68 protein-coding genes and 1 pseudogene (1 of these 69 running past the window's edge) are annotated in these 115,343 nt (G+C 43.2%); 32 read left to right on the forward strand and 37 right to left on the reverse strand.

The genetic code is table 11. The annotated features are described in order from the left end of the window. Positions 1-149: 149 nt before the first annotated feature. Complete coding sequence (locus N5O98_RS09765; protein WP_004309675.1) at positions 150-2,150, reverse strand: DUF2264 domain-containing protein; 2,001 nt, start codon at positions 2,148-2,150, stop codon at positions 150-152. A 205-nt stretch (positions 2,151-2,355) separates the two neighbouring features. Here N5O98_RS09765 and N5O98_RS09770 point away from each other — a divergent pair, with 205 nt between their 5' ends. Together N5O98_RS09770 and N5O98_RS09775 are read left to right on the forward strand one after the other, a co-directional pair. After that, the gene (locus N5O98_RS09770) at positions 2,356-4,947 is read left to right on the forward strand and encodes a helix-turn-helix domain-containing protein (RefSeq protein WP_004322204.1); all 2,592 of its coding nucleotides are present in this window, start codon (positions 2,356-2,358) and stop codon (positions 4,945-4,947) included. Positions 4,948-5,029: 82 nt separating this feature from the next. Beyond that, positions 5,030-7,510, forward strand: a pseudogene (locus N5O98_RS09775) (glycoside hydrolase family 31 protein). An 804-nt stretch (positions 7,511-8,314) separates the two neighbouring features. Here N5O98_RS09775 and N5O98_RS09780 read toward each other — a convergent pair. The 7 genes from N5O98_RS09780 to folP form a co-directional block, all read right to left on the reverse strand. Further along, complete coding sequence (locus N5O98_RS09780) at positions 8,315-9,175, reverse strand: TonB family protein (protein ID WP_004299723.1); 861 nt, start codon at positions 9,173-9,175, stop codon at positions 8,315-8,317. 208 nt (positions 9,176-9,383) lie between these two features. Then, positions 9,384-11,330 (reverse strand): glycoside hydrolase family 97 protein, encoded by a 1,947-nt coding sequence (locus N5O98_RS09785; protein ID WP_004309668.1) that lies wholly within the window; start codon positions 11,328-11,330, stop codon positions 9,384-9,386. A gap of 35 nt (positions 11,331-11,365) precedes the next feature. Further along, complete coding sequence (locus N5O98_RS09790; RefSeq protein WP_022199298.1) at positions 11,366-13,831, reverse strand: alpha-L-arabinofuranosidase C-terminal domain-containing protein; 2,466 nt, start codon at positions 13,829-13,831, stop codon at positions 11,366-11,368. A 320-nt stretch (positions 13,832-14,151) separates the two neighbouring features. Further along, entirely contained in the window at positions 14,152-15,129 is a 978-nt protein-coding gene (locus tag N5O98_RS09795) for a glycoside hydrolase family 43 protein (protein WP_004309666.1), read from the reverse strand. Between the two features lie 45 nt (positions 15,130-15,174). Further along, complete coding sequence (locus N5O98_RS09800) at positions 15,175-17,502, reverse strand: beta-galactosidase (RefSeq protein ID WP_269495638.1); 2,328 nt, start codon at positions 17,500-17,502, stop codon at positions 15,175-15,177. A 205-nt stretch (positions 17,503-17,707) separates the two neighbouring features. Beyond that, a complete protein-coding gene (gene cdaA, locus N5O98_RS09805; RefSeq protein WP_004309664.1) occupies positions 17,708-18,472 on the reverse strand; it encodes a diadenylate cyclase CdaA in 765 nt (254 codons plus the stop codon). An 11-nt stretch (positions 18,473-18,483) separates the two neighbouring features. Next, a complete protein-coding gene (folP, locus tag N5O98_RS09810; RefSeq protein ID WP_182281629.1) occupies positions 18,484-19,350 on the reverse strand; it encodes a dihydropteroate synthase in 867 nt (288 codons plus the stop codon). Positions 19,351-19,467: 117 nt separating this feature from the next. Between folP and N5O98_RS09815 the strand changes: the two genes are divergently transcribed. Both N5O98_RS09815 and N5O98_RS09820 read left to right on the forward strand, forming a co-directional pair. After that, positions 19,468-21,483 carry a tetratricopeptide repeat-containing sensor histidine kinase gene (locus N5O98_RS09815; protein ID WP_004305080.1) on the forward strand — a complete coding sequence of 672 codons (2,016 nt, stop codon included), beginning with the start codon at positions 19,468-19,470 and terminating at the stop codon, positions 21,481-21,483. Between the two features lie 77 nt (positions 21,484-21,560). Then, a complete protein-coding gene (locus tag N5O98_RS09820) occupies positions 21,561-22,856 on the forward strand; it encodes a UDP-N-acetylmuramoyl-tripeptide--D-alanyl-D-alanine ligase (protein WP_004305082.1) in 1,296 nt (431 codons plus the stop codon). Positions 22,857-22,936: 80 nt separating this feature from the next. Here the strand turns inward: N5O98_RS09820 and N5O98_RS09825 are convergent, their stop codons facing one another. Then, positions 22,937-23,329, reverse strand: a complete 393-nt coding sequence (locus N5O98_RS09825) for a VanZ family protein (RefSeq protein ID WP_004305084.1) — start codon at positions 23,327-23,329, stop codon at positions 22,937-22,939. Between the two features lie 103 nt (positions 23,330-23,432). Here N5O98_RS09825 and N5O98_RS09830 point away from each other — a divergent pair, with 103 nt between their 5' ends. Both N5O98_RS09830 and N5O98_RS09835 read left to right on the forward strand, forming a co-directional pair. Further along, on the forward strand, positions 23,433-24,803 hold the full coding sequence (locus N5O98_RS09830) for a sodium-dependent transporter (protein WP_004309661.1): 1,371 nt from the start codon (positions 23,433-23,435) through the stop codon (positions 24,801-24,803). Further along, on the forward strand, positions 24,803-25,720 hold the full coding sequence (locus tag N5O98_RS09835; protein ID WP_004309660.1) for a helix-hairpin-helix domain-containing protein: 918 nt from the start codon (positions 24,803-24,805) through the stop codon (positions 25,718-25,720). Before N5O98_RS09830 ends, N5O98_RS09835 begins: the two co-directional genes overlap by 1 nt. 182 nt (positions 25,721-25,902) lie before the next feature. On the opposite strand, the gene N5O98_RS09840 is transcribed toward N5O98_RS09835, so the two are convergent. From N5O98_RS09840 to N5O98_RS09850, 3 genes are read right to left on the reverse strand one after another with little or no spacing between them, the layout of a single operon-like run. Beyond that, positions 25,903-26,559 carry an ABC transporter ATP-binding protein gene (locus N5O98_RS09840; protein WP_004309659.1) on the reverse strand — a complete coding sequence of 219 codons (657 nt, stop codon included), beginning with the start codon at positions 26,557-26,559 and terminating at the stop codon, positions 25,903-25,905. Between the two features lie 7 nt (positions 26,560-26,566). Continuing rightward, positions 26,567-27,301 (reverse strand): tRNA threonylcarbamoyladenosine dehydratase, encoded by a 735-nt coding sequence (locus N5O98_RS09845; protein ID WP_032842925.1) that lies wholly within the window; start codon positions 27,299-27,301, stop codon positions 26,567-26,569. Beyond that, positions 27,283-29,418: a cation:proton antiporter domain-containing protein gene (locus N5O98_RS09850; RefSeq protein WP_004299709.1), complete on the reverse strand. Its 2,136-nt coding sequence runs from the start codon at positions 29,416-29,418 to the stop codon at positions 27,283-27,285. Before N5O98_RS09850 ends, N5O98_RS09845 begins: the two co-directional genes overlap by 19 nt. A 252-nt stretch (positions 29,419-29,670) precedes the next feature. Between N5O98_RS09850 and N5O98_RS09855 the strand changes: the two genes are divergently transcribed. The 20 genes from N5O98_RS09855 (at position 29,671) to N5O98_RS09950 (ending at position 62,677) form a co-directional block, all read left to right on the forward strand. Then, a complete protein-coding gene (locus N5O98_RS09855) occupies positions 29,671-30,678 on the forward strand; it encodes an aspartate-semialdehyde dehydrogenase (RefSeq protein ID WP_004299708.1) in 1,008 nt (335 codons plus the stop codon). A gap of 241 nt (positions 30,679-30,919) precedes the next feature. Next, positions 30,920-33,757, forward strand: coding sequence for a TonB-dependent receptor (locus tag N5O98_RS09860; RefSeq protein ID WP_004309658.1), 2,838 nt, complete (start codon positions 30,920-30,922; stop codon positions 33,755-33,757). Positions 33,758-33,761: 4 nt separating this feature from the next. After that, positions 33,762-34,994 (forward strand): DUF4876 domain-containing protein, encoded by a 1,233-nt coding sequence (locus tag N5O98_RS09865; RefSeq protein WP_118161209.1) that lies wholly within the window; start codon positions 33,762-33,764, stop codon positions 34,992-34,994. Beyond that, positions 34,987-36,498, forward strand: a complete 1,512-nt coding sequence (locus N5O98_RS09870) for a DUF6850 family outer membrane beta-barrel protein (protein WP_055235232.1) — start codon at positions 34,987-34,989, stop codon at positions 36,496-36,498. Before N5O98_RS09865 ends, N5O98_RS09870 begins: the two co-directional genes overlap by 8 nt. Positions 36,499-36,531: 33 nt before the next feature. Further along, positions 36,532-38,157, forward strand: a complete 1,626-nt coding sequence (locus tag N5O98_RS09875; protein ID WP_118161207.1) for a fimbrillin family protein — start codon at positions 36,532-36,534, stop codon at positions 38,155-38,157. 202 nt (positions 38,158-38,359) lie between these two features. Beyond that, positions 38,360-38,947, forward strand: a complete 588-nt coding sequence (locus N5O98_RS09880) for a hypothetical protein (RefSeq protein ID WP_004324549.1) — start codon at positions 38,360-38,362, stop codon at positions 38,945-38,947. Further along, a complete protein-coding gene (locus tag N5O98_RS09885; RefSeq protein ID WP_004305100.1) occupies positions 38,934-39,500 on the forward strand; it encodes a PepSY-associated TM helix domain-containing protein in 567 nt (188 codons plus the stop codon). Before N5O98_RS09880 ends, N5O98_RS09885 begins: the two co-directional genes overlap by 14 nt. Before the next feature lie 22 nt (positions 39,501-39,522). Further along, positions 39,523-40,410, forward strand: a complete 888-nt coding sequence (locus N5O98_RS09890) for an ABC transporter ATP-binding protein (protein WP_004324548.1) — start codon at positions 39,523-39,525, stop codon at positions 40,408-40,410. A 24-nt stretch (positions 40,411-40,434) separates the two neighbouring features. After that, positions 40,435-41,103 carry a hypothetical protein gene (locus N5O98_RS09895; RefSeq protein WP_004305102.1) on the forward strand — a complete coding sequence of 223 codons (669 nt, stop codon included), beginning with the start codon at positions 40,435-40,437 and terminating at the stop codon, positions 41,101-41,103. 42 nt (positions 41,104-41,145) lie between these two features. Continuing rightward, positions 41,146-42,180 (forward strand): DUF4857 domain-containing protein, encoded by a 1,035-nt coding sequence (locus N5O98_RS09900; protein ID WP_008776471.1) that lies wholly within the window; start codon positions 41,146-41,148, stop codon positions 42,178-42,180. 261 nt (positions 42,181-42,441) lie between these two features. After that, on the forward strand, positions 42,442-43,716 hold the full coding sequence (locus tag N5O98_RS09905; protein WP_008776472.1) for a hypothetical protein: 1,275 nt from the start codon (positions 42,442-42,444) through the stop codon (positions 43,714-43,716). Between the two features lie 91 nt (positions 43,717-43,807). Beyond that, positions 43,808-45,301: a sodium:solute symporter gene (locus tag N5O98_RS09910; RefSeq protein WP_118161206.1), complete on the forward strand. Its 1,494-nt coding sequence runs from the start codon at positions 43,808-43,810 to the stop codon at positions 45,299-45,301. Next, a complete protein-coding gene (locus tag N5O98_RS09915) occupies positions 45,301-47,766 on the forward strand; it encodes a DUF4922 domain-containing protein (protein WP_004309648.1) in 2,466 nt (821 codons plus the stop codon). Before N5O98_RS09910 ends, N5O98_RS09915 begins: the two co-directional genes overlap by 1 nt. Then, entirely contained in the window at positions 47,763-49,121 is a 1,359-nt protein-coding gene (locus N5O98_RS09920; RefSeq protein ID WP_118161205.1) for a SpoIID/LytB domain-containing protein, read from the forward strand. The genes N5O98_RS09915 and N5O98_RS09920 overlap by 4 nt, the downstream gene beginning before the upstream one ends. Before the next feature lie 14 nt (positions 49,122-49,135). Next, positions 49,136-50,419, forward strand: coding sequence for an MFS transporter (locus N5O98_RS09925; protein WP_004309646.1), 1,284 nt, complete (start codon positions 49,136-49,138; stop codon positions 50,417-50,419). A 13-nt stretch (positions 50,420-50,432) separates the two neighbouring features. Further along, complete coding sequence (locus N5O98_RS09930) at positions 50,433-51,269, forward strand: hypothetical protein (RefSeq protein WP_004309645.1); 837 nt, start codon at positions 50,433-50,435, stop codon at positions 51,267-51,269. A gap of 40 nt (positions 51,270-51,309) precedes the next feature. Then, entirely contained in the window at positions 51,310-52,125 is an 816-nt protein-coding gene (gene murQ, locus N5O98_RS09935) for an N-acetylmuramic acid 6-phosphate etherase (protein WP_004309644.1), read from the forward strand. A gap of 507 nt (positions 52,126-52,632) precedes the next feature. Continuing rightward, entirely contained in the window at positions 52,633-55,170 is a 2,538-nt protein-coding gene (locus N5O98_RS09940) for a glycosyl hydrolase 115 family protein (protein ID WP_032855951.1), read from the forward strand. Between the two features lie 893 nt (positions 55,171-56,063). Then, positions 56,064-58,499 carry a glycoside hydrolase family 95 protein gene (locus tag N5O98_RS09945; protein ID WP_004309642.1) on the forward strand — a complete coding sequence of 812 codons (2,436 nt, stop codon included), beginning with the start codon at positions 56,064-56,066 and terminating at the stop codon, positions 58,497-58,499. Between the two features lie 158 nt (positions 58,500-58,657). Further along, positions 58,658-62,677 carry a two-component regulator propeller domain-containing protein gene (locus N5O98_RS09950; RefSeq protein WP_022199309.1) on the forward strand — a complete coding sequence of 1,340 codons (4,020 nt, stop codon included), beginning with the start codon at positions 58,658-58,660 and terminating at the stop codon, positions 62,675-62,677. Between the two features lie 21 nt (positions 62,678-62,698). Here N5O98_RS09950 and N5O98_RS09955 read toward each other — a convergent pair whose 3' ends face one another. The 21 genes from N5O98_RS09955 to N5O98_RS10055 all read right to left on the reverse strand — a co-directional run bounded on the left by N5O98_RS09955 (position 62,699) and on the right by N5O98_RS10055 (position 100,838). Continuing rightward, positions 62,699-64,084, reverse strand: coding sequence for a glycoside hydrolase family 43 protein (locus N5O98_RS09955; RefSeq protein ID WP_004309639.1), 1,386 nt, complete (start codon positions 64,082-64,084; stop codon positions 62,699-62,701). 7 nt (positions 64,085-64,091) lie between these two features. Next, positions 64,092-66,017, reverse strand: coding sequence for a sialate O-acetylesterase (locus N5O98_RS09960; RefSeq protein ID WP_032855939.1), 1,926 nt, complete (start codon positions 66,015-66,017; stop codon positions 64,092-64,094). A 22-nt stretch (positions 66,018-66,039) separates the two neighbouring features. Further along, positions 66,040-67,998 (reverse strand): cellulase family glycosylhydrolase, encoded by a 1,959-nt coding sequence (locus N5O98_RS09965; RefSeq protein WP_032855938.1) that lies wholly within the window; start codon positions 67,996-67,998, stop codon positions 66,040-66,042. 44 nt (positions 67,999-68,042) lie between these two features. After that, positions 68,043-68,780, reverse strand: coding sequence for a hypothetical protein (locus N5O98_RS09970; protein ID WP_004309636.1), 738 nt, complete (start codon positions 68,778-68,780; stop codon positions 68,043-68,045). A 79-nt stretch (positions 68,781-68,859) separates the two neighbouring features. Next, positions 68,860-71,124, reverse strand: coding sequence for an endo-1,4-beta-xylanase (locus N5O98_RS09975; RefSeq protein WP_015532249.1), 2,265 nt, complete (start codon positions 71,122-71,124; stop codon positions 68,860-68,862). 30 nt (positions 71,125-71,154) lie between these two features. After that, the gene (locus N5O98_RS09980) at positions 71,155-72,222 is read right to left on the reverse strand and encodes a DUF5627 domain-containing protein (protein WP_224262915.1); all 1,068 of its coding nucleotides are present in this window, start codon (positions 72,220-72,222) and stop codon (positions 71,155-71,157) included. 44 nt (positions 72,223-72,266) lie between these two features. Beyond that, positions 72,267-74,024, reverse strand: a complete 1,758-nt coding sequence (locus tag N5O98_RS09985; RefSeq protein WP_004309633.1) for a RagB/SusD family nutrient uptake outer membrane protein — start codon at positions 74,022-74,024, stop codon at positions 72,267-72,269. 44 nt (positions 74,025-74,068) lie between these two features. After that, positions 74,069-76,879: a SusC/RagA family TonB-linked outer membrane protein gene (locus tag N5O98_RS09990; RefSeq protein WP_004309632.1), complete on the reverse strand. Its 2,811-nt coding sequence runs from the start codon at positions 76,877-76,879 to the stop codon at positions 74,069-74,071. Between the two features lie 31 nt (positions 76,880-76,910). Continuing rightward, a complete protein-coding gene (locus N5O98_RS09995) occupies positions 76,911-78,812 on the reverse strand; it encodes a RagB/SusD family nutrient uptake outer membrane protein (protein WP_004309631.1) in 1,902 nt (633 codons plus the stop codon). Between the two features lie 14 nt (positions 78,813-78,826). Beyond that, positions 78,827-81,970, reverse strand: coding sequence for a SusC/RagA family TonB-linked outer membrane protein (locus N5O98_RS10000; RefSeq protein WP_004309630.1), 3,144 nt, complete (start codon positions 81,968-81,970; stop codon positions 78,827-78,829). Between the two features lie 119 nt (positions 81,971-82,089). Then, a complete protein-coding gene (locus N5O98_RS10005; RefSeq protein WP_118161204.1) occupies positions 82,090-83,823 on the reverse strand; it encodes a glycoside hydrolase family 43 protein in 1,734 nt (577 codons plus the stop codon). A 215-nt stretch (positions 83,824-84,038) separates the two neighbouring features. Continuing rightward, entirely contained in the window at positions 84,039-85,370 is a 1,332-nt protein-coding gene (locus tag N5O98_RS10010) for a glycoside hydrolase family 43 protein (protein WP_118161203.1), read from the reverse strand. Positions 85,371-85,389: 19 nt separating this feature from the next. Beyond that, positions 85,390-87,366 (reverse strand): glycoside hydrolase family 97 protein, encoded by a 1,977-nt coding sequence (locus tag N5O98_RS10015; RefSeq protein ID WP_061447968.1) that lies wholly within the window; start codon positions 87,364-87,366, stop codon positions 85,390-85,392. A 20-nt stretch (positions 87,367-87,386) separates the two neighbouring features. Continuing rightward, positions 87,387-89,831, reverse strand: a complete 2,445-nt coding sequence (locus N5O98_RS10020; RefSeq protein ID WP_118161202.1) for a glycoside hydrolase family 31 protein — start codon at positions 89,829-89,831, stop codon at positions 87,387-87,389. A 25-nt stretch (positions 89,832-89,856) separates the two neighbouring features. Continuing rightward, entirely contained in the window at positions 89,857-91,584 is a 1,728-nt protein-coding gene (locus N5O98_RS10025; RefSeq protein ID WP_008642933.1) for a glycoside hydrolase family 43 protein, read from the reverse strand. A 432-nt stretch (positions 91,585-92,016) separates the two neighbouring features. After that, positions 92,017-94,602 (reverse strand): xylan 1,4-beta-xylosidase, encoded by a 2,586-nt coding sequence (xyl3A, locus tag N5O98_RS10030; protein ID WP_061447965.1) that lies wholly within the window; start codon positions 94,600-94,602, stop codon positions 92,017-92,019. Positions 94,603-94,698: 96 nt separating this feature from the next. Beyond that, the gene (locus N5O98_RS10035; RefSeq protein WP_008024342.1) at positions 94,699-96,297 is read right to left on the reverse strand and encodes a glycoside hydrolase family 43 protein; all 1,599 of its coding nucleotides are present in this window, start codon (positions 96,295-96,297) and stop codon (positions 94,699-94,701) included. Positions 96,298-96,593: 296 nt separating this feature from the next. After that, complete coding sequence (locus N5O98_RS10040; protein WP_118161201.1) at positions 96,594-97,610, reverse strand: zinc-binding alcohol dehydrogenase family protein; 1,017 nt, start codon at positions 97,608-97,610, stop codon at positions 96,594-96,596. 25 nt (positions 97,611-97,635) lie between these two features. Then, positions 97,636-98,928, reverse strand: coding sequence for an L-fucose:H+ symporter permease (gene fucP / locus N5O98_RS10045; protein ID WP_118161200.1), 1,293 nt, complete (start codon positions 98,926-98,928; stop codon positions 97,636-97,638). Between the two features lie 38 nt (positions 98,929-98,966). Next, positions 98,967-99,890 (reverse strand): amidohydrolase family protein, encoded by a 924-nt coding sequence (locus N5O98_RS10050; protein WP_118161199.1) that lies wholly within the window; start codon positions 99,888-99,890, stop codon positions 98,967-98,969. A 15-nt stretch (positions 99,891-99,905) separates the two neighbouring features. Beyond that, a complete protein-coding gene (locus N5O98_RS10055; RefSeq protein ID WP_004309617.1) occupies positions 99,906-100,838 on the reverse strand; it encodes an aldo/keto reductase in 933 nt (310 codons plus the stop codon). Positions 100,839-101,017: 179 nt separating this feature from the next. Here N5O98_RS10055 and N5O98_RS10060 point away from each other — a divergent pair, with 179 nt between their 5' ends. Further along, positions 101,018-102,052: a LacI family DNA-binding transcriptional regulator gene (locus N5O98_RS10060; protein ID WP_118161198.1), complete on the forward strand. Its 1,035-nt coding sequence runs from the start codon at positions 101,018-101,020 to the stop codon at positions 102,050-102,052. Between the two features lie 351 nt (positions 102,053-102,403). On the opposite strand, the gene N5O98_RS10065 is transcribed toward N5O98_RS10060, so the two are convergent. The 4 genes from N5O98_RS10065 to N5O98_RS10080 form a co-directional block, all read right to left on the reverse strand. Then, a complete protein-coding gene (locus N5O98_RS10065; protein ID WP_004299631.1) occupies positions 102,404-103,018 on the reverse strand; it encodes an FKBP-type peptidyl-prolyl cis-trans isomerase in 615 nt (204 codons plus the stop codon). Positions 103,019-103,029: 11 nt separating this feature from the next. Continuing rightward, positions 103,030-104,571: a glycine--tRNA ligase gene (locus N5O98_RS10070; RefSeq protein WP_004299629.1), complete on the reverse strand. Its 1,542-nt coding sequence runs from the start codon at positions 104,569-104,571 to the stop codon at positions 103,030-103,032. A gap of 103 nt (positions 104,572-104,674) precedes the next feature. Beyond that, positions 104,675-105,943 carry an ATP-binding protein gene (locus tag N5O98_RS10075; RefSeq protein ID WP_022199324.1) on the reverse strand — a complete coding sequence of 423 codons (1,269 nt, stop codon included), beginning with the start codon at positions 105,941-105,943 and terminating at the stop codon, positions 104,675-104,677. Between the two features lie 81 nt (positions 105,944-106,024). Continuing rightward, complete coding sequence (locus N5O98_RS10080; protein WP_004305143.1) at positions 106,025-106,522, reverse strand: HU family DNA-binding protein; 498 nt, start codon at positions 106,520-106,522, stop codon at positions 106,025-106,027. 233 nt (positions 106,523-106,755) lie between these two features. Between N5O98_RS10080 and N5O98_RS10085 the strand changes: the two genes are divergently transcribed. The 5 genes from N5O98_RS10085 to N5O98_RS10105 all read left to right on the forward strand — a co-directional run. After that, on the forward strand, positions 106,756-107,901 hold the full coding sequence (locus tag N5O98_RS10085) for an AraC family transcriptional regulator (protein WP_022199325.1): 1,146 nt from the start codon (positions 106,756-106,758) through the stop codon (positions 107,899-107,901). 108 nt (positions 107,902-108,009) lie between these two features. Beyond that, positions 108,010-109,197 (forward strand): alpha/beta hydrolase family protein, encoded by a 1,188-nt coding sequence (locus N5O98_RS10090; protein ID WP_008642909.1) that lies wholly within the window; start codon positions 108,010-108,012, stop codon positions 109,195-109,197. A gap of 168 nt (positions 109,198-109,365) precedes the next feature. After that, the gene (locus N5O98_RS10095; protein ID WP_022199326.1) at positions 109,366-112,515 is read left to right on the forward strand and encodes a SusC/RagA family TonB-linked outer membrane protein; all 3,150 of its coding nucleotides are present in this window, start codon (positions 109,366-109,368) and stop codon (positions 112,513-112,515) included. A 12-nt stretch (positions 112,516-112,527) separates the two neighbouring features. Beyond that, positions 112,528-114,162 (forward strand): RagB/SusD family nutrient uptake outer membrane protein, encoded by a 1,635-nt coding sequence (locus N5O98_RS10100; RefSeq protein ID WP_022199327.1) that lies wholly within the window; start codon positions 112,528-112,530, stop codon positions 114,160-114,162. Between the two features lie 19 nt (positions 114,163-114,181). After that, a protein-coding gene (locus N5O98_RS10105; RefSeq protein WP_008776506.1) for a DUF5018 domain-containing protein crosses the window boundary here: on the forward strand, positions 114,182-115,343 show its 5' portion. It continues 536 nt past the right edge of the window; only the first 1,162 of its 1,698 coding nucleotides appear in the window; its start codon is at positions 114,182-114,184; its stop codon lies beyond the right edge, outside the window.

The following is a 115,343-nucleotide window of genomic DNA, read 5'->3' on the forward strand; positions in this document are numbered from 1 at the left end:
CTTTATCCATTCAGAGTGAGAGAAAGGGGGACATTGTCTCTCTTTCCTCTCTGAAAAATAAATGTTTTTATTGCTTATTATCCGCACCCAAAAAGTTGCATTTATAAGTTGAACTCAAGATTAAATATCAGTTACTTGAATGGGATTCATTACTCAAACGAAATAGTTTTTATTTCACCGTTTGATAAACAAACCGTCACCTGTTTCTTATCCTCTGACACATGGACAGATTTCACCGGTGTCAGCTCTTTTGAAGTAAAACCTCTTTTCTCATTCTTCTTCCATAATTGAAGTGTCACATATATTTTTTCACCGGATAACTGATCGGAAACCATATTTAATGCACATTTCTCACTTACAGGATGCACTCCCTCCGGATATACCGTATATGTTTTCTCCCAACCTGTCAATGGTATCATTGCCAATTCATATTTTCCGTTAGAGAGTACCGGAATATTCTGTTTACCCACCTTGCAACATGTTTCCTTTATATCGGAATCCAGACGAGGCAGGGAATAATGTCCCAAACAAATCTCCGCCGGTTCTGAAACAGTCACCTTATCTACCCGCAGAATTCCATCCGGCAGAGGAATATCCGCCAACTGATACTTCACAGTGCTATCCGTTTCGAGCACAGCGTCACGACGATAAATTCCATTTTCGAAACTTTTGAACGTATACAACCGCAACACTTCCCATTCCCCTTTTTTATTCCTTGTTCCATAATTCATGGAAATCTCCCCATTCTTCCCATCTGCCATCCAGGGGAACTCTGTATGGTAAGCCAGTTTATTATAATTTTCGGTACTGCGGAATTTCTGCCAATCTTTTGCCACAGTCTCATGACACCATGAATGCATTTCAGATCCGCCACAATTCGGGTAATTGGTTATCAATAGATTAGTTCCCTGCTGGAACTTATTATACACTTCCCCTTTTTTCAGTTCTTTCTCCCAAGGACCGTTATTCTCTGTAGCCGACCAATAGTTAGAGTTTTCCGGCAACAACAAACTAAGAAAAGCTTTTCCGCACCAATAAACACTACCCCGGCAACTATAAATCTGAACAGCAGGAGCAAAAGGTCCGTAGAAACCCATTGTCGGAACACCATCTTCCAGAAATTCCGGACGTTCTAAAAATTGCAACAACGTAGAAGAAGCTATCCTTCTCATCCATCCATAATTCACATTACCACTTTTGTCATATTCATACAAAGACAAAGGAGCAGTAACGGCAAAACGATAACAAATACTCCGTCCCCACATATTCATCCTGCCATCACGGCTGAACAGAAATGGATAATTATCAACCATGTCATGCTGATTTTCCATAAACTGCCTTGCATATTGAGGGTATTGTTTCTTCCCGAACATTTCCGCCCAAATAGGTCCGTAAGTCTGATAAGCCCACGCACTATAATAGTCATAAGCCGGAGCGTCATTGTACCAGCCTTCGCCCCGATAGCGTGCGAGAAGTTTTTGCAGGTTCGACTCCAGATAGCTTTCATTCACGGCATATCCCTGATCTTTCAGAAAACTCAAGATAAAGACATTGAAAAACATCCAGTTGGAACCAATAGTCGGTCCCTCTCCATAACTCAACATGGTAGCAGCCAGTGAATCTTTCTGTTTCTTAGTCAGAGGATTCCATAACACTTCCTGCGCAGCTTTCATCGAGATTGCTAAAGAGCCCAGTTCCAACAATGTCTGACTGGGACCTCCCGTACGATGCGGAATATAACTTTTACTTTCAGGGTTAGAGATATTTATCAGTTGATAACGATAATAGTCTGCCACTTTTATCCCGTTCATCTCCAGTTCTGGATTATCTTTCAAAAGAGGGGCAGCTACAAATAGAGTTCGTGCCAGACCTTCCAGCTTCGCTACCGGAATTTCTCCCGTATTTCTCGGATATGTTTTATCCAGCTGTTTCGGAAAATACATTTGATCGTCTAATGTATGTATATAGTTAAATGCACCTTTTAATAAATACTCGCCCGCCTGTATCCAGTGCTGACGAGTCATTCCCGTATAAGGGCTTTTCTGATAATCCGGCTGCCGGACGGTGAATATGTTTTCCTGCGCAAAGACCACAGAGAGTTTTAATGATAAAATAGCAAACAATAAAAATAATGCAAATCTTGCTTTCATGGTAATGATATGTTTATAATGTCAGATTCATCGCAAAAGTAAAGCTTTATATACAAACATTCGTCTGAATATCATTCATAAAAGCCCAAATTTAAGTCAAAATGCCACTTTTTTCAGCTGAATGATAAATAACTGCCCTTAACAGATAGAAAAGTCGTGCTTCATAAGCCGACTTTTTTTATCTTTGTAATCTTGAAACATAGCCATGACTACCAATAGTTTGAGAAACATACGGATTCTGCTCTGCTTATTTTTCTGTTTCAGGATGACACCGTTCATATATGCCGGTGAATTCCTGTTCACCACCATCAATGCGTCGCAAGGATTGAGTGATAACCAAATACGTTATATCCTCCAGTTGCCCGATGGAAGAATGGTATTCACCACCAGCGGTAATGTAAATTTATACGACGGAGTACATTTCAGCTATCTTCACCGCACCACGGAATACGTATATCCATTAAACCAATATAACGGGCATTACCGCATTTACCAGAGTGGGGATTCTCTGTTATGGATTAAAGATACTCACAAACTGATGTGCATTGACCTGTACAGAGAGGAATACATTCCTGATTTAGATGCTTACTTTAAGAACAGAGAGATACAAGCCCCCGTAGAAGACCTTTTTGTAGACGATTCAGGACACATCTGGCTACTCATAGCTAACGAATTACTGGAATTAAACAACAAGACCCGTATAACCTTGCCCGGCAAGTATTCCGGAAAATTGCAGGACCTGAATGCCGACAGTACCTCCCTATATTTATTCTATGACACAGGCGAAGTGTCCTGTTACCACATAGCCGACCAAAAAACTGTATACAATATAGCCGCTTATCCTGCATCCGAACAGGCTGAATATCAAAATACTTCTCTCGTCGTCAAAAGTGCAGACGGCTTCTATCAACTACGCAACGGGCGTAAAGGCGGTTTATTCTATTTCAATAGCCACAAGCGCACATGGAAAAAACTCTTCGAACAGAACTATACTCTCAACACCCTTATCATTACCCCTAATGGTGAGAAAGCCTATATCAGTTGCATTCACGGGTTTTGGATGATTGACCTCCACACAGGAACACAAAAATACATCCCCCTATTGGAAACCGGAAACGGACAGATTGTCTCTACCGAAATCAGCACTGTCTTTCAAGACCGACAAGGAGGGTTATGGCTCGGAACTTTCAATCGGGGTTTATTATATCATCACCCGTCCATGCATAAACTGACTCATATAGGTCGCAATGCATTTCCCGTCTCCCCGGAAGAAGAAATCAATATTGAATCTTTCGCCGAAGATAAAGATGGAAATATCTATCTGAAAGCTCATTCCCGAATTTATCGACTGACAGTCAATGAGCAGAAATCCCATGTATTGAAGCCGGCAGCTATCCCTACAAATTCTCCTGAAATCCTGAATCGGTTGCCCCCCAACAAGAACCATCATTTCAGAAATAAAGTATACAATACATTATATACCGACACACGCGGCTGGACATGGGCAGGAACTCCTGACGGACTGGAACTTTTTACCAGCGAAAACGACTCTGCCCCACGTATCTTCTATCGTGAAAACGGATTGAGCAATAACTTTATCCAGGGCATTATTGAGGACAAATATCGAGACATCTGGGTAACGACCAGTAACGGTGTCACACGCATCCACATAAATCCGGAGAATAAGAACATCAGTTTCACCCGGTTCAATCAGTTGGACGGTGCTTTGGACGGCGAATACATAAAAGATGCCGTATTCAGTTCTTCCGACGGTACTCTCTATCTGGGTGGTATTGATGGCTTTAGCATATTCCATCCCGACAAGGACTCCATTCATCCGATGCTTCCTGATCCGCCGGTTTTCACAGCCTTACGCTTGTATGGAGAGAAAGTGAATACTGGAAAAGAATATGGCAACCGCATCATCCTGTCCAAGGCTGCTCCTTATACAACCGAAATCGAACTGGACTATAACCAAAACTTCCTGACTTTCGAATTTTCGGCATTGAATTATATCAATCATGAACGCACATACTACCGTTATCAACTGGAAGGTATCGACCCGCAATGGATGAGTACATTTGCAGGAAGACAGGGAAATGCGACTGTAGGGAAAGGTCTTCTTCAAGCTGTTTACACCAATTTACCACCGGGAGATTATACATTCAAAGTCATGGCCTCGGACAATCCTCTTCAGTGGAACGGCAAAGTGACAGCAATAAAATTAACCATCCATGCACCGTGGTGGAAAACAACCACGGCTTATATCCTGTATGCAGTCATTTTATTACTGATTGCTTTCACCGGTAGCCGATTGTATATCTATTGGAGCAGAAAGGAAATGGAACGCAAGCATAAAGAAGAGATTCTATTACTCCGTATCCGCAACCTGATCGAACAAAATAATTCTCTAACCTGTGGCATAGAAGAAACGTCTCCCGACCATCAGCAACAGGACACAGAAGAATCTGCATTTCTGGCACAAGCCATCAAACTGGTGGAACAGAATCTGCACGTCAATGGCTATTCGGTGGAGCAACTAAGCCGCGACCTCTGTATGGAGCGAACGGGATTATACCGCAAACTGGTGACTATGCTCGATCAGTCTCCCAGCCTCTTTATCCGTAACATTCGTCTGCAACGGGCAGCACAACTGATAACAGAGGGCAAGCTAAGTATTACAGAAATTGCGGAACACACAGGTTTTAGCAGTTCCAGTTATTTAAGCAAATGTTTTCAGGAAATGTATGGATGCCGCCCGTCAGAATATGCCGAAAAAGCGAAGGAATCAACGTGATTACTGTTTGTTTCAACCTGATTGTTGTCCGTTTTGCTTGCCTCTGCCCTACTTTTGCTGCATCATAAAGTACTTAAAAACCATGAAAATGAATCTTATTAGAAAAGCCGGTTTCTTGCTTGTATGTGCAACAATGGTTGCAGCAGGCAATGGTACAGCACAAAATGTACAGCGTACCTCACAAGGCATCAAGTGTGCCACACAGGGGATGGATGTCAACGTAGAGTTTTATTCACCCTCCATTGTCAGGGTTTATAAGACGCCCAGTCAGAAATCTTGCAATAAAGAAAGTCTGGTCATTGTCAAAACGCCCGAGTCGACTCCTGTTTCTTTCGGTGAAAAGGGGAAAAATGTGACATTAAGCAGCCGTCTTATCCAAGTGGAAGTGAACCCGGAGACTGGTGGTATCCATTTTTTCGATTCGTCCGGGCAACGTCTGTTGACGGACAAGGATTACGGAACACAATTCACTCCTTTCAATGATGCAGGTGTTCCGTCTTTCAATGTCCGCCAGGCCTTTTTGCTGGATAAAGACGAAGTAATCTACGGTTTGGGACAGCAGCAGACGGGTAAAGTGAACCAACGCAATTAGAAACTGTTTCTCCGCAATCAAAATATGAGTATCTGCATTCCATTCATTCATTCCGTCAAGGGATATGCCCTTTATTGGGATAATTACTCTCCTACTACTTTCCTCGACAATCCGCAAGAGATGTCGTTCGACTCGGAAGTAGGCGATTGCGCTGATTATTATTTCATTTACGGCGGCAATGCGGACGGTGTAATAGCCGGAGTGCGCGAGCTGACCGGTCAGGCCCCGCTCTATCCGCTCTGGACACTGGGATTCTGGCAATGCCGCGAACGCTATAAAAGTCCGGACGAACTCTGCGAAGTAGTAGATAAGTACCGTGAACTGAAAGTACCTTTGGACGGTATCATCCAAGACTGGCAATATTGGGGATGCAACGAAAACTGGAACTCGATGAAATTCCAAAACCCACGCTATATCAACAAAATGGGTGATCCGGAATACATGAAATTCCTCCCGAACGGAGAAGACAGAAATGCTAATTATGGAACGCCACGCATCAAAAGTCCGAAAGAAATGATCGACTATGTACATAAACAGAATGCACATACCATGATTTCAGTATGGGCCTCGTTCGGTCCGTGGACAGAGATGTACCAGAAAATGGATAGCCTGAAAGCATTGCTTCACTTCGAGACATGGCCTCCCAAAGCCGGAGTAAAACCTTACGACCCGTTCAATCCGACAGCACGCGATATGTATTGGGCAGAAATGAAAAAGAACATCTTCGATCTCGGTATGGATGGTTGGTGGCTCGACTCTACCGAGCCGGATCATCTGGAAATCAAGGACAAAGATTTCGACACCCCCACTTATCTAGGTTCATTCCGCAGAGTGCACAACGCTTTCCCTTTGATGTCCAACAAGGGTGTATACGAACATCAACGTGCTACCACTTCCGACAAGCGGGTATTCCTGCTCACACGTTCGTCTTTCCTAGGACAGCAACGTTATGCGTCACATTCATGGAGCGGTGATGTAGTCTCTACCTGGGAAGTGATGAAGAAACAACTGGCGGCAGGACTAAATTACTCACTATGCGGCATACCATACTGGAATACCGACCTAGGCGGCTTCTTCGCACGGAAATATAACAATAATGTACACAATATCGCTTATCATGAATTGCACGTGCGCTGGTATCAGTGGGGAGCATTCCAGCCGATCATGCGTTCACACAATTCCAGTCCGGTAGCTGTGGAAATATACCAGTTTGGCAAGAAAGGAGACTGGGCTTATGACGCACTCGAAAAATATACTCACCTGCGCTATCGCCTTTTGCCCTATCTCTACAGCACTTCATGGGAAGTTACCAACAAAGCGGGCAGTATCATCCGACCACTCATGATGGATTTTCCTAAAGATAAGAAAGTACTCGAGATGGATACAGAGTATATGTTTGGCCGTAATTTCCTTGTCCGCCCCGTAACTGATTCGCTTTATACATGGCAGGACGACAAACAGAACGGCTATCAGAAGAATATGAATAAGATAGGAAAGACAGATGTTTATCTACCCGCAGGTGCCCAATGGATTGATTTCTGGACCGGGAAAAGCCTGAAAGGCGGACAAACCATCCAGCGTGAAGTGCCTATCGACATCATGCCTGTCTATGTCCGTGCTGGTTCTATCCTACCCTGGGGACCGGCTGTACAATATTCCACCGAAAAGAAATGGGATAATCTGACACTTCGCATTTATCCGGGCGCCGACGCTGAATTTACTCTTTACGAAGATGAGTTCGACAACTACAATTACGAAAAGGGAGCATACACTACCATTGCCATGAAATGGAATGATAAAGACCGTACCCTGACGATTAACGACCGGCAAGGTAACTACAAAGGAATGCTGAAAAATCGTAAATTCAACATTATCATTGTAGAACCGGGAAAAGGTTGTGGTGACGGTGATGCTACGACATTCGATCAATCTGTTTCTTATAGGGGAAAGAGAGTAGACGTAAAATTATAAAGTTTCAACTTTATTCCCACCATCTCACACTGGGGAAATAAACAGTAACCAATCGGTAAATTTCCCTCTAACACCTGTTTTTCAATTTTACAAGTACAGCCTTCACCCTTCACAATGCCCTATTCATCGGCATTAGCGGGTGAAGGCTGCTCTTTCATCCGCCTTTCACCCTCCGTTTTCTTAACCCTGTATAATTCTTCTCCACCTGTTACTTCTAAAAACATATCTAACCTGTTTCCCACTCATTACTAACTAACTTCTTTTTCATTAATAACAAACTTTCTTTTGATTACTAGTAAACTTCTTATTACCAGTATGTAAACTTGTTTTTCATTAAATGCAATCTATAATTGCAAGTTGCGTTTATAAAAACAAAAGCTTTGATTATATAAATGCAAGTTTCATTTATATAATCAAAGCTTGCATTTATAGTTTTCTTATGATGCAAAGAAAGTTTGGTTCCTATACAAAGGAAGTTTATCCCTTATAGAAAAGAAGTTTTCCTATAATAGTCTGGAAGCTATCTGCTAACACTTCTTCTGCCAACTATAGATAAAAGATTTAGCAGACTAGACAATCTGTGAAAACCAGGGTAGAAAGGTGAAAGGAAAGTGAAAGCCTACCCTTCACCCGCTAATGCCGATGAATAGGGCATTGTGAAAGGTGAAGGGTATTTTCTTGAATTTCCATAAGATCCCGCAACGATTCAAAACGGAACTTTCCGGGAACTATCGTTTCAAATAAGTCTTCTAAAACGAATGTACTCTTCCTTCAACAATGGCAAATCTATACAGAGAGAAATTATCAATCAGCCATTATCTTCACATCAGGCGACGGAACACGGAACCAATACTCCACCCATCGTTTTTCTTTATCGGGCATTGAGAACGATAACTTAATCAGATTGTCGTGGAGACGTTCAACACTAATTTCATTCTCTGTTCCCGGAACGAAAACAGGATCGGACGATTTTCCCAATATCTCGACATACACGCTGTCTGAAGGCAAACGATACTCTCCCTGGGAAAATATAATGGCATTCGATTTCGCATCCCTGCCACGTGTCATGATGTTTATAAATGTTTTATCGGCAGAAATTACTTTTAAGACCGGTAATAATGCAATCCGAAAATCATGTGCACCGGGCTGCACAAGACAGCTTTGCCATACTCCCTCCAGACTCTTATTAGTGACTTCCTGACCGCTAGGGACAGTAAGTTCAGGAATATTCATATTCGGAGTATTGCCATTTTGCTTTTTCGACAGGCTAAACATTACAGGAATAGTGAAACGCACTTTGACAGCCTTGCCATCCGCCATTCCGGGTGACCATTTAGGCATTGTTTTCACCACGCGCAAAGCCTCTTCATCCAACAGCGGATCAACTCCTCTCACTACCTTTCCCTGTCCCGGTGTTCCATCTTCCATCACTACGAACTGGATAATCACCCGACCGGAAACTCCTTTCTTCTGGGCTTCGACAGGGTATTTTACGTTAGTTGCCAAGTATTTCATCATGGCTTGCATGCCTCCCGGAAACTTCGGCATCTCATCGGGAATTAAATAAACTCCCTCACTATCTATTCTGGGGACTGACTCTTTCTGTGCAAACAATGGCAAACACAGAAACAACGCTATGAAAAGACTTACTAGTTTTGTATGCATGGTTTTCCGTTTTAAGGTTGAACAATAAACGAAGATAACATCTTTACGCTAAAAGACCAACAAAAAAATCGTTTATTTTCCTCATACACAGCAGTTATTTATTGCACAATAAATACTGTTGCCACCAAGCCACAAGTAAATAACAAATAAAAATGTGAGTTCGGGATAAGGGTATTTATCCCGAACTCACATCCAAAAGAAATATCATCTAGTTGTTCACCAATACAACACCTCCCTGTGGAAGGATTTCCAGTTGCACTTTTCCGCTTTCTTTTACTTTCAACGTCACAAGTTGAGGTTCTCCTTTTTTATCATCCTTATACAGAGAAACGATTTTTCCGGCAAACATATCTAAATCCAGTTTCAACTTTACGATTTCTTTCCCGGCATTCACAGCAGCCAGATACCAGGTGTCACCGTGGCGACGTGCCAAGACCACATATTTTCCCGGATATCCGTCAATGAAACGTGTTTCATCCCACGTGGTAGGAACCGTTTTCATATAGTCCACACAAACAGGGGAAACATCTTTCAGGTTGTTGGGAGCAAGCGCAAAATTCTGTACCGGATTCTGGAATAATACGGTAGTGGCTAATTGAAATATATCAGTAGTACGGCGGGTAGTTCCTCCGTCATTGTTGCGATTCAGCCGTTTGTTCAGGAAACAACCACCGAATTCCATGCAACCCACCGCGTTGCGGATAAACGGATGCAGACAGGCATTGAAAGCCTCTTCATCACAGAAGTGCTGGCCGAAAACCATATTTTCGGAGGCCAGTACAGCCTCGCTGCCTACATAGTTCGGGTACATACGTTCCCATCCGCGAGGGATGGTGCAACCGTGGAAGATTACCATCAGACCGTGGTCGTCAGCATCACTCAAAATATCTTCATACAGGCGCATCGTTTCCTGCTTGTCGCCACCAAAGAAATCAACTTTGATTCCTTTCACTCCAAGACTTTGCAACCATTTCATTTCACGTTTGCGGATAATAGCATTGTCCATGTGATTCACCGGCCCCTGCTCAATATCATTCCAATAGCCGGAAGAGCTATACCATAAGAAGAGTTCAACTCCTTTGCTTCGTGCGTATTCTATCAAAGATTTCATGCGGTCACGGCCGATGTTCGTATCCCACCAGTTATCGATCAAGGCATACTCATACCCCATTGCAGCTGCAAAATCAATATAGCGCACCTGATCGTCATAGTTAATACTACCATCCTGCCAGAGAATCCAGCTCCATGTGCCGCGTCCGAAACGGTAGTCATGCTTCGTTTCATAAAGAGGACGTACGACATCCCAGATAACGGTTGTTTCCACAATAGGTTTCAAGGTTTCGCCAACAGTTATGGTACGCCAGGGAGTAGCACCGGGAAGGGCAAATGCCGGAGCAGAAGTGCCGTTACCGTTATTTTCTGCTGCCATCGGGAAAGCAACCGTATACAGATTACCTTCGCTTACATCGCTCAAACGAGAACCGCAGTAACGACTGTCTACACCCGTTTCGCTGACTAACACCCAACCATCATCACCGATACGGAACAGACAAGGGAACGTGTAACCATGCCCGTACTGTGAACGGTCACTCATGGGAGCATCTGCTTTGTACTCTTCCTCATAACTGGGCTTTGTACGCTTCCAACCTATCATGGCATCGCTTTGCGGACATAAGAAAGTAGTTGTCTGTTGCGGAAAGCGAAAGCCGGTTTCTTCGGCAGTTACCGTTACACTTCCTTTTCCATCCTGACGCGGAAGAGTATAGCGGAAAGCTACATCGTGATTGCTGACACGAAAGACTACATCTATTTTCTGCCCTTTCGGATTCTCAAAATTACAAATCAGTTCGTTTGCCTGATAATGCACTTTGGAGGTTTTAATACGATCCTGATGATAGACAGTATCGATCGGAGTAACAGCGTGTCCTGTCAGTTTCATCCCTTTTGCAAAGTCACCGATATTCGTATTCATACCCAAAGGAGATTTCTCCAACATTGCCTTTCCATTGTAGGTAATCGAATAACTCGGCTTTTCGGCTGGAGAAGCAGATACAATCAATTGCAGTTTTTCATCCGGCCCTTTCACTACCACTTCCTGTGCTATCAGAGAAGTCAGACAGCAACTAGCCAGCAGGGTACTTATTATCTTCTTCATATTATTTATATCGTTATTATCTTCACTTTTTTCTGTTATTTCTCATTTGCCTTCTTTATGCGGATCACCGTAAAAGAATAGGCAGGTAATTGATAGTCAAACTTTTCTGCTACTTCCATTGTGTCTTCAACAGGTAGCGGGGTATCGGCCGGTTTGCCGGTCAGTACGGTTCTTTTTGCAGAAGACTGTATAGCACCGATTCCGGAAAGGTCGACATTCGTATTCACCTCTACGGGAAGTAAATTGACCAGCTTCACAATCACGTCGCCACTTGCCGAGTCACGGACAATAGAAGCGGCAATGCGTTTCCGCACTTGATCATCTCTATTATCAAGAGTGATCTTTGACGGCAAATATTCGTTTCCGGCATTCTGTCCGTAGAGTTTCTGAACATAGTAGCCGGTGGTAGGTTTCACTTCCCGGTTATTGAAGTAAATCAAATCCGGATTCCACTGGGTATGTCCTTCTTTTGCGAGAAGAGGGGCATAGGAAGTCATGTGTACAACATCTCCATTACGTTCCAAGGCAGCAAGATAAAGAGCTTCTGTCAGTGCTGTTTCGATATTCGCCTTTCGTCCCGGTATGTGAGTTGCATATTCGCCCAAGTATACTTTTGTCTTTTTCGAACGATCGTATTTGTCGTAGAAATCCTGGTTGTTCAGGAACCATCCCGGAGTCTGGTAATAATGTTCGTCGACCATCGGAATACCCAGTTTGTCCGCCAGCTTCCATCCTTCCACGTAGTCTGTACCCTCATTGAACGGTCCCACTGTACCGACAACAATCATTTCAGGATATTTTTCTTTGATGGCATTGAAGATCATTGTGAAGCGTTCTTCGAAGATATCAGTGATAAGATCTTCATTTCCGATACCGATGTATTTCAGATTGAAAGGTTTCGGATGCCCGGCTTCGGCACGTACCTTTCCCCATTTGGTCTTCTTAGCGTCACCGTTTGCCCATTCTATCAGATCAAGAATATCCTGAATATAAGCTCCCATTTCGCTCATCGGGATACCACCTTGTTGTCCTCCTCTCAAGTCGCCGTGACAGGCAGAGTTCTGGCAAGGAACACCGGCCGCCAGCACTGGAAGCGGTTCCGCACCAATATCTTCGCAAAACTGGAAATATTCAAAATAACCCAATCCCATGCTTTGATGGTATCCCCAAAGGTTACGCTGTGCTTTTCTTGTTTCCAACGGACCTACTGTATTTTTCCATTGATAAATGTTTTTCAAGCCATCACCATGAGCCACACAGCCACCGGGGAAACGGATGAAACGGGGATGAATATCAGCCAACACTTGAGCCAGATCTTTGCGAAGCCCGTTCTTACGTCCTTTAAATGTATTCTGCGGGAATAGGGAAATCATGTCCAGATTCAATTCACCAACAGATTGAGGGATGATTTCGAGATGAGTGTCCGCAGTAGCTTTAGCAGTTATTACCGCTTTATATGTTTTCCATTGACGGGAAGACACTGTTAGAGAAGTCTCTCCACACACATTTCCTTTTCCATCTACCAGACGAACCTGCAATTTATTTGATTTAGCCTGCGGAACCCGGGCGAAGATGGAAAAATCATATTTCTCTCCGGTGTTCAGTGCGATTCCATCAAAACCTGTATTTTCTAATGCAGCTCCCGGTTGTTCTACATTCAGCACGGCATAATGTGGGTTATTGATATGAATAGGGTCGGTAGTATCAATAGTGAAAGTCGTTTTCTCTCCTTTCAGTGCCCAGGAATGAGTGCTGTTCCAGTTCTTATCTCCTTCCCTGTCCGAAGGGTCGTACTCGAAGTCGCGGTTTTGGATAAGTTCTGCATAGAGTCCTCCGTCTGCCGAATAATTGATGTCTTCAAAAAAAGCGCCCAGCAATACATCACTAATGGCTTTTGCGCCTTCCGGTTGTACAGTGACCGTTGCTTTTACAGGCTTCAAACCGGCAAAACGTTCTCCATCCTGTATCGGACGTTCTCCATGTAATGAGTTCCGATATTGATTCCAGCCATAATTTTTATCCAATCCATCCACCAAGGTCCAAACTACCCGGTTGATATTTCCTTTCTGCTCTTCTCCGGCAACAATAGCTTTCACTCTCACTCCGTCAAAATCCGGCGTAGTACGGGGATATTTCTGACTGGTCCAGTTGATTAAATCCTTGGAAGTAGCTTGGCCGTATCCATCATGGTCATTCAGTTTCCAGGTACAAATCCATTCGCCATCGGACGATTGTTTCAAATAAGGATCGAGCATTTTCTTCTGTGATCCCCAGCGGCTATAATCGCACCGGAGATATCCGTAGTTCCGGCCAATTTCAAACCAATTTTCTTTATCTGTACTCCAGGCAAAACGGAGTCCGCTGCGTCCGTCGTCTCCGGAAGTTGCAAAAGAAAACAGATAAACCGAATCGGGTGTACTCGTCATTTCTTTGATTGCAGCTAAAGTGAGCTGCTGGAACGACAAAAACAAGACAACTAAAAAGAGGAATAATTTTCTCATGGTATATATTGCATTAAGATTATCAATCGCAAAGTTAAGATTTTCATCATTCTAACAAGCGTGTTTCATATAATAATTGGTAATTATACACTTAAAAATATATAAGAAACAAGTAAACAAGGGTAAAATATACACTTTTCCCCATATCGTATACTGTTTTCCTGGATTACAACTAGTTGAATCCATCTTATCAGAATAACTCAAAAGAAAACAAAAGGATGGGAATACTCACTGGGAAGCGAAGATTACCCGCCTGAAAAACAATTGGTTTAACAAATCAGGGACAGGTATTTTTCTCCTGTCCCACGAGATATTTTAGTTCAGAAACCTTCGGGTTTACCATAGACCTTGAAGAGGCGTTTCAACTCTTTTGGGGTAATCGGCATGACAGTGCCATGGCGCGGATGGAAATCCATACTGATAGCATGGTCAATCACTTTGAAATGTTCCAGATCGGAACTTTCGGTAAACTGGTATTTACCTTTCGTATATACATCATACATCAAAATATACTTATCGGAACCAACCAGCGGGAAAATACCCGAACCTTCTACCGGATCCTTCGTCTGCTGTTTATAGTCATCCGATTCTGTCCATTGGCCGGAGGTTAGAGAGGAGGTAGTGGCCTTTTTAATTCCATTTCCATTCCCTTCCGTTTTGTAGAACAAATGATAGAGTTTATCTTTGTAAATAATGTCGCCGTCAATACATGATTTTTTGTTTTCCGGAAGAAACAGTGGCTTCGGTTCTCCTTCTATATCGGTAAAATCTTTGTCGGCATAAGCATAATAAATGATATCGGGACCATTGCCATGTTGCATGGACCAGTAAACCATGTACTTTCCTGCTTCCCTATCATAAATAGTTTGTGGAGCCCACACACGTTTCAGATCCTCCTGATTGGGATATTTTTTCTGGATATTCACGATATTGGAAGTCCAGTGTACAAGGTCTTTTGATTTCAATAATATCATGGCACGGTTAGAACTCCATCCATTGCCGGACACCATATCTGTCACCACCATATAAAATGTCTTCCCATCTTCACAGCGCAAGATATGGGGATCACGTACTCCACCTGTTGAACTAATCACACGGGAATCAAGTACCGGCTGATTTCCATTCAAGGCTTTATAATTATATCCATCGAGGCTAACAGCCATCCGGACGGCTTCTTCACTCATGCGATTGCCGGTGAAGTAAACAAACAGGTAAGCAGATTGCTGGCAATACCCAGTCAACACTCCCACAAATAGGAATGCGAAAAGAATTATATTTTTCTTCATATTCATCATCATTTCAATGCTTTTTCATCCATTGTTTTATTCTTGTTCATTCACTGTTTAGTAGTTGAAATCAGCAGGTTTCACATATACACGATATTCCTTAATCATACCCGGATACCCTTTTTCGGCACGAGGCAGATAGCGGAAACCGGTCACATTTTCCACTTTGCTCAAGTCAATTACCAATTGATGAGGATAAGGAACATTGTCCACTGTCATCCAGAAAGTGGATTCCTGCAAGTCGAATATCTTGTCGGCTGTACGGTTGCCACTACGCGTTTCTTCACTATCGGCATAACGAATCTTCCAATGTTCGCGGGATACCGGTTTACCATCAGCTCCCAGGACATCAAACTCTGCTATCGCTGCGATGTTATCATTTGCTTGTGGAGAAAGTGCTTCCAGACAGAAATAACGTCCTTTCACCAGAGTGGCAAATCGCACTTCCTGCCAGCCGTTACCCGGAGTGAAAGCTCCTTCATGGACCACTTTCTCACCCGTCAGTTTCAGTTTTTCTCCATCCTTGCGGTGTGTTTCGGGAGCTTTTTCACGAAGCACATCGAGAATTGGTTTCTTCAAACCTTTGATGGAAGCCCGGGTAGGACCTTTCAAATCCAGAACGAGGATTTCATTCTCTCCTTCTTTCAGCCAGCACCCCGGCATAAAGAGAGTCTGCTGCGGACCGATTTCCCAGAAACGCCCCATTGCATGACCGTTCACCCAGACCATACCTTTTCCCCATGTACTCATATCCAGGAAAGTATCTCCTACTTTATCCAGTGTAAAGGTGCTCTTATAATAGGCAGGCATAGTCGGTAATATCTTTGTATCGCTATATTTCTTATCTTTTATAAAGGAATAATCTACCGGGAAGTTATATACAGTCCAGTTTTTCAATTCCTTAGTCTGGTTACCCGAAATAAGTTCCACCTTTTCAGTGATTCCTTTGCGGTCGTGGATGGATTTGTCAAAGTTAACACGTCCCATTGCTTCCACAAGAATATCCAGTTGTGTGCCTTTTTTCAGCGCGGGCAGGGTCGTTGTAAATTCTCCCTTACGACGGTCCAAGCGTGCCAGCAGTTTACCGTCGGCATATATCTGCGCCCAGTCGTGCACTTCCGTAATTTTCAAAGTGGTGCCTGCAAGAGTCGTTTCGGGCAATGTGGTGCGATACAGAATCGTTCCCCATCCCTGGTTGAATTGTTCCATCGGTTGAATATCCACCGTTTGTTTTGCCTCCGGCAGATTTGAGAAAAGCGGAGCCACTTTATGGAAGTGAAACTCGGGGATTTCAATAACAGGCAGAGCTGCGGGCAACGTCTCACCTGCCGGAAGATAGTTTTTCAACAAGTCACGAAGCAAGAAAAACTTGTCGGTCGTCCATCCGGGTTCGCTAATCGGAGCATCATAATCGTATGAGCTGCACATGGCGGAATAAGCCGGGTTGTTCGCACCTCCCCAATGTCCGAAAGTCGTTCCTCCGTGAGTCATATACAGACTGAAAGAGATGTTCCGGTCGAGCATATCCTTGATGCCCTGTACCATATCTTTTGCAGGACGTGTCTCATGTTTGCGTCCCCAGTGGTCGAACCATCCGCTCCAGAACTCGCTACACATCAACGGAGTTTCAGGACGAAGTTCTTTGAGTCTTTTAAATTGCTGGTCGATATTGGCACCTGTTCCAAAGTTCACCGTCCAAATCAGGTCATCGAGCGCGTTATTGGTGAAGTTACTGCTCCAGTCACATTGAAACAGAGGTACATCGGAAAAACCGGATTCACGAACCAGGTCGCGCACGGCAGAGACATAAGGTTTGTCGATTCCATAAGAACCGTATTCATTCTCTACCTGTACCATGATGATATTTCCCCCTTTATTCACTTGCAGCGGAGCCAGTTGCTTACCGACCTCTTTCATAAAGATGCCTACCCGTTCCATATAATAGGGATCGAGCGTACGCAAGGCTATATCTTTTTTCTTCAACAGCCACCAGGGAAGTCCCCCCATCTCCCACTCCGCACATACATACGGACCAGGACGGACAATGACATACATACCGTGTTTCTGTGCCGCACGGCAGAAAGTTGCAATATCATTCTGACCGGAAAAATCGAACTTTCCTTCTTCCTGTTCATGGATATTCCAGAAAATATAAATACAAATAGTATTCATGCCTAATGCCTTGCACATCTCAATGCGATGCTCCCAATAAGCTTGCGGGATGCGGGTGTAATGCAACTCGGCAGCCTTCACCACAAACGGTTTTCCATCCAGCAAGAATGTGTTCTTGCCTGCCTCAAACTTCCGTGCAGTAGTTTGCGCCTGTGCAGTACTAAAGAAAATAACTGTAAAAAGTACCAGTAAAGCAATCAATCTGTTTTTCATGGTTTATTCAAAAATAGAATTTTAATAGTATACGGCAAAGGTAGGCGATTCACCTAAAAAGAAGGGCATAATTATCATTCAAAAAGGGTTGGAAATAAAGCAAAATAGCGCCAAATAGCAGATAAAACAACAATGGTCGGAAGATGAGAGGCATTTTACCATGCTCATCTTCCGACCATTTGTCCGGTATGTGATTACAATAAAATCAGTTTTCTTTTGTCAATAGACTTTCCAGTTCTTCCGCATTCAGGCGGAGGTAGAATTGTCCGCGATAGGCTACGGAGATAGCGCCCGTTTCCTCTGAAACAATAATGGCATGTGCGTCCGACTGTTGAGAGATTCCCATCGCTGCGCGATGCCGCAAGCCAAGTTCTTTCGGTATATTCAAATCATGGGAAACAGGAAGGATACATCCCGCCGCCTTGATACGTTTTTTGCTGATAACCATCGCTCCATCGTGCAACGGGCTATTCTTGAAAAAGATATTCTCGATTAAACGCTGATTGATTGCCGCATCAATCAATTCGCCTGTACGAACGACTTCATCTAAAGGAGTATTATGCTCAATGACAATCAATGCGCCGACTTTTTGTTTCCCCATGCTTAAACAGGCCATTACCACGGGCATGATATCATCGTGCTTCAACGATTCTTTCTTCGATCCGCTAAAGAGACGGGCCAATGCACTGACATGCCGGTGAGATCCCAAAGTCAAAAGAAAACGGCGTATCTCATCTTGAAAAAGCACAATCAACGCTATTACACCCACATTCATCAATGTGTCGAAAATAGAACCCAACAGTTTCATCTCCAGCACTTGTGTCACCACCAGCCAGATCAGAATAAAAACCAAAATTCCGGTGAATACCTTGATGGAGCCGGAAGCTTTCATCAGTTTGTAGGTATAGTACAAAACAAAAGCTACCAGCAGGATATCGATAAAATCTTTTATGCCAAACTCAAAAAACATGCACCCTCCTCTTATTTGTCATATCCACTCTCTATTTTTAATTTCTCTGTGATCCGGACAGCTTCCACCGCCTCACGCACATCATGTACACGCAGGATGTGCGCTCCTTTCATCAACGCAACAGTGTCCAATACGGTTGTCCCGTTTAATGAATCTTGCGGGGTTCCTCCCAATAATTTATAAATCATTGATTTCCGCGAAACTCCCACTAAAACGGGAAGTTCGAATATGTGGAATTCTTCCAGATGCGCCATCAGTTCATAATTATGCTCCAATGTTTTTCCGAATCCGAATCCCGGATCGAGAATGATATCTTTCACTCCCAAGTCGCGAAGTTGCTGCACTTTACGAGCGAAATACAGGAAAACATCTTTAATCAGGTTATCATAAGACGGTTCTTTCTGCATACTTTGGGGTGTTCCCTTCATATGCATCATAATATAGGGCACTCCCAAGTCGGCTACTGTCTGAAACATCCGGTGATCCATTTCACCGGCAGCTATGTCATTAATCATAGCAACTCCATATTCTTTCACACATTCTTCGGCTACATCAGCCCGGAAAGTATCAACAGAGATAATAGCTTCCGGATGATTATGGTTCAGGATTTCCAGACCGGTACGCAGTCTGTTCATCTCTTCTTCAGCAGAAATATGTTCGGCATTCGGCCGTGAAGAATAGGCGCCTATATCAATTATCGAAGCACCTTCATCAAGTATCTGACGGGCCCGGGCAGCAATGTCCTCTTTGGTCTGCATCCGGCTGCGGGAATAAAAAGAATCGGGAGTTACATTCAATATTCCCATCACCTGCGGAGTAGCAAGATCGAGCAACCGCCCTTTTACATTTATATAAATAGGAGATATAGGTTTCATCATTGACAACATTCCTTTTAGATCGCCTACAAATGTAGATAAAAAAAGCAAGTATTCGTACTAAAAAGAAGAAATAAACGTATATTTGCAAACTATAGAAGAAACCGAAAAATTCATACCATGAGCCGATTAACCCTATTTCACGTAGGATTTCTTTTCCTCATTTTGTTCTTTACCACTACTGCTAAAGCTCAAAAAGAGGCTGAAACTTTCAATGTTGACTCTACTCTCTATGAATATTATCAACGTTGTCAAGAATACCTATTAGAGCCTGTTGTGCTTAGCATGTCCGACACATTGTTCAGAATGGCCGGTGAACGGCATGATGAACGAATGCAGGCAGTAGCCATAGCCACCCGACTGGATTACTATTATTTTCAGGGAACCAATGAAGATAGTGTCATCCACTATACCAACAAAGTAAAAGAATTCGCCAAAGCCACTCATCAGCCTAAATATTATTATTTTGCATGGGCCAACAGGCTAGTTACCTATTACTTAAAAACAAGCAGAACAAACATAGCACTTTATGAAGTGCAAAATATGTTAAAAGAAGCTCAGAAAGAGGATGACAAAACCGGTTTGTCCCGTTGCTACAACATTATGTCGCAAATCTACACTATCAAAAGATTCGATTCGATGGCCTTCGAATGGCGGTTGAAGGAAATCGAACTAACTGAAAAATACAATATCGAAAACTATAATATTTCCCAGACGTATGCCCAGATAGCCAACTATTACATCAGCCAGAAAAAACAAAAAGAAGCATTGAGAGCTGTGGAAAAGGCCATTTCAACAGCCAATTCTTCTACACAGCAAATATCTGCCAAGTTGGAGTACGTTAACTACTACAGCAAGTTCGGTGACTTTCAGGCAGCCGAAAAAATATTGAAGGAATGTCAGATTGCATTCGAACAGGATAAAAGACTGGAATCGATCAAAAAGAGACTGTATAATATAGAATGTTTGTACTATCAGCAGACCAGGCAATATCAAAAAGCATTGGAAGCTGCAGAGATGCAAGAAAAGGAAGAGCACCGTTTAAGCGAAAGTATACTTAGCAGCAGTCACTATCGTACACAGGGAGAAATCTACCAGAAGATGGGGAATATGAACATGGCAGTCAAATATCTGCAAATGTATATCAACACCGACGACTCCTTAAAAATAGCCAATGAGCAAGTAGCCAGCAGCGAATTTGCCACCTTGCTAAACGTTGAGAAACTCAATGCCGAAAAGAAAGAACTAATGCTCCAGGCACAGGAAAAGGAGTTGCATAATAAAACAACATTGATTATCTCATTGATTATTTTATTAGGTATTCTATTCTTATTCCTTTATAGAGAAAACTTCCTGAAACGCAAACTGAAAGTTTCGGAAGCAGAACTCAAAACAAAGAATGAGGAACTTACGGTGTCGAGGGAAGAATTACGTAAAGCCAAAGACATAGCGGAAGCGAGCAGCCGGATGAAGACAACGTTCATCCAGAGCATGACCCATGAAATCCGTACACCGCTCAACTCTATTGTAGGCTTCTCGCAGGTGTTAAGCGATCACTACAGCAATAGTCCGGAAACACAGGAGTTTGTCAATATTATCAAGAGCAACAGTAACGACTTGCTCCGACTGGTCACTGACGTGCTCGCTCTGTCGGAACTGGATCAATATGAGCAACTGCCCACAGATGATGAAACAGATATGAATACGATCTGTCAACTTGCCTCTGAAGTGGCCAAAGACAACAGGCAAAAGGATGTGGAAGTTCTGTTCGAACCTGCAAAAGAAAACCTGCTCATACGCAGTAATTCGGAACGCATATCACAGGTGTTGAACAACCTGGCACATAATGCCGCCAAATTTACAACTCATGGCAGTATCCGCATAGCTTATTCCGTACTGGAAGCTGAAAAGAAAATTGAAATCAGTGTCACCGATACAGGAACTGGTATTCCGAAAGATCAGCAGGAGGCGGTATTTGAGCGTTTCTACAAAATGAATTCTTTCACACAAGGCACCGGTCTCGGACTGCCGATATGCCGGAGCATTGCCGAGAAGTTAGGAGGCAGCCTCCGGATCGACTCTTCCTATACGGACGGATGCCGGATGATACTGACTCTTCCTTTGGTATATGCCTAAGTAAAAATCTGTCCGAACTCCCATCAAATCCGAAAGAATAGCCTATCTTTGCAGCGTTTTAAATAAAAGATCAGGTTATGAAACTTTCTGCTCTTTACCAGATTTTTCTGGATTGCCAATCAGTAACTACTGATAGCCGGAACTGCCCGGACGGTTCTTTGTTTATCGCCTTGAAAGGTGAGTCATTCAACGGTAATGCATTTGCAAAACTAGCGCTAGACTCCGGATGCGCATTTGCCATTATTGATGAAGCCGAATATGCCGTAGAAGGTGATAAACGATATATACTTGTAGACAACTGCTTGCAGACAATGCAGCAACTTGCCAACTATCATCGCCGCCAACTCGGAACGCGTGTGATCGGTATTACGGGCACTAATGGGAAAACGACCACCAAAGAATTAATTTCCAGTGTTCTCTGCCAAGCCCATAACGTGCTTTATACTTTAGGTAATCTCAACAACCACATCGGTGTACCGACCACCCTATTGCGTTTGAAACCGGAGCATGACCTTGCTGTTATCGAGATGGGTGCCAATCATCCGGGAGAAATCAAGTTTCTTTGTGAAATAGCCGAACCGGATTATGGCATTATCACCAATGTAGGTAAAGCTCACCTGGAAGGATTCGGTTCTTTCGAAGGAGTGATTAAGACTAAAGGAGAGTTATATGATTTCCTCCGTAAGAAAGATGCCATCACCTTTATTCATCACGATAACGCTTATTTGATGAATATCGCGCAGGGATTGAACCTGATTTCTTATGGAACTGAAGATGATCTCTATGTCAACGGACAGATTACTGACAATTCGCCTTATCTCGCTTTCGAATGGAAAGCCGGCAAGGACGGTGAACGCCATCAGGTTCGCACACAGTTGATCGGAGAATATAATTTCCCGAATGCCCTGGCTGCCATCACTATCGGACGTTTCTTCGGAGTGGAAGCGAAGAAGATTGATGAGGCTCTGGCAAGCTATACGCCACAGAACAATCGCTCCCAACTTAAAAAGACAGAAGATAACACGCTTATCATCGATGCATATAATGCAAATCCAACCAGCATGATGGCTGCTTTGCAAAACTTCCGGAACATGACAGTCCCCCACAAGATGCTCATATTAGGAGATATGCGCGAACTGGGTGCTGAAAGCCCGGCCGAACATCAGAAAATCGTTGACTACATAAAAGAAAGTGGTTTTGAGAAAGTATGGCTCGTAGGAGAACTGTTTGCCGCAAGCGAACATTCTTTCAAAACGTACGCCAATGCGCAGGAAGTTATAAAGGATCTGCAAGCTAACAAACCCAAAGGGTATACTATTCTTATCAAAGGCTCTAACGGAATCAAACTTAGCTCAACGGTAGAGTATTTATAACGGAAAAATAAACGAGTGAACAGTAAATGATAAACGGTGAATATTGGATGCAACCATTATTCACCGTTTCTATTTTTCATTCACTGCTTATTCATCATTCTGGGGCGTACGACATAATAGGCTATTAAACTAGCCAGAATCGCTCCCGTAGTATTAGCTGCAAAGTCCAACCAGTCTCCACCCCGGTATGTAGTGCAATATTCCTGCAACAATTCCACACAACCACTAAAAAGTACAGGGCAAAGGAATGCGCCTACCCATGCATGCCATATCGGAGCATTGTCCCTGCGATGTGCACGCAAAAATTCCAGCCACAGCATCCCCGACATACCCAAATACATACAAACATGAACCAGTTTGTCGAGGTTAGGAATTTCATCTAAATCCGTCTTAGGCGGTTTAAAGAACGACAGATAAATCACTGTCAGAATGATAAAAAGCGAGATTGGATATTTCTTAATATAAGATAGCATATCTAAATAATGTTACAATTTTCGTGCAAATATAAGTATCATTTTCTATATTTGCGCTCTAATACGTATATTTTATAACGATTTGTAAGATAAAACAAGATTTATGGCAAAAAATGATAGAGCAAACTTCGGCAGTAAATTAGGAGTCATACTCGCTTCTGCCGGCTCTGCAGTCGGATTGGGTAATATATGGAGGTTTCCCTATGAAACAGGAAACCATGGAGGCGCTGCTTTTATATTGATCTATTTAGGCTGCATTCTTCTTCTGGGATTGCCTATTATGATTGCCGAGTTCCTGATAGGACGCCGTTCGAGAGCTAACACAGCTAGAGCATATCAGAAATTAGTACCTGGAACACATTGGCGTTGGGTAGGACGCATGGGGGTATTGGCAGGCTTCCTGATACTTAGTTATTATGCTGTAGTAGCAGGATGGACACTCGAATATATTTTTGAAGCTGCTACTAATGGCTTTGCCGGAAAAACCTCCGGAGAGTTCATATCCTCTTTTCAACAATTCTCCAGTAGCCCATGGAGACCGGTTGTATGGTTGGTGGCATTCTTGTTGATTACTCATTTCATCATTGTGAAAGGGGTAGAAAAAGGAATCGAAAAGTCCTCCAAGATCATGATGCCTACCCTGTTTATCATTATCCTCATACTGGTTGTTTGCTCGGTCACTCTGCCGGGAGCCGGTGCAGGTATCGAATTCCTGCTCAAGCCCGACTTTAGCAAAGTGGACGGAAATGTATTTTTGAGTGCCATGGGACAAGCGTTCTTCTCATTGAGTTTGGGAATGGGATGCCTTTGTACGTACGCCTCCTATTTCAGTAAAGAAACCAACCTGACCAAAACAGCTTTCAGCGTAGGAATCATTGATACCTTTGTGGCGATACTAGCCGGATTTATCATCTTCCCGGCAGCTTTTTCCGTAGGCATACAACCTGATTCAGGTCCGAGTCTGATCTTTATCACCCTGCCTAATGTATTCCAACAGGCATTTAGCGGAGTTCCCATACTGGCATATATATTCTCTGTCATGTTTTATGCGTTGTTGGCAATGGCTGCTTTAACTTCTACCATTTCCCTGCACGAAGTAGTAACCGCTTATTTACATGAGGAGTTCAACCTCTCCCGTGGAAAAGCAGCAAGGTTAGTCACCGGCGGTTGTGTCTTCCTCGGAATATTCTGTTCACTATCACTGGGAGTCATGAAAGGATTTACCGTTTTCGGACTGGGCATGTTCGACCTCTTCGACTTTGTAACAGCTAAAATCATGTTACCACTGGGCGGATTGTGCATCTCCCTCTTTACCGGATGGTATCTGGACAAGAAGATTGTATGGTCGGAGATTACCAATGACGGTTCATTAAAGGTACCGGTATACAAACTCATTATCTTTATATTAAAATATATCGCACCAATCGCCATCTCACTGATATTTATCAATGAACTGGGATTAATCAAGCTATAATGTGGAAAGACTTCCTTTATTATACTAAAACAGAACGACAAGGCATTATCGTCCTTGTCGTTCTTATTTTAGGAGTATATGCCGCCCCTAAACTCTTCTCCTTTTTCACACACGCTGAAGATACCGACTGCAGAGAGAACGAGAAGTTCGATAAGGAATACAACGACTTTATTTCCTCCCTCCGGGAAACCAAACCTCACCAAAAGTCCGGTCATTCTTTTCAATCATCCCCTCAAAGGGAAATCAAGCTTGCGATGTTTGACCCGAACACCGCAGACTCCACTACTTTTCTTTCGCTTGGATTACCATCCTGGATGATAAAGAATATCCTGCACTATCGCTATAAACAAGGTAAATTCCGCCACCCGGAAGATTTCCGAAAGATATATGGACTCACGGAAGAACAATACCAGACTCTTCGTCCTTATATACAAATTACAGAAGATTTCAGTTCGACAAATAAAGACACGGTACGATTGTTAACCGCACCAAGCATACAACGGGACACCCTTGTGAAATATCTCCCGGGAACTGTCATCAGTCTCAACTCCGCAGATACCACCGAACTGAAGAAGATTCCGGGAATCGGAAGCAGCATTGCCCGGATGATTGTGAATTACCGCGAACGGCTGGGAGGCTTTTTCCGAATAGAGCAGTTACAGGAGATTCATCTAAAGGCAGAGAAACTCCGTCCGTGGTTTTCCATTGACACCCATCAGACACGCCGCATCAATGTAAATAAAGCCGGCATGGAACGAATGATGCATCATCCATACATAAACTACTACCAAGCAAAGGTTATCATAGAATATCGGAAAAAGAAAGGATTCTTAAAAAGTCTGAAGCAATTATCTCTCTATGAGGAGTTCACTCCTATTGATCTTGAACGGCTAGAGCCCTACATTTGTTATAATTAATAAAAAAAAGATGCATTCCTATCACACCAGACAAGAATGCATCACACACAAACAAAACAAACACTCTACTATCATCTTCACAGACTTCCGTAGAGAAGCGACTATAAATATATAGCTAAAAGATAGAACACTTGCAAGGCTCTACCTTTTTGGTATACATTTTTAGAAATTAGGTTCTCTAATTAATCTTTTTTAATCATACCATCCACTATATGAACGGTCCGGTCCGTAATTTTGGCAAGCCCCTCGTCATGCGTCACAATGACAAAAGTCTGCCCCAGCCGGTCTCTCAAATCGAAGAACAGTTGATGTAAATCTTCTTTATTATGTGTATCCAGACTACCGGATGGTTCGTCTGCCAGAATAACTGCCGGATCGTTGATTAAAGCCCTCGCTACCGCCACCCGTTGTTTCTCGCCTCCCGACAATTCATTCGGTTTATGAGAAGCCCTGTCAACCAGTCCCATAAAATCCAGAATCTTCATAGCGCGTTCGTGCGCCTCCTTCGAAGATACCCCAGCGATTAGAGCGGGAATCATCACATTTTCCAATGCCGTGAACTCCGGCAGTAGTTGGTGAAACTGGAAAACAAAACCAATATTCTTATTACGAAATGCAGATAGTTCTTTCTCCTTCATCCGACTCACCATTGTTCCGTCAATCTGTACCACACCTGCGTCCGGTTCATCTAAAGTGCCCATTATCTGCAATAACGTAGTTTTACCCGCACCGCTCGGGCCTACAATACTAATAATTTCTCCTTTGTTGATTTCCAGATCAATGCCTTTCAACACCTGTAATGAGCCGAAACTCTTCGTAATCCCTTCTAGTTTTATCATAATAGCCTTATAATCGTTTAATGACATATTCAGCCAGATAACACCCAAACACGGCCGGCATATAACTAACTGTTCCACATGTCGATTTCTTATTCTGTTCATCCTCCGTCAGCAATACCGCTTTCGGATCGGCTTGCTCCGTACTGAATACCACCGGAAGTTTCCGTTTCATTCCCATCTTCTGCAAACGCTTTCGCACAGCCTTACTCAAACCGCAATGATACGTCTCCCAAAGATCGGCAAAACGAACCTGAGTAATGTCACTCTTCGCCCCTGCTCCCATACTGGAAACTATCTTTATACGACGTTTCATCGCTTCATAAATCAGAAAGCATTTCGGACTGATCGTATCAATAGCATCTACTATAAAATCATATTTATCGGCATCCAGCAGTTCCGGTATATTTTCATCCTTCAGGTAAACAGGAAGGACAGTCAGCTCAATCGCCGGATTTATATCTTTATAACGGGCTGCCAACACTTCCGCTTTCGTCCTCCCCAGCGTGGAATGCATGGCCGGCAACTGACGATTCATATTAGTAGGCTGCACTGTATCGGCATCTACAATCGTCATCCGCCCGACACCTGCACGGCAAATCATCTCGGCGGCATAAGCACCTACTCCACCCAGTCCCACGACCAATACGTGCGCGTTCCGGATGCGTTCCATCTTTTCCTCTCCTAACAGGAGTTCCGTTCTCTGTTGCCAGTCGTATCTTTCCATTAGTTTTTCTTTAACCATTTATAGAACCATTTGCCGACCTTCTCATAATGTTGAGACTCATTATGTCCACGAGGATCGGAGAATGACACAATTTCCTGCGGTTCGCCAAACTGGTCGGGATACAGGATTATCAAACTATTATTAGAGAAATATTTTCCTAATTGTGCCGGGAGACGTTCAAAAGAGGGATCATAAGAGATAGATCCGCGACGGGCAGAGATAACTACCAATAAATGGTCATAATTCACCTGCCCTGTCAACAGCAAGAGATCCTCCCACTCCTCCAATATGGAGAATTCCGTCGGAGTACCTGCATGTCGCTTTTTCACAAGTTGCTGAACACGCATCAATGTACGCTCATTGGCAAAAAAATGCACCCGACAGCCCAGGATACTTCCCATACGGCAGAAGTGTTCCACCCATTTAGAGAATCCCGACTCATATTCGGCCTTTGGCGGAACGGCAATATTGATTCGACGCAGGGTATTAACAGGCATCAGGAATTTGGCAATCATCACTTCACGATGCGTACCTTTCAACAGACTTTCGGCCAGATGTCCGAAGAAAGAGTCGACAATATTTGCTTTCCGGTGCAGACCGATCACAATATCCGTAGCTTCATACTCCTTGATTGTATGGATAATCCCCGAAGCAATATTCAAGTCATAGCGACTCACCATCGTAACAGGCACATCGGCAGCAGCGGCAATCATAGCCGCCTTCTCCAGATTACGTTTACCCTGCTGCTCTTTCTTCTCCGAACTGTTATTGTCATTGATAACGTTCAATGCCACCAATGCATTTTTCTGCTTGGCATCCTTTATTACTAAAGCCAGATTAATCAAATCTTCAATCGTCTCCGGGTTAGCCACCGGAATCAAGATTTGTTCCGTATTTACTTTTTTAGCTTCTTCTTCCGCCTGCACATTCTCATCCAAAGCAAAACGACGTGCCGAACGTTCGGTTACCAAAGAACTGATGACACAAGTGAAAAGTATCATCACTACCGTACCGTTCAATACATCATCATTCAGCAACCGTTCTCCATTCTCCATAATGATTTCATGACCGATCAACACTGCTGCCAGTGTAGCTGCGGCCTGCGCATTACTCAAACCGAATATCATGCTCCGTTCATTGGACTGCATCCGATAGATCTTTTGTGTGATCCAGGCAGCCAGCCATTTGCTAAAGGTTGCCACCACTGTCATCACAATAGCTACTTTCAATGCTTCACCTCCGGTAAACAGGCTTCTTACATCAATAATCATTCCGACGCCAATCAGAAAATAGGGAATAAACAGTGCATTTCCCACAAATTCCAACCGGTTCATCAAAGGAGATACATGAGGAATCAAACGATTCAACACTAATCCTGCCAGGAAAGCACCTAAAATTCCTTCCATTCCCACAAATTCCATCAATCCTCCTCCGAGGAAAACCATCGCCAGCACAAACACAAACTGCATCACGCTGTCATCATACTTCCGGAAGAACCAGCGTCCGATACGGGGGAAAAAGAATACAATCAGGAATCCGAGGAAAGCCACTTTTGCCACAAGAAATACCCAGAACCAACCATCAACAGTGCCTTTAAACATACCACCTATGACGGCAAGAATAATCAAAGCAAGAGTAACGGTGACAGCAGTACCACCAATGGTGATATTGACACTGCGCAAACGAGACAATCCGTAACGGCTAATAATAGGATAAGCAATTAAGGTATGAGAAGCGTACATACTTGCCAACAATACCGCCGTGAGAAAACCATATCCCAGCATACTCATACTACTCCATATCCCTAACGCCATAGGAATCAGAAAGGTGAGCCAGCCGAACACGAAACTTTTCGTCCGGTTCTTCTTAAAGTCCTCCATATCCATCTCAAGACCGGCAAGGAACATGATGTAATAGAGTCCTACTTTACCAAACAGTTCAAAACTACTGTCGCGGTCGAGCACATGAAAGCCGTGTTCGCCAATCAAGACACCCGCCAGAATCATGCCTATAATATGAGGTATATGGAGACGCCCCAAAATCATCGGAGCAAAAAGAATGATAATTAGTACCAAAAAGAACACCCAGGTCGGATCAGAAATCGGCAGCGTTAAATTGAGATCAAACAGGTTCATAGGCTGTGTTTTTTAGGAATTTTCTGCAAAGGAACAAAAAAGTTTGCAGAATCCAATGAATGTCTAATGGTCATTTCACTCCAATAACCACGTCCAACTATACGGAAGCATGAGTAATCCGCCGAAAAACTGAAATATTTCTCTCAAAATCGATGTTTATATGCTAAATTGTTATAATTTTGCAGCCAAATCTTTTCTATTCGACAGGATAAGGAGAGAAATTCAATATTCACAATTTAACAAAAGAAAAAGATGAAAGTAGCTATTGTTGGCGTAAGCGGAGCCGTAGGACAAGAGTTCCTGCGCGTGCTCGATGAGAGAAACTTCCCGATGGACGAGTTAGTTTTGTTCGGTTCTAAACGTAGTGCCGGAACAACATATACTTTCCGCGGTAAACAGATCGAGGTGAAACTCTTACAACACAACGATGACTTTAAAGGGGTAGACATTGCTTTCACTTCTGCCGGTGCAGGAACATCTAAGGAGTTCGAGAAAACAATTACCAAGTATGGTGCTGTGATGATCGACAACTCCAGCGCTTTCCGTATGGATGCCGATGTGCCTTTGGTGGTGCCTGAAGTAAATGCAGAGGATGCATTGGAACGTCCGCGCGGCGTTATCGCCAACCCGAATTGTACGACTATCCAGATGGTAGTTGCACTGAAAGCCATCGAAAAGCTTTCTCATATAAAAACTGTGCACGTGTCTACCTATCAGGCAGCAAGTGGTGCGGGTGCCGCTGCCATGGACGAATTGTACGAACAATATCGTCAGGTATTGGCAAACGAACCTGTGACTGTAGAGAAGTTTGCCTATCAGTTGGCTTTCAACCTGATTCCGCAGATCGACGTGTTTACAGAAAACGGTTATACGAAAGAAGAGATGAAGATGTATAATGAAACACGCAAGATCATGCATTCTGACGTAAAAGTTAGCGCAACTTGCGTACGTGTTCCTGCATTACGTGCTCACTCTGAAAGTATTTGGGTAGAAACTGAACGTCCGATTTCCGTAGAAGAGGCTCGTGAAGCATTCGCTAACGGTGAAGGTCTGGTTCTGCAGGACAATCCTGCCGAAAAAGAATACCCGATGCCGTTGTTCCTGGCAGGTAAAGATCCGGTATACGTAGGCCGTATCCGCAAAGACCTGACAAACGAAAACGGATTGACTTTCTGGATTGTAGGTGACCAGATTAAGAAAGGGGCTGCCCTGAATGCTGTTCAGATTGCCGAATATTTGATTAAAGTAAAAAATATCTAATATAACAGACTGGATATAATATCCAGACAACTATAGATAAGCCCAATAAATCAGCCGGTTTGCAATGTGATAGTGATCACAATGCAAGCCGGTTTTTTTATTCTCCAAGCCGTAATTAGAGAGAAAATACCTATTCGTAGGTAAGAAGTCACTAGTTATAGGTATCAGCATTTACCAAAATAACTATTTATAGTGATTGATAGAAAGTCACTTTTTATCGAATTTTGCGCAAAACTTATCTATGAAATATTGTCTTTTTAATATAGCATTCTGGGGGCTACTATTTTTCAATTTATTTGAGGCCACAGCTAATTCAAACATCTATACAATCTCGGGACGTGTGACCGAGGCAAAAACGAATTCCCCTTTGCCTGGTGCTTCTATCCTCATTAAAGGTACCTATTTGTGGGCCGTATCCAATCAGAAAGGAGAATTTACGATACAAGGAGTACAGGAGGGAAAATATAATCTGGAGGTTTCTTTTCTTGGTTATGTACCGGCAACAATTCCCGTAAATGTACGCAGCAATATCAATAACCTTCCTATCATACTCAAAGAAAATACACTTGCACTGGATGATGTAGTCGTCACTGCACAAGCACCCAAAAATGAATTAAACACGACGCTCACTATCGGAAATCATGCATTGGAACATCTACAGGTGTCCAACGTGAGCGATATCTCCGCTCTCCTTCCGGGAGGAAAAACTAAAGTGCCGGATCTTACCACCAATAATATCTTCTCATTACGCGACGGAGGGTCAACAGCCGGTAATGCCGCATTTGGAACAGCCGTAGAAGTGGATGGAGTTCGTATTGGAAACAATGGTTCGTTTGGCAATATGAACGGAGTGGATACCCGGAATATCACTGTTGCAGATATTGAATCGGTGGAAGTCATCACCGGAGTGCCTTCGGCAGAATATGGAGACTTGAATAGTGGTATGGTCAAGATTCACACCCGGAAAGGGAAAACACCCTGGAACATATTGCTGTCTATCAATCCTCGCACCGAACAGGTTTCATTTGCTAAAGGATTGGATTTAGGAAACAATAAAGGTGTCATCAACATAAACGGTGAGTGGACCAAGGCTACTCAAAAGTTGGTATCTCCCTATTCTTCTTATACAAGAAGAGGATTCTCTGCCGGATATAGCAACACGTTCCGCAACGTATTAAGATTCGACATCGGTGTTACAGGCAATATCGGAGGAATGAATACCAAAGATGATCCTGATGCCTATTCGGGAGAATACAACAAAGTGAGAGATAACGTATTCCGGACAAACACTTCACTGGCCTGGCTGCTCAACAAATCGTGGATAACCAACCTCAAGTTCGACGCATCGATATACTACAATGATAACAACTCCCACGCGCATACGTTCTACTCCTATGCATCGGAGCAACCGGCTGTTCATGCCACAGAGGAAGGATATTTTATGGCAAACAAACTGCCATATACTTACTTTGCCGACCAAATCATCGACTCCAAAGAACTGGATTATACCGCATCGTTAAAATATGAATGGAACAGACGATTTAAGACTGTAAACAGCAACCTGAAAGCGGGTGTTCAATGGAAAGCAACAGGCAATGTGGGTGAAGGAGAATATTACAAAGACCCATCATTGGCTCCAAACGGTTATCGTCCCCGTCCTTACACTACTTATCCATATATGCATAATGTTTCGCTTTATGCAGAAGAAAGTCTGTCATTTCCTGTGGGAAATACCATGCTTAGACTGATGGCAGGGGTACGTTGGGAACATTTGTTTATCAAGGGAACGAAATATAAGAACCTGAATACTCTTTCACCACGTTTCAATGCCAGATGGCAGTTGAACGAACATATCGCTATCCGTGGCGGTTGGGGAATTACCGAAAAGCTGCCCTCTTTCTACACCTTGTATCCCAAACAGGAATATCGGGACATACAGACCTTCGGCTTTTCCTATAATAAGATTGAATCATCTTATATATATTATAGTCAGCCCTACACGTTATTGCACAATGAAAACCTACGCTGGCAACGGAATCAGAACGCAGAAATCGGTCTGGACGTCAACATTGCCCGTACCAGAATTTCATTAGTCGGTTATTTCAACCGTACCAAGCTGCCGTATAAATACGCAAGTACTTATACTCCGTTCTCCTATGATGTGCTCCAATTGCCGGATGGATTCACGATGCCGACTAACCCGCAAATCAATGTAGATAACCAGACAGGGATGGTTTACATACGCGACAATGCATCCAGTTACTGGACTCCTATGGATGTCAAAGTGACCGACCAGACTTTTGTAAAGTCAACTTCTCCCGACAATGGAATGGACGTGATTCGTCGCGGAGCGGAAATGATTGTTGATTTCCCGGAAATTACTCCGATTCGCACGCAATTCCGGGTAGATGCCGCTTATACTTATACGAAATACATCGACAACTCTTTATCGTATTATTATCAGAATGGATGGTCGCACACCAGTCTTGCCAATCGTTCTTACCAATATGTAGGTATCTACGCCAACGGCGACAACTTATCGACTACTGCCAACGGCAAGCGTACCCACTCGCTGGATGCCAATATCACAGCCATCACCCGTATTCCGAAAGCCAGACTGATTATTTCGTGCCGACTGGAAGCTTCGCTTGTGAAGCGTTCGCAGAACATCTCCGAGTATCAAGGAAAAGAATATGCTTTCAATGTGAGCGAAAGCAGTAATACCCAAACCGGGGGAAGTATCTATGACGGTAACTCTTATACCGCTATCTGGCCGGTAGCATACCTCGACCTGAATAATGAGATGCATCCTTTCACATCAGCGGAAGCCGCGAATCCGGAATTCTCCTACCTGATACGCAAATCGGGCAATGCCTATACATTTGCAGCAGACGGATATGATCCTTATTTTTCTGCCAATATCAATATCACCAAAGAGATTGGAGACTATGTATCTCTTTCTCTCAATGCGATTAATTTCACCAACTCACGGCCTTATGTAAAATCTCATGCAACGGGTGTAAGCGCTCTCTTCACCCCGGATTTCTATTATGGACTTACTTGCCGTATCAAATTCTAACTATATGAAACAATTCATCTACATATTATTACTAACAGTGACTGGCATCTTTGCGGGATGCACAGATATCGATAAAGAGAATCCGTATGACAACCAGTTGCACAGCCTGCAGGTTACTGCCGTATATCCGGACGGATACACGGATCATCTCCGGGAAGGAGTGACCGTAAAGATTGAAGATGTCGACCGTGGAAATTCTTACAAGGCTAAAACCGACAAGAATGGAGTGGCGCAATTCTCTTTGACCAAAGGTATATACCGCGTACAAGTCAGCGACAAAGGCGGAAAGGATATTTTCAACGGATTAGCTGATAATGTCAAACTAACCAGCGGAGACATGTCTCTTAATCTCCCGCTCATTCATTCCAAGGTCGGGACGATCATTATTAAAGAGATTTACTGCGGAGGATGCACAAAGTTACCGCTGGAAGGAAATTATCAGTCCGACAAGTACATTATCCTGCATAATAACGACTCGGAAGTGCAATATCTGGATAGTTTATGCTTCGGAGCACTCGACCCTTACAATTCACAAGCCACTAATGTATGGGTGACACAGGATGAAGTAACCGGAGCAACCATCTTCAAGGACTTCGCTCCCATCGTTCAGTGTATATGGCAATTTGGCGGTACCGGTAAAACATTCCCGCTTCAGCCGGGAGAAGATGCAGTGATTGCCATCAACGGAGCGGTTGACCATGCGGCACAATATCCGCAATCTGTCAACCTGAACAAACCCGGATATTTTGTATGCTATAATAATGTTTATTTTCCGAACACACAGTATCATCCGGCTCCGGGCGACCAGATCACACCAGATCATTACCTGAACGTAGTGTTGAAGACTGGTCAGGCGAACGCCTATTCATTCTCGATATTTTCTCCTGCCGCGGTTATTTTTAAAGCCAAGGATACCACGATACAGGACTTCGTTCTAAAAGAGGGAAGCGTCATACAAAAACCGGGAAGCACTACGGATCAGGTGATAGCGGTACCACTCGACTGGGTGATTGATGGCACGGAAGTATATTATGGCGGTTCCTCCAACAATAAAAAGCGTATTTCTCCATCCATCGATGCGGGATATGTCACTCAAAGTGCCACATACAACGGACGCAGTTTATACCGTCATGTGGATGAAGAAGCGACACAGGAAGCGGGTTACGAAGTACTGGTAGATACAAACAATTCTTCTACCGATTTTTATGAACGGGAAAAACAATCTTTGCATGAGTGAGATGAAGAAAATATATATAACAGGTCTTTGGATTCTATGTCTGACATCCGGAGTTTCGGCACAGACTTATGACATCATCGAACGGCGTAACTCCTGGAATGCCGGGGCAAATGTCACAGGTATCATGATGGACAGTATTTCTGCTTCCTATGCCGAACTGTACGGAAAGAATAACCACGGTGATTTCCGCAACTATTACGAAGCAAAAGAAGCATGGAGTGCCGGAGCGGTAGCAAAGTCCATCACTCATCTGAAAGGTTATTCACTGACGGGTTCGTTCTCATTCGATCATACTTCAGGCAAGGATATGAGCGGTTCGATGTTTATCCACCCAGGATTTTATCCCGTAGACCTCCTGGAGTTCACACCCGGACGTAAAGACTTGCAAACTTACGCTTTCATGGGTGGTATTGCAACTGATATTTCACCCAACTGGCGATTAGGAGGAAAGATAGACTTTGCCGCTTCCAACTATTCCAAACGAAAGGACTTGCGGCATACCAATTACCGACTGAATTTGAAAATAGCCCCCAGCGTCATGTATCATTCGGGAGATATGGCGATCGGCTTTTCCTATATTTTCGGTAAAAACAGTGAATCTGTGAAAGCAGAAGTCATCGGTACAGCCGAAAACTCTTACAATACTTTTCTGGATAAAGGACTTATGTATGGAGCTTACGAGGCATGGGACGGGAGTGGAATCCATCTTAGTGAATCGGGCGTCAACGGTTTCCCCATCAAAGAATTGTCGAACGGGGTAGCCTTGCAACTTCAATGGAAAGGATTTTACGGAGATGCTGAATACACGTATTCTTCAGGTTCTGCCGGTGAAAGAGATGCTATCTGGTTTAAATTTCCAACCCACCGGATTACCTCCCATTTGAGTTATCATTTCAAACAGGGAAAGAAAGAGCATTTTCTGCGACTGAATTTGCAATGGTCACATCTGGTCAACAATGAAAATGTGATAACCAAGGAAACGGTAAACGGGATAACGATCACTCACGTACACGGTTCCAATCGTATTTTTGAGCAGGATGTTTTCTCCGTCCATCCCGAATATGAATGGATTAGTCCCCGCACGGAACTTCGCCTGGGAACGAATATATCAACATTCAGACGACTGACCACACAGATGTATCCTTATGTAGCTTCGGAAAAGATGCTTTGTAGCCGGACTTATATCTCCAGCGTATTTCATCTGGGGAAACTCGACCTGAAAGCGGCTGCATCCTTTGCCATAGGAAACTTTACCGAGAAAAACAGGACTACGGCAACAGATACGGAACCGGGTGACCCGCCTTATCGACTGACTGATTATTACAATCTGAAAAATGAATATACAACTGCCCCACAGACGACTTTTCACCTCGGATTGCGCTATCATTTCAACTATGGAGTTTATGCGGAAGTACAGGGTAGTTATACGCACGGTTTCAACCTGCAATATATAGATGGTTCGAACCGTTGGAACGAGACTATCAAATTAGGATATACTTTTTGAAAACAATGAATATATAAACTAAATTATTAAGCAATGAAAAAGAGTTTGACATTTATCTTCGCAGCAGCGCTTTTGGTATCTTGCCAACAGGAAGAGAACGAAGCTACGACTCCTGCAAACAGTCGCATTACTATCTCTCCTATTATTACACGTGCTACGGAAGTTAACTTTGAGACCGGAGATAAAATCGGTGTTACAATCACCCAAAACGGTGACTTCGTATATGCAGAGAATAAACAGATGACATACAGTGACGGAGTATTTGCAGGCGATTTACTCTGGTACCCGGAAGGAAATGACAAATCGCAAATAGTAGCCTATTATCCCTATAAAGAGGGTAATACTCCGGCTTCATTTACTGTAGAAACCGATCAGACTAGTGGATATGGAGCGTCAGATTTTATGGCAGCAAAGAAATCGGATGTACTTCCGACTACCAACGTTATAAGCATGAACTTCAAACACATGTTTACTAAATTAGTGATTAATGTAACAAAGGAAATAGAAGCTAACATCTCGTCCATCACATTGAAAGGTTCTATCCCGACTGCAACTCTTGATTTGAGTGCTCTCACAGTGACTGCTGATGCAAACGCCTCCGCAACAAGCATTGTTGCACAAGCCGTTAAAGCGAATGAGACATACCGCGCCATTATCGTTCCCCAAACAGTAGCCTTGACGCTTGAAGTAGCAACATCTGACGGCAAGACCTTGTCACAGAAGCTCACATCTACCACTTTGGCACAAGGAGGACAATACAGTGTGAACATTCGCGTGTTACCTGACGATATAGAAGTCAAACTTAGTGGTGACATTGAAAACTGGACAGATGAGGGTGAAATTGGAGCTGATAATGAGATTCCTTTCGAGGAACATCTCGATCAGAACTATTTCCTGTATGATAATGTAAAATATAAGACTGTAACTCTCTCAAACGGTACGACATGGATGGCTGAACCGCTTATTTATTTACCGAAAGGGTATACTCCTTCAAGTGATCCAACTGCTGATAGCCATGTTTGGTATCCGTATGAAATCACAGCCGACGGTGCAACCGTAGCTACAACAAAAGAAAGTGCCATAAAAGAATTAGGTTATCTATATGATTTCCAGGCTGCACTGGGTGGTAAAGAAATTACTGATAGTAATCTGACCTCCTTTGAAGGAGCACAAGGAATCTGCCCGAAAGGATGGCACATACCGACACGTCTGGAGTACTTTAATCTGGTAGGAAAAACAACGAATGATGCCGACGGCAAGGTACCGGCTGATGGTGATAAAGCTCTTTTTTATGATACAGCTTATGATGGAGCCAAAATATCATCACTGATGGATGCAGGATTCAATTACCAATTCTCCGGTGTTCGTATGGCAACAAGTCTTACAGGCGCCGGCAGCTACCAAAAAACTGCAATAGCAGATGACGCCAAGATTCAAGCTGCGTGGCATGGAAAACCGGCAATGAATTATCTCATGACTTCGACCGCCTACAAACCCATATACAATAGTACCAGCGGCCTACTAACCAATATACAGTTCTTTGGATTAATGAGTACAATCAATGCAACCAAGTATCCGGAAGGCAGATTATCATTATCTTATGTTAGCATTAAAGCCGGTATGCAAGTTCGTTGCATAAGGGATCAAGCCGGCAACTAAAAGACTAATATTTGTTTCATGCCTTGAAACCTTTAGTTTCTCGGTGAGAAACCAACAGTTTCAAGGTTTGAAACTACCAGTTTCACACTGGGAAACTAAAAGTTTCAAGTAAGGCTACTCCCCTCGCCCGTAAGGCGAACTACGATAAGCTATAAACAAACGAAAAACAGATTACAAACTATATAAAAACGAAGCAATAACAATGAAAACAAAAAAGCTAACAATCGCAATTGCCATCGTGGCAATGACTTTTATCGGAACTTCATGTGGTAACAAACAACAGAAAAGCGCATCAGAAGCGACTACAGAACAGTCTGCATCTTCCGCCTTGGAAATTGATTCTCTTCTTGCCAATGCCGAAAGCCTTGCAGGACAAGAAGTGACCATTGAAGGCGTCTGCACACATACCTGCAAACATGGCGCAAAGAAAATCTTCCTGATGGGTAGCGACGATACCCATGTGATCCGTGTAGAAGCGGGCACTTTGGGAGCATTCGATCCTAAATGCGTGAACTCCATCGTTCGTGTTACCGGAACACTGAAAGAACAACGCATTGACGAAGCCTACCTCCAGAACTGGGAAGCGCAACTCAAAGCACAGGCTGCCGAGAAACACGGAACCGGTGAAGCCGGATGCGACTCTGAAAAGAAAGCACGTGGTGAAACAGCCAACAGCCCTGAAGCCCGCATTGCAGATTTCCGTGCAAAAATAGCCGACCGCAAGGCAGAAACAGGAAAAGAGTATTTATCTTTCTATTTCATGGAAGCTGACTCGTATGAAGTGGAGTAGTAACATCCGTAAGTGGAGTCGGCTCATACACCGTGACTTATCATTTTTCTTTTCCGGAATGGTATTGATATATGCCATTTCCGGAATTGTAATGAATCACCGTGACACTATTAATCCGAACTTCTCCATCACACGGAAAGAGTATAAGATAGCAGAAAAGCTACCGGATAAAGCAGGAATGAATAAGGAGAAAGTGCTCACTCTCCTGGAACCATTGGGAGAAAGCGGCAACTATACCAAATATTACTTCCCGAAAACGGACGTAATGAAAGTATTCCTGAAAGGCGGCTCCAATCTCCTGGTAAACGTGAAGACAGGAGAAGCGGTATATGAATCCGTCACCCGCCGCCCGCTTATCGGAGCAATGTCCCGCTTACATTACAACCCGGGACAATGGTGGACTTACTTTGCTGATATTTTCGCCATCGCTCTTATTATCATTACTCTCTCCGGCATTATCATGCTGAAAGGGAATAAGGGCATTATCGGCAGAGGAGGGATCGAAGTCATTGTCGGAATCTTGATTCCCATTCTTTTCCTTTTCTTCTTTTGAATAGAATAACAGATAAAATCAAATGGAACATATTATCGAATGTAACAATCTGACGCACTATTACGGCAAACGGTTGATTTACGAAAATCTTAGTTTCACAGTACCCAAAGGACGCATCTTGGGACTGTTGGGAAAGAACGGTACGGGCAAGACCACCACTATCAATATCTTGAGCGGTTACCTGAAACCCCGTTCGGGAGAATGTCGCATCTTCGGACAGGAGATTCAGACAATGGCACCGGCTCTGCGTCGCAATATCGGACTGCTCATCGAAGGTCATGTGCAATATCAATTCATGACCATCACCGAGATAGAGAAATTCTACGCAGCTTTCTACCCCGGTCAATGGAAAAAGGAAGCGTACTATGAACTGATGAATAAGTTGAAAGTCGCTCCCGGACAACGTATCTCGCGTATGTCCTGCGGACAACGTTCACAAGTAGCCCTCGGACTGATTCTCGCACAGAACCCGGAACTTCTCGTGCTGGATGATTTCTCCCTCGGACTCGATCCCGGCTATCGTCGCCTGTTTGTCGACTACCTCCGCGACTATGCCCGTTCAGAAGGAAAAACCGTCTTTCTGACCTCGCATATCATTCAGGACATGGAGCGGCTTGTTGACGACTGCATCATCATGGACTACGGAAAGATACTGATTCAGAAACCAATTGCCGAACTACTAGAAAAAGGACGTCGCTATACCTTCACTATTCCCGAAGGCTACGAACTTCCCGCATCTGATGATTTCTATCATCCTTCTGTCATGCGGAACCAGTTGGAGACTTTCTCTTTCCTTCAACCGGCAGAAACTGAAGCAAAACTGAAATCCATGTCAGTGCCCTACACTAATTTTCATAGTGAACAGGTGAATCTGGAAGATGCATTTATCGGCCTGACAGGCAAATACTAGAATCGTTGATAATTGATAAAAACAATGTACGCTATATTTTATAAAGAATGGATAAAGACACGGTGGTATTTTCTACTTGCCGTGCTCGCCACACTTGGTTTTACAGGCTACTGTATGCTCCGCATCAACCGGGTGGTAGAAATGAAAGGGGCTGCTCATGTGTGGGAAGTGATGCTGCAACGAGATGTCATCTTCATTGATATGTTGCAATATATCCCTCTGATTGCGGGAATTTTGATGGCTATTGTGCAGTTTGTTCCCGAAATGCAGCGCAAATGCCTGAAACTGACTCTCCATCTGCCTTATCCGGAGTTGAAGATGACAGGTAATATGCTACTTTCGGGATTAGTGTTGCTACTTGTCTGCTTCGCTTCCAATTTTCTGTTGATGGAAGTATACCTGAATGGAATACTTGCCCATGAACTGAAGAACCACATATTGCTCACCGCTTTAACGTGGTATCTTGCCGGGATTTCCGGCTATCTGCTTGTGGCCTGGATCTGCCTTGAACCGGCATGGAAACGTCGTATTCTGAATCTCATTATCGCAGTATTATTACTCCGAATCTTCTTTCTGTCGCCCACACCGGAAGCATATAACAAGTTCCTCCCTTATTTAGTGGTTTATACATTGTTGACAGCTTCTTTCTCGTGGCTTTCTATCGTACGATTCAAGGCCGGAAAGCAGGACTAGGAGCAATTAAAAATTAAAGACTAAAAATTAAAAGATTGAGTAATGAGACGTTTCAGTACTATATTATTATATGTAACCATCGCTTTTCTGCTTCTCTGGCAGTTGCCCTGGTGTTACAATTTCTTTGTCGTAAAGCCGGAGAAAACTCCCTTTACCCTGTACAGTTTCGTAATTGGCGATTTCGCACAGATGGGACAGGAAGAGGGAAAAGGAAGCGTGCGTCGCGACCTGGCAGGTAATATTTATTCGGAAGCAGCTTTCGACAGTATCCTGCCTATGTTTTATTTTCGTCAGTTGATGTCCGATGAGCGTTTTCCGGATACCATTAAAGGGATAGCAGTAACTCCTAAAATGGTACAGACGGAGAATTTCAACTTCCGCAGTGTACCTTCGGATATCAATGCGCCTTCCATCGGACTTTATCCTCTGATGGAATCCATGTCAGGACGTGTAGACCTGAAAATGCCGGATGACGTATTCCGCATCACCTCCAAAGGAATCGAGTTTATCGACATGGCCTCCAACAGCGTAAAGGAAGACAAGAGTCTTCAGTTTACCGAAGCTATGACTAAAAAGGAGTTTCGTTTCCCGGCAACAGAGATCGTAGGAAATCCAACGGTGAAAAAGGAGTATGACGAAGGTTATCTTCTATTGGATGCCGACCGCCGTCTGTTTCATCTGAAACAGGTGAAAGGGCGTCCGTATGTTCGTGCCATCACCTTGCCTGAAGGACTGACACTGGAACATCTGTATCTGACAGAGTTCAGAAATAAGAAAACACTTGCGTTCATGACCGATGTCAACAATGCTTTCTATGTACTGCAGAGCCGGACATACGAAGTAGTGAAAACAGGAATTCCTGTATTCAATCCCGAAACGGATGCATTAACCATCATCGGTAATATGTTCGATTGGACGGTACGTGTGACTACTCCGACCTCTGATAATTATTACGCATTGAATGCCGACGATTATTCATTGATTAAAAAATTAGAGAACGCATCGTCTACTCATTCCATGCCCGGTATTACTTTCACATCTTATACTGATAAATATGTAATACCACGTTTCGAATAGTATTCCCATATTGAATGTAACAGTTGTAAGGGACTATCAAAAGTCAATCTATTAAATATGACTTAGGGTAGTCCCTTACAGTTTTCTTCCCATGCGTGTATAGGAAACAAAAAGAATTACAATCTTTTCTTCTGTAAGTATGGGCTTTTTCCGGCAAGAAAGTTTATCTTTGCCGACTCATTCAAATATTCAGACCGCAATTGCTTCTGCATTATACACAAACAAATACGGTAAAACGAAAAAACTCAAATTAAAAACCGTATGAAAGTTTACAAAGCATTTGCTTTCCTAAGTATCTTCATCATATTGTTCTATAATTGTTCGCTCCCTGCTAATGACGAAGAAAAAGGAGATTCAGAGGGAGAGGATACAGTTACCTCCGAACTTCCCTGGGAAGGAGAGATGGACAAATTCACCATCAATTCTAAAGAAGGAATCCATCTGAATGATCCATACGAAGACGCCGGAACAGCTTATGTCACCATTCCTTCCACCTCTGTAAAAAATACCCGTTGGGAATTTGGAGTTCACCTCACCTTTAATCCTTCCGCTAACAATTATGCACGATTTTATCTGACTTCTTCCTCAAACATTCTTTCCGGTAATTTAAACGGTTATTATATTCAGATAGGAGGAGCCAAAGATAATGTAACTCTTTATCGTCAAAACGGAGACCAATCTAAACTACTGGCTTCGGGAAGAGAGTTGATGAAAGGAGACTCTTCACCGAAACTATATATAAAAGTAGAACGTGACAATAATGGTTACTGGACTTTTTGGACACGACGTGAATCCGAGAATGAATACGTAAAAGAAAAACAAATAAAAGATACCGATATACAAACTTCCCGCTACTGCGGTATATACTGCATTTACACCAAAACCCGCTGTAAAGGATTTACATTTCATCACATACAGCTATCTAATAACGTAGAAACGGACACTACACCTGATGAAACACCCGATCATCCCGGAACAGACATTCCAGATAATCCGAACACCCCCGAATTACCGAAAGATGTGAGAGGTATGCTTCTTTTCAATGAAATCATGTATAACAATGCTACTGATGGTGCAGAATATATAGAAATCTACAATCCGACTGAACAGGCTATCATTTTACCGGCACTTTATCTATATAAGATGTATAAAGACGGGGCAATATACAATACTACCATCCTTCAAAATGAAAGTCCTTCTACTCCCCTAACCATTCCTGCCAAAGCATATCTTTGCTTCACGAAATACTTCAACAGAGTTGTTCAGAAACATAAAGTCGGTGGAGAAAATATAATAATTATACCGAACTTCCCGGCACTGAACAATAATGGCGGGTATCTGGCACTTTCAAGTAGTAAAGAGACTGCACCAGGACATACTTTTGACACTTGTTGTTTTAGAGATGAAATGCACACCATTGATAAAATAACCGGCGTTTCGCTTGAAAAGAAATCTCCGGAGTTGTCCTCGCTCAACAAAAACTGGCGTTCCTCCAAACATGCCACCGGAGGCACACCCGGAATAAAAAATATGTAAGAGTATGTATATCTATGATAAATTCCCTACATTTGTAGGCAAAGTAAACAAGTTCCGGATATTCATCCTCAAACGAATTTAAACAGCAGATATGAGTCCAGCCGTTATATCTATTACTACTGTGGCATACTTTATCATCCTGTTCACTATCTCTTATATAGCAGGACGCAAAGCCGACAATGAAGGATTCTTTGTAGGAAACCGTAAATCAGCCTGGTATATCGTTGCCTTTGCCATGATCGGTTCCACCATTTCCGGAGTCACCTTCGTTTCCGTTCCGGGTATGGTACAGGCAAGTCGCTTTTCTTACCTGCAGATGGTGCTGGGATTCATAGTAGGACAAATTATCATTGCATTTGTACTTGTTCCCCTCTTTTATCGCATGAATCTGGTTTCCATTTATGAATATCTGGAGAACAGGTTCGGAAGCTCTTCCTACAAGACGGGAGCCTGGTTCTTTTTTATTTCAAAGATGCTAGGGGCAGCCGTCCGACTCTTTCTCGTATGCCTGACATTGCAGTTTCTTATCTTCGAACCTTTCCATCTTCCTTTCCTGTTGAACGTAATTCTTACGGTATTTATCGTATGGCTTTACACTTTCCGCGGTGGAGTGAAATCATTGATATGGACGGATGTTCTAAAAACATTCTGCCTGGTAGTGTCGGTTGTACTTTGCATCTATTATATTGCTTCCAGCTTGCATCTGAATTTCAGTGGTTTGGTTAGTACGATTTCAGACAGTGACTTTTCCAAGACATTCTTTTTTGACGATGTTAATGACAAACGATATTTCTTCAAGCAATTCCTGGCAGGAGTATTCACCGTTATTGCCATGAACGGGCTCGACCAAGATATGATGCAGCGCAATCTTAGCTGCAAGAACTTCCGGGACTCACAGAAGAATATGATTACCAGTGGAATCTCACAGTTCTTTGTCATTCTGCTTTTTCTGATGCTAGGAGTACTGTTATATACGTTTACAGCACAGCAAGGCATTGGGAATCCGGAAAAAAGCGACGAGTTGTTTCCGATGATTGCTACCGGAAATTATTTTCCCGGCATAGTCGGAATATTATTCATTATCGGACTGATAGCCTCCGCCTATTCTGCAGCGGGTTCTGCCTTGACGGCACTGACCACTTCCTTTACTGTAGATATTTTACATGCACAGAAAAAAGGAGAGGCGGCACTTAGCCAAATACGCAAACATGTACATATCGGTATGGCAGTTGTGATGGGAGCAGTCATTTTCGTATTCAATCTGCTGAACAACACGAGTGTGATTGATGCGATTTACACATTGGCCAGTTATACGTATGGCCCTATCTTAGGACTGTTCGCTTTTGGCATCTTCACCAAGAAACAAGTTTATGATAAATATATTCCGTTGGTAGCTATCGCTTCTCCTATTCTTTGCTATATCCTTCAAAGAAATTCGGAAGCATGGCTCAACGGTTACCAAATTAGTTACGAGTTGTTGATAATCAATGCCCTGTTCACATTCCTTGGACTTTGTTTGTTCATCAAAAGACAAGACAAAGAAACATCTTACACAACTCATACTACAAAACAAAAAGTAAAATAATGAAAACAACAATCAACTGTTTTCTTCCTTTCAGCCGGTTGGAAGAAACTGTGCAAACAGTTAAGGAGTTACGTGCATCGACGCTGGTAGACAAAATTTATTTATTGGCATCGCCAATTACCAATGTCTGTATTCCCGGATGCGAACTCATCTCTGTAGAAAAAATGCAGTCTACACAAGCAATGCGAGCTATTGCAGAACATTCTGATAAAACATATACCTTGCTCTATACCAAACACACTGCACTAAAAATAGGCATGTTCGCTCTTGAAAGAATGGTTCAAGTAATGGAAATGACCCAAGCTGGCATGGTATATGCAGACCATTACCAACAGATAGACGGTGTGCAAAAAACAGCTCCGGTCATTGATTACCAACCCGGTAGCCTGCGTGACGACTTCAATTTCGGCTCGGTTTTACTGTTCAATGCCAACGCATTCAAGGAAGTTATAGAAAATACGGAAGAGGAATATCAATATGCAGGCTTGTATGATTTGAGACTCAAAATATCCCAAAAGAGCAAACTGGTACATATCAACGAATATCTATATACCGAAGTAGAAAGTGACAAGCGGAAAAGCGGTGAGAAGCAGTTCGATTATGTAGACCCTAAAAACCGTCAGGTACAGATCGAAATGGAACAGGCATGCACCAACCATTTGAAGGAAATTGGCGGATATCTTTATCCTATCTTCCGTCCTGTAGACTTTTCTTCCCACACTTTTGAGTATGAAGCTTCTGTCATTATACCCGTACGCAACCGTATTCGTACAGTCAAAGATGCCGTACGCTCGGCACTGAACCAGCAAACGACCTTTCCGTTCAATGTCATTGTCATCGACAATCATTCGACAGACGGGACCAGTGAAGTTCTCCGTGAACTTAGTTCGGACAAGCGCCTGATTCACGTCATTCCCGAAAGAAATGACCTCGGTATAGGCGGATGTTGGAACATAGGTATCCATCACGAGAAATGTGGAAAGTTTGCCGTCCAACTTGATAGCGATGACGTGTATAAAGACGAACATAGCCTGCAAATCATCATTGATACTTTCTATAAACAGAAATGTGCAATGGTAATCGGCACTTATATGATGACTAACTTTGATATGCAGGAAATTGCCCCCGGCATCATCGATCATAAGGAATGGACACCCGACAACGGACGAAATAATGCATTACGTATCAACGGTCTGGGAGCTCCCCGTGCATTCTACACGCCCATTCTTCGGGAAATCAAAGTCCCGAACACAAGCTATGGAGAAGATTATGCCCTTGGATTGAAAATTTCACACGATTATCAGATAGGCAGAATATACGACGTGATTTACCTTTGCCGCCGTTGGGAAGGCAACTCGGATGCTGCACTGCCTGTTGAGAAAATCAACCAGAATAATCTATATAAAGACCGACTTCGTACGTGGGAATTGGAACAGCGCATCCTGCAACAAGAAACGACATTAGAGAAAATTCAGCAAAGTATCGAACGGTTATTCCAAAAGCAAACTCTTTCTTGGGAACTAGCCAAAGAGAATTACCAGGCATTGAAACAGTATCGGTCACGAACAAAAGAAATATCCAAATGGTTTGGTAAGCAATATTTAGATGCGAACCTATTCCTTAATCCGAAACGTATTCTTTCGACTACCGCACAGACAGATACTGCCTCCATTCACTCACGGCCTTGCTTCCTCTGCCAAACAAACCGACCGCAGGAACAAGAATTCATCAGTTATAGGAATTATCAGATACTGGTTAATCCCTATCCCATATTTAAACACCACTTTACAATTGTAGATAAGGAACACAAGTCGCAATCCATAGCCGGGCGTTTTAAAGATATGATAGAATTCACCGACATAATGAGAGAATACTTCCTTTTGTATAATGGACCGGAATGTGGAGCTTCCGCTCCCGATCATGCCCATTTTCAAGCTTGCAGTAAAGAGGAAAGTATGCAGGGATCATATTACGATCACATAGATTTAATAGATAACGACAAGGTGCGAATTAGTTATGAAGATTTCCCGTACAGTTTCATCAGGATTCAGGCGAAAAATAAGAAAACAATGTCGAAAACCTTTCATCTGATTTACGACATTTTAGCTGCCAATAACAACGGAAAAGAACCAATGATGAATATTCTTGCCTGGTATGGTTTGGAAATCACCAAAGAGCATTTTGGAAAGAACTACGACGATCAATTTGAGTCAGTGGCCGAACACCCTTACAATTGTATTATCTTCTTACGCAGCAAACATCGTCCTGATTGCTATTACGCAAAAGGAGACGAACAAATTCTCATCAGTCCTGCTATTGCTGAAATGAACGGCATATTCCCTATAGTACGTGAAGAGGATATGAAGAAACTGACTCCTGAAAAAGTATATGATATCTATCGGGAAGTATCTATATCCAAAGAAAAACTGCAAAAAATACTAGAACGTATTAAAGCTGTATTATGACTCAACCTCAAATAACAGTCGGTATCCTTTCCGGGAAAGAGATTGAATTCTCTTTCCCGGTGAAATTTAGTTCTTCTGTCGGAACGAAAATTTCCGGAACACAGAAAGTTATTTATCAGGATGGGAAGATTCATTGGCAAGGGAAAGAGTACGACGAATTATCCTTCATTCCTCCACAAAATGCACATGCTTTCTTTGAACTGAAAGATGTGACCATCGGAATCAACTTCCATTGGGAACGCAAAGAAGTCCAGAAATTCAAAGGGGAATTAAAGATTATCATCGAAGGAGAACAACTAACCGCCATCAATGTGATTTCCATTGAAGAATATCTTACCAGTGTAATTTCATCAGAGATGAGCGCAACAGCTTCTTTAGAACTACTAAAGGCTCACGCCGTCATCTCCCGAAGCTGGCTACTCGAAAAAAATAAAGAATTAAGAATGAAGAATGAAGAATTTAAAAGAACTTTGCAAAAAGACAGCGCAGCCAATTCTTCATTCTTCATTCCTAATTCTTCATTTATTAAGTGGTATGACCATGAAGCACATAGAAATTTCGATGTATGTGCCGATGATCATTGCCAGCGTTATCAGGGAATTACACGAGCCTCAACACCACAAGCCATCGAAGCAGTCTCCGCCACGCGGGGGGAAGTGCTGATGTATAAAGGAGTGATTTGTGATGCCCGTTTCTCTAAATGTTGTGGCGGAGCTTTTGAAGAGTTCCAAAATTGTTGGGAAAACGTAAAGCATCCTTATCTAATCAGACAACGGGATAGCAAGACTGAAAAACAACTTCCCGATTTGAACATAGAGGCGGAAGCTGATAAATGGATACGTACCTCACCTGTTGCTTTTTGTAATACGCAGGATAAGAAAATTCTAAGCCAAGTACTAAACAACTACGATCAGGAAACAGCAGACTTCTATCGTTGGAAAGTCAGTTATACCCAACAAGAACTTTCAACACTGATTCATCAACGTTCGGGAATTGACTTCGGACAAATTCTGGATTTAATTCCTATAGAACGGGGAACATCCGGACGTCTTGTCCGACTAAAGATTGTAGGAACCTTACAGACACTCATCATTGGAAAAGAGTTGGAGATACGCCGTACCTTATCTACTTCCCATCTGTATAGTTCCGCCTTCGTAGTAGACAAGGAATATGAGGAAAAAGGACATAAAGAGGATAAAATCCCTTCACGATTCATCCTTACCGGAGCCGGATGGGGGCATGGAGTAGGACTTTGCCAGATTGGTGCTGCCGTAATGGGAGAGCAAGGTTACAAATATGAAGAAATACTGTCTCACTATTACCCCGGCAGTACGCTCGAGAAACAATATCAATAAAAAAGAATAATACCATGACAACCCCCACTATAAAAAGAAATCCCTGGAGCTGGATACCCACCCTCTACTTCGCAGAAGGGCTGCCATACGTAGCGGTAATGACGATTGCTGTTATCATGTACAAGCGTTTAGGATTATCCAATACGGAAATAGCCTTATACACTTCCTGGCTCTATCTTCCCTGGACTATCAAACCGCTATGGAGTCCATTCGTCGACCTGGTGAAAACGAAGCGTGCCTGGATTATTGCCATGCAAGGTTTCATCGCTGCCGGATTTGCAGGAATAGCCTTCTTTATTCCGACTGCTCATTATGTACAGTTGACTCTTGCTTTTTTCTGGCTGTTGGCGTTCAGTTCCGCTACGCATGACATCGCTGCAGACGGTTTCTATATGCTCGGGCTCAATAATAAAGAACAATCTTTCTTTGTCGGTATTCGAAATACGTTTTATCGGCTTGCCAATATTTTCGGGCAGGGAATTCTAGTCATGCTGGCAGGATGGCTGGAAACATCACAGAACAATATTCCCTTGGCATGGAGTATTACATTCTACCTCCTTGCCGGATTATTTCTGGCTCTTACTATCTATCATCGACTTATCCTCCCCCATCCTGATTCGGACATTAAACGTCCCGGACTCACACCGGGTAAGTTGTTGGGGGATTTTCTCCTGACCTTTGTCACATTCTTTCAGAAAAAGAACCTCGGTCTCATGTTCTTTTTCCTCCTCACCTATCGGTTGGGAGAATCACAGTTAGCCAAAATAGCTTCTCCTTTCCTGCTCGACACGACCGATAAAGGTGGACTGGGTTTATCCACAGCAACTGTCGGAATGATCTACGGTACGATAGGTGTCATAGCTTTATTGCTCGGTGGAATCATTAGTGGTTTCCTCGTTTCCCGTGACGGATTCAAGAAATGGATATTACCCATGGCATTAGCCATCAACATTCCCGATCTATTATATGTATGGATGGCTGCCGCCACCCCGGACAATCCTATATTTATAGCCATTTGTGTAGCGATCGAACAGTTGGGGTATGGTTTCGGCTTTACCGCTTATATGCTATATCTGATTTATATAGCAGAAGGTGAACATAAAACGGCACACTATGCTATCGGAACCGGATTTATGGCACTGGGCATGATGATTCCCGGTATGCCTGCCGGATGGATACAGGAACATCTCGGATACACAAACTTCTTTATCTGGGTTTGTATTTGTACCCTGCCCGGTATCGTCGCCTCATTAATGATTCGCAACCGACTGGAGGATTCTTTCGGAAAGAAACAATAAAAAACTCAAAGATATGATACTCATTGCAGATAGTGGTTCTACCAAAACCGACTGGTGCATCGTTTTCAACGGCACCCCAATCAAACGAATGGGAACGAAGGGAATTAATCCCTTCTTCCAATCAGAAGAAGAAATTCAACAAGAGCTGACACATTCCCTCCTGCCACAACTACCGGAAGGAACGATCAACTCCGTCTTTTTTTATGGTGCAGGCTGCACTCCCGAAAAAGCTCCCGTCCTCCGGCGGGCTATTGCCGACAGCCTGCCCGTCATCGGGAACATCAAAGCCTACTCGGATATGCTTGCCGCTGCCCGCGGACTATGCGGACATGAAGCAGGGATTGCCTGCATCCTCGGCACAGGTTCCAATTCCTGTTTCTACAACGGTAAAGAGATTGTCAACAACATCTCCCCTCTTGGATTCATCCTGGGAGATGAAGGAAGCGGCGCAGTCTTAGGAAAACTACTGGTAGGCGATGTACTGAAAAACCAGCTTCCACCCGCCATCAAAGAAGCTTTCTTAAAACAGTTCGACCTGACGGCTCCCGAAATCATCGACCGGGTTTATCGCCAGCCTTTCCCGAACCGTTTTCTGGCCAGTCTCTCCCCTTTCCTTGCACAGCACTTGGAAGAACCGGCTATCCGTTCACTAGTACTCAACAGCTTTATCGCTTTTCTCCGCAGAAACGTGATGCAATATGATTATAAGCAATATCCGGTACATTTTATTGGTTCCGTAGCTCACTGTTACAAGGAGATTTTGCAGGAGGCTGCGCAAACAACAGGTATTCAGATCGGTAAGATTCTTCAAAGTCCGATGGAAGGGCTGATTCAATACCATCAACAATAATTCTTTTACCTATTGTAATTTATAACCAGTAATTATAAAAATGCAGATAACCGAACAACCGTCACTTTACGATCATCTGGAAAAGAAATCTGTGCGAGAGATATTAGAAGATATCAACCAGGAAGATCAGAAAGTAGCATTAGCCGTACAAAAGGCTATTCCACAAATTGAAGAGCTTGTCAATCAGATTGTGCCCCGCATGAAACAAGGCGGACGCATCTTTTATATGGGGGCCGGCACAAGCGGTCGCCTGGGAGTATTGGATGCTTCCGAAATTCCTCCTACTTTCGGAATGTCTCCCAACTGGATTATCGGACTGATTGCAGGAGGCGATACAGCCCTGCGCAATCCGGTAGAAGGAGCCGAAGATGATGAAAATCGAGGTTGGGAAGAACTCGTCGAACACCAGATCAACGAAAAAGACACCGTTATCGGCATTGCTGCTTCCGGCACTACCCCGTACGTAATTGGTGCTTTGCGGGAAGCCCGTAAACACGGTGTCCTGACAGGTTGTATCACCAGCAATCCCGATTCTCCAATGGCGGCAGAGGCAAATGTCGCCATCGAAATGATTGTAGGGCCGGAATATGTGACAGGCAGTTCCCGGATGAAATCGGGTACCGGACAGAAAATGATTCTGAATATGATTAGTACGTCGGTGATGATTCAACTCGGACGGGTGAAAGGAAATAAGATGGTAAACATGCAGCTTAGTAATCATAAACTGGTAGAAAGAGGCACCAGGATGATTATGGAGGAACTAGGATTAAATCATGACCATGCACAAAAATTGTTACTGTTACACGGTTCGGTTAAGAATGCAATTGACGCTTACCGATATTCTCAAGATCATTAAAATCTCTACTTACTCTTGTTTAACCAACTTATATTATACGCATCACATACCAATCTTATTAATACGGAATATGACACATTAACCATTATTATTCATCCGACAGCCTCATAGATACAATACAAAAAGATTTTGAAACAAAATCAAAAACATTTATTGAACAAACCGGTTTGTTCACACTTCTTCATTTTATCTCCGAAGAAAAAACTTCAAGAAAAAGTAAATTGGTATCAACAGTATAAATAATTGAAACATACCCAAAGCCCGTTCTTATCAATACCAACTATCTTTGCATCGTGTCACAGTACAGACAAAAATAAACCATTTTTGGAATTTAAGACACAAAGAAGATAATTTCATTAAATATAGTATTTATGAAGAAGGATATTTGCATCATTTTGAGCCTGCTGTTATATACTTTTCAATTACCAATTATCTACAAAGTAGAATATCCGGTTACAGTGAAACGTAAGATCAATGATTAACAACAAATTATTAAATATTGAAACCATGAAAAGATTATTTCTATTCTTCTACCTCTCTGTTGTGAGTATAGCAGCATTTGCCGCTGAACAATTCGTAGTATTCACACCGACCGATAATCATTTTCCGTTGATATCCCAAGGAGTTCCTTGTCCGATATATGTAGATTCTTCCGAAGACAAAGGAGTGATGATAGCTGTCGGCAATCTTCAACAAGATATACTGCAAGTATGCGGAACGAAGCCTGTGCTCTTAACAAACGTAAGTTCGAAACACTGTGTCATTGTAGGTACCTATAGTACTCCTTTTGTAAAAAAACTGATAGCTGCAAACAAAATAGATAAAAAAGAGCTGGAAGGGAAAAACGAGAAATATATCCTGCAAGTTGTCACTAATCCCTGTGAAGGAGTAGATGAAGCAGTGGTTATCATCGGCAGCGACAGACGCGGTACGATCTATGGTATCTATGAACTGTCTGAACAAATGGGGGTATCTCCTTGGTATTGGTGGGCAGACGTCCCTATCCGAAAGCAACAGAATGTATATGTAAAGCCGGGACAGTATACAGACGGAGAACCTGCGGTGACCTACCGCGGTATCTTCCTGAATGATGAAGCGCCCTGTCTGACCGGTTGGGTAAAACAAACCTACGGCACAAACTACGGTGACCACCGTTTTTATACACAAGTTTACGAACTGATACTGCGCCTGAAAGGTAATTTCCTTTGGCCTGCCATGTGGAGTTGGGCTTTCTATGCAGACGACCCGGAGAATAGTAAGACTGCTGATGAAATGGGAATCATCATCGGTACATCCCACCACGAACCAATGGCACGCAACCATCAGGAATGGTCACGCAAGCGCAAAGAATATGGTGCATGGGATTATACAACTAACAAAAAAGTGATCGATCAGTTTTTCCGTGAAGGTATCGAACGGATGCAGGGCACAGAAGATATCGTAACCATCGGTATGCGCGGAGACGGTGACGCAGCCATGAGCGAAAACACCAACGTGAAACTGCTGGAAGACATAGTAAAGAACCAACGCAGAATCATTGAAAAGGTGACTAAACGTCCTGCCAAAGAAACCCCGCAAGTCTGGGCACTATACAAAGAAGTACTGGATTACTATGATAAAGGTATGCGTGTACCCGATGACGTAATCATGCTATTGTGTGATGACAACTGGGGAAATGTATGCCGCCTGCCAAATGCCAAGGAACGTAAGCATCCGGGCGGTTGGGGCATGTATTACCATGTAGACTACGTAGGTGCTCCGAGAAACTCCAAATGGCTGAACGTAACCCCTATACAAAATATGTGGGAGCAACTTCAACTCACATACGATTACGGAGTAGAAAAGCTGTGGATACTGAATGTAGGCGATTTGAAACCAATGGAATATCCGATCACGCTCTTCATGGATATGGCATGGAATCCCAAGCAATTCAACGTCTCCAACTTGCTGGATCATCCCCGTCGTTTCTGCGCACAGCAGTTTGGCGAAGATCAAGCGGATGAAGCTATGCGAATCTTAAACCTGTACAGCAAATATAACGGTCGCGTAACGGGAGAAATGCTCGACCGGAATACTTATAACCTGGAGACCGGCGAATGGAAACAAGTATCTGATGAATATCTGAAACTGGAAGCGGAAGCTTTGAGACAATACATATCATTGAAACCGGAATATAAAGATGCCTACAAGCAATTAATCCTCTTCCCTGTTCAAGCCATGGCAAACCTGTACGAGATGTATTATGCACAAGCCATGAACCATAAATTGTACAAAGAAAACAATCCGCAAACTAACGAATGGGCAGATAAAGTGGAACAGGCTTTTGCACGGGATAAAGCATTGAGTGACGATTATAACAATGTTATGTCCGGCGGTAAATGGAAGAACATGATGATTCAGAAACATATCGGTTATACCTCATGGAATGATAATTTCCCCGCTGATACACTACCACAAACCTACCGAATCGAAAATCCGGAAAAGGCTGTCGGTGGATACGTCTTCACCGGGAAAGACGGATATGTAGCTATGGAGGCCGAACACTATTACAGCACTAAAGCAGCACCAGGTACGGAATGGACAGTGATCCCCTACATGGGACGAACCCTTAGCGGCATGGCTCTGATGCCTTATACCCAGCCGACCGACGGAGCTTCTATCTCCTACAAAATAAAATTGCCTAAAGGAGTCGACAAAGTGACTGTTCACGTGATAGTGAAATCGACTCTTGCTTTCCACGACCGGAAAGGACATGAGTACAGTATCGGATTCGAAGGGGCGAAGGAACAGACTATCAATTTCAATCAGAATTTGAATGAACTTCCCGAAAATGTGTATAGCATATACTATCCGACAGTTGCAAGACGTATCGTCGAGAAAAAGGTCAAACTGAATGTGCCGAATACATCAGACGGCATGCAGACACTAATTTTCAAACCTCTTGATCCGGGCATCGTGCTGGAAAAGCTAGTTGTAGACTACGGAGGCTATAAGAAATCTTATCTGTTTATGAATGAATCGAAAAGCAAGAGAGATAATAGATAAAAAGATCAATGTAGAGACAAGTCAATTACTACACACTGATTGTATTTACATATAAATTGGTTCTTAATCAAATTCCGTGCTAGTAAAGCTCATTGAAAGGCCGATGGATAAAGGGATATCGGCATATTAGAAATAGCAAATAAATTATCCAAACTATATGCATCTTAAAGTACTCCGGAATAGCCATGAATAAGGTAATTGAACATAAATAAGTAGCACGGAATTTGATTAAGAACCTATAAATTTTGCAGTTCTTATTGTCAGCCGTCATTCCTATTCATTAGACGAATGATTTCCAGCACATTAGACGCTGACAATAAGCCCTGACAATAGGCTGACAATAACATTTTATAAGTTTTATTGTCAGCCTATTATTTTATGATTTTGCTCTCCCATATCTCCTATCCAGCTTTACTTACTTTTCAAGAAAAGCCTCCATTAAACATCCGTCATACAACCGGTATACTTCTATCATTCAATAACTATTGTTCGGTCAGGATACCGGTATACTTAATTCTTCACGGCCGTGGTAGCTTCTTCCCACAGCCGTGACGAGTTCCTACCACGGCCGTGGGAAGATCTTGTCACGGCCGTGGGAAATTAATGATACCGGTACTTTCATAGAACAATACCGGCATCCCAACGCAACTATACCAGCTTCCCTTCTTATACTTCCCTACTTAATCAGCTTGCAAACAAGCTACTTGACAAGAGGGCAAGGCTGATAATAAATCAAAAAGAAACCGGCAGTTATTATTTTATCATTTGGAACATACAACATATATATTAGTAACATAAATATGGAAAGAAGTTACTTCCAAGGTAGATTTCAGAAACAGTTTTTTGCCTTTTGTATTGGGAAATGAGCTACCTTTGCTACAAATCCATACAATATGAACAGAAACACTTTTTTTGTATTATTCCTATTAATAAGCAACCTTGTTTCAGGACAGGACCTGAAACTGTGGTATAGTCAACCTGCACAAAATTGGTCGGAAGCTCTCCCTATTGGCAACTCTCGTCTTGGAGCCATGGTATATGGCGGAATCAAACGCGAAGAATTACAACTCAACGAAGAAACATTTTGGGCAGGCTCTCCATACAATAATAATAACCCGAATGCCATACATGTGCTACCGATTGTACGCAAACTGATTTTTGAAGGGAGAAACAAGGAAGCGCAAAGACTCATTGACACCAACTTCTTAACCCAGCAACACGGAATGAGCTATCTGACATTAGGTAGCCTTTATCTGGAATTTCCGGAACACCAAAACGCATCCGGCTTTTACCGCGATCTGAATCTGGAGAATGCAACGACAACTACCCGTTATCAAGTGGATGACGTCACTTATACCCGCACCACTTTTGCTTCATTTACTGATAATGTCATTATTATGCATATCAAAGCAAGTAAAGCAAACGCACTGAACTTTACTATTGCATATAACTGCCCTCTAGTACATAAGGTGAATGTTCAGAATGATAAGCTGACCGTCACCTGTCAAGGGAAAGAGCAGGAAGGTTTGAAAGCCGCACTACGGGCAGAATGTCAAATCCAGGTAAAAACGAATGGCACTCTCCGCCCGGCAGGAAATACGCTCCAAATAAATGAAGGAACAGAAGCAACCCTTTATATATCGGCAGCAACCAACTACGTAAACTACCAGGATGTCAGCGCCAATGAATCCCGACGGACCAGCGAATATCTGAAAAGAGCAATGCAAATACCTTACGAAAAAGCTCTCAAAAGCCATATCGCTTATTATAAAAAACAATTTGACCGTGTACGCCTTACATTACCGACAGGCAAAGCTTCCCAACTGGAGACTCCCAAACGAATTGAAAACTTCGGAAATGGGGAAGACATGGCAATGGCAGCTCTACTTTTCCATTATGGACGTTATCTGCTGATTTCTTCTTCACAACCGGGAGGACAACCTGCCAATTTGCAAGGAATATGGAACAACAGTACTCATGCACCTTGGGATAGCAAATACACCATCAATATCAATACAGAAATGAACTATTGGCCGGCAGAAGTCACTAATTTAAGTGAAACACATAGTCCGTTATTCTCAATGTTGAAAGATTTATCCGTCACAGGGACCAAAACCGCCCGAAACATGTATAACTCACGCGGATGGGTGGCACATCATAACACCGACTTATGGAGAATCTGTGGTGTAGTCGATTTTGCAGCAGCCGGCATGTGGCCTAGCGGCGGCGCCTGGTTGGCCCAACATATCTGGCAACATTATCTTTTCACCGGAGATCAAGAATTTCTAAAAGAATATTATCCGATACTGAAAGGAACCGCACAATTCTATATGGACTTTCTGGTAGAACATCCTACCTATAAATGGCTGGTGGTAGCTCCCTCCGTATCGCCTGAACATGGTCCGGTCACTGCCGGATGCACCATGGATAACCAGATTGCTTTTGATGCACTGCATAATACCTTATTGGCTTCATACATCGCAGGTGAAGCCCCCTCTTTCCAAGACTCCCTCAAACAAACACTAGAGAAGTTGCCACCTATGCAAATAGGAAAACATAACCAACTACAAGAATGGCTTGAAGATATTGACAATCCCAAGGACGAGCACCGTCATATTTCACATTTGTACGGGCTATATCCGAGTAATCAAATTTCTCCATACTCAAATCCCGAGTTATTCCAGGCAGCAAGAAACACATTGCTTCAACGCGGTGATAAAGCTACCGGTTGGAGTATCGGCTGGAAAGTCAATTTCTGGGCACGTATGCTGGATGGAAACCATGCCTTCCAAATCATTAAAAATATGATTCAACTATTGCCCAACGATAACTTGGCTAAAGAATATCCGAACGGGCGTACCTATCCCAATATGCTGGATGCCCATCCGCCTTTCCAGATTGACGGTAATTTCGGTTATACAGCCGGAGTAGCGGAAATGTTGCTCCAAAGTCATGACGGTGCCGTACATTTATTGCCGGCATTGCCTGATGCATGGGAAGAAGGAAGTGTGAAGGGGCTGGTGGCACGTGGAAACTTTACTGTCGATATGGACTGGAAAAACAATGTGTTAAATAAAGCGATCATCCGGTCGAATATAGGTGGTACGCTCCGCATCCGGTCTTATGTTCCCCTGAAAGGGAAAGGCTTAAAACAAGTAAACGGGAAAGAGTGCTCAAACAGATTATTCGCCACCACTCCTATCAAGCAACCTCTTGTAGCCAAAGGGGTAAGTGCGCAATCTCCCAAGCTGCAGAAGGTTTACGAATATGACATCGAAACAAAAGCCGGTAAAAGCTATATTGTAAATACAATGAAAGGAAAACAATAATACATAAGGAGAGGTTAATCTTTTCTCATGTTACATTTTTCACAAACGATGTTACAACATCTGATTGTACTCCCGGAGCCTAATGAAAATATTCATCTTTTATTAGGTTATATTTAGGTTTTTATTTTTCTTTGTACAACAAACAACGATCTATAACTATGAAAAATGTATTCACTTTTCTATTATTATTGTTTTCTTTGTTATGCAACGGGCAATCTCCTAAGTTATTCACTACTGACAAAGAGCTCTCCAGTAGTCTGATTAATCAAATATATCAAGACCGGAACGGTTTCATTTGGATTGCAACAGAAGATGGTCTGAACCGTTATGACGGTGCTAAATTTACCATATACAAACATGAGCCCAATAATGAACATTCGTTAGCCCACAATTTTGTTCGTACTGTTTTTGAGGACAGCAAAGGTCATTTGTTTATCGGTACATATATGGGAATTCAAATGTATGATCCGGCCACAGACAATTTTACCCCACTTGCAATAAGGGAAGACAATGGAGAAATATTTGAAAGCAATATTGTTTCCTTTATCGAAAGGAGAAATGGAGAAATATGGGTATCCGGAAATATGTTGTGCAGGTTGAATATCAAAGATTACCTGTTGACTGTTCAAAAAATTGATATCCCCATGACATCAACAGGATTTATGATTGAAGACAAGAAACAGAATGTCTGGATAGCAAAAGGCGAAGAAGGAGTATATCGTCTTGATTCTAATAACCAACTTACTTTGTATTTATCTAAAGACAACGGATATGTCAAAAGTATATGTGAAGATTCACGTGGGAATATTTATGTAGGAAGTATGAGAAAAGGACTATTCGTCTATAACAAAAGACAAGACTCCTTTATACCTATTGATTTTAAAGAAAAGAGAGAACTTCCTATCTGTTTCCTCTATTCCGGACCGCAAAATGAATTATATATCGGAACTGACGGTAAAGGTATGAGTGTCTACAATAACCAAACTCATGAAATCTCCGAATACAATTTTGACAACAACTATTTTGATTCAAAAAATTCAAAAATACATTCTATCCTAAAAGACAATTCCGGTAACTTATGGTTGGCTGCTTATCAGAAAGGAGTCATGCAGATACCTGCCCGAACAAACAGTTTCAAGTATATAGGACATAAATCCATGGATAAAAACATAATCGGTTCCAGTTGTATAACCTCATTCTGCAAAGACAACAACGGTATGTTATGGGTTGGAACAGACAATGACGGAATTTATGCCCTGACAGAAAAGTTAGAACCGGCTAAACATTTCTCGCATACTAATCACCCTAATTCTGTGCCTTCAACAGTTATAAAACTATATGAAGATTCCGAGTACAACATTTGGGTCGGCTCCTTTATCAACGGTATGGGAAAGCTGAACAAACAGACAGGATTATGCGATTACCAGTACAAACTGGTAGATAAGAACAACAACTATATACAACGTGTATATGATTTCGCAGAAGATAAAAACAAGCGACTTTGGATTGCGACAATGGGATTCGGTTTGTTCTACTATGACCTGAAAACGAAAGAATTTACATCCGTACAATCTCAGACATCTCTAATCAACGAATGGATAGGTTGCCTCCACTATTCCGATGATAATAAGCTGTATGTCGGAACTTATGACGGCGTCAACTGTATAGACCTTGACAGTCCTGATTTTCAAAGTCATAAGATACTCTCACAAAATGTTATTTATTCAATCTTTGAAGATGCCGACGGAGTTGTCTGGTTGGGCAGTTCCGAAGGATTATCCGGTTGGAATAAAAAAACGAAAGAACTAACCACTTATACTACTGCAGACGGATTGCCCAGTAATACAATATATGCCATACAAGGAGACGGAAAAGATTTTCTTTGGATAAGCACCAATGCCGGAATTTCCCAATTCCAAAAGAAAAACAACAAATTTATCAATTATTATGTCAGCGACGGATTACAGGGAAATGAGTTCTACAAGAATGCCTCCTTCAAAGATAAACAAGGTATCATCTGGTTTGGCGGAATGAATGGTATCACCTATTTCAATCCGCAAGACATTATCAATCCGGCAAAAACATGGAATATCCGGATTACCGACTTTTTCCTGCATAACAATCCGGTTAGAAAAGGAATGAAATCCGGTATTCACAATATTATCAACTGCCCTGTATTCAACGCAAAAGAGTTTTATCTATCCCATAAAGACAATGTGTTCAGTATCGAGTTTGCCACTCTGGAATTAAATGCCCCCGAACACATCAACTACCTTTATTCTATCAACGATGAAAAATGGATTAGTTTGCCCAAAGGTGTAAACCGTATCTCATTCAGCAATCTGAAACCCGGTACCTATAACTTTAAAATCAGAGCAAAAGACAACACCGTGTATTCAAATATAAAAGAAATTACCATCTTTATATCTCCTGCATGGTATGCTTCATGGTGGGCTAAAGTTATCTACTCCTTATTATTACTGACCATTATATTTATCATTATTCTTCAGATCAGACATCGGTACAGAATGCATCAGGAAATGCTGCAACATATCCATGCCGAACAAATCAATGAAGCAAAATTGCAGTTCTTTATCAACATCTCTCATGAGATACGCACTCCGATGTCTCTAATCATCAGCCCTCTACAGAAACTGATTAAGAATGAGGAGAACAATGAACGCCTGAAAATATATCATATTATCTACAGAAATGCGGAACGTATTCTGAATCTTGTCAATCAACTAATGGATATTCGGAAAATTGATAAAGGACAAATGTTCCTGATGTTCCGGGAGACCAATATTATTCCTTTTATTGAGGATTTATGTACAACTTTCGGTCAACAGGCAAATACAAAAAATATCCGGCTACAACTTCACAGTACGCTCCGGGAACTGAATGTATGGATAGACACAGGTAATTTTGATAAGATTATCCTGAATATTCTGTCTAATGCCTTCAAGTTTACTCCTGAAAAAGGAAACATAGATATTACCATCCGTACGGGAGAAGATAATACACTGCCCGATCCCTTGAAACAATATGCCGAAATAATTATCGCGGATACCGGAACAGGCATCGATGAACAGGAAAAAGAACATATCTTCGAACGTTTCTATCAGATCCGTAACAGCCAACAGAATCCGAAAGGCGGAACAGGAATAGGCTTACATCTGACTCGTTCATTAGTGGAATTACATCATGGAATTATCTATGTAGAAAATAATAAAGAACAACCGGGTTGCCGTTTTATTATCCGATTACCGTTGGGTAACAAGCATCTACGACCTGAAGAAGTTGACAACAATGAGCAAAAGGTAACAGTAGCCGTACCAACTGTTCCTGTCATCTCTCCCATTATAGAAAATGAGGAAGAAAAGAAAGTCAGGGTAAAAACTAAATATCACGTATTAATTGTAGAAGACGATGAAGAAATCCGAAATTATATAGCGAAGGAGTTTGGGGACAAATTTCATATCATGGAAAGCCGTAATGGTAAAGAAGCATTAGAGCAAATATTTAAAAAGACTCCGGATTTAGTCATTAGTGACATCATGATGCCCGAAATGGACGGATTCACCTTATGCCGGAAGATCAAGCAGAATGTAAACCTCAACCATATCCCAGTCATTTTGCTTACCGCGAAAACGAGGGAAGAAGACAACCTTGAAGGTCTGAATACAGGAGCCGACGCCTATATCATGAAGCCATTCAATATCGAAATTCTGCAAAAGACGGTAGAAAATCTGATTAATACACGGCAGCAGTTACGCAAAGTATTTACAGGCCAGCAAAATCTGGAGAACAAGGTTCAGAAACTGGAAGTGAAATCACCCGATGAGAAATTGATGGAACGTATTATGAAAGTGATCAATGAAAACATCGGTAACCCTAACTTGACAATAGAGACAATCACCACCGAGGTAGGTATCAGCCGCGTACATCTTCACAGGAAACTCAAAGAGCTCACCAACCAGACAACCCGTGACTTTATACGTAATATACGTTTAAAAGAAGCCGCTCGTCTATTGTCCGAAAAACAGCATACCATATCCGAGATAGCCATGTTAACAGGATTCACTGATCCTAATAATTTCTCGACAACATTCAAAGAATTGTATGGAATGCCGCCTTCAATGTATATGAAAGAGCAGTTGAGTAAAAAAGAAGAGTAACCCAACTGCTCTCTAGCATGTTTATCTGTTAAACTTGTACCAATCAAAATTAAACAGTTTGCAGCCTTTACGTCCTTTGAATACAAAATAAATATCTTGTATTCCTGTGACCGGTTTTACAATATCAGTCTGCAATGTTTTCCAGCATTCCCAACCACCCGTTGAAGGAATAGTCAGTTCCGCAATTAATGGTCCGCTTATGCTGTCTGTACGTACTTCAAGCGTCCCGCCACGAAGGGCACTGGCAACGGTAGCAGTGAACCGTTTGGGAGATTTATTGCCGAAATCCACTTCACGTACCTTTATATAATCTCCATTATGAATTTCAGATATATATATACCGGTTTTCACATTTGGTTCGGACTTCACACCTTCAGAAAAAGCGATTGTTTCAGCTTCCACCCTTTCGTAAGGATTGAGCGTACCTACCGGTGACACCCCTTCCCGGGTAGCATTAATAATCGGGAAAGTGCCGTCAGCGTTATACTTAAACTGCTCCACCGCCGCACTTCGCCCGAAACCTCCACCGCCCGGCAGCTTACCCGTATGATAGAAGAAATAAGAATTGCCTTTATAGTCTATCACTCCACAATGGTTAGTAAACGAGCCCGTATCTTGTAAAGGCATGATTTCTCCCATATACTTCCACGGACCAAGAGGTCCGCCACTCATGGAATAGGCAATATGTTCGGGGACACCTCCAGCAGCATAAAGAAGATAGTATTTTCCTTCCCGTTTATGAAGCCATGGACCTTCTGTATAAGTATCTTTATACTTAACACCTTTGACACGCTTTTCCGGATTAGGTGCACCAAAACTCTCAACAGTCTGTTCCAGTTTGCCCACTCCACCTTTCAAAGAAATCATATCTTCATTCAATTCTGCATAATAGATATTCGGATTTCCCCAATACAGATAAGCACGACCGTCATCATCAATGAAGACCGTAGGATCAATATAGTCCCAGCTTCCGTCATGAAGCGGTTTGCCGATGGCATCTTTAAAAGGACCGACAGGCGAATCGCCTACCGCCACACCGATTGCCATCGTATTGGAAAGTTTGGAATGCAGGCAGACATACCAATAAAACTTACCATTACGTTCGATGCACTGTGCTGCCCAGGCACGGTCGTCCGCCCAGTCGAATGATTCGATGGCAAGAGGAGAGCCGTGATCGGTCCAGTTCACCATATCTTTGGTAGAATACACGCGCCATTCCTGCATCCAGAAAAAATCAGCCTTATCTTCATCATGTCCCGTATAGACATACAATGTGCCATCATGCACCATAGGAGCAGGGTCTGACGTATAACAGGTTTGCACAAACGGATTTTGCGCTCCTGCCTCATGGGGTAGAGCACCTCCAAGCAGCAATAATGCCGCCACAAGTTTTGCTTTCAGATTCATATCATTTTCAATGTTTAAACAAGTGTGGAACAAACTCTTTCAGACAGCGTCTCCATGTGAGCCATTCGTGGCCGGTGCCTTGCGATTCATAATAAGCCACGTTGATGCCCAGTTTGCGGAGAGACTCCACCAACTGCTTCGTGCCCATCTGTTCGTCCGTGCCGCAGCCGAGGAAGAGATAATGCACTTTCTTGTTGAACTTACCTGCATCGGCAAACACACCGTCGAAGCACGTTTTCACGTCCAGCCCGAAAATCGCCCCGCTGAACCCGCCAATGTAGGAGAACATGTCGAGACGCGGCAACGCTGTTTGGAACGTCTGGTGTCCTCCCCACGACAAGCCTGCCATTGCACGGTGTTCGCGGTCGGTCTTGGTGCGGAATGTACGGTCTATCATCGGAATGAGGTCTTTCAAAATGACATCATAGAAAGAAGCGCCGTAAAGCGCACGCTCTTCGTTCACATCTTTCCCCGGACGCGGCACGAAGGGAGTCTCCACATCTCCGCTATCCATCACCACGAGCATGGGCACGCACTTGCCGGTGGCTATCAGGTTGTCCATGATGTAGTGCATATATCCCTGGGTGCTCCAGCCGGTTTCATCTTCTCCCATGCCGTGCTGCAAGTAGAGCACCGGATAGCGTTTTTTGGGGTGAGACTCATACTCTGCCGGTGTGTACACCATGCAACGACGAAACTCTTTCTTCGCTTCCGAATAATAGGTGCAGGAGCGCACTTGCCCATGCGACACTTGCTGCGGGCGATAGTAATCGCCCTCTGCCCCTTCGGGTATCTCGATGCCGCTCGCCATGCGGCAACAACCGAAGAAGGTGCACGAAGAGGGATCTACCACCCTGAATCCGTCTACCAACAGGAAATAATAGTGGAATCCCACCGGCAGCGGGTCGGTCTTCACGCTCCACCAGCCGTGCTCGTCCATGGCCATCTCATACTTCTTGCCGCAAACATCTGCCTGCAAGCGTTTCACATCGGGAGCGTAGCAACGGAAATAAGCACGGTTGTCCTTGTCGATACGAGGGAAGTCGCTGCCGTGCATATTGGTGGGGGCTGCCACTGTGTGCTTCCACACATCATCGGGCGAAGGAAGTTCAATGCCCATCAGGTGGAGTGCCTGTGCCGCATAGCGGCGTCCCAGCACCCGGTAACCGGCAGCATCGAAGTGAAGATGGTCGGGAGCGCAGCTCAACCCCTTGGAGGAGACAATAGCGCAGTTCTTTATCACCTGCGGCAGCATAGCAATTACCTCGTTCATGCCTGCACAAACACCACCGTGGTCGGCATTCACCACTTCACCGGCAATCAGGGGCACCTCGTCAGCCTGCAGATGAAGGTCAGCAAGCAGGTTGTCGTATACGCTCTTCACCTTTTGGGACCACTCCTTGTCACCGGTGTTCGACTCGCCCTGATGTAGAAGTATCCCTTTTATCACACCGCTTTTCTGTGCAATGCGTGCCATCTCCACCAAACGGGTATACGGGTCGTTGTCATACTCTTTCAGCGTATTCACCATCCAGTCGGGAGCTGTTTTGATATACTCCTCGCATTTGTCTTTCTGGAAAAGCTCGATCCGGCACCCGCCTATCGCCACGTGCACCACTCCGATGCGCACATGCGGGGGCAAGTTTTCTACCAAGGTCCGTCCGAAATAATCAGCCGGTGTCAGCCCGGTGTTCGGACGGCACAGCGGAGCGCGGGCGGGATACCATTCGCCTTTCACGCGTCCCAACTCTTTATTGTCTACCGCCGCCAACACTTGGAAGCGTGCATCCACCAGCGTATCTTGTGCTTCATAGCGGGCATTGCCTTCCATGTTAGACTGCCCTAGGCACAGATAAATGTAAAAGTTTGCATCCTGTGCAACCGCGCAAAGGCTTGCACACAACAAACAACTCAACAATAATAACTTCTTCATTTACTATCTTTCTATATTATATTTATTCCAACTTCATGCTGCTTATCACAATCGGCTTGCCACCAGTCGACCAGAACCCGACAATGTAGAGGTGCGACGGGTCTACCCTATTGCCGTCAGTATCTTTCATCTGCTGCAAATCTACCACCACTCTGCGTGTCTGTCCGAAATCGTAGGTGGCGGGCTTCGTCCAGTAGTCGTTCTTGTCAAAAAGGCGGAAAGAGACACCGCACTCGTTGTCGTTGCCCAATTCCACGGTCAGCCTCCGGTAGCCCGACAAGTCAAGTCCGCCGGGGTATTTCCATCCGCCAAAGCCATATTTGCCTGTCACCAAGGTGCGGGTCGTTTCGTCAAAGGTGCCTTCTTCCCATATCGAAGGGTCAAACACGTCTTCCGTCAGCACAAAAGGCGAAACCACCGTCACCTGCAATGTCTGTTGCATGCTGTTTCCCGCTGCTGTGCGGTAAGTCACCGTTACCGTAGCATTGCCTGGTGCCACTGCCACCAGTTTGCCAGTCGGCTCCACCTTCAGCACTTGTTCGTCCGAGCTATTGATAGTCGCCTCGGCAGTCACCATTCGCGAGGTGCCATCTTTATACACCGCCTTCACTTTCAGGTAGTGCACTCCTCCCATCTGCAACGAGCGTGTCGCCTGCTCGCCCATCAGTTCCAGTCTCTCGGGCTCGCCATTGACGGTCACTCCCTCGGCATACTCCTTGAACCAATGATACATTGCCCACGGACAGGCTTCGGGATCGTTGAGGAACGTATAGTTGCCCTCTGTACCCGGCACGTCCTTAAACGCTGCCAGCTCGTGGCTTCTTGTAGTGAAAAAGAGCCACGACACATTTCCCGCATTGTCGGCTATATACTTGAAGTTGGCGCCGAAGCCCTTGCCACCGGCTTCGCCTGTGATGCTTTTTCCCCAAGTAGCATCGTATTTCAAAGGTGCCCAGTCTATTTCCGTCACCATGATGGGGGCAATCGCTGCCACTGGACCTACTTGCGTATCCCATCCGCGCTGGAAGGGCTCGTAGCCGCCACCGGTGGAAGAGCCGATTCCCTCGCCACTGTCTTTTTCGGCATCGCTGCCATACCATCCGGGATAGCAGTGCACGGCAAATCCGATGTTGTCTCCCTCGATGCGGTGGGTGGCATATCCGGCATACTGCGACTGGTAGCCCAAGCCCGGCACCCAGATGATATTACGGCAATGGTTCCTTATCTTGTCTACAATGGACTGAAAGTAAATCTTTGCATTGGCAAAGCAAGCATCGGAGGTGCTACCATAGGCGCCGTCGGTCCCTTTGATGTTGACCGGTTCATTGGCAAGTTCGAACATGATGTCCGTATTGTTCTTCACTTTGGGGTGTTGCGAAACGATGTCCCACACGTTAAGCAGAAACTGTTGATAGCTATCGCCCACCTCTATTCCCTGATAAGGAGCTTCGTTGGGGCATACCCCGGGCGGGCGCATCACCACATACATTCCCTTAGATACAAAATACTCCGCCATCGGCACAAACAGTTCGTCGAGATACTTGCGGAAACGGGTCTCGGAAAAGCGTTCGTGTCCTTCGTATCGCACAAACGGCTTTGAAGTATCATCGCTCCAATAAGGGTCGAGATGCATCCGCACGAAGTTGAACTTCCATCCGGCAGCCACAATTCCGTCTACCATACGTTTGTTATAGCTGAGACACGACTGCACGTCATAGTTAGTCCATGCGTTATCGTTAAAAAAGGGACTGTAGGTCTGTGTAAATCCATGAAGATTGACCGTCTCGCCCTTTTCGTTTTTAAGGTAGCGCCCCTCTACGTGCAACACTGGCAACTGATGATAGTCTTTCTCCGGAGCAGGTTCGTCCTTAGGCGTTTCCGGTTCGGCAGAAATCTCCGGTTGTATAGGCAGAGAGCTTTCGTCCGAACAAGATGCCAAAGCCACACCTATCCATGCCAGCAAATAAATTATCTTTTTCATAATGATGTTGATGTTACATAATAGTTGTTGCAAAAATAACAATACTACCAATAGCGATAAAAACTATAGTTGTAAATACCGTCACCACTGATAGTTCCTTCATACAATTTATAGCCTTTTATATCACCATGATAAAAAACTAACGGAGAGCCGTTATAATCCATTTCGTAAGTTCCTTTCGTTTCCCCTTTAGGAATAGTGATTGATGCACTACTCTCATACTTTCCACCATCATTGTATGCTTCGTATGGGATTCTGCAACTTATATCTTTTTTTACGGGATAAGTTGTCGTGGCAGTAAAAATAGGATGATTGGAATACAGTTCTTTCATTGAAATCATTATGCGATTATCAATTCCATTTTGAGTAATACCAACTGTTAATGTTTTATTAGATCCCGGCTGTTTCAATACAATTTTTCCACTTCTGAGAGAGGAAGTATTGTCCTGGGCTACTACCGATAGAACATATATATCATAATACTGAAAACATATAAGATAATCCAACCATGAAGGATCGCTCACTATTTCAGGTTGCAATAATGTTTTTGTTCCATTAACCTCTACATAGGAACATAAAGTTCTACTAAGAGGTTGTGAGTCATCCTTCGGACTAATAACAAAGTCCTCCACTACATCCGAATCTGAAGCCCCAAAACAATATGTACTATCCGAATTTGCAGCCCTTGTAACTATATCTCCTACTTTATCTATATCAAACAGAATTTCATTACTACAGCTACACCAAATAATCAAACTTAAAATAAATAATATGTTTTTCATTATTATCCGACTTTTATTGAAACAATAAAGGCAGCGGATTCATGTTATATGCCCCGCTGCCTTTTCTTATCAATCTCTATTATTTACCAGCCAATCCGTCAGCAAAACCGGCATAAGTATGCTTACGGTTGTAGTTGGAATCCCATAAACCTACAGGTTCACCGCCACGCCAGTTAGAATCACCGGGGGCACCGGGAGCATCGGTAGCACACCACTGCGTGATGCCGTATTGCTGTGCCACAGGAATAATCTCGAAGTATTTCTTCACGATAAACTTATAATATTCAGCCATCGCTTTATGTTGTTCTTCTGTCATATCCTTTGTCAACACCGTAGTGCCGCTTTCATCCACATATCCCATATCCAGCTCAGATACTTTCACGAGTTTGCCACTCTTGGCTAAGATTTCAAACATTTTCACTACATGTTCTTCTTGCTTCTGCTGGTCAGCAGCATTGGCGCGATAAGCCACGTGCATCTGTGTACCGATACCGTCAATCTTTGTCACACCGTCAGATTCCCACTTCTCTATCCAGTGTACCAAGCTCTTGGCTTTCTGATTGTTATCCCAAGTGGATTCCAGATTGTAATCGTTGATGAAAAGTTTGAGAGGTTTAACACCACCGTTTTCTGCATAATATTTACGGGCGGCAGCTACAACAATACGAACATAATCTTCACTACCCAAGTAATCTTGCCAGTAGAAATTATTGGCAGCGTCAGCACCGGCATTAGATGCAGATTGCAAGACATAGAAACCTTCACCGTCGTTGCCACCACCTGAAATAGCTTCGTTCACTACATCCCAAGTAGTCACGTAACCACCAGTAGCTTTCATCATTCCTTCAATCCAATTGTTCATTGCCCGAGTAAGCGCTTCTTTTTTCTCTTCGGGAGTAAGAGGAATAGTGTTACCTTTAGTAACTATTTGCAATTTGATATTATCAAAATAATATTTATTAGCAGGTGCATTGGGCGCGCCTACATCCAAGTTCCATGCAAAAGTCTGCATGTTTCCCTCAGGAGAAAGGGTAGTGTTAATAGTAATAGTTTTTTCAAAGTGTTGCCATTCCGTAGTGAAACTAACAGCACACCCACCATCATAATGAATATAAGCTCCAGGGGCAGCATGAGCCTGAGACTCAGAATTATTGGGTGTATCTGCACGATAATCGAAAGAGATACGTACAACATCATTTTCCACCAACGGACGGTCAGCATACAAAAAGAATTGAGTATCCCAACTGTTTGTTCCTCCACCAGCAGAAGTAACAACGAAAGCACGACTACCGTCTTTACCTACTCCATCAACAATATCGCAAGCAGCATTAGCTCCTCCCACATGAGTAGAAACAAAATTGGTAGTTTCACTGCCTTGCGCATCACCATTAGTAATGATGTCAGTTAAAATCTCTACTGCCGCATCTCCCGGTGTAGGTATAATTGAATAAGAATGCGCATGCCAACTTGGTTTAGACCAATTAGAAGGCAGATTTCCTTCTTCAAAAGTTCCGTTCTTTATCATATTTTGCTCAGAACCTTTTTCAACCAGCACCATGTCATCAAACCAAAGATCTCCTCCAAACTGTCCGAAATTGAATAACAAACGAGAACAATCACTATTAGGTGTAAATTCAATGCTTATTGTGCTCCATGTAGTTCCTGCTGAAATCTGTGGTATGCCATAATGTGTATTACCAGCATTCGGTGTTTCTATCCAAAGCGGAAATGTCACAGCTGATGAAGCCTTGGTTCTCATAGAGAATACATAAGATTTCCCTTGTAAAAGAGGAGATTCCAAATCATAGTAATTTTGCCAATCCCATGGATTCGCCTTCGCTTCAGAAGTATTGATATGCAAACAATTTCCTTCTCCTACAGAGGGCGGCAATTCTTTGTCTTTAATCAAAGAATTCAAATACTTATTATTCTGCTGTGCATGCCAAGCCAATGTATGTCCATATATAGTAATTCCGGCAGCTTGGGCGGCAGTGACAAATTTATCCACAGTTTCGAAATTCATCTCCCCTTTATCGTTCACACACGAAGCATATTTCATCGCATTGCCTGCGGTCACTTCGTCGAAGTTGGCTTCCGCTAAACGAAATACCAATCCTCCTTCGATAAATTCGTTGGCTGCCAACGCTAATCCCAATTTAAAATCGGGATTAGCTGCACGGTCTATGTACGATTTCAGCGGGGCATAATCATTCAGATACTCGTATTGCGCTATCGACTCCGGTTTTGTCACCGTGACATCGGCAATCTCGGTATCCACGCAAGAAGCCAGCAAAGCTGCTACCAGCGTGCCCCATACCATATTATTTTTTCTATTCATCTTCATGTAGTTTTCTTAAATTGTTTAGATTGCGGTTCACTTCAACTTCACGTTAAAAGTTTCAAATTTGCTCTGTCTGTCGCGTGACACCAGCGCGTCCGTGCTGCTACATTTGGCAGTGCCCGTTTCACCGGTCACAGCATTCAACACATAAGGCGCATAAGTCACTTCATAGGTCAGTTCGAACAGGTCGCGGTCTTTGTCGCCCCACGCTTTCTTGGCACCATGATAGGTCCACTTGCCCGAACCGCTTGCCTGAGCCCCCGGTGTGTCGGTAGTGATGGAGCAATTGCCGTTGTCGTCAACCGTTATCACCAAGTCCATTGTCAACGTTTGCTTGGAAGATTCGCCTTTCTCATTCACCACATCCACCGAAAGCGAAAGAGGATAACGCACTTTGTTGAGGGCAATAGTTCCCAATGTACGTTGGTCTGCTTTCTCTATATTCTGCGGGTTACGGTTGAGCGTAGAAGTGTTGCCATTGATGTCGAGCTGGTCTGTGCCACGACTCAACCAAACGCCCTCATACTTGTTTTTGTAGGTCACCCCATAAAGCGCATAGTCTTTGGGAAGCACGTCCCAGTCTGCCACATTCAAGCGATTGGGAGACTCAACTTTAGGTTTGCCCGCCAAGATAGAGTCTGAAGCCTGTGCTAACCGTACCGGAATGACATAGGTGAGTTCGGGCGTGAGAGGATCATTGAAGAAAGCATCGGTCAACTGTATGTCCATACGTCCATAAATGTCTCCTTTGGGAAATACCACCTGTTCCGAAGAATAAGTATAATATTCCTTAGGCATAGGAAGTATCGGCTTGCCATTGTCGAAATAAGCATTGGTACACAAACTTTCATCGATAACAATCTGTGCTGTGCGCTCTTTGCGGTTTGACCACACACCGCCCAATGTAGCGATGATCTGCATCCGATATTCATTGTCTTGTTCGGTAGGATATACATCTTCGCCCAATGTGATGGTGCGTATAGGAGTCTGAGTAGCAAAACTGATGGTCTGATATTCGTAATCGTCGAATTCTTTGTCTCCGTTTTCACAGCCGGCAAACAACAAGCCAAGGACCATGCATTTCATTATTGTCTTATTCATAATCATTGTATGCTTTAGCATTTTATTAAATTTACACTATCGGTTTACCAACCCTGATTCTGTTTCAGTTCGTCATACTTAAGAACTTCCGAATAAGGAATAGGACCGTAATACATATACTCACTGAACGAGCGTTTGTCTACCTCCATCGGAGTATAACGGGTTCCACTGATATTCATCCCTTTAGCGGTTTCGGTCAGATTGCTCTTCCAGCGGCGCAAATCCCAGAAACGGAAACCTTCGAAACAAAGTTCGATGCGACGTTCGTTGCGGATGAGTTCCGCCATCTTTGCCTGATCGTTCTTGATGGATTCCAAGTAAGCATCACCATTGTCGCGACCGATGCCGGCACGGTGGCGCAACTTTTTCACCACATCATAAGCAGAATAGCCGTTGCCTCCTTTATCTTGCGGACCGTACGCCTGATTTGCCGCCTCGGCATACGCCAAGAATATCTCGGTATAGCGGATGCGCGGTGTGTAATGATACTGGTCAGCTTTCGCATTCGGGTCGAGGCTGATGTCCTGACGCAACAGTTTGCGCAGATAGTATCCGGTACGGGTAGAACGTCCTACCACCTTGTTCAGTGCATCATTGGTAGTTCCGTCGGCTGCCGTAAAGATTTCCTTATTCGTATTGCCTGCCTTACAACCATTATAAAGAATGTATGCTTCCAAGCGCGGGTCACGGTTGGCGTACGGAAGATTTTCATCATATTCGCCGGACAGATGAGACACCGGATAACCGTTCAGCATCGGGAATGCATCCACCAGATTTTGAGTTGGGTTGATACGTCCGTTACCGTAGAGTGTGGGCGGGAAGTTATCTTCTTCGAGCGAGAGGGATTTGGCACGTTCACCACGCCACAGAATTTCAGCAGGTGATTCGGTTGGGCTAAGTTTTTCAATATCATCTACATTGCAATACCATGTCCATCCGGTAGGATCCATACCGTCTACCCCTCCGATATGATTCAGCACCTTTGCAGCACTAGCAGCAGCCGTTTTCCAATCAACGCCTGACTGGTCACTATATGCCGGACTGGCAGCGAGCAAATCCGCTTTTGCCACAAACGCTTCCACCACCTTTCCGGACATACGTCCGATAAAGTTTGCGCCAAACACACGGGTGACTTTGCCTTGGTCTGCTCCTGCATATTTAGCAGACAAGCGTTGCATTTCCGCTGCGTCACCATATTCCCAAGGCAATCCTTCGAGTGCCAACCGGGCGTCTTCTTTCAACGCCTTCATGCAATCTACAAATGTGCTGCGGGGCACATTGAAATTGGATCCGGCTGCTTCCGGTTCGGTCAGGATGGGCACCCCCATCAACACACCGTCTTCGGTATAGCCCGCATGGGCTTCGAGGAGGTAATACATATACATGGCACGCAAGCCATAGGCTTCCGCTTTCTCACGGTCGCAGAACATCTGCGCCACCACTTCGTCTTTCGCCCATTTCACCTTGTCGGCATTGGCAAGGAAAAGATTGATGTACTGTATGGCGGAACGGCAGGAAGTCCAACGGTCGGCAGGATTGTTGTTTGCCGTCCACATGCCGGAGGCTATTTTACGCCAGCTGTTTTCCGCATCATTGCTCACAGCGTCATCGGTAGCCACGTCGTTGAAAGAATAGCCTGCGCAGGGTATGCGTGTATAGGCATTTGCCAGTATTCCTTCGGCATATTGCGAATTCTCGTACATATATTCCAGTCCGAGGTTGTTCTCGATAGCCGGTTCGAACAAGTCATCGCATCCGGTCAGACAAGCGGCAAAGGCACATATTGTTATAATTTTCTTCATGACTTATTTATTCTATATTTTTATATTCTACAACGAGAGACCCATCAAAAGTCTACCTTTACACCCAGTGCGTACGAACGGCATTGGGGAGAAGTCCCTACATTCATCTCCATATATTTACGCTCCTTCGCCAAGGTCAACAGACTTGTTCCGTTGGCATAGATTTGTAAACCTTTCACAAGTTTGCCTTTCAGCATAGCAGCCGGGAAGTCGTAAGACAATTGAACACGGTTCAAATCGAAACGTGAAGTGTCGTACAACCAGAAGTCGGAAGCCACAAAGTTCAGGTCGCCACCTTGTGTGGTAAGACGCGGGTATGTGGCGATATCTGCCGTCTCTTCCGTCCAGCGTCCGCGAACCACTTCAGAATATTTGCGATCGCCATACACGTGCATATAACTATTATTCTTCAGTCCTTTGCCACCAAACGATCCGGTGCCTGCCACAAACAATGTGAAGCCTTTGTACTTGGCAGTCAGGTTGAGACCCATCACCCAGGAAGCACCCCACTTGCCCAATACCACCTGGTCTTGCTCATTGATGACACCGTCGTTGTTTTGGTCTACATACTTCAAATCACCGGGTTTGGTATTAGCATTCACCTTTGCCGAGCTTTCCACATCGGCAGCGTCTTTGAAGAATCCGATGCATTGATATCCGCGCAAAGCATCAATCGCCTCACCTTCGGCTTTCAGCCAGTCATATTTCACATTCTCGTCCCATTTGGTGTTCTTGGAGGTGTAGTACATACCCACAAGCCCCACATTCCATTCAAAGTCGCCGTGCTTTTTGCCCACGTTTACACTCAAGTCCACACCCGTACGACGTTGGTTGTTCATGTTGATATAAGGACGCATATCGGACTTCGGATAATAAGTCTGGAAATAAGACGGATAATTTTGGGGCTGCGCCAGCAATCCTTCGGTATTGGTTACGAAGTAATTGGCATTAAGTCTCACCAATCCCTTCCAAAGAGAAGCGTCCAATCCTACCGTAAATTCCTTACGCTTGATGTAGCCGAGGTCGGGGTTTCCACCTTGCAGGAAGTCGGTGGTCTGCATCGAGTTGTTTACCTCGCTCCATCCCCACCACGTACCTGCCTGTGTAAACTTGGTAGCATACATGTAGTAATCACTGATATCCAAATCCTGATTGAGCACACTATAGCCTGCCATCAGTTTCAGGTTATCGAGCCAATCGGCATCTTTGAGGAAACCCTCTTCGGAAAGACGCCATCCCAACGTAAACGAAGGCGAAAGCCCTATCCGGTTGCCTTCGGGCAATTTAGCGGAATGAACCGCTGCCATGCTGAAATCGGCGTAATACTTACCGGCATAGTTATAATCGAGTTGCAAACCCAAGTTGGAATTGCTAGTGCGATGGTAGGTACCCGAATAGGTCTGCTGGCTGCCTTGAGCCAACAACAATGCATTCACATGATGATTGTCGGCAAAAGTGTTCTGATAGCCGAACTGTGCAGAGAAATAAATGGTCTGATACGCCGTACTGCCCGATACGTTTTGCGTACCGGTATGCTTGTCCATATTGTACTTGGTCAATGAAGTAATACGGTCGCCTCCGAAAGCATTGTTCCAAGAGGCTTCATACACTGCATAGTCGTCGTCGATAGAAGTGATGTAAGAAGTTCCGTAGTCTACGGAGAACTGTGTACGGAATGACAATCCTTTCAGTACTTTATACAAATCGAGGTTGATTCCCGCATCAAACTGGAAACGACGTGAAGTAGCTTTCTGATAACCGGACGCATACATGGCAGCAAAAGGATTAGTCATGTTCAACTGCGTACCTCCCAATAGATATTTGCCGTCAATAAGGTAATTGCTATTATTGATCAACGTCCACGAAGCAGCATCGTTTTTATCGACAAACTCAATGGGAATGAAAGGTACAAGAGGCGCCGAACCGGGAGCAGTCGGACGTAACGTAGCCGAGTTAGCCCAGTAGTCTGCCTTATCGTGACGGGAATCGTAGAAGATAGCATTTGCATTTACCCAACCGCTGATCCAGTCGTTCATACGCAAATCCACATTACCGCGGATATTCAGGCGCGAGTTGCGGTTGTTCTTACTTTCACCGAAGTTGAGCAAGTCGTTGGAACTCTCGTAACCGATGTTCGTATAGAAGTTGGCGTAGCGTCCGCCGCCCGAAAACTCGGCCACTCCGTTATAGTCCTGACTTGTCTTCCGAATATAGTCGTCGGAAAAGAAGTTGATGTTCGGATAACGGTAAGGGTTACTTCCGCTTGCATAGTTGTAAATCTGCTCATCCGAGAAAGCGGGATCCAACCCGTCGTTACGCAACGCCTCGTTATACAACGTCATGTATTCGGCAGAAGCCAGATATTTAGGATAACTTTTAGGCACATTGATACCGGCATTGGCACGCGCACTCACCCGCAAGTCTTTATCGCATCCGCGCTTCGTGGTGATAAGAATGACTCCCTTCGCACCACGGCTGCCGTAAAGCACCACGGCTTGCGCTGCTTTGAGGAATGTGATTTGGGCTATTTCGGTAGGACGAATGTTGTTTGCCTCACGAGGAACTCCGTCTACCAATACCAACGCTTCGCCCATGTTCCATAATTGTCCGTTGTAACCTCCCACTAAAGATTGCATATTGTCGAGACTGTACAGCGAATAACTTTTATTAGTCAGTTCCTCTACATTGACGGACGAGACACCACCCATCAAATCCGCCCGGTCCACTGTGCGGAAAGCCACATTCACTTTCTGAGCCAATGTATCAGTCTTCTCCACATCCGTCTGAGCCATCAGCCCGGCAGAAGCAAACAATAGTCCGGCGCTAAGAATTATATTTTTATGAATTTGTTTCATGATATTCTATTTCGTTTAATAAGTCACTTGTTTACCATCCCGGATTCTGATAGAACTCCGGATACAAGGTCACGTCAGACAATTTCAGAGGCAACCAGTAATGCTTCTCCGTGAAATTACGCGTCACGATTACCCGATATGTATAGCCGCTTACAGCTGTTTCCTGAGGGTTCTCGGCAAGGTCGCCTACCCGTTGGAAATCGACAGCAGTCTTTTCGGTATAAGGTTTCTTGTCGATAAGCAACCAGCGACGCAAGTCAGTGAAACGGTGTCCTTCGTATGCAAGTTCTACCGCACGTTCGCGGCGAATCTCACTGTTGAACAGATCGATTGAACCGGTATATTTGGCATTGACACCTTCTACTCTCGCACGTTTGCGGATGGTGTTGACTGCGGCCAGTGCCGTAAGTGTACAGTTGGTTGACTTTCCTGTAGACGAGCCGGTAGCATTTGCCGCAGCTTCAGCATACATCAGATAAATGTCTGCCAGACGCATATAGCTGCAATAGATATGCATCTGCGGACTCCATCCCCAGCCATCATCCCATTTATTGGCTGTCACCGGAATAAACTTGCCAAGCAGGAATCCGGTACGGCTTCCGAACTGGTCGTCACGGGCGTTTCCGCCTGTGTAGAGGGATGCAACGGCTAAGTCACCGACCTCCTCCGAATCTTTTTTTGCATCAGATACCATAGGCGAACCGTCGAAGCGAATATCATGATAGAAACGTGGGTCGCGTCCTTTCCAAGGATGAGTCTTGTCCCACTTGGATTCCTGGTCGTCGAGCGGCAATCCATTTGCCATACCGTAATAGTGTACATAGTTGGCTGTGGGCGAGAGTTGCGGATTGTTATCTTTCTTATAGCTGGCAGGCACAAACTGAAGAGCTAAACCAAAAGTTGAGTTTTGCCAGCCATCTGCCACCAATCCTCTGAACAATGCTTCTGTAGAACCCGGCATTTGGGCATTCTTTCCGTATGTGTAGAAGAGGTCGGAATAGTCCTCAAAGTCCACCAAGCTATATTGCGTCTGTCGGTTCTCTACCAGCGTAAGCAACTCCCCGAACGCTTCGGCAGCCTTCCGGCAATATTCCTGATTGTAGGATTCGCTTCCTGTGGACACCTTGTTCATCAACGGACTTCCTGCCCACAGGTAGTTTTTACCTAAATAGCCCAGTGCCATGATTTTGTTGATGCGCAGTTGGTTGTATCCTTTCGTGCTCGGGCTGATAGATGTCTTGTCCCAATCAATAGGCAGCAGATCGGCAGCCATCCGGAAATCATCGGCAGCCTTGTCGGCACATTCGTGATAGCTGAGTCGCGGCTCGTTGAATGTTTCGTTGGGAGGCAACACCTTATCTATATAAGGCAATCCGCCGAAATATTGTATCAGCATGAAATGAAACCACCCGCGGAAGAAATAAAGCTGTCCGGCAATGGCGTTCTTCTGTTCCTGCGTTGCATCGGTAAGCAGGTCCAGATTTGCTAATCCCGTATTACATTTACGGATTCCGTACCAAGAAGCGGGCCACAAGTCGCGGTTCCATCTGAATCCGTCGTTCGGAGTAGTAAAGTCCAGATTCAGAGTTTTGCAATCCATAAATCCGGCCCCCCAGCCGTCGTGTTCAGCCTGCCACCCCCAAAAGTCGCCTTGGTCCACTTTATAGCCCATGTGATAATTGCAGTCTACACCAATCACTTCGTCTTCACCCCAGTTCCAAGAGTTTGACCAGTATTGTTTGGCCATGTCGGGAATACAAGCATAAAGCTCTTCTACAAATCCCTGAAAATTGTGGAAGTCCTTAAAGGCATTTTCCGGAGTGACATCCGATTCGGGTGCCTTGTCCAGATAGTCGGTACACGAAGCAGTCGTACCCGTCAATCCGAGACTCAAACAAGCCATTACAGCATATTTTATAATGTATTTTTTCATAATTCGATGATGTTTTAAAGGTCAAATTTAATACCCAGATTGAAACGACGTACAGTAGGATAAGCACCTTGCGAAGCCAATCCCGTACCTGCAAAGTTCGATTCGCGGTCATCCGGCATACGCGACCATACCCAAAGGTTGTTTCCGTTCAGGAATATTTTAAATCTGTTCAATCCAATTTTCTTTACCCAAGGTTGTGTAAAAGTGTAAGCCACTTCAGCATTCTTCAGACGAATAAACGAACCGTCGTAATGGAAGCGAGTACCTTCATAATAACTCGGAGTAGAATTGATACGAGGCATGGGAGCATCTGCATCAAAACGATCTTTCGACCAGAATACTCCTTCGTCGAATACAGTATTCACGTTATTGTGCAAGGAAGTAAAACCCACATAACGGTTGACGTTGGTCACTCCATAGAACTGTACAAAGCAGCTGAATCCCTTGTAATCGAATCCGATAGTAGCGTTGTACGTATTTTCGGGAGTACCCGTATAGCCGTAAGGAGCGCTGTCGTTGGCATCTATCACGCCATCACCATTATAGTCCATAGTGATATACTGTCCGGGCAATTTCTGATCGTTCATCGTATTGTGTGTAGGCATGGCGAATACTTCGTCCCACGTGTTGGCAAATCCTGCCGTAAGATGAGCGTGGTCTTGTCCGATGGCAAATCCTTCCGACTTCTGGTATGCGGGACGCAACACAGGGTCATCGTATTTGAGAATCTTGTTTTCAGCATGAGTCATATTGAAGTTACCCCACAGACGAAGACCGTTGTTCAATGTTTTATTTACACGAAGTTCCAATTCGTATCCTTTCGTACGCACGCGTCCTAAGTTGGCAGCCGGGGCGGAAATTCCTAAATAACCGGGAGTGGCACGTTTGTCACCGGCTACAAGAATGTCCGAACGCTTGTCATAGAAAAATTCCAAACTACCGGCAAGCAAACCATCGAAGAAAGCGTAATCAACACCGATATTCTGCTTCAAAGCTGTTTCCCAATGTACATCGGGATTACCTACCGTAGCTTCCTTGTACCAAGTGTAAGGAGACTCGGTTCGATTGTTCAAACCGTGGAAAGACTTACCTCCGTAAGCCCACTGTGTAGCATATAGAAAACGAATACCAAGATTATCGTCACCTACCTCACCGATAGAATAACGTACTTTCAACATATCTACCCACTTACGGAGAGGCTTGAAGAATCTTTCTTCGCTTATCATCCAGCCCAACGCACCTGAGTTAAACAACTCGAAACGATAGTCGGGACTAAACTTCTCGGAACCGTTGTATGCACCGTTGTATTCCAAGAAATAACGGTTGCCATAACTATAAGTGGCGCGGAACGCCCAGTCTTCACGATAGTGAGGGAATTCGCTACCAGTGCTTCGTTCGGTACGGTTGAACACTCCCATGGCGCTGACATCGTGGTCACCGAACTTGCCGCTCCATGACAATTGTCCTTGATAAAAAAGATTGCGTTGAGTAGACCAGTCCCGCACAGCACCACCTGCTGTAGACCACAAGATACCTTCCTGAAAATCGAGTCCGGTTTTAGAGTCGGTTTGCGCGTTGCTATAATGCACCTCGCCTGTTTCCGGATCTATCCATTTGGTCTGCGTCCCGTGATTCAAGTCATTGACACCACGACCGGCTTCCACAAACACGTTGTCCCACGAAATCATGGCACTTGCACGTAATCCTTTTACGAGGAAACTCAAATCCTGTTCCAATACAAAGTCAGTATTGACGCGGGTAGTAGTAAGCATTTCATAGCCTGCATTGGCGAGATTCAACACAGAGTTCGGCGCACCTTGCGAATTGGGCTTGTAGTATCCCCACGTACCGTCGGAATAACGGGGCAAGAAAGCGTCTGACGGAGAACTGTAGGCAGCCTGCCACAACTGCGAGGCACCAAATGAATCGTCGGCAACTCCCCACGGTGATTTCTTCACACCGTAAGAACCGAAAATATTGGCTTTCAATACGGTAGTTTTGGTAATCTTGAAGTCCAAATTACTACGTGCATTAATACGGTTGAATCCGTAACCTGCCTGATAACCACGGTTATTGTCCCATTCGCGGAACAAGTCACCTTCATGCAGAAAGTCTACCGCAGCGAAATATTTGACGTGGCGTGTACCACCCGACAGGTTGATGCTCGGATTGTATGACATGGCATAATCTTTGAAAAGCTCTTTCTGCCAGTCAACGTTCGGATAACGTTCGGCCTCTTCCAAATTAGCAGGATGGCGATATTTGTCAATCGTCTCCATCGGCAATATTTTATTCCAAGAAGCAGGATTCAAGCCTAACTCATATTCGGCAGCCTGATTACGCACATACAACGCATCCGCCGACTCCATTCTTCCCGGCAGAGCAGAAACCACTTTAGCCGTCATGTTCATACTTACGTCAATCTTGGCCCGACCTTCGTTACCGCGCTTAGTGGTTACAAGAATGACACCATTGGCACCCTTCACACCATAAACAGCAGTTGCCGACGCATCCTTCAATACAGATATAGACTGTACAGAACTCATGTCCACACTGCTCATCGGACGTTCGATACCGTCCACAAGGATAAGCGGTTCGCTATTATTCCACGAGCTAACGCTACGAATTACAATTTTCGGGTCTTCGTCACCCGGCATACCAGTAGAGGCAGAAGTCACCACACCCGGCAAATTACCCGTCAATGCCGCACCCACATTCGACACACCACCTGCACGCTGTAATGTCTCACCAGTGGTTTGTGCAATAGCACCTACCACAGACGCTTTCTTTTGTTGTCCGTAACCCACCACAACCACTTCTTCCAGTTGCTTGGTGTCATCTTCCAATGTTACTTTAATAAGACCTTTAGAAACCACTTTTACTTCCTGCGGTTTCATTCCTACATACGAAACAATAAGGACAGACTTCTCACCGGGCACAGTCAATACAAAATTGCCATCTATATCTGTGATTGTACCTATTGAACTATTACCTTTTAAAGTTACTGAGGCTCCAATGATTGTCTCACCATTACTGTCAAGAACCGTTCCCCTCACCGTTATCCCTTTCTGTGCTGATGCTGTTACAAAACTAAACAACATAAGGAGAAACAGGTAAGGAATTTTTTGAATTTTCTTCGTTACATTTTTCATTACCATTAGTTTAAGATGTTAATTAACTACATTGTTTTCTAATCATCATTCTTCTTTAATTGCATTAGCTATCATTATAAATATCACTCATAGTTGCTAGTATTAGATTTATATAAAAAAAATAATTATTTGCAAGTAGCGTATAATCCAATTGTAGTACCGGTAAATCCACCAGCCGTTGTAGTAGAGAGATAACTGGGATCTACATCTTTACAAAGCAGTTTCCAGTTTTTTTCACCATCAATAGAATAATAGAAGTCGTAACCAATTCCTTGAGATACTAATTTCAAATATACCTCATTTGTATCTGCGTCTATTTCATCTGAAGCCAATGTCTGTTCCTTTTCACCGATTTGTTTCAGAGAAATATTTTTATTCTCACCCACTTTATTCAAGCAGAAGAAATATTGATGCGCCTCATCTTTAAACAACAACATTCCGGCTGTTTCCTTATCTTTAGAAGGATTGAACAACATACGGGTAGCACATTCAAATTTATGATGTTGTAACCGACGGCAGACAAATGCCGGAGTTTTCTTTTCCGTAGCGCTAATATCTGCACACTTCAAGGTCAGGTATCCGGGTGTTTCCGTCAATGAATATAAATCGGAAGCAGAAGCTCTCAAAGTCATCCAAGTCATGTCAAGTACAGGAGAATCAAAGTTCTCTATTAACTCGAAGTTACCATAAGTAACTATCGTATCGCGTTTCGCACCTTCACGTTTTACAATCATAGGTACTAAATCATCTCCTTGTGTCATGTACGGGAATCCATCTTCACTCCATTTCACCGGCATCATAAATGTTTCACGTCCCAAATTCTCAAACTGATTATTAATAGGGCGACAAGCCAGAAAAACAGCCCACCAATCTCCCTCTTTTGTTTGAATCAAGTCTGCATGACCAGCACAGGTTACCGAATTAGGACGGTCAGAATTCAAATGTCTTTGCGTCAGAATCGGATTGTTTTTCCATGGAAGAAACTTACCCATCGGAGAATCACCACAGAAAATCACTTCCGAATGCCAATTTCCCGTTCCACCTTCGGCGGACATCAAGAAATACTTTCCATTTATTTTATATAAATGAGGGCCCTCTATCCAAATTGGTTTGTCTGCCGGTTGAGCTCCTTTGTTTACAAGAATTTTACGGGGACCGATCGTCTTATCTGTTTTCACATCAAATTCTTGTATGCGTATAGTACGGTGGCCGCTATATTCAGGTTTATTATCCGGAGCCTCATCATTATTAACAATATATGCCTTACCATCTTCATCAAAAAAGAAAGAAGGATCAATACCTCCGACCTCCGGCAACATGACGGGTTCCGACCATTCACCAAACGGGTCTTGCGTCTTAACAAAGAAATTCCCGGCTCCGACATTGGTTGTTACCATATAATATGTCTTGTTATACGGATTATAAGAAATAGCCGGAGCAAAAATACCGCCACTCACTTTCTGTCCTTCCATATTCACTAATTGCGAAGCACGGTTCAACACATGCCCTATCTGTTTCCAATTCACCAAGTCTTTGCTGTGAAAAATAGGAACACCGGGGAAATAAGTGAATGTAGATGTTACCAGGAAATAATCACCTTCTCCATTTGTGCAAACACTAGGATCAGAATACCATCCCGGCAAAATAGGATTATAGAAATAGTCTTCATCTGACAGAGGATTGGAAATATAAAAATCATCATTTCCTTTATAAGAAAAATAATCAAAGAGAGCCACAGATTTTCCAATAGCCGGTAATTGTTGTTCTTTCTTTGAGTTACATGACATCATTGTTATCCCCAACATAAATATGGAGAGCCGGACGATTGACATTAATTGTATTACCTGTGTATTCTTCATAATACCTCTTATTTTCTTTATAATCAAATATGAATTACTGATCTTTTTCTGCAAAGATATGCCAGCTTATAAAACTACAAACATAATTATGTTACGGGCTTCTTTTCCTAAATAACATCTTCATTTTCAATGTTACATCTATCTTTCCCCTTGTAGCACACCCAAATAATTATGCTGATTATAAGCACATTACAATCTCATTTTTTGAATAAAAGCTATTCAAATTCCCAATAATCCAGATTGAAAAGTTTGTTTCCTTTCTCTCCTTTAAAGCAGAAATAAAGATCATGTACACCCTTTGCATTCTTTATCCGGCATGACATCTGTTTATATATATCCAGTCCTCCTGTCGGTGATATACTGACACTGCCTATTACCGGACCTTCAGTGCTGTCCAGACGAATTTCTATCATTCCGCCTTTTTCAACACAAGCTGCGCTTACACTGAATTTCTTTGCTCCCTTCTTGCCAAAGTCGACACCACGCACACACAGATATTCATTATCATCAATATCGGTTATATACAAACCGCCATTCTTATGATTTTCAGCTTTAAGACCATATCCCCAAGCCATCGTTTCAGCTTCCACTCTACGGTAAGGATTAAAGTTTTCAATCTGTTCCAGTTTCGTCTCCTGCCAATAAGGAACTTCCTGAATAGTTCCATCCGGATTATAATGCATTTTTGCAACAGATACCGAACGGCGTTCCTTATGATCCAAAGTCTCCAAATGAAGCAAATCATAATTTAGGCCAAATACATAAGAGCTACCTTTATAATTGATAATTCCAGGATGATTTCCTCTACTCCGCTCTGTTGGACGCATAATATATCCTTTTGTACTCCATGGTCCGGTAGCTTTGTCGCTCATGGCATAGCCAATCCCTTCCGGACAACAAGTTGAAGCGAAAGCCATGTAATAATGCCCGTTCCGTTTATACACCCACGGACCTTCCTGGTAATGTTCCGGTTTATTTTCCACTTGTACAATTTCCCCCGAATATGAAATCATATCCTCATTCAGTTTCACATAATAAACATTCGGATTGCCCCAATACATATACGCTTGTCCGTCATCATCAATAAATACGGTCGGGTCAATGTCATACCAATGCTCCTTTTGCCAAACCAACGGTTTGTTCAATGGGTCTTTAAAAGGACCGTAAGGAGAGTCGGATACCAATACGCCAATACCATTACCGTGAATCGGACAATACATATAAAATTTGCCATTACGTTCGATGACTTGTTCTGCCCAGGCACCGTTATCACGTTTCACCCAATCAAAACTCTTCAGAGAAGCGACCGCTCCATGATCGGTCCAATTGACCATATCGGTGGAAGTATAAAGTAACCAGTCCAACATTTTGAATCCTTCGGCATCATCCTCATCATGAGTTGTATAAAGGAAAACGGTATCGTTATATACCATCGGAGCCGGATCGGCAGTGTATTTTGTTTGTATAATAGGATTTTGTGCAGTTCCTGAAGTAGCGGCAGTGATTGCCAACAAAAACGATACGCCTAAAAATTTTAAGTTTCTCATATTCTTTTATTTTAAATGGTTATTTGGTTATTAATACTCCACCATTGCAAGGAATAGTCAATTGCAATTCTTGTTTCTTTCCTATTTCTATTTGTTTTACGCTACCCTGCAATGCCTTATCATCACTAAACAGTCTCACCTTTTCTCCATTAGAGAACATCGGCAAATTAACTTTAAGTTTCAGTGTTTCCTTCTGCGCATTTACTCCGGCAATATACCATTTGTCGCCATGACGACGGGCAAGAATGACGTATTTACCAGGATAACCGTCAATGAAACGTACCTCGTCCCAAGTAGTTGGAACCTCTTTCATAAAATCAATTGCCCACGACGGAGCATCGGTCAGGTTATTCGGTGCCAAAGCGAAATGCTGTACCGGACTCTGAAATAGCACCGCCGTAGCCAGTGCGTAGACATCTGATGTCACCCGCCGGCTTCCCCGTGGAGCATTATCCGCATTATAATATTTGTTCAATGCACTACCGCCGAAATCCATGCTACCTACCGTGTTACGGATAAACGGATGCAGGGTGGCATTAAAGGCCTCATTATCACAACTGCCTTGAGAGAAATGAAGATTTTCACTAGCCAATACAGCCTCACTCGCTGCGAAGTTAGGATACATACGTTCCCAGCCACGAGGCAAAGTACATCCATGGAAAATAACTAAAAGTCCGTACTCGTTTGCATCCGACAAGATATCCTCATACAACTGCATAGTCATTTGCTTGTCGCCTCCGAAAAAGTCCACTTTTATTCCACGGATGCCAATGCTTTGCATCCATTTCATCTCCTTACGTCGGGCTATCGCATTATCCATCATACCTCTCGGAGTTTGCGGAGCATCATTCCAATACCCATTCGAATTATACCACAAATAAAGAGCTACCCCTTTGTCCTTCCCATATTTAGCCAATTCTTCAATTTTATCACGTCCTATTTGTTTATCCCACAAGGCATCCACCAACACAGATTGATACCCCATTGCTGCCGAGAAATCAATATACCGAAGTTGCTCTTTATAATTAGTACTTCCATCCATACCGATAATCCAGCTCCATGAACCCCTGCCATACGTAAACTCTCCTTTTGCCTGATAAAGCGGTTTTACAACATCAAAAGGAACGGTTGTCTCCACTATTGGAGCCAAAGTCTTGCCCACAGTAATAGTACGCCAAGGCGTCTCGCCCGGCAACGCTATCCCCGGAGAAACCGTACCATTCCCATTTGCTTCACCTTCTTGCGGAAATCCAATGGTATACACCCCTTCTTTGTGTCCCAACAGACGGCTTGCGCAATATCCGCCATTTACTCCCGTTTCGGAAACAAGCGCCCAACCGTTATCTCCATTACGGAATAGACAGGGAAATGTGTATCCTTCTCCCCAACCATTCTTCCCTGCGGCATCATCTGCCGTATAAGACGTCTCATAACTTGGAGAAGTACGGGCAAATCCTCCCATCGGTTTACTTTGCGGACAAAGAAAAGTGGTGGTTCCGTCAGGAAACGCAAATCCTGTAGCTTCTTTCTTAATCACGCAACTTAGTGTCTCACCTTGCGGATACATCCTATATTTAAAAGCAACATCGTTATTACTTATGCGGAATATAACATCATAAATTGTTTTCCCTTGTTGTGTAAACGAAAATACAGCTTCATTGGCCACATAACGAACCTTGCTCTTTTTAATAGAAGCCAACTCGTATGTTTCATCTATTTTATTGGTTGAAACATTCTTTTCCAGCGACATCCCCGATGAAAAATCTCCTATATTTGCAATCATCCCCAATGGAGATGGCTTCAAAAAGAGAACATTGTCATAACTAACAGAATAAGAAGGTCTTCCATCCATATCTGAGACTGTCACTACCAGCTTTCCATCAGGACTTGTTATCTGTTTATTTTCTGCACTTGTAACGCTACTCCCCAATAGCATAGCCATTACTATAAAAAACTTCATCATATTCCTACTTTTCAGATTCTTTTCTACTGACATAATCACACATTCTATTACAATCAAAACCTTACAGAAATCGCTTTCCCATTATAATCGACGTTTTTTTGAGTCCCGTCCTGAAGAGTTACAGTAAACTTACGGTTCTTCAACATTCCCTCATACGCACCTTTTCTTGCCCCTATCGTCAATTTACGAGATGCATTATTCCAAGAGATTGGAATTTCCGTATAAGCTCCTTTTTCGTAATTGTAATTATCAAATTCATCTTCATATAAAATGAAGTTTCCATTCGCACCCGCATACACCTTCAATTCAAGATGATCCCACGGTTTTTCAGTGGCATACTGAACTTGTGGACCGACAGGAATAATACTACCCGCTTTTACATACAATGGAATAACATCCAGTGTAGTCTCTTTGGTAATTTCCTTTCCGCCTTCGTGTTTCTCGTTCGTCCAAAAGTCATACCATAGCGTTCCTGCCGGTAAGTATATGTTAGTAGGTTTCGTTTCCATGAAATCCACAGCAGCGTCAGTTTTTGTTTTTTTCGCTCCATCTCTGTTCCATCCTTCTTCTTCGGAGACTTTTACCACAGCTTCCGGTGTATATTGTGCATGAGTAATCGGAGCCACAAGGATCGATTTTCCAAACATATATTCGTCATTGATATCCCACACCTTTCTGTCATCTACAAAATCCATCATCAAAGCGCGCATAAAACTCGATTGACGATTGCTTACCTCCCAAGAAGTAGAATAAATATAAGGCAACAGAGAGTAACGTAAACCTATCATCTTCTCGATAGCATCATATACAGGCTCGCCTTTCTTTCCGAACTTATAGATTTCCCTATAAACATCCGTCCCGTGCGAACGCATCATCGGATTGAACGTTCCAAACTGCAACCAACGCACATAAAGCTCCTGATACAATGGATTTTTTGAAGCACTATCATCATTCCAGCTTTTATTATAATGTCCTGCAAAAAAGCCACCAATATCACTATTCCAGTGAGGCATACCACACAAAGAAAAGTTTAATCCGGCAGGAATCTGATTTCTAAAACTCTCCCATGTGGAAGCGACATCACCACTCCATACATTTGCACCATAACGTTGCTGCCCCAAGAATCCGGAACGGGTTAAAATAAACACGCGTTTGTCCGAAGTCACTGCACGCTGATGGTCGTAAACCCCTCCGACAGTCATCAACGGATAAGCATTGCGCACCTTACGGAACGAGCCCAGATAGGTTTTGGTATCCATATCCTCCGGCTTCCAATCCAGATGATCGGGTTCGGTAGAGTCCATCCACCAGGCATCCATTCCCAGCTTGAAAATTCCATCATTCAGATATTTCCAATAAATATCACGTGCTTCGGGATTGTAAGCATCATACACCCTTACACCGGAAGGATATTCCATGTTGGGGGGCCATGACTCCAATCCCGATTGCGGCCAGGTAGTGAAGTTAAACAACATACCTTTTTTGTCCAATTCTCTATAAGGTTTGGTCATCGGTCCGAATGACGACCAGATAGATATAGCCATGTGTGCGTTCATCGCATGGACATCCTCCATCATCTTTTGAGGATTATTGAAAGTCGGATTCTGAAAATCCATCGCATTCCACAAATAGTTATGCCCCCAATATTGCCAATCCTGAATAATACCATCCAAAGGAATACCCAATTCACGATATTTACGAACAACGTCTACCACTTCCTCCTGGCTTTTATATCTTTCTTTACTTTGCCAGTAACCATAAGTCCATAAAGGAAACATCGGCGCTTGCCCGGTCAGGTTGCGTACCTGTGCTATAACACCGTCGGCATTTTTCCCATACATGAAGTAATAATCCACACAGTCACCTACTTCAGAACGGAAAGATGTTTCAACTTCGTTATCCGTAAAAAGAGTCGGCGAATAGTTATCCCAAAACACACCATATCCTTTAGTAGACTGGAAGAAAGGTGACACATCTTCAACATTTCCCTGTATCAGATTTTTAGTCATGTTCCGCTGAATCATCTTTCCATTTTGCAATTGTCCCAAACCATAAATGGCTTCCTCCTTATCTAATACAAAAGGTTGATAAACCTGATAAGTTTTTGTCCCGGCATCATCGAAATCGATAAACTGCATACCGGATTTCTCTGCCAATAACGACTTGCCATCCTTTGAGCAATAAGAAACAATTCCCGTTCCGGTGTCCACACTGACACTTAGTTCACTGGTGTTCAATACAATCTTATTATCTTGCATATCAGCCTTGAAATTCACCTTTTCGGGTTTGGCAATTACAGAAAGACTCTGTTTTTCATAGGCAACCCCTTCCGGAGACTTTATTACTCTCGCCACAGCAGGCGCAAAGAATTGTATTTCTATATCCACTGCATTTACAGTGGTTTTGATGCCGGACGATGTTTTCTGATAGTTCTGTGCGAATAAGATATTTGTGCTGAAGCATAAACATATACCCCAAAATAGATGATGTATTTTCATAATTATGGAATGATAAGGTTTCTAATTAATTACCAACAGATGTTGCATACAGTCCGATCATTGCTCCTGTAAAGCCACCAGCCACATTGGTAGAAAGAATATCACCGGAAACGGTTTCTCCTACATTTGTAAAACTTTTGCCATCAATCGAATAATTAAAACGATAATCATCTCCATTGGCTGCTACTTGCAGTGTCACAGGTTTCTCTATTTCTATTTTCACCTCAGCCAGGACACTCGCTTGTCCTTTTTCGGTTCTTTGCAGCATCAGGTAATAGTCTTTTCCCTTTTTAGTGATACCGAAAACATAGTGATATCTTTCATTTTGGTAACATGTTATACCGGCAAAATCTTTCTCATTTTTCGGTTTGTACGCCATGGTCGCTGCCGCTGTAAATTGATTATGCTGCTGACGGTAGAACAAGGTAGAAGTAGGTTTCACTTCATTGATATTTGAGGTAAAAGGGATGATCCGCAACCCTTTATCGGTCATCTCAACGAAATCTTCACGAGGACCTCTAAGACCAATCCATCTTAAGTCTAATGTTTTATCAGAGAAATCATCCTTAAAGACAAAGTTGCCACTAGGCAAATAACCGTTTTCCCCTGTCTGGTTCTCTACTCCCGAAGGCATCTTCAATGTAGGTTTCATAGGGATAAGCCCATTCTCGAAAACGGGAAATGTTCCGCTCCAGTCCACCGGAAGAATAAAAGTTTCGCGTCCGGTATTCACTCTGTTCTTCTCATTGGGGCGTATTCCTAAAAATACACCATAATATTTTCCGTCGGGTCCCTCCACTAAGTCTGCATGACCAGCCCAGTCTACTTTATCCGTCCGGTTTGCAGGAAAATAACGTTGAGTTAAAATAGGATTATTATTTGCCGGAAGATAAGGTCCTTTCGGATGATCACTTACAAAAATGACTTCGCTATGCCAACCTCCGGTTCCTCCTTCGGCACACATTAAATAATAACGTCCATCTTTTTTATAGATATGAGGAGCTTCAATCCATATCGGCTTTTCTTCTATATTGACGCCACCGTTTACTATGATCCGGTCCGTTCCCGGAACCACTTTATCATTCTCCACATCATAATCCCATATTTTTATGACACGGTGTCCTGAGTAACGTTCTTCTCCCTGAGCAGGAGCATCATTATGTACCACGTATGCCTTGCCATTATCATCAAAGAAAAGAGAAGGATCAATGCCTTCAAATTGAAGTTTGATCGGATCACTCCAGCCATTCTCCGGATTCTTTGTCTTTACCACCATATTTCCAAAGCCACCTGAAAATTGAGTGGTTATCATATAAAACGTATCATTATTGGGATTATATCTTATAGCAGGAGCATATACACCTGCACTAATACCACAATCTTCAACCTTTAATTGTGACGTTCTGTCCAGCACATGACCGATTTGTTTCCAGTTTACCAGATCATTAGAATGGAAAATAGGCACCCCGGGAAACATAGCAAAAGATGAGCACACTAAATAATAATCATTCCCTTTCCGCGTTATACTCGGATCGGGATAGCAACCCTGCAAAATAGGATTATAGAACTCACCCGGCTTTAAAGGATTGTTTTGATAAATAGCATCCTCCCCCTGATAAATAAATTGCGTAAAGACAGGAGCATTTTTCGTTATTTTACCCTTACCACTCACCTCCATATTAAAAAACAACATAATAAATACGACAAGCCCCACGGATTGCCAGCCCGACAAAATCAATTTTAATGTTCTCATATTATCACTTTTTATTTTCTATAATTTTCTGTTCCATAGTAGTGTTTGCAAATGTATCGATTCGGTTTTATCATATATGTACAATCATGATACAGGCATCTATATACAGGTTACATTTATCACAGACATGTAACATGATTCTTTTCTGATGTAACAAAAAGCCTCAAAACAGAAAAATGGTAAGATAATTAACTACATTACCTATTATTTCAGCACTTTTATCTTCCATCATATAAAATGCTGAATATCAAGAATTAGCAAATATTCATTTTCCTTTAAAGGAAAGCCCCCGTTGGTTTAAAAGAAACGGGGGCTTGGTTTAAAAGAAACGACCCGTTCCTTTTAAAGGAACAAGGTCGTTCTTTCTTTATTCATTCAATAAATAAATCCGGATTGTCTATCTGTAAAAATAAACAAAATTCCAAAGCGGTATTACTGTACGTTCATTACAATCGTTTTCAACTTATTTCTATCAGAAGTTCCTCCATACAGTAATTCATAAGTACCTTCCAACGGACGCATCGTATTCGACTCTACATCAAACCATTCAAAGTTCACACCAGTAAGAGGAATAGCTACTGATTCAGTTTTCCCTGCCGGAATATGAACGCGTTTGAAAGCACGCAAGGTATAACGGGGGCCTTCCTTATCACCCGGACGTCTCAAATAAACCTGAACCACCTCTTCTCCATCACGTTGCCCGACATTGCTTACCGGAATAGTCAATACTACATTTTCACCTTTGGCGATTGTATTCTTGCTCAATTTAGCTTCTCCATAAGTAAACGTAGTATAACTCAGCCCATGACCGAATGGGAAAAGTGGTTGCTGTTGCATATATCGATAGGTACGCCCCTTCATGGAATAGTCTTCAAAGTCCGGCAATTGATTCACATCCTTATAGAAAGTGACCGGCAGGCGTCCACCAGGATTATACTCTCCCCAAAGAGCATCAACGATAGCTGTACCACCCGCCTGTCCCGGATACCATGCCTGCAGAATCGCTTCACAAGTAGTCGTTTCGGGCACTAGTCCGATAGCTGAACCGGAATAATTGATAAAGACAACCTTTTTACCAGCCTTCTTCAAAGCTTTCAACAAATCACGTTGAACGTCCGGAAGTTCAATATCCGTACGGTCACCACCTTTAAATCCGGGAACTTCTACCGGCATTTCTTCACCTTCCAGACTTGGAGAAATTCCACCAGCAAAAAGAATCACATCAGCATCCATTACTCTCTTCACTGCGAGGTTCAAGTCGATCCCGACCTCTTTGCCCAAATCAAAATCAAGTGTAGCCCTTTCATTCCGTTGTTTGAATAGAATCTCGATATGATACTCTTTTCCAGCTTTCGCCTGTAACGTATAGAGGTTCGTCGGATTCTTAACATATATTTTCTGAGCCACTTGCTCACCATTTATAATAAGAGTCACTTCACCGTCCAATTGAAAACGGAAAACAACATCACCCGACTGCGAAGGACGAAAGACTGATTCATAACGGGCCGAGAAATTAGTAATTTCCACACCGGGCGCAAATGTAGTAGCCCCTGTTGTCGCAAAATGGAACGGAGTGGAAATCTGATCGGTAGCAACGACTTCCCCTTCACGATCACGATTATTCCAGTATTCTGCCAAGAAACCGGGTTTACCGTTTATGCTACATTCATCAAACAGGCTTTGAAGTGTCTTTCCGTCCACACGGTCACAACCCGGTTCGTATATGATTTGCCCTTCCGGTAGTTTGGCACGGACAGCTTCCAATAAGGTAACCGTATGTGCCGAAATACCGTTATAATTTCCCCACTGCATCACGGAGTCATTGGCATTAGGTCCCATAACGGCTACTTTCAAATGGGTATTCAGAGGCAGAATGTTGTTTTTATTCTGCAAGAGCACCAATGATTCACGAGCCATACGCAAAGCCAATGCCTGATGTTCCTTACTATTCAGCACAGAGGCCGGAATTTCCGACCAAGCCGGTTGTTCGTCCATTTCTCCCAGTTCAAAACGTGCTGTCAACAAACGTTTCAATGAAATATCTATTTCTTTTTCGTCAATCAAACCGGCTTTTACAGCATCCGCCAGTGAAGCATATTCACTTCCACATTCAAGGTCTGTGCCTGTCCGCACAGCAGCTGCCGAGGCGTGTTCCTTATCCGGGTGAGTCTCATGCGTTCCCGGTCTATGGAAATCGGAAATCGCTCCACAGTCAGAGACTACAATGCCTTTGTATCCCCATTCATCCCGCAATATTTGCATCAACAGGCGATTGCTGCCACAACAAGGCTCTCCCTCAAAACGATTGTAGGCGCACATCACTTCTTTTACATGCGCTTTCTGTACCAAATCTTTAAAAGCAGGCAGATAGGTTTCCCATAAATCCCGGGGATCTATATTCTCCGCATCAAAACTATGCCGGTTCCACTCCGGTCCTGAATGAACGGCAAAGTGCTTGGCACATGCGTGCAGCTTATCATACCTGGCATCTTCCGGTCCTTGCAAGCCACGGACCACAGCCATTCCCATTTGTCCTGTCAGATATGGGTCTTCACCGTATGTTTCCTGACCGCGTCCCCAACGAGGGTCACGGAATATATTGACATTTGGTGTCCAGAATGTTAATCCCTGATAGCGTTTCAGCACGCCGCTTTCACCGAAAATACGCGATTTTACGCGAGCCTCATCGGAAGTGGCATTGAACACTTCATATAATAATGAATCATTAAAAGAAGCTCCCATACCGATAGACTGAGGAAAAACAGTAGCCAATCCGGCACGTCCCACACCGTGCAACGCTTCATTCCACCACTCATATTCTTTAATTCCCAGTCGAGGGATAGCAGGTGATGCATTTTGCATTAATGATACTTTTTCTTCCAAAGTCAACCGGGGCAACAAATCCTCCGCCCGTTGTTCCGCCGTTAAAGAAGTGTCCTGGTAAGGCAGCAATTGCTTACATGCCGAAAACGATAACACCAAACAAACACCCATAATCGGTATCCAACCTCTTTTCATAATATTATACTTATTAGTTATGATTAATTTGGAAACAAAAATAGCCTATTTTCCAATAAAACAATGTTTCATTGGTTACAAATACATATTTGTTTGTTACATTGACGCATCACAGAACGAATAATCAAAAGAGTCCACATCTACATAACCGCCTACAGAACGTGTAGCATAGTTAAATATGGCAAACTTACTGCCCATAAACATACGGGTGTAGTCAAATTTCATCTTGACAGGCAGACCAACAGGTATCCATGCTTTTCCATCAAGACTATAAGAAAAACGAGCCTCATCCCGTCCATTGGTAAAGTCACCTTCCACACGCAAGTAGACAAGCTCTTTGTTAAGAGGTATACGGGCTTGTTCGGTCATATCCACACGGCTAATGGCACGCTTCGTTTTCTCAAACACGCTTTTCTGTTCACTCATCACAAGAGACAGTTTATTTCCGTTCTTTTCAATCGTAAGCACACCGCTGTCACCATTAAAAGCCGATAATCCTGCACGGTCACCATCTTTCATCCCCCCCAGAGAGAGACTGACAGTGCCCATACATTTCGGTCCTACCATACGTTGGGTCAACGTATTGGGAGCAACAAACAGGTTATCTACCACACGGGAGGTTTTCAAACGCAGAAATCCGGGACGGTCGGTAAGACTCCATGCCTGATCGACGGGGTTATGATTCCACTGCCAATAGAGGGAAAGCCCGGAAGCGGAAAAATCATCCGAACCGCAGATACCATCCATTGACATATACGATAAAGTGGTATCATTCGGAATGTGCCCATCCTTGTCTCCCAGCATAGGCCAACCATCTTCCGTCCATGTACAAGGCATGAGACACGGCACACGCCCTACGCCACCACGATCCTGAAAAATCAGTCCGTACCATTCACCGTTTTTCCCGTCTACGATACATCCTTGACCAACACCGCCATGCCCGTCAAACTCCGTTTCAAGAATGACACGCTTTTCGTAAGGTCCGGTAATCTTATCGGCACGATAGCATACTTCACGACGCAGACGGCCGGGAATACTCCAATCCATAGAAATCATCAGCAAGTAATATTTCCCATTATACTTGATGACGGAACTACCTTCCAACAGCCCTTGTTCGTCAGCATCCCGTTCAAATATTTGCTGATTGATGCCACCGGGAAGTACATCGGTCAAATCGGTTTTCAACTCCGTAAGCTGTCCCGTACTGTGAAAGAGATACACCCGCCCGTCATCATCAAACAGAAGCGAACCGTCATGGAAATGCGGAGGACGCGAAAGAAGTTTCCAGGGACCGGCCGGATCTGTCGCAGTATAGACAAACCCACGTCCGGGCGCGCCATTGGCTGTAAACCAGACATAGAATTTACCGTCATGATAGCGGATAGATGATGCCCATTGTCCTTGCCCGTAAGCAGTGCCTTCGAGCAAATCATAACGAGGACCATCGTCAATGCGGGGAAATACGTAGCTGATAGTTTCCCAATGTTTCATGTCCGGCGAACGCATGATAGGCGCTCCCGGCATCAGGTGCATAGTAGTGGAAACCATGTAAAAGTAATCACCTGCGCGACACACCGACATATCGGGCACGTCAGCATAAAGAATAGGATTACGGTATTGTGCTCCGGCTGATAGCGGAAAGAACAATGTAAAAAGAGTACACAGTAAAATTGTGTTGATTTTTGTTTTCAGCATAATCATCGTTTTTTTATTAACTGGCTACATTATCTATTATTTGAAAGCTAATTATTTAAAATGTTCCTTGTTATCTTCCACATCACAAAAATAGAAAATGCAAACAGATATATTGCCCAAAGTATGCTACATGATTTCTTTGTGATGCTACATATCGAATGAAGAATGTTACATCTATATTTACTCATGTTACATCACCCTATCTCCCAAAGAGAGGAGACTGTATTCAGCCTCCTCTCACTTATTACATACCCGAAACAACAGGCATCAACAACTATTCTTATTACAAGAACTTATCAGAACTCAACCAGTATACGGAACACTTTTCCCGGATTAGCCGTCCATTCCTGCATAGCTTCCAAAGCTCCTTCCGGTTTGGCAATCTTCGAAATCAGTTCTTCCACCGGACAGTTGCCTTCTTTCATATAATTAATAACCGCACGGAAATCGGCTGGTAACGCATTTCTGGAACCACGGATATCCAGTTCTTTCTGAACGAAATATTTCGTTTGGAAAGCTACTTCGCTTTTGGCATAGCCAATGCAAACGACCCGTCCTGTAAAACCGACTTCATCCACCGCCATCACATAAGTGACCGGACTGCCGACAGCTTCAATCACGACATCGGCACCGAAGCCCTCCGTTACCTGTTGCATCCGTTCGTGTACATTTTCTGTCTTGGAGTTAATCACATAAGAAGCACCTACCCTTTTCGCCAGTTCCAGTTTCTCGTCATCCAGATCGACAGCAATGACCGTTGCCCCTCTCAAAGCAGCACGTACAATGGCACCGATACCAATCATACCGCAGCCAATAACCATCACATATTCATTATCGATCACCTGCGCACGAGATACCGCATGGAATCCGACACTCATCGGCTCAATCAACGCACAATTGCGAGGAGAGATATTACCAGCCGGAATAATCTTCGTCCAAGGCAATACGGCATATTCGCACATCACTCCATTGCGTTGCACTCCTAACGTTTCATTATGCTCACAAGCATTGACACGACCATTACGACAAGAAGCACATTTACCACAATTGGTGTATGGATTCAATGTCACGTTCATCCCTTTTTCGAAGCCAGCCGGAACATTCGGACCAACCTCCTCAATCACCGCTCCTACCTCATGTCCCGGGATTACCGGTAACTTCACCATTGGGTTACGTCCTAAAAAGGTATTCAGGTCGGAGCCACAGAAACCCACATACTTGATTCTTACTAATACTTCACCGGCACCAACGGTCGGTTTTTCCAGTTCAACCACCTTCATTTCGGAGGGATTGACAATTTGAACTGCTTTCATTGGATATGTTTGATAAATAGATTTATTAATCGATTACTTTATAACCTTTCCAGCCGTAATATGCACAGAAGACAAAACAAATCATCGGTACACAATAGGCCATATAATAGATATGCTCATTGGCGTGCATGAAATAAGCCGTCAACTGTGGCAGGCAGGCATTGCCGACAATAGCCATTACCAGAAATGCCGAACCGCTCTTTGTCTGACTCCCCAGTCCTTTTAGCGCCAATGAGAACTGCGTGGGGTACATTATAGACATAAAGAAAGAGATAGCCAACATTGCGTATAGCCCGATCATACCTCCCCATATCATCACTACCCCGCACAAAAGAATATTCATCAAGGCGTAAACCAGTAGCATATCCTGTGGACGGAATTTCACCATCAATCCGGTACCGATCCAACGCCCCAAAAGAAATGCGAGCATATACAATCCGAAGAAGGTAGTCGCTGTATCTTCCGGCAATCCGGCATAAGTGCAACAGTAAACCAGGAACAGACTGTTTATCGCCGTCTGTCCGCCGTTATAGAAGAATTGCGCAATCACTCCCCACCGCAAGTGTGAGTGCTTCAATACACCGAAGTCTATCAGTTTTTCTTTCTGGCTGCCCTCTTTCGTTTTACCCGAAGAAGTCGTTTTATCGGAAGAAGCCGTTTCTCCTTCGTCCCCAATCTTCGGCAATTTTGAAAAGACGAAGACAACAGCTATGGCAATCAACAGTATAGCCAATATCAGATAAGGGAGTTTCATGGCATCCGTTTCCAGTTGGATATAGGCCTGCCAGCCTCCCGGATAATCTACTGGAAGGGTCTCTCGCGTGTAATGAGTTCCGCTAAGGATGAGCTTACTCAAAAACATGGCAGCGATAAAAGCTCCGAGTCCATTGAAAGACTGCGCCAGATTCAATCGGCGGGGAGCTGTTTCGGGTGCTCCTAAAACCGTCACATACGGATTGGCAGCCGTCTCCAGAAAGCACATTCCCGTAGCGATAATAAAGAAGATACAGAGGTAAGCCCAATATTCTTTTAAGATGGCGGCAGGAAAGAATAGCAGACCTCCGATTGCTGCTAATACCAGTCCGAAAATAATTCCCGCCTTATAGCTGTAACGTTTCATAAACATCGCTATGGGGATGGGGAAAATAAAATAAGCCAGCCAGTAGGCAGTCTCGGTAAAAGAGGCTTCAAAGGTATTCAGTTCACATGTCTTCATCAATTGCCGGATCATCGTGGGAAGCAGATTGCTGCTTATCGCCCACAGAAAGAAAAGGCAGAAAACTAACGCTAAAGGTATTGTATATGTATTCTTTTTCATGGTATAAATCTAGTTTTACGATAAGGATGTTTTCTCTATCATTCGGACATGTTCTTGATGTAAGGAAGTACGGGGAGATCCGTGAATCTATAGAAGTTCCGGGCATTTTCTCCCAAAAAGAGTCTTTTGTCCTCTTCCGTCAACTCGGAAGACTTCACCACAAAATCATAAGACATCTTGTAGGTGATTGCTGTAATGGTACGCGGATAGTCCGATCCCCACATCAGTTTCTCCATGCCAACTAAATCCGCCGCTTCCCGAATGGCTTTCACTGCTCCTTTGAAAGGATAAAATTCATCATTGAAAAGCCAGGTGATTCCGCCGGATTCAATCATCACATTGGGATGACGTGCCAGGCGGATTTGTTCTTTCCAGCCCGGACGTGTCACCATTCCGAAGTGCCCGACAGCTATTTTTAGGCGGGGACATTCCTGAATAATCTCTTCCATTTCGGGAACCTGTGTTGCTCCGTCAGCCAAATCGATGGAAAGCATGACATTCTGTTCTTCCATAGAATGAAACATCTGCATCATTTCCTCATTATTCAGCATTACCCGTCCCTCTTTTAACAACAAGCGCTGGGCAGGGATTTTTATAGCCTTAAAACCTTTGGCTATAAGCTCTTTCGCCTGCTCCAAAAATCCAGGTTTGCGAAACTCACACATTCCGCAAACAAAGAAACGGTTGGGATAATGGGAAACGACTTCCGACAAATAATCATTCTGAATACCGTCAATAAACTCTTGGGTAATGACAGCCGCAGCCACTTGCGCATAGTCCATATTCGAAAGAAAAACTTCCGCGCTATTCACTCCGTCTATCATAAAGGGCGGAACCATTTGCCGGATTTCTCCCATAAATTCCGAACGGCCATTTTCCAAAGTCCGGATAGGCAATCCGTCCACAACAGTATCCTGTCGTAACCACAGATGGGCGTGCGCATCAATAATTGTATAGTCCATACGAATGACGCTGTTTTATGAGTTTGCCCAACTTACACGTTTCTGCTCTCCAATAATCTCCTGCACTTCCCGAACGAGTTCCCAGTCAATAGGTTCTTCGATGAAAGCGATATTCTTTTTCACATTCTCCGGATTAGTCGTACTAAATAAAGTCGTTGCGATACGGGGATTGCTGACGGAGAACTGCATAGCCAGCTTCTCAATCGGATAATTCTTAGCTTTGCAATGTTCCATTGCTTTACGGCAAGCCTCTACCAAGGGTTTGGGAGCCGGATGCCAGGCAGGAACACCACGTTCACTCAACAGTCCCATTGAAAGGGGAGAAGCATTAATCACGCCGATTTCTTTGGATTCGAAGTAGTCCAGGAAGTCTGCTAATTTATCATCACACAGACAATAATGGCAGAAGCTAAGCACAGATTCAATCGTACCGCTTGGTGAATGGTCAATTACCCATTTCAGGTTTTCGAGTTGCAAGTCGGTAATTCCAACGTGTCCTACCACTCCTTTTTCACGCAACTCAACCAAAGCAGGCAGAGTCTCATTAACTACCTGATTCAAATCGGCAAACTCCACATCGTGTACATTTATCAGATCGATAAAATCTATATTCAAACGTTCCATGCTCTCATACACACTTTCTGTCGCACGTTTTGCAGAGTAATCCCACAGGTTCACTCCATCTTTTCCATAACGTCCCACTTTGGTAGAAAGGTAATAACGGTCGCGAGGAAGATCTTTAAGCGCCTTTCCTAAAACAGTTTCCGCTTTATAATGTCCGTAATAAGGAGACACATCGATAAAGTTCATTCCTGCCTCAACAGCGGTAAACACAGCCTGAATGCCTTCTTTTTCTTTCAAATCATGGAAAACTCCTCCCAAAGAAGAAGCTCCAAAACTAAGAGATGATACTTTCATCCCTGTCTTTCCGATTTCATGGTATTGCATACTTTTAGGTTTTAAATCATTTTGTATGCGACAAAAATAGGTCAGTAATAGTTTCAGTGCAGCAGAGAGCGGTCGAAAAACCAACGTAACGGTTTACGTAAAAAATATTGCTTCAGATGTTTTTAATTTTCCGGGAATGTGCTTTCTTTGTAAAAAGAATCTAAGTTGCAGACTTTCAAATGGAAAACCGGAAACATACTTCACTCAAAGATCTCGCCCAAGCATTGGGGGTATCGATTCCTACTGTATCCAGGGCACTAAAAGATAGTCCGGAAATCAGCCGTGAACTTTGCGCCAAAGCAAAGGCACTGGCTAAAGAGATGAACTACCGTCCCAATCCTTTTGCCATGAGCCTGCGGAAAAATGCGCCACGTATCATTGGAGTGGTAGTCCCGGATATTGTCACTCATTTCTTTGCATCAATTCTGAATGGGATAGAGAATATGGCTATTGCCAACGGGTATTTCGTGATTATCACGACCTCGCATGAGTCTTACGAGCACGAAAAAAGAAATATTGAGAATCTGGTCAATATGCGCGTGGAAGGTATCATCGCCTGTCTGTCTCAAGAAACAACCGATTTCTCCCACATCTCCGCCTTGAAAGACATTAATATGCCACTTATCCTGTTCGACCGTGTTTGCCTGACCGACCAGTTTTCTTCGGTCGTAGCGGATGGGGTACAATCAGCGCAAATGGCAACACAACATCTGTTGAATAATGGAAGTAAACGGGTAGCCTTTATCGGTGGAGCCAATCATTTGGATATTGTAAAGAGAAGAAAACATGGTTATCTGGAAGCCTTGCGTGAGAATCGTATTCCTATCGAAAAGGAGCTAGTTGTTTGCCGGAAGATTGATTATGAGGAAGGCAAGATTGCCACAGAAACTTTACTGTCACTTCCACAGCCTCCGGATGCTATTCTTGCCATGAATGATACATTGGCTTTCGCAGCAATGGAAGTTATCAAAAACCATGGCCTCCGGATTCCGAATGATGTGGCAATCATCGGGTATACAGACGAGCAGCATGCTAATTATGTGGAACCGAAATTATCAGCAGTATCACATCAGACCTATAAAATGGGAGAAACTGCCTGCCAACTACTTATCGATCGGATAAAAGGAGATAAGACTATCAAGCAGGTGACGATTCCAACACATTTGCAGATTAGGGAGAGTAGTATAAAAAATCAAAAATGTAATCTTCTGTAATATAAGCAAGAAGGAACAAAACATAAGGAGTAGTCAAACGACATCATGACAATGAGGATTATGGATTGATGATGAAAATGAAAAGAATGCAAATCAAGCTATTGTATGGGATAAATGGAACAATCCTATAGGATATGACTTACCTGCAGATAAGAATTTCCATGGTATTACTCCTGGTAGAAATACAATATATGAAATACTTCAGTTTTAGAAATAATTCATAGAATAAAAATCATATCTAAACCAATGCTATATTAATAATAAGCTCCCTTATTCTATCCTTTGCCATAGATGAAATAGGATTAGAATAAGGGAACTTTATTTTAATAAATTCCAAATGATAATAAGTGATTATTTTTCGCACTTTAACATTTGAATATCAAATACTAAAGTTGAATAACCTAAAATAGTAATCGAAGAACCTTTTGGAGTATAATCACTACTACCATAACCATATTTCCATGGAACATACACTTCCAAACGTTCACCAATTTTTCTTCGTTGCAATACCTCTGACAAACCAGTCACAAGCCCATTAATTGTTAAGTTCGCAGTTCTTGAAAAATCAATGCTAGGATTCGCTTCAGTAAAAGAGCCATCAAACGCTTCCCCTATAAAGTTATCTTGTTTATCAACATAACCACCAGTATTACCCCAAATGATATAAGAACCTTTATAATATACAGTAACCTCATCTGTTGCCCGCGGGATAATATTTTGAATCACCCCATCTCCCACAGGAGTTTTCTTTTTAAAATAGATAGGAACTCCAGGATATGCAATCATATGAATAGAATCCAACTGACCACGTGTAGCGGTATTTGCATGAGCATTGGCTATTGAATCTATAAAAGCTTCATTACGTGCCTGCCAGTTATCATATTTGCCCGTCTCTTCCGTTTCACTGCAAGCAGTGAATGCAAGAGCCAGCAATACTAAGGAGAATAAATAGATCTTTTTACTCATTCGTCAAAGTTTTATTGTAAAGTTTTCAATAGAGAAGTGATGCTTACTCTGTCTGCGATGATATTATTCAGTTCAGAGATAGCTACACGCTCTTGTTGCATGGTATCGCGATTACGCAATGTCACGCAGTTATCTTCTAATGTCTGATGATCGACTGTTACACAGTACGGAGTACCAATAGCATCCTGACGGCGATAACGCTTACCGATACTATCCTTTTCGTCATATTGGCAATGGAAGTGGAACTTCAGGCTGTCAATAACCTCACGGGCTTTTTCAGGCAGACCGTCTTTCTTTACCAACGGCATAACCGCCAGTTTCACCGGAGCCAAAGCAGCAGGCAATTTCAGAACCACACGGCTTTCACCATTCTCCAATTGCTCTTCGCAATAAGATGCGCTCATGATACTAAGGAACATACGGTCAACACCGATAGAAGTTTCGATTACGTACGGAGTATAAGACTCATTCAGTTCCGGATCGAAATATTTGATGCTCTTGCCGGAGAACTTCTCATGTTGAGACAAGTCGAAGTTAGTGCGAGAGTGAATACCTTCCACTTCTTTGAATCCGAACGGCATCAGGAATTCGATATCAGTAGCGGCATTTGCGTAATGAGCCAGTTTATCGTGATCGTGATAACGATAGCTTGCATCGCCGAATCCAAGAGCTTTATGCCATTTCAAACGGATTTCTTTCCATTTCTTGAACCAGTCAAGTTCAGTTCCCGGTTTTACAAAGAACTGCATTTCCATCTGTTCGAACTCACGCATACGGAAGATGAACTGACGGGCAACGATTTCGTTACGGAAAGCCTTACCAATCTGTGCGATACCGAAAGGAACTTTCATACGACCCGTCTTCTGTACATTGAGGTAGTTTACAAAAATACCTTGTGCAGTTTCCGGACGAAGATAAATCTTCATGGCTCCTTCGGAAGTAGAACCCATTTCAGTAGAGAACATCAGATTAAACTGACGAACTTCTGTCCAGTTCTTTGTACCGGAGATCGGGCATACGATTTCTTCATCAATAATGATCTGACGCAATTCTTCCAGATTACCGTCGTTCAGAGCCTTAGCAAAGCGAGTGTGAAGTGCGTCACGTTTTGCCTGATGCTCCAATACACGTCCGTTGGTAGAACGGAATTGAGCCTCATCAAAAGATTCGCCGAATCTCTTGGCAGCTTTCGCTACTTCTTTATTGATTTTATCGTCATACTTAGCCAGCTGATCTTCGATCAACACGTCAGCACGATAACGTTTCTTAGAGTCTTTATTGTCAATCAAAGGGTCATTGAATGCGTCTACGTGTCCGGAAGCCTTCCAGATAGTAGGATGCATAAAGATGGCAGAGTCGATACCGACAATGTTCTCGTGCAACAGCACCATGCTGTCCCACCAGTATTTCTTGATGTTATTTTTCAATTCAACGCCCATCTGACCGTAGTCATACACAGCGCCTAGTCCGTCGTAGATATCGCTCGAAGGGAATACGAAACCATACTCTTTGCAATGCGATACAAGCTTCTTAAAAACGTCTTCTTGTGCCATTTTCTTTTCTATATCTATTAATTTGAATTTGCTTTTTTCGTAAAAAGTGCCACAAAGATAGGGATTTATCTCATAAATAAGACAGGGAGGGTATTAATTTATCTTATTTACCCAACAACCACTTCCAAACCGGTATTACCTCAATCGCACATTTTTCCAACTCAATCCGTTCTTCATCGTCATACGTTATTATCAATAACTGCCGACATTCAAATACCTTATTCAATTTTACTAATGCCTGAACTTCCCGTTGGAAAGTCTCATCAGAGAGATTCATGGTATAACAGACCTGTATAGCCACTCCTGTATCAGGCAAATAAAAATCAACCTCTACATTTCTATTATAAAAGAATACAGCATCGTCCGTCCCATAACGCCGCAATAGTGTCACAGCAACCAAATTCTCAAGCAACGAGGTATCAGCATCCAAAAGAAGCAAATTGAGAATGCCATTATCCGCAAAATAATATTTCGGATTAGTTTCACGCTCCACCAATTTATCCGCAATATTTTGTATAGGAATCAGCAAGCAAGCATCTTTGGCATATTCCATGTAGTTAATGACAGTATTCTTCGATATTTTCACTCCGGTTGAAGCAACAATATTAGTTATACGAGTAAACGAAACCGGTTGCTTTATACTTTCGGCCAATTTGCGAAAAAGGATGCGTAAAGCAAAAGTATTTTCGATGGAATGTCTTGCAGCAATATCTCCTAAATATATCTTTTGGTAAACACTTGTCAGATAATCCCGTTTTGCGGCAAGCGATGCCCCTTCCGGAAAACCACCGGAACGAAAATAATCATTGAATATACGCTTTATTTCTGCCCGGCTCTCTGTTGCAAACAAAGAATTCTCTGTAACTTCAACCCCATTAGCATAAAGAAACTCTTTAAAATCATAAGGGTATACATGTACTGTAATGTATCGTCCCCCCAAAGTGGTAGCTACATCCTGACTAAGCATTTTAGCATTGCTTCCTGTCACATAAGCCCTATATTTATTATCAGCCAATCGCCGAACAAACTTGTCCCAACCATCAATATTCTGAATTTCATCCAAGAAAAGCATCGGCCTGTCTGTTGACATCTCGGCATGTACTTCCAGTATGAGATTTAAATCTGCCGTCGTCATTCCAATCAAACGTTCATCTTCAAAGTTCACATATAGCATTTCATTCCAAGTATGCCCATTATGCAAAAGTTCCTGTATCCGTTGATAAAGTAAAAATGATTTTCCTGCTCGCCGGATACCTACAAATACATAATTTCCAAACTCTTCAAACTGAAAGCTACGAGGTATAACTTGATGTTTGACCACCTCATTTCTATTATCTAATAGAACTTCTTTTAGTATTTCTCTTCTAATCATATTTCAAGATATTGTTCTAACCACTGAACAAATATAATCTAATTCTGTTCAATTAACAAGACAATATTGTTTTTTATTCAACTATTCGTCGATTTCCGGCTCTTCTATGTCGTATTCTGTTTGTTCCAGTTCCCGGTCTGCTTTCTTCATATTTTTCGTTAGCATACTTTCGGGCATATAATATTTAAAAGGTATGCGGGTACACTTTGTCTTCTTCAGTTCCCTGCTGAATTTTGAGTTTGCCACAAAATATACGCGTGAAATAGCAACTTTCCCCGGCGTTACCTGTTCGGGCAGCACACATCCCTGACTGGTCAGTGCCGTTTGAAAGGTTCCCAATCCCTCAATGGTCACCGAATGACCGGAGGAAAGCAGGTCTTGAATACTTTCAACCAACTCCGACAGGATTCCTTCTATCTGCCCACGATGAAAGCCTGTTGTCTTTGCCATCCGTACTGCAAGTTCTTTATTTTTCACTCCTCCTCTTCGCTGCATTTTACTAGGTACACCATACCATAACTCTTTCCGTTCTCCGGATGATAAATCCGCTTTCTTTCTCACTACATAAGGGATAGACATAATCTTACGCTCCTTTCTTTTTAAGTTAGTTATCATAATTTGTACGACACCCGGGTGTCATGCATACTGAGACCCGGGTGTCGAACACAACAACACCCGGGTGTCGTACAGCACGAGACCCGGGTGTCATACAAGTTTTTCTTGCTACAAAATTAAGTTTTTATTATAGGAAAACAAAGGAATTCTTCTATATTTGTGCATCCCTACATTATACTAAAGAAAAACATAGAACTATGATTAAGATTCTTCTATTGATAGACTATTCAAGCGAATTTGACAGGAAACTGCTACGGGGACTTGTCCAATACTCCAAAGAAAACGGCCCCTGGCTCTTTTACCGACTACCTTCTTATTATAGCGCAATGCATGGTGAACAAGGCATTTTAAGATGGGCGAAAGAATGGAAAGCCGACGCCATTATCGGTCAGTGGAATAATGATACGATCGATTTGCAGAAGGAGCTGAATATTCCGGTAGTACTACAAAACTACCATCACCGGAGCGTCACTTACTCTAATCTGACAGGCGACTATAAAGGAACGGGAAGAATGGCAGCCCAGTTTTTTGCCAAGAGAATGTTTCGCAATTTTGCTTATTTCGGCGTTAAAGGGGTGGTTTGGTCTGACGAACGTTGCGAAGGGTATCGGCAGGAAGTAAAACGCATCGGAGGCGAATTTTTCAGTTTCGAATCGGATAAGCAGGAAGACGAGATAAGAATGGAAGTCAGCCAATGGTTGCAGCAACTCCCCAAGCCAGTCGCTCTATTTTGTTGTGATGATGCGCACGCCCTATTCATTTCTGAAACTTGCAAAATGACGAATATTCCTATTCCGGAAGAAATTGCTTTATTAGGCGTGGACAATGACGAACTGATGTGTAATATTTCCGACCCTCCCATTTCATCCATAGAGCTCGAAGTAGAAAGAGGCGGATATTCTATCGGCAGACTTATTCATCAACAAATAAAAAAGGAACACGAAGGTACTTTCAATATTGTTATCAATCCTATCCGCATCGAATTACGGCAATCTACGGAGAAACACAATATCAAAGACCCTTATATTCTGGAAGTAGTGAAGTATATAGAGTCTCATTACAGTTCCGATTTGACCATAGAGTCTCTGCTTGCAAACATTCCGCTATCCCGCAGAAACTTCGAAGTGAAATTCAAAAACGCACTGAATACCTCTATATACCAATATATTCTGAATTGCCGGTGTAATCATCTTGCAGATCTACTGCTCACAACCGACCGTCCATTGGCCGATTTAGCAATGGAAGTAGGCTTTACAGACTATAATAACATTGCCCGGATTTTCAAGAAATTCAAAGGATGTTCACCTATTGAATACCGGCAGAAAAAGACTAGACAAAGATAAAATAAACGCTTTCTGAAGACTGTTTTTCGTTTTGACATTAAGATCATTCATGAGAATGACCTACCTTTGTTTTCATACCTTTCGAAATACATTTTAGATATTAATACTATGCAAAGACATACCATAAGAGGAAAAACAAGAACGATTATCTATCCTATTATTATTTATTTGGGAGTCACCTCAATAATGGGGTGCAAAAGATTAGAGATTAACCAGACAAAAAGAAACTGGGAGAAGCTATCCGCCTACTTTACCCCACCACCACTGTATCAGGAGAAATTTGGAACTTACCGCAATCCTCTTTTATTTTACAATGGAGATACAGTCAAAAACGCAGACGATTGGCTAAAACGAAGAAAAGAAATAAAAGACAAATGGTTGAACCTGATCGGTCATTGGCCGGCTATCATCACCAATCAAAAACTGGAGATTATAAAAACCACAGAACGCGAAGATTTCAAACAACATTTAGTGCGTTTTTATTGGACTCCTCTGGAACAGACTTACGGCTATTTACTGGAACCAAATAAGAAAGGGAAACATCCTGCCGTTATCACAGTATTCTACGAACCGGAAACAGCTATCGGATGGGGAGGAAAAGCTAATAGAGATTTCGCCTACCAATTAACCAAAAGAGGATTCGTTACTCTCTCATTAGGAACTAGACAGACCACCAAAGATAAGACTTACTCTCTCTATTACCCGACTATTAACAACTCCACTATGCAACCTCTTTCAGTACTTGCTTATGCGGCAGCCAATGCATGGGAAGTATTAGCCAGAGTCGAAAGTGTCGACTCTACCCGAATTGGTATCATGGGACACTCTTACGGTGCTAAATGGGCTATGTTTGCTTCTTGTTTATATGAAAAGTTTGCCTGCACCGCCTGGAGTGATCCGGGTATCGTCTTTGATGAAACCAAAGATAATTATATCAATTATTGGGAACCTTGGTACTTGGGGTATTATCCCCCACCCTGGAAAAAGATCTGGAGCAACAACGGCAATAACTCTTCAACAAGTGTCTATGCCAGACTATGTAAAGAGGGGCATGATTTACATGAACTCCATTCTTTATTGGCTCCTCGCCCATTTCTCGTATCAGGAGGTTATTCTGATAATGTAGACAGATGGATTCCATTAAATCACTCTGTCGCAGTCAACCGGCTTTTGGGTTATCATCATCGAGTGGCAATGACGAACAGGCCCAAGCATGATCCTACTCCCGAATCAAATGAAACTATATATAAGTTCTTCGAATGGTTCTTAAAAAGAAAAACGCCAAAAGAAGATTAACAATACATTATTCTTCGTTTTTTGAAGATAGTTTTTCGTTTTTGCCACCGCACATGTCTTTGAAACAGAATACTTTTGTATCATTAACTAGTTAACCGGTCTAAAGAGACTATTGTTAGAAATTAAAATTTCAAATCGACGATCTAATATTTAAAAACTTATCATGCAATGAAGAAAATCAGATGGAATCCAAGGTTAGTAACCTCGTTGTTTATTATTCTTTTAATGTGCACTCTCGATTGTCTTGCACAAGAAGTAATAAAGGGGTTTGTGAAAGATGGTAATGATGAACCATTACCTGGCGTATCTGTAGCTGTCAAGGGTGCAACGAATGTCGGTACCATTACAAATGTTGACGGCAAATATAGCATTAATGCCCATAAGAATGACGTATTGGTATTCTCCTATATCGGAATGGTCAGCCAGGAAGTCAAAGTAGGTAATAAGACGAATATCAATATCACTCTTAAAGAAGATGTTTCCTCGCTGGATGAAATCGTAGTGGTAGGCTATGGAACTCAAAAGCGCGGTAGTCTGACCGCCGCCATATCTACTGTCTCCGATAAAGAAATCCTTAAAGCCCCAACCATGGGAATCAGTAATATCATCGGTGCACGTGTTGCCGGTATTTCCGCCGTACAAGCCAGTGGACAACCCGGTGCGGATAATGCCTCCTTATCCATACGCGGGCAAAGTGGTATTATCTATGTTATTGACGGCATCAGAAGAAGCGCAAGTGACTTCAACGGACTCGATCCGAATGAAATAGAATCTGTGTCTGTATTAAAGGATGCATCAGCCGTAGCCGTTTATGGTCTGGACGCAAATGGAGCATTCATTGTCACAACCAAAAAGGGACAAACAGATAAAGTCACCATTAGCTATACAGGTACTGTGGGCATCAGCCAGAATGCAGAAGAACAAGAATGGCTCGACGGACCGGGATATGCTTATTGGTACAATAAAGCCCGTCTTCTACAAGGTGATACGGAAGTGTTTACTGTCGACATGGTGCGCAAAATGCGCGAGGGTGTCGACGGATGGGGAAATACCAATTGGTACGATAAAGTATATGGAACCGGTGTTCGCCAACATCATAATATTTCAGCATCAGGAGGAAGTGAAAAGATTCGTTTCTTCACATCTATCGGTTATCTGGAGGAAAAAGGAAATATAGATAAGTTCAAATACCGTCGAATGAATCTTCGTTCTAATATCGACGCACAGCTGGCTAAAGGACTTAGTCTGTCATTAGGTGTTTCGGGGCGTATAGAAAAACGGGATGCTCCCAAATTTTCTGCCGATCCGGACGATTGGATGAATATTCCCCAACAGGTATGCTACGCTTTGCCATATGTACAGGATACTTATGAATATAATGGGAAAATATACGATGTTTCAACCCCGACTTCCGGTTCTCCGGTAGCTCCTATCGCATCCATATACGATTCAGGATATAACAGGTCCAACCAATCATATATGCAGTCTAATTTCAGTCTGAAATACGACACACCTTGGCTTAAAGGATTAAGTTTAAAATTTCAGGGAGCGTACGACTTAGTTCATGGGATGACTAAACAGTTGACCAAGCCGAATGAAGTCATGATTATGGATTTACCTAATGCAGCCACTACCACACTCACCTACCATAAGGACTACAGTGTGTTGAAAGATACACCTATATTATCCGAATCGGCATCACGCGCCCAAGAGTTCACTACGCAAACCAGTATCACGTATGATAACAAATTTGGAGATCACTCGATCGGAGTATTATTGCTGGCCGAAACACGGGAACGTAATAGCAACAATCTCGGTGTAACGGGAACCGGATTAGATTTCATTCAGTTGGATGAGTTGAACCAAATCACAGGATTCACCAAAGAGGGGAAAGAGCAACCTGCTATACCTTCGGGGAGCAGCAGCCAGACACGTGTAGCCGGTTTTGTAGGTCGTTTGAACTACAATTACGCTGACAAATATTATTTGGAGGCTTCACTACGCCACGATGGTAGTTATCTGTTTGGTGGTATGAACAAACGCTGGGTCACCCTGCCCGGTCTCTCTCTTGCCTGGAGAATCAATAATGAAAAATGGTTTCATGCTACTTGGGTAGACAATCTGAAATTAAGAGCAGGTATTGGAAAAACTGCAACCAGCGGTATCCAGCCTTTCCAATGGAGAAATACGATGAGCACATCCCCCAATTCTGTAGTAATAGGCGGAGCCAGTCAAACAGCTATCTATCCGTCCGTATTGGGAAATCCCAATTTGACATGGGCGCAATGCCTCAACTATAATATCGGAGTAGATGTAACTTTATGGAATGGATTATTAGGAATGGAACTGGATGCTTTTTATAAATATGAATATGACAAATTATCTTCCGTAACCGGTTCGCACACTCCTTCCATGGGAGGCTATTATTTTTCAACTGCAAACGTAAACAAAGCAGATTATAAGGGTTTTGATGTCACTTTTACACATCAGAACAGAATTGGAAGTTTCAGTTATGGAGCCAAATTAATCTGGTCATACGCATACGGAAGATGGCTCAAATATGCAGGTGACTCTGAAAATACACCGGAATACAGACGACTGACCGGAAAGCAAATCGGTTCGAAAATGGGATTCATTGCCCAAGGATTGTTCCAGAGTGAGGAAGAGATAGCCAACTCCGCTACCATGCCCGACCGACCGGCTTATCCCGGATATATCAAGTATATGGATAGAAATGGAGACGGTATTATAACCGTCAATCAAGATCAGGGGTATGTAGGTAAAAGTTCAAGACCGACCCACACAGGTTCTTTTAATTTATTTGGTAACTGGAAAGGATTCGATTTTGATATTTTGGCATCATGGGGGCTTGGCAGCGATGTTGCATTAACCGGAGTATATACGGCAACCGGTTCATCCGGAATCCAAAGCGCTACGGCCTTCACGCGTCCATTCTATCAGAATGGCAATGCACCAGTCTATCTGGTGGCAAACTCCTGGACACCCGAAAATACAAATGCAGAGTTCCCTTGTCTGGAAATCAATCCGAGAAGTTTGAATAACGGGCTGGCCTCCACATTCTGGTATCGTAACGGAAACTATTTGAGAATAAAAACAGCGCAAATAGGATACAATTTCCCTAAAAAATGGTTGAGTCCATTGGGAGTGGAAGCTCTTCGCCTCTATGTTGAGGGATACAATCTTCTGACTTTCAGCGCTGTGTCCAAGTACAACATCGACCCGGAATCTCCAGCTGTAAACAATGGATATTATCCGCAACAAAGGACTTATACACTTGGAGCTAAAATCACATTCTAAAATATACGCTATATGAAAAAGTTATCTATTAATATATCACTCTTCTTTGTGTTGCTGACTTTAAGTTCGTGCAACGACTGGCTGGATGAAGTAAAACAAACGACTACCGTTAGTGATGAAATCATCTGGCAAGATGAAACCCAGGTTGACAAATATGTGAATAGTTTCTATCCCCTCCTGCATGATTACGGTCAATTCGGGGAGGCCCAATTCTACGGAAGTTTTACAGAAAGTCTGACTGACGCATTTAAGTATGGTTCATATACGCTAGGACACAGAGCCGGCCATCCTAATCTTTATGTACTTACACCGGATGCTATCTCTCCGGATAACTGTCTATACAGTATCTGGCTACGTTCAACAGCATACAAACAGATCCGAGAAACAAACCAATTTCTATCTCTACAAAGAAAATATTCCGAATTTTCAGCAGACAGAAATAAGCTTTGGGAAGCTCAAGTACGCTTTTTCCGCGCATTTGTATATTTCCAGTTAGCCAAAAGACATGGAGGTGTCATCTTGTATGACGATCTGCCGGTATCAACTAATAAAGCCCGCAGCAGTGCTGAAGAAACCTGGCAATTCATAGCCGACGATCTTGATTTTGCAGCCAATAATTTACCCAAGGAATGGGATGCGGCAAATAAAGGGCGTATCACCAAAGGAGCAGCCTATGCTCTGAAATCGAGAGCAATGTTATATGCCAAACGTTGGCAGGATGCCTATGATGCTGCTAATAATGTAATTGCACTCAAACTATATGGTCTGACGGACAAATATGAAGATGCATGGAAAGGGAATAATAAAGAAGCGATTCTGGAGTTTGATTATGATGCTGCCAACGGGCCTAATCATCTTTTCGACCGGTATTATGTACCACAATGTGATGGTTATGACAATGGTTCAACAGGAACTCCTACCCAGGAAATGGTAGAATGTTATGAAAGCAAAAATGGAGAAAAGATAGACTGGACACCCTGGCATGGCATTACTGATGAGACTCCTCCATACGACCAACTGGAACCTCGCTTCGCCGCAACTGTAATCTATAGAGGATGTACCTGGAAAGGGAAAAAGATGGATTGCAGTCTTGACGGAAAGAATGGTGTGTTTATGCCTTACCGGGAACAGGGTACTTCATACGGCAAAACCACAACCGGTTATTTTTTAAGGAAATTGTTAGACGAAACGCTGACAGACGTCAAAAATGGGAAAAGCGCCCAACCGTGGGTTGAAATTCGCTATGCCGAAGTTTTATTGAACAAAGCGGAAGCAGCTTATCGACTCAATAAGATCGGGGAAGCCCAAAGTGCAATGAATGAGGTACGCGCCAGAGTAAAAGTGAATTTACCGGGTAAATCCTCTACAGGCGAGGCTTGGTTCAAAGATTACAGAAATGAAAGAAAGGTTGAACTAGCCTATGAAGGGCATTTATTCTGGGATATGCGTCGTTGGGAATTAGCCCATATTGAATACAACAACTATCGCACACATGGCTTTAAAATCATTGGTGCTACCAATACCTACGAATATGTTGATTGCGACGGACAGGACCGCAAGTTTATAAAGAAATTATATGTCCTTCCTGTACCGTCTGAAGAATTGAAGAATAACTCATTGATTGAGCAATATGATGAATGGAAATAACAATAAAACTCTTAGAACAATGAAAAACAAAATTATATCAATCATCCAGGCATTAGTTCTTCTATGGGGAGTAACTAGTTGTCACAGTCCTGAAGAGTTGGGTTCTGACATTCAACGCGAAGGTATCAACAGCATCACTGCATCGTTTCCGAACGATGACAGCAGCGAAAATAGTTTCAAAGGTGAGATAGATTATACCAATCATTCAATCACATTTGTTTTCCCATACAATTATCCCAAATTGTCGGATAATGTATTGCCGACCTCTGCACTAAAACGGGTAAGATTGAGTGCCAGTTTAGCGAATAATGTCAGTGTAACTCCACCATTACTTTATATGGATCTTACCCAAGACAACTATATCACAGTGAAAGATCAGACCTCCGGGACTAGTACCGAATTCAAAGTAATAGGTGAAATCCGTAAGAGCAACGAATGTAGTATCACCAAATTCGATATTCCTGCCATAGGGCTATTGGGAGTCATTAATGAAAACGAAAAAACAATTTCATTAGTAACCATAGATAATGTAGGGGAGCAGATAGCTAACATTGATATCTCACATGGAGCAACATGCAGTCCCAACCCCGAAACAGAAGCACTAGACTATGAACAAGAACAGACCATTGTTGTCACAGCACAGAATGGTATAGATAAAGCAACATATACGGTAAAAAAAGATATTCCGCAAAAAACTGTTGCAGGTATTCGCCAAGGAAGCGGTAAGCTATTATGGTCTAAAAGACTATCTGAAATAAGCGGTATTCTGCTACCGGGTAAAGTAACCGGACTTGCAGTAGTCGACAAATATGTTGTCATCAACGAACGTGCCAATGATCGTGCCATTTACTTAAATAGCCAGACCGGAGAAATAGCAGGTTCTATGGATATCAGCCAATTTGCCGGTGACAATTCAAACTTCCATGCAACAGCAGATCGGGGAAATAATATTTTATTCTGCAGCTATACTCCATCAGGAGGTACTTTCACCGTATGGAAAGCTAATGGAGTGAATGAGAAACCACAGAAATATATTGAATATAAAACTGGCACTAATATAAGATTTGGTTGGAAGATCTCTATCCAGGGAGATTTGGATGCCAATGCCCTTATCACAACTCCAGTATTCCAAAAGGATAGTAAAGTGCAATTCGCCCGTTGGCGTGTCATAAATGGTACTT

Source organism: Bacteroides sp. LFL-34, assembly GCF_027257075.1.
GTDB lineage: Bacteria > Bacteroidota > Bacteroidia > Bacteroidales > Bacteroidaceae > Bacteroides > Bacteroides ovatus.

What these genes read in the sequence shown, in the direction of transcription:
- N5O98_RS09910 (WP_118161206.1), top strand. Translation starts at nt 43,808, where the DNA reads ATGAGTCCAGCCGTTATATCTATTACTACTGTGGCATACTTTATCATC.
- N5O98_RS09985 (WP_004309633.1), bottom strand. Translation starts at nt 74,024, where the DNA reads ATGAAGAAAATTATAACAATATGTGCCTTTGCCGCTTGTCTGACCGGA.
- N5O98_RS09815 (WP_004305080.1), top strand. Translation starts at nt 19,468, where the DNA reads ATGAGCCGATTAACCCTATTTCACGTAGGATTTCTTTTCCTCATTTTG.
- N5O98_RS10065 (WP_004299631.1), bottom strand. Translation starts at nt 103,018, where the DNA reads ATGAGTAAAAAGATCTATTTATTCTCCTTAGTATTGCTGGCTCTTGCA.
- N5O98_RS09925 (WP_004309646.1), top strand. Translation starts at nt 49,136, where the DNA reads ATGACAACCCCCACTATAAAAAGAAATCCCTGGAGCTGGATACCCACC.
- N5O98_RS09840 (WP_004309659.1), bottom strand. Translation starts at nt 26,559, where the DNA reads ATGATAAAACTAGAAGGGATTACGAAGAGTTTCGGCTCATTACAGGTG.
- fucP (WP_118161200.1), bottom strand. Translation starts at nt 98,928, where the DNA reads ATGAAAAAGAATACATATACAATACCTTTAGCGTTAGTTTTCTGCCTT.
- N5O98_RS09890 (WP_004324548.1), top strand. Translation starts at nt 39,523, where the DNA reads ATGGAACATATTATCGAATGTAACAATCTGACGCACTATTACGGCAAA.
- N5O98_RS10075 (WP_022199324.1), bottom strand. Translation starts at nt 105,943, where the DNA reads ATGATTAGAAGAGAAATACTAAAAGAAGTTCTATTAGATAATAGAAAT.
- N5O98_RS09770 (WP_004322204.1), top strand. Translation starts at nt 2,356, where the DNA reads ATGACTACCAATAGTTTGAGAAACATACGGATTCTGCTCTGCTTATTT.
- N5O98_RS09865 (WP_118161209.1), top strand. Translation starts at nt 33,762, where the DNA reads ATGAAACAATTCATCTACATATTATTACTAACAGTGACTGGCATCTTT.
- N5O98_RS09930 (WP_004309645.1), top strand. Translation starts at nt 50,433, where the DNA reads ATGATACTCATTGCAGATAGTGGTTCTACCAAAACCGACTGGTGCATC.
- N5O98_RS09825 (WP_004305084.1), bottom strand. Translation starts at nt 23,329, where the DNA reads ATGCTATCTTATATTAAGAAATATCCAATCTCGCTTTTTATCATTCTG.
- N5O98_RS09765 (WP_004309675.1), bottom strand. Translation starts at nt 2,150, where the DNA reads ATGAAAGCAAGATTTGCATTATTTTTATTGTTTGCTATTTTATCATTA.
- cdaA (WP_004309664.1), bottom strand. Translation starts at nt 18,472, where the DNA reads ATGTTTTTTGAGTTTGGCATAAAAGATTTTATCGATATCCTGCTGGTA.
- N5O98_RS10090 (WP_008642909.1), top strand. Translation starts at nt 108,010, where the DNA reads ATGCAAAGACATACCATAAGAGGAAAAACAAGAACGATTATCTATCCT.
- N5O98_RS10040 (WP_118161201.1), bottom strand. Translation starts at nt 97,610, where the DNA reads ATGAAAGCAGTTCAAATTGTCAATCCCTCCGAAATGAAGGTGGTTGAA.
- N5O98_RS09895 (WP_004305102.1), top strand. Translation starts at nt 40,435, where the DNA reads ATGTACGCTATATTTTATAAAGAATGGATAAAGACACGGTGGTATTTT.
- xyl3A (WP_061447965.1), bottom strand. Translation starts at nt 94,602, where the DNA reads ATGAAAAGAGGTTGGATACCGATTATGGGTGTTTGTTTGGTGTTATCG.
- N5O98_RS09955 (WP_004309639.1), bottom strand. Translation starts at nt 64,084, where the DNA reads ATGAATCTGAAAGCAAAACTTGTGGCGGCATTATTGCTGCTTGGAGGT.
- N5O98_RS10005 (WP_118161204.1), bottom strand. Translation starts at nt 83,823, where the DNA reads ATGAAGAATACACAGGTAATACAATTAATGTCAATCGTCCGGCTCTCC.
- N5O98_RS09975 (WP_015532249.1), bottom strand. Translation starts at nt 71,124, where the DNA reads ATGAAGATGAATAGAAAAAATAATATGGTATGGGGCACGCTGGTAGCA.
- N5O98_RS09915 (WP_004309648.1), top strand. Translation starts at nt 45,301, where the DNA reads ATGAAAACAACAATCAACTGTTTTCTTCCTTTCAGCCGGTTGGAAGAA.
- N5O98_RS10035 (WP_008024342.1), bottom strand. Translation starts at nt 96,297, where the DNA reads ATGCTGAAAACAAAAATCAACACAATTTTACTGTGTACTCTTTTTACA.
- N5O98_RS09920 (WP_118161205.1), top strand. Translation starts at nt 47,763, where the DNA reads ATGACTCAACCTCAAATAACAGTCGGTATCCTTTCCGGGAAAGAGATT.
- murQ (WP_004309644.1), top strand. Translation starts at nt 51,310, where the DNA reads ATGCAGATAACCGAACAACCGTCACTTTACGATCATCTGGAAAAGAAA.
- folP (WP_182281629.1), bottom strand. Translation starts at nt 19,350, where the DNA reads ATGATGAAACCTATATCTCCTATTTATATAAATGTAAAAGGGCGGTTG.
- N5O98_RS09885 (WP_004305100.1), top strand. Translation starts at nt 38,934, where the DNA reads ATGAAGTGGAGTAGTAACATCCGTAAGTGGAGTCGGCTCATACACCGT.
- N5O98_RS09990 (WP_004309632.1), bottom strand. Translation starts at nt 76,879, where the DNA reads ATGAAACAAATTCATAAAAATATAATTCTTAGCGCCGGACTATTGTTT.
- N5O98_RS10055 (WP_004309617.1), bottom strand. Translation starts at nt 100,838, where the DNA reads ATGCAATACCATGAAATCGGAAAGACAGGGATGAAAGTATCATCTCTT.
- N5O98_RS10070 (WP_004299629.1), bottom strand. Translation starts at nt 104,571, where the DNA reads ATGGCACAAGAAGACGTTTTTAAGAAGCTTGTATCGCATTGCAAAGAG.
- N5O98_RS09790 (WP_022199298.1), bottom strand. Translation starts at nt 13,831, where the DNA reads ATGAGAAAATTATTCCTCTTTTTAGTTGTCTTGTTTTTGTCGTTCCAG.
- N5O98_RS10020 (WP_118161202.1), bottom strand. Translation starts at nt 89,831, where the DNA reads ATGAAAATACATCATCTATTTTGGGGTATATGTTTATGCTTCAGCACA.
- N5O98_RS10085 (WP_022199325.1), top strand. Translation starts at nt 106,756, where the DNA reads ATGATTAAGATTCTTCTATTGATAGACTATTCAAGCGAATTTGACAGG.
- N5O98_RS09870 (WP_055235232.1), top strand. Translation starts at nt 34,987, where the DNA reads ATGAGTGAGATGAAGAAAATATATATAACAGGTCTTTGGATTCTATGT.
- N5O98_RS09820 (WP_004305082.1), top strand. Translation starts at nt 21,561, where the DNA reads ATGAAACTTTCTGCTCTTTACCAGATTTTTCTGGATTGCCAATCAGTA.
- N5O98_RS10050 (WP_118161199.1), bottom strand. Translation starts at nt 99,890, where the DNA reads ATGGACTATACAATTATTGATGCGCACGCCCATCTGTGGTTACGACAG.
- N5O98_RS09830 (WP_004309661.1), top strand. Translation starts at nt 23,433, where the DNA reads ATGGCAAAAAATGATAGAGCAAACTTCGGCAGTAAATTAGGAGTCATA.
- N5O98_RS09905 (WP_008776472.1), top strand. Translation starts at nt 42,442, where the DNA reads ATGAAAGTTTACAAAGCATTTGCTTTCCTAAGTATCTTCATCATATTG.
- N5O98_RS09875 (WP_118161207.1), top strand. Translation starts at nt 36,532, where the DNA reads ATGAAAAAGAGTTTGACATTTATCTTCGCAGCAGCGCTTTTGGTATCT.
- N5O98_RS09850 (WP_004299709.1), bottom strand. Translation starts at nt 29,418, where the DNA reads ATGAACCTGTTTGATCTCAATTTAACGCTGCCGATTTCTGATCCGACC.
- N5O98_RS10100 (WP_022199327.1), top strand. Translation starts at nt 112,528, where the DNA reads ATGAAAAAGTTATCTATTAATATATCACTCTTCTTTGTGTTGCTGACT.
- N5O98_RS09965 (WP_032855938.1), bottom strand. Translation starts at nt 67,998, where the DNA reads ATGAAAAAGATAATTTATTTGCTGGCATGGATAGGTGTGGCTTTGGCA.
- N5O98_RS09855 (WP_004299708.1), top strand. Translation starts at nt 29,671, where the DNA reads ATGAAAGTAGCTATTGTTGGCGTAAGCGGAGCCGTAGGACAAGAGTTC.
- N5O98_RS10060 (WP_118161198.1), top strand. Translation starts at nt 101,018, where the DNA reads ATGGAAAACCGGAAACATACTTCACTCAAAGATCTCGCCCAAGCATTG.
- N5O98_RS10015 (WP_061447968.1), bottom strand. Translation starts at nt 87,366, where the DNA reads ATGTCAGTAGAAAAGAATCTGAAAAGTAGGAATATGATGAAGTTTTTT.
- N5O98_RS09785 (WP_004309668.1), bottom strand. Translation starts at nt 11,330, where the DNA reads ATGAAGAAGATAATAAGTACCCTGCTGGCTAGTTGCTGTCTGACTTCT.
- N5O98_RS09980 (WP_224262915.1), bottom strand. Translation starts at nt 72,222, where the DNA reads ATGAATAAGACAATAATGAAATGCATGGTCCTTGGCTTGTTGTTTGCC.
- N5O98_RS09880 (WP_004324549.1), top strand. Translation starts at nt 38,360, where the DNA reads ATGAAAACAAAAAAGCTAACAATCGCAATTGCCATCGTGGCAATGACT.
- N5O98_RS09960 (WP_032855939.1), bottom strand. Translation starts at nt 66,017, where the DNA reads ATGAAGAAGTTATTATTGTTGAGTTGTTTGTTGTGTGCAAGCCTTTGC.
- N5O98_RS10000 (WP_004309630.1), bottom strand. Translation starts at nt 81,970, where the DNA reads ATGGTAATGAAAAATGTAACGAAGAAAATTCAAAAAATTCCTTACCTG.
- N5O98_RS09860 (WP_004309658.1), top strand. Translation starts at nt 30,920, where the DNA reads ATGAAATATTGTCTTTTTAATATAGCATTCTGGGGGCTACTATTTTTC.
- N5O98_RS09800 (WP_269495638.1), bottom strand. Translation starts at nt 17,502, where the DNA reads ATGAAAAACAGATTGATTGCTTTACTGGTACTTTTTACAGTTATTTTC.
- N5O98_RS09945 (WP_004309642.1), top strand. Translation starts at nt 56,064, where the DNA reads ATGAACAGAAACACTTTTTTTGTATTATTCCTATTAATAAGCAACCTT.
- N5O98_RS09950 (WP_022199309.1), top strand. Translation starts at nt 58,658, where the DNA reads ATGAAAAATGTATTCACTTTTCTATTATTATTGTTTTCTTTGTTATGC.
- N5O98_RS10080 (WP_004305143.1), bottom strand. Translation starts at nt 106,522, where the DNA reads ATGTCTATCCCTTATGTAGTGAGAAAGAAAGCGGATTTATCATCCGGA.
- N5O98_RS09900 (WP_008776471.1), top strand. Translation starts at nt 41,146, where the DNA reads ATGAGACGTTTCAGTACTATATTATTATATGTAACCATCGCTTTTCTG.
- N5O98_RS09795 (WP_004309666.1), bottom strand. Translation starts at nt 15,129, where the DNA reads ATGATGATGAATATGAAGAAAAATATAATTCTTTTCGCATTCCTATTT.
- N5O98_RS09780 (WP_004299723.1), bottom strand. Translation starts at nt 9,175, where the DNA reads ATGCATACAAAACTAGTAAGTCTTTTCATAGCGTTGTTTCTGTGTTTG.
- N5O98_RS09940 (WP_032855951.1), top strand. Translation starts at nt 52,633, where the DNA reads ATGAAAAGATTATTTCTATTCTTCTACCTCTCTGTTGTGAGTATAGCA.
- N5O98_RS09845 (WP_032842925.1), bottom strand. Translation starts at nt 27,301, where the DNA reads ATGGTTAAAGAAAAACTAATGGAAAGATACGACTGGCAACAGAGAACG.
- N5O98_RS10010 (WP_118161203.1), bottom strand. Translation starts at nt 85,370, where the DNA reads ATGAGAAACTTAAAATTTTTAGGCGTATCGTTTTTGTTGGCAATCACT.
- N5O98_RS09970 (WP_004309636.1), bottom strand. Translation starts at nt 68,780, where the DNA reads ATGAAAAACATATTATTTATTTTAAGTTTGATTATTTGGTGTAGCTGT.
- N5O98_RS10025 (WP_008642933.1), bottom strand. Translation starts at nt 91,584, where the DNA reads ATGAGAACATTAAAATTGATTTTGTCGGGCTGGCAATCCGTGGGGCTT.
- N5O98_RS09835 (WP_004309660.1), top strand. Translation starts at nt 24,803, where the DNA reads ATGTGGAAAGACTTCCTTTATTATACTAAAACAGAACGACAAGGCATT.
- N5O98_RS10095 (WP_022199326.1), top strand. Translation starts at nt 109,366, where the DNA reads ATGAAGAAAATCAGATGGAATCCAAGGTTAGTAACCTCGTTGTTTATT.
- N5O98_RS09995 (WP_004309631.1), bottom strand. Translation starts at nt 78,812, where the DNA reads ATGAAAAAATACATTATAAAATATGCTGTAATGGCTTGTTTGAGTCTC.